This is a genomic window from Paenibacillus sp. J22FR21, assembly GCF_056269135.1.
Window position 1 is genome coordinate 572176 of record NZ_JBWDNJ010000001.1, and the last position, 115343, is coordinate 687518.

114 protein-coding genes, 1 pseudogene and 1 riboswitch (2 of these 116 only partly in view) are annotated in these 115343 nt (G+C 48.6%); of the genes and pseudogenes, 114 read left to right on the forward strand and 1 reads right to left on the reverse strand.

The features are described from left to right. The 86 genes from fliI to AC0YNS_RS03340 form a co-directional block, all read left to right on the forward strand. On the forward strand, window positions 1-734 hold the 3' portion of the coding sequence (fliI, locus tag AC0YNS_RS02915; RefSeq protein ID WP_475779531.1) for a flagellar protein export ATPase FliI. Its footprint begins 601 nt before the window's first position; 734 of the gene's 1335 nt are visible here — the last part of the coding sequence; its start codon lies beyond the left edge, outside the window; its stop codon occupies window positions 732-734. Window positions 735-743: 9 nt separating this feature from the next. Next, window positions 744-1190, forward strand: a complete 447-nt coding sequence (gene fliJ, locus AC0YNS_RS02920; protein WP_475779532.1) for a flagellar export protein FliJ — start codon at window positions 744-746, stop codon at window positions 1188-1190. Between the two features lie 52 nt (window positions 1191-1242). Beyond that, window positions 1243-2151, forward strand: coding sequence for a MotE family protein (locus AC0YNS_RS02925; protein WP_475779533.1), 909 nt, complete (start codon window positions 1243-1245; stop codon window positions 2149-2151). A 27-nt stretch (window positions 2152-2178) separates the two neighbouring features. Further along, window positions 2179-3681, forward strand: coding sequence for a flagellar hook-length control protein FliK (locus AC0YNS_RS02930; RefSeq protein WP_475779534.1), 1503 nt, complete (start codon window positions 2179-2181; stop codon window positions 3679-3681). Window positions 3682-3737: 56 nt separating this feature from the next. Then, window positions 3738-4196 carry a flagellar hook capping FlgD N-terminal domain-containing protein gene (locus AC0YNS_RS02935; RefSeq protein ID WP_475779535.1) on the forward strand — a complete coding sequence of 153 codons (459 nt, stop codon included), beginning with the start codon at window positions 3738-3740 and terminating at the stop codon, window positions 4194-4196. Further along, window positions 4147-4566 carry a TIGR02530 family flagellar biosynthesis protein gene (locus AC0YNS_RS02940; protein WP_475779536.1) on the forward strand — a complete coding sequence of 140 codons (420 nt, stop codon included), beginning with the start codon at window positions 4147-4149 and terminating at the stop codon, window positions 4564-4566. Before AC0YNS_RS02935 ends, AC0YNS_RS02940 begins: the two co-directional genes overlap by 50 nt. Before the next feature lie 119 nt (window positions 4567-4685). Then, window positions 4686-5513, forward strand: coding sequence for a flagellar basal body rod protein FlgG (gene flgG / locus AC0YNS_RS02945; RefSeq protein ID WP_210661496.1), 828 nt, complete (start codon window positions 4686-4688; stop codon window positions 5511-5513). 56 nt (window positions 5514-5569) lie between these two features. Beyond that, window positions 5570-5797, forward strand: a complete 228-nt coding sequence (locus AC0YNS_RS02950) for a flagellar FlbD family protein (RefSeq protein ID WP_475779537.1) — start codon at window positions 5570-5572, stop codon at window positions 5795-5797. Continuing rightward, window positions 5794-6276 (forward strand): flagellar basal body-associated FliL family protein, encoded by a 483-nt coding sequence (locus AC0YNS_RS02955; RefSeq protein ID WP_475779538.1) that lies wholly within the window; start codon window positions 5794-5796, stop codon window positions 6274-6276. The genes AC0YNS_RS02950 and AC0YNS_RS02955 overlap by 4 nt, the downstream gene beginning before the upstream one ends. Before the next feature lie 45 nt (window positions 6277-6321). Further along, window positions 6322-7323, forward strand: a complete 1002-nt coding sequence (gene fliM / locus AC0YNS_RS02960; protein ID WP_475779539.1) for a flagellar motor switch protein FliM — start codon at window positions 6322-6324, stop codon at window positions 7321-7323. Then, window positions 7313-8584, forward strand: a complete 1272-nt coding sequence (gene fliY, locus AC0YNS_RS02965; protein WP_475779540.1) for a flagellar motor switch phosphatase FliY — start codon at window positions 7313-7315, stop codon at window positions 8582-8584. The genes fliM and fliY overlap by 11 nt, the downstream gene beginning before the upstream one ends. A gap of 20 nt (window positions 8585-8604) precedes the next feature. Next, window positions 8605-8967, forward strand: coding sequence for a response regulator (locus tag AC0YNS_RS02970; RefSeq protein WP_091218732.1), 363 nt, complete (start codon window positions 8605-8607; stop codon window positions 8965-8967). 4 nt (window positions 8968-8971) lie between these two features. Beyond that, complete coding sequence (locus AC0YNS_RS02975; RefSeq protein ID WP_475779541.1) at window positions 8972-9583, forward strand: flagellar biosynthetic protein FliO; 612 nt, start codon at window positions 8972-8974, stop codon at window positions 9581-9583. Next, window positions 9580-10335, forward strand: a complete 756-nt coding sequence (gene fliP, locus AC0YNS_RS02980; protein WP_475779542.1) for a flagellar type III secretion system pore protein FliP — start codon at window positions 9580-9582, stop codon at window positions 10333-10335. Before AC0YNS_RS02975 ends, fliP begins: the two co-directional genes overlap by 4 nt. A 24-nt stretch (window positions 10336-10359) precedes the next feature. After that, window positions 10360-10629 (forward strand): flagellar biosynthesis protein FliQ, encoded by a 270-nt coding sequence (fliQ, locus tag AC0YNS_RS02985; RefSeq protein WP_475779543.1) that lies wholly within the window; start codon window positions 10360-10362, stop codon window positions 10627-10629. An 11-nt stretch (window positions 10630-10640) separates the two neighbouring features. Further along, window positions 10641-11429, forward strand: a complete 789-nt coding sequence (gene fliR, locus AC0YNS_RS02990; protein WP_475779544.1) for a flagellar biosynthetic protein FliR — start codon at window positions 10641-10643, stop codon at window positions 11427-11429. 17 nt (window positions 11430-11446) lie between these two features. Further along, a complete protein-coding gene (gene flhB / locus AC0YNS_RS02995; protein WP_475779545.1) occupies window positions 11447-12535 on the forward strand; it encodes a flagellar biosynthesis protein FlhB in 1089 nt (362 codons plus the stop codon). A 33-nt stretch (window positions 12536-12568) separates the two neighbouring features. Further along, on the forward strand, window positions 12569-14602 hold the full coding sequence (gene flhA, locus AC0YNS_RS03000; RefSeq protein WP_475779546.1) for a flagellar biosynthesis protein FlhA: 2034 nt from the start codon (window positions 12569-12571) through the stop codon (window positions 14600-14602). Beyond that, window positions 14599-15936: a flagellar biosynthesis protein FlhF gene (gene flhF, locus AC0YNS_RS03005; RefSeq protein ID WP_475779547.1), complete on the forward strand. Its 1338-nt coding sequence runs from the start codon at window positions 14599-14601 to the stop codon at window positions 15934-15936. Before flhA ends, flhF begins: the two co-directional genes overlap by 4 nt. Further along, entirely contained in the window at window positions 15936-16805 is an 870-nt protein-coding gene (locus AC0YNS_RS03010; protein WP_475780093.1) for a MinD/ParA family protein, read from the forward strand. Before flhF ends, AC0YNS_RS03010 begins: the two co-directional genes overlap by 1 nt. 28 nt (window positions 16806-16833) lie before the next feature. Next, complete coding sequence (locus tag AC0YNS_RS03015) at window positions 16834-18141, forward strand: protein-glutamate methylesterase/protein-glutamine glutaminase (RefSeq protein WP_475779548.1); 1308 nt, start codon at window positions 16834-16836, stop codon at window positions 18139-18141. Between the two features lie 47 nt (window positions 18142-18188). After that, a complete protein-coding gene (locus tag AC0YNS_RS03020; RefSeq protein WP_475779549.1) occupies window positions 18189-20261 on the forward strand; it encodes a chemotaxis protein CheW in 2073 nt (690 codons plus the stop codon). A gap of 14 nt (window positions 20262-20275) precedes the next feature. After that, window positions 20276-20737 (forward strand): chemotaxis protein CheW, encoded by a 462-nt coding sequence (locus tag AC0YNS_RS03025; protein ID WP_475779550.1) that lies wholly within the window; start codon window positions 20276-20278, stop codon window positions 20735-20737. Between the two features lie 5 nt (window positions 20738-20742). After that, a complete protein-coding gene (locus tag AC0YNS_RS03030; protein ID WP_475779551.1) occupies window positions 20743-21360 on the forward strand; it encodes a chemotaxis protein CheC in 618 nt (205 codons plus the stop codon). Continuing rightward, window positions 21357-21851: a chemotaxis protein CheD gene (locus AC0YNS_RS03035; RefSeq protein ID WP_475779552.1), complete on the forward strand. Its 495-nt coding sequence runs from the start codon at window positions 21357-21359 to the stop codon at window positions 21849-21851. The genes AC0YNS_RS03030 and AC0YNS_RS03035 overlap by 4 nt, the downstream gene beginning before the upstream one ends. Before the next feature lies 1 nt (window position 21852). After that, window positions 21853-22275 (forward strand): hypothetical protein, encoded by a 423-nt coding sequence (locus AC0YNS_RS03040; protein WP_475779553.1) that lies wholly within the window; start codon window positions 21853-21855, stop codon window positions 22273-22275. A 4-nt stretch (window positions 22276-22279) separates the two neighbouring features. Next, window positions 22280-23065 (forward strand): FliA/WhiG family RNA polymerase sigma factor, encoded by a 786-nt coding sequence (locus tag AC0YNS_RS03045; protein ID WP_091218697.1) that lies wholly within the window; start codon window positions 22280-22282, stop codon window positions 23063-23065. A 21-nt stretch (window positions 23066-23086) separates the two neighbouring features. Then, a complete protein-coding gene (locus tag AC0YNS_RS03050) occupies window positions 23087-24493 on the forward strand; it encodes a DUF342 domain-containing protein (RefSeq protein ID WP_475779554.1) in 1407 nt (468 codons plus the stop codon). Window positions 24494-24536: 43 nt separating this feature from the next. Further along, window positions 24537-24860, forward strand: coding sequence for a hypothetical protein (locus tag AC0YNS_RS03055; RefSeq protein ID WP_475779555.1), 324 nt, complete (start codon window positions 24537-24539; stop codon window positions 24858-24860). Window positions 24861-24893: 33 nt separating this feature from the next. After that, window positions 24894-25502 carry a hypothetical protein gene (locus tag AC0YNS_RS03060; RefSeq protein ID WP_475779556.1) on the forward strand — a complete coding sequence of 203 codons (609 nt, stop codon included), beginning with the start codon at window positions 24894-24896 and terminating at the stop codon, window positions 25500-25502. Continuing rightward, complete coding sequence (locus AC0YNS_RS03065; RefSeq protein ID WP_475779557.1) at window positions 25495-26073, forward strand: hypothetical protein; 579 nt, start codon at window positions 25495-25497, stop codon at window positions 26071-26073. The genes AC0YNS_RS03060 and AC0YNS_RS03065 overlap by 8 nt, the downstream gene beginning before the upstream one ends. A gap of 203 nt (window positions 26074-26276) precedes the next feature. Continuing rightward, entirely contained in the window at window positions 26277-26975 is a 699-nt protein-coding gene (gene rpsB / locus AC0YNS_RS03070) for a 30S ribosomal protein S2 (protein ID WP_475779558.1), read from the forward strand. Between the two features lie 150 nt (window positions 26976-27125). Next, window positions 27126-27776, forward strand: a complete 651-nt coding sequence (tsf, locus tag AC0YNS_RS03075) for a translation elongation factor Ts (RefSeq protein WP_475779559.1) — start codon at window positions 27126-27128, stop codon at window positions 27774-27776. A 115-nt stretch (window positions 27777-27891) separates the two neighbouring features. Next, complete coding sequence (gene pyrH, locus AC0YNS_RS03080) at window positions 27892-28620, forward strand: UMP kinase (protein ID WP_475779560.1); 729 nt, start codon at window positions 27892-27894, stop codon at window positions 28618-28620. A 4-nt stretch (window positions 28621-28624) separates the two neighbouring features. After that, entirely contained in the window at window positions 28625-29179 is a 555-nt protein-coding gene (frr, locus tag AC0YNS_RS03085; RefSeq protein ID WP_475779561.1) for a ribosome recycling factor, read from the forward strand. A gap of 72 nt (window positions 29180-29251) precedes the next feature. Next, window positions 29252-30019 (forward strand): isoprenyl transferase, encoded by a 768-nt coding sequence (locus AC0YNS_RS03090; RefSeq protein ID WP_475779562.1) that lies wholly within the window; start codon window positions 29252-29254, stop codon window positions 30017-30019. A gap of 27 nt (window positions 30020-30046) precedes the next feature. Next, entirely contained in the window at window positions 30047-30841 is a 795-nt protein-coding gene (locus AC0YNS_RS03095; protein WP_475779563.1) for a phosphatidate cytidylyltransferase, read from the forward strand. A gap of 20 nt (window positions 30842-30861) precedes the next feature. Further along, window positions 30862-32001 carry a 1-deoxy-D-xylulose-5-phosphate reductoisomerase gene (locus tag AC0YNS_RS03100; RefSeq protein ID WP_475779564.1) on the forward strand — a complete coding sequence of 380 codons (1140 nt, stop codon included), beginning with the start codon at window positions 30862-30864 and terminating at the stop codon, window positions 31999-32001. A 79-nt stretch (window positions 32002-32080) separates the two neighbouring features. Continuing rightward, entirely contained in the window at window positions 32081-33361 is a 1281-nt protein-coding gene (gene rseP, locus AC0YNS_RS03105; protein ID WP_090976468.1) for an RIP metalloprotease RseP, read from the forward strand. Window positions 33362-33368: 7 nt separating this feature from the next. Continuing rightward, window positions 33369-34817 carry a proline--tRNA ligase gene (gene proS / locus AC0YNS_RS03110; RefSeq protein ID WP_475779565.1) on the forward strand — a complete coding sequence of 483 codons (1449 nt, stop codon included), beginning with the start codon at window positions 33369-33371 and terminating at the stop codon, window positions 34815-34817. A gap of 81 nt (window positions 34818-34898) precedes the next feature. Next, window positions 34899-39209 (forward strand): PolC-type DNA polymerase III, encoded by a 4311-nt coding sequence (locus AC0YNS_RS03115; RefSeq protein WP_475779566.1) that lies wholly within the window; start codon window positions 34899-34901, stop codon window positions 39207-39209. 586 nt (window positions 39210-39795) lie between these two features. Then, complete coding sequence (gene rimP / locus AC0YNS_RS03120) at window positions 39796-40257, forward strand: ribosome maturation factor RimP (protein WP_475779567.1); 462 nt, start codon at window positions 39796-39798, stop codon at window positions 40255-40257. A gap of 62 nt (window positions 40258-40319) precedes the next feature. Then, complete coding sequence (gene nusA / locus AC0YNS_RS03125; RefSeq protein WP_475779568.1) at window positions 40320-41417, forward strand: transcription termination factor NusA; 1098 nt, start codon at window positions 40320-40322, stop codon at window positions 41415-41417. A gap of 26 nt (window positions 41418-41443) precedes the next feature. Beyond that, window positions 41444-41761, forward strand: coding sequence for an RNase P modulator RnpM (rnpM, locus tag AC0YNS_RS03130; RefSeq protein WP_210661455.1), 318 nt, complete (start codon window positions 41444-41446; stop codon window positions 41759-41761). Next, window positions 41742-42077, forward strand: a complete 336-nt coding sequence (locus AC0YNS_RS03135; protein ID WP_475779569.1) for a L7Ae/L30e/S12e/Gadd45 family ribosomal protein — start codon at window positions 41742-41744, stop codon at window positions 42075-42077. The genes rnpM and AC0YNS_RS03135 overlap by 20 nt, the downstream gene beginning before the upstream one ends. After that, window positions 42070-45003, forward strand: a complete 2934-nt coding sequence (gene infB, locus AC0YNS_RS03140) for a translation initiation factor IF-2 (protein ID WP_475779570.1) — start codon at window positions 42070-42072, stop codon at window positions 45001-45003. The genes AC0YNS_RS03135 and infB overlap by 8 nt, the downstream gene beginning before the upstream one ends. 7 nt (window positions 45004-45010) lie before the next feature. After that, window positions 45011-45364 carry a 30S ribosome-binding factor RbfA gene (rbfA, locus tag AC0YNS_RS03145; protein WP_475779571.1) on the forward strand — a complete coding sequence of 118 codons (354 nt, stop codon included), beginning with the start codon at window positions 45011-45013 and terminating at the stop codon, window positions 45362-45364. Then, window positions 45361-46371 (forward strand): DHH family phosphoesterase, encoded by a 1011-nt coding sequence (locus AC0YNS_RS03150; RefSeq protein WP_475779572.1) that lies wholly within the window; start codon window positions 45361-45363, stop codon window positions 46369-46371. The genes rbfA and AC0YNS_RS03150 overlap by 4 nt, the downstream gene beginning before the upstream one ends. Next, window positions 46368-47291 carry a tRNA pseudouridine(55) synthase TruB gene (gene truB / locus AC0YNS_RS03155; protein WP_475779573.1) on the forward strand — a complete coding sequence of 308 codons (924 nt, stop codon included), beginning with the start codon at window positions 46368-46370 and terminating at the stop codon, window positions 47289-47291. Before AC0YNS_RS03150 ends, truB begins: the two co-directional genes overlap by 4 nt. A 28-nt stretch (window positions 47292-47319) precedes the next feature. After that, window positions 47320-48276, forward strand: coding sequence for a bifunctional riboflavin kinase/FAD synthetase (locus AC0YNS_RS03160; RefSeq protein ID WP_475779574.1), 957 nt, complete (start codon window positions 47320-47322; stop codon window positions 48274-48276). A gap of 167 nt (window positions 48277-48443) precedes the next feature. Then, entirely contained in the window at window positions 48444-48713 is a 270-nt protein-coding gene (gene rpsO / locus AC0YNS_RS03165) for a 30S ribosomal protein S15 (RefSeq protein WP_090574209.1), read from the forward strand. A gap of 241 nt (window positions 48714-48954) precedes the next feature. Further along, the gene (gene pnp, locus AC0YNS_RS03170) at window positions 48955-51060 is read left to right on the forward strand and encodes a polyribonucleotide nucleotidyltransferase (protein WP_475779575.1); all 2106 of its coding nucleotides are present in this window, start codon (window positions 48955-48957) and stop codon (window positions 51058-51060) included. 134 nt (window positions 51061-51194) lie between these two features. After that, complete coding sequence (locus tag AC0YNS_RS03175; protein ID WP_475779576.1) at window positions 51195-52190, forward strand: polysaccharide deacetylase family protein; 996 nt, start codon at window positions 51195-51197, stop codon at window positions 52188-52190. Window positions 52191-52264: 74 nt separating this feature from the next. Continuing rightward, a complete protein-coding gene (locus tag AC0YNS_RS03180; RefSeq protein WP_090976440.1) occupies window positions 52265-53530 on the forward strand; it encodes a M16 family metallopeptidase in 1266 nt (421 codons plus the stop codon). Next, complete coding sequence (dut, locus tag AC0YNS_RS03185) at window positions 53511-53954, forward strand: dUTP diphosphatase (protein WP_475779577.1); 444 nt, start codon at window positions 53511-53513, stop codon at window positions 53952-53954. Before AC0YNS_RS03180 ends, dut begins: the two co-directional genes overlap by 20 nt. 360 nt (window positions 53955-54314) lie before the next feature. Next, complete coding sequence (dpsA, locus tag AC0YNS_RS03190; protein WP_475779578.1) at window positions 54315-55214, forward strand: dipicolinate synthase subunit DpsA; 900 nt, start codon at window positions 54315-54317, stop codon at window positions 55212-55214. Beyond that, window positions 55211-55798, forward strand: coding sequence for a dipicolinate synthase subunit B (locus AC0YNS_RS03195; RefSeq protein WP_090976436.1), 588 nt, complete (start codon window positions 55211-55213; stop codon window positions 55796-55798). The genes dpsA and AC0YNS_RS03195 overlap by 4 nt, the downstream gene beginning before the upstream one ends. 94 nt (window positions 55799-55892) lie before the next feature. Next, window positions 55893-56933: an aspartate-semialdehyde dehydrogenase gene (locus AC0YNS_RS03200; protein WP_475779579.1), complete on the forward strand. Its 1041-nt coding sequence runs from the start codon at window positions 55893-55895 to the stop codon at window positions 56931-56933. A gap of 80 nt (window positions 56934-57013) precedes the next feature. Further along, window positions 57014-58231 (forward strand): aspartate kinase, encoded by a 1218-nt coding sequence (gene dapG, locus AC0YNS_RS03205; protein WP_475779580.1) that lies wholly within the window; start codon window positions 57014-57016, stop codon window positions 58229-58231. 93 nt (window positions 58232-58324) lie between these two features. After that, window positions 58325-59188, forward strand: a complete 864-nt coding sequence (gene dapA, locus AC0YNS_RS03210) for a 4-hydroxy-tetrahydrodipicolinate synthase (RefSeq protein ID WP_475779581.1) — start codon at window positions 58325-58327, stop codon at window positions 59186-59188. 378 nt (window positions 59189-59566) lie between these two features. Continuing rightward, window positions 59567-61246: a ribonuclease J gene (locus AC0YNS_RS03215; protein ID WP_475779582.1), complete on the forward strand. Its 1680-nt coding sequence runs from the start codon at window positions 59567-59569 to the stop codon at window positions 61244-61246. 158 nt (window positions 61247-61404) lie between these two features. Then, window positions 61405-62163 carry a ClpP family protease gene (locus AC0YNS_RS03220; RefSeq protein WP_475779583.1) on the forward strand — a complete coding sequence of 253 codons (759 nt, stop codon included), beginning with the start codon at window positions 61405-61407 and terminating at the stop codon, window positions 62161-62163. Beyond that, window positions 62160-62384: a YlzJ-like family protein gene (locus AC0YNS_RS03225; protein ID WP_090976425.1), complete on the forward strand. Its 225-nt coding sequence runs from the start codon at window positions 62160-62162 to the stop codon at window positions 62382-62384. The genes AC0YNS_RS03220 and AC0YNS_RS03225 overlap by 4 nt, the downstream gene beginning before the upstream one ends. Before the next feature lie 76 nt (window positions 62385-62460). After that, a complete protein-coding gene (locus tag AC0YNS_RS03230; RefSeq protein ID WP_475779584.1) occupies window positions 62461-65094 on the forward strand; it encodes an FtsK/SpoIIIE family DNA translocase in 2634 nt (877 codons plus the stop codon). Between the two features lie 98 nt (window positions 65095-65192). Next, entirely contained in the window at window positions 65193-65975 is a 783-nt protein-coding gene (sleB, locus tag AC0YNS_RS03235; RefSeq protein WP_475779585.1) for a spore cortex-lytic enzyme, read from the forward strand. 129 nt (window positions 65976-66104) lie between these two features. Continuing rightward, the gene (gene yfmF, locus AC0YNS_RS03240; RefSeq protein ID WP_475779586.1) at window positions 66105-67385 is read left to right on the forward strand and encodes an EF-P 5-aminopentanol modification-associated protein YfmF; all 1281 of its coding nucleotides are present in this window, start codon (window positions 66105-66107) and stop codon (window positions 67383-67385) included. 4 nt (window positions 67386-67389) lie between these two features. After that, the gene (gene yfmH / locus AC0YNS_RS03245; RefSeq protein ID WP_475779587.1) at window positions 67390-68676 is read left to right on the forward strand and encodes an EF-P 5-aminopentanol modification-associated protein YfmH; all 1287 of its coding nucleotides are present in this window, start codon (window positions 67390-67392) and stop codon (window positions 68674-68676) included. A 14-nt stretch (window positions 68677-68690) separates the two neighbouring features. Beyond that, window positions 68691-69422 (forward strand): elongation factor P 5-aminopentanone reductase, encoded by a 732-nt coding sequence (ymfI, locus tag AC0YNS_RS03250; RefSeq protein WP_475780094.1) that lies wholly within the window; start codon window positions 68691-68693, stop codon window positions 69420-69422. An 88-nt stretch (window positions 69423-69510) separates the two neighbouring features. After that, a complete protein-coding gene (locus AC0YNS_RS03255; RefSeq protein WP_475779588.1) occupies window positions 69511-69762 on the forward strand; it encodes a DUF3243 family protein in 252 nt (83 codons plus the stop codon). 150 nt (window positions 69763-69912) lie between these two features. Then, window positions 69913-70677, forward strand: a complete 765-nt coding sequence (locus AC0YNS_RS03260; protein ID WP_090976411.1) for a DUF3388 domain-containing protein — start codon at window positions 69913-69915, stop codon at window positions 70675-70677. A gap of 20 nt (window positions 70678-70697) precedes the next feature. After that, complete coding sequence (locus tag AC0YNS_RS03265) at window positions 70698-71633, forward strand: RodZ domain-containing protein (RefSeq protein WP_475779589.1); 936 nt, start codon at window positions 70698-70700, stop codon at window positions 71631-71633. 108 nt (window positions 71634-71741) lie between these two features. Beyond that, the gene (locus tag AC0YNS_RS03270; protein WP_090976407.1) at window positions 71742-72230 is read left to right on the forward strand and encodes a YajQ family cyclic di-GMP-binding protein; all 489 of its coding nucleotides are present in this window, start codon (window positions 71742-71744) and stop codon (window positions 72228-72230) included. A 137-nt stretch (window positions 72231-72367) separates the two neighbouring features. After that, window positions 72368-73696, forward strand: a complete 1329-nt coding sequence (gene rimO / locus AC0YNS_RS03275) for a 30S ribosomal protein S12 methylthiotransferase RimO (RefSeq protein ID WP_475779590.1) — start codon at window positions 72368-72370, stop codon at window positions 73694-73696. Beyond that, window positions 73693-74268: a CDP-diacylglycerol--glycerol-3-phosphate 3-phosphatidyltransferase gene (gene pgsA, locus AC0YNS_RS03280; RefSeq protein ID WP_090976403.1), complete on the forward strand. Its 576-nt coding sequence runs from the start codon at window positions 73693-73695 to the stop codon at window positions 74266-74268. Before rimO ends, pgsA begins: the two co-directional genes overlap by 4 nt. Window positions 74269-74388: 120 nt before the next feature. Then, window positions 74389-75630 carry a competence/damage-inducible protein A gene (locus AC0YNS_RS03285; RefSeq protein WP_475779591.1) on the forward strand — a complete coding sequence of 414 codons (1242 nt, stop codon included), beginning with the start codon at window positions 74389-74391 and terminating at the stop codon, window positions 75628-75630. A 220-nt stretch (window positions 75631-75850) separates the two neighbouring features. Further along, window positions 75851-76909, forward strand: a complete 1059-nt coding sequence (gene recA, locus AC0YNS_RS03290; protein WP_475779592.1) for a recombinase RecA — start codon at window positions 75851-75853, stop codon at window positions 76907-76909. A gap of 88 nt (window positions 76910-76997) precedes the next feature. Continuing rightward, complete coding sequence (locus AC0YNS_RS03295) at window positions 76998-77663, forward strand: RecX family transcriptional regulator (protein WP_475779593.1); 666 nt, start codon at window positions 76998-77000, stop codon at window positions 77661-77663. Window positions 77664-77843: 180 nt separating this feature from the next. Continuing rightward, window positions 77844-79385, forward strand: coding sequence for a ribonuclease Y (rny, locus tag AC0YNS_RS03300; RefSeq protein ID WP_475779594.1), 1542 nt, complete (start codon window positions 77844-77846; stop codon window positions 79383-79385). 75 nt (window positions 79386-79460) lie between these two features. Next, on the forward strand, window positions 79461-80255 hold the full coding sequence (locus AC0YNS_RS03305) for a TIGR00282 family metallophosphoesterase (protein ID WP_475779595.1): 795 nt from the start codon (window positions 79461-79463) through the stop codon (window positions 80253-80255). Between the two features lie 141 nt (window positions 80256-80396). Then, window positions 80397-80657 (forward strand): stage V sporulation protein S, encoded by a 261-nt coding sequence (locus tag AC0YNS_RS03310; RefSeq protein WP_028597363.1) that lies wholly within the window; start codon window positions 80397-80399, stop codon window positions 80655-80657. Between the two features lie 96 nt (window positions 80658-80753). Continuing rightward, window positions 80754-81704, forward strand: coding sequence for a dipeptidase (locus AC0YNS_RS03315; protein ID WP_475779596.1), 951 nt, complete (start codon window positions 80754-80756; stop codon window positions 81702-81704). Window positions 81705-81894: 190 nt separating this feature from the next. Beyond that, window positions 81895-83628, forward strand: coding sequence for a 2-oxoacid:acceptor oxidoreductase subunit alpha (locus AC0YNS_RS03320; protein ID WP_475779597.1), 1734 nt, complete (start codon window positions 81895-81897; stop codon window positions 83626-83628). Between the two features lie 3 nt (window positions 83629-83631). Continuing rightward, window positions 83632-84498, forward strand: coding sequence for a 2-oxoacid:ferredoxin oxidoreductase subunit beta (locus AC0YNS_RS03325; protein WP_475779598.1), 867 nt, complete (start codon window positions 83632-83634; stop codon window positions 84496-84498). A gap of 102 nt (window positions 84499-84600) precedes the next feature. Beyond that, window positions 84601-85173: a phosphate propanoyltransferase gene (locus tag AC0YNS_RS03330; RefSeq protein ID WP_475779599.1), complete on the forward strand. Its 573-nt coding sequence runs from the start codon at window positions 84601-84603 to the stop codon at window positions 85171-85173. A 218-nt stretch (window positions 85174-85391) separates the two neighbouring features. Beyond that, window positions 85392-86948, forward strand: a complete 1557-nt coding sequence (miaB, locus tag AC0YNS_RS03335; protein ID WP_475780095.1) for a tRNA (N6-isopentenyl adenosine(37)-C2)-methylthiotransferase MiaB — start codon at window positions 85392-85394, stop codon at window positions 86946-86948. Between the two features lie 22 nt (window positions 86949-86970). After that, complete coding sequence (locus AC0YNS_RS03340; protein ID WP_475779600.1) at window positions 86971-87459, forward strand: YlbF/YmcA family competence regulator; 489 nt, start codon at window positions 86971-86973, stop codon at window positions 87457-87459. Between the two features lie 58 nt (window positions 87460-87517). Here the strand turns inward: AC0YNS_RS03340 and AC0YNS_RS03345 are convergent, their stop codons facing one another. Further along, window positions 87518-88714 carry an MFS transporter gene (locus AC0YNS_RS03345; RefSeq protein ID WP_475779601.1) on the reverse strand — a complete coding sequence of 399 codons (1197 nt, stop codon included), beginning with the start codon at window positions 88712-88714 and terminating at the stop codon, window positions 87518-87520. A gap of 195 nt (window positions 88715-88909) precedes the next feature. Here AC0YNS_RS03345 and lepB point away from each other — a divergent pair, with 195 nt between their 5' ends. The 28 genes and pseudogenes from lepB to AC0YNS_RS03485 form a co-directional block, all read left to right on the forward strand. After that, window positions 88910-89461, forward strand: a complete 552-nt coding sequence (gene lepB / locus AC0YNS_RS03350) for a signal peptidase I (protein WP_475779602.1) — start codon at window positions 88910-88912, stop codon at window positions 89459-89461. A 2-nt stretch (window positions 89462-89463) separates the two neighbouring features. Beyond that, window positions 89464-90471 (forward strand): DUF4184 family protein, encoded by a 1008-nt coding sequence (locus AC0YNS_RS03355; RefSeq protein ID WP_475779603.1) that lies wholly within the window; start codon window positions 89464-89466, stop codon window positions 90469-90471. Window positions 90472-90539: 68 nt separating this feature from the next. Beyond that, entirely contained in the window at window positions 90540-90881 is a 342-nt protein-coding gene (locus AC0YNS_RS03360) for a DUF3889 domain-containing protein (RefSeq protein WP_475779604.1), read from the forward strand. 187 nt (window positions 90882-91068) lie between these two features. Next, complete coding sequence (locus AC0YNS_RS03365; protein ID WP_090976378.1) at window positions 91069-91377, forward strand: rhodanese-like domain-containing protein; 309 nt, start codon at window positions 91069-91071, stop codon at window positions 91375-91377. 130 nt (window positions 91378-91507) lie between these two features. After that, window positions 91508-93712, forward strand: a complete 2205-nt coding sequence (locus tag AC0YNS_RS03370) for a heavy metal translocating P-type ATPase (protein ID WP_475779605.1) — start codon at window positions 91508-91510, stop codon at window positions 93710-93712. Window positions 93713-93777: 65 nt separating this feature from the next. After that, window positions 93778-94017: riboswitch (cobalamin riboswitch) on the forward strand. 158 nt (window positions 94018-94175) lie between these two features. Then, on the forward strand, window positions 94176-95201 hold the full coding sequence (locus AC0YNS_RS03375; RefSeq protein WP_475779606.1) for an ABC transporter substrate-binding protein: 1026 nt from the start codon (window positions 94176-94178) through the stop codon (window positions 95199-95201). A 1-nt stretch (window position 95202) separates the two neighbouring features. Beyond that, entirely contained in the window at window positions 95203-96243 is a 1041-nt protein-coding gene (locus AC0YNS_RS03380) for a FecCD family ABC transporter permease (RefSeq protein ID WP_475779607.1), read from the forward strand. Continuing rightward, on the forward strand, window positions 96240-97025 hold the full coding sequence (locus AC0YNS_RS03385; RefSeq protein WP_475779608.1) for an ABC transporter ATP-binding protein: 786 nt from the start codon (window positions 96240-96242) through the stop codon (window positions 97023-97025). The genes AC0YNS_RS03380 and AC0YNS_RS03385 overlap by 4 nt, the downstream gene beginning before the upstream one ends. A gap of 14 nt (window positions 97026-97039) precedes the next feature. Next, window positions 97040-98098, forward strand: a complete 1059-nt coding sequence (gene cobT / locus AC0YNS_RS03390) for a nicotinate-nucleotide--dimethylbenzimidazole phosphoribosyltransferase (protein ID WP_475779609.1) — start codon at window positions 97040-97042, stop codon at window positions 98096-98098. 39 nt (window positions 98099-98137) lie between these two features. Further along, window positions 98138-98833 carry a bifunctional adenosylcobinamide kinase/adenosylcobinamide-phosphate guanylyltransferase gene (locus AC0YNS_RS03395; protein ID WP_475779610.1) on the forward strand — a complete coding sequence of 232 codons (696 nt, stop codon included), beginning with the start codon at window positions 98138-98140 and terminating at the stop codon, window positions 98831-98833. A 1-nt stretch (window position 98834) separates the two neighbouring features. After that, window positions 98835-99641 (forward strand): adenosylcobinamide-GDP ribazoletransferase, encoded by an 807-nt coding sequence (cobS, locus tag AC0YNS_RS03400; protein WP_475779611.1) that lies wholly within the window; start codon window positions 98835-98837, stop codon window positions 99639-99641. A 143-nt stretch (window positions 99642-99784) separates the two neighbouring features. Then, window positions 99785-102325, forward strand: a complete 2541-nt coding sequence (gene hrpB / locus AC0YNS_RS03405; RefSeq protein ID WP_475779612.1) for an ATP-dependent helicase HrpB — start codon at window positions 99785-99787, stop codon at window positions 102323-102325. A 13-nt stretch (window positions 102326-102338) separates the two neighbouring features. After that, complete coding sequence (locus tag AC0YNS_RS03410; protein WP_475779613.1) at window positions 102339-102629, forward strand: DUF1294 domain-containing protein; 291 nt, start codon at window positions 102339-102341, stop codon at window positions 102627-102629. 234 nt (window positions 102630-102863) lie between these two features. Next, window positions 102864-104960 (forward strand): HelD family protein, encoded by a 2097-nt coding sequence (locus tag AC0YNS_RS03415; protein WP_475779614.1) that lies wholly within the window; start codon window positions 102864-102866, stop codon window positions 104958-104960. Between the two features lie 198 nt (window positions 104961-105158). After that, window positions 105159-105986, forward strand: a complete 828-nt coding sequence (locus tag AC0YNS_RS03420; protein WP_475779615.1) for an aminoglycoside adenylyltransferase domain-containing protein — start codon at window positions 105159-105161, stop codon at window positions 105984-105986. A 120-nt stretch (window positions 105987-106106) separates the two neighbouring features. Further along, window positions 106107-107207 (forward strand): DUF3900 domain-containing protein, encoded by a 1101-nt coding sequence (locus AC0YNS_RS03425; protein WP_475779616.1) that lies wholly within the window; start codon window positions 106107-106109, stop codon window positions 107205-107207. Between the two features lie 34 nt (window positions 107208-107241). Further along, window positions 107242-107664: a ribosomal maturation YjgA family protein gene (locus AC0YNS_RS03430; RefSeq protein WP_475779617.1), complete on the forward strand. Its 423-nt coding sequence runs from the start codon at window positions 107242-107244 to the stop codon at window positions 107662-107664. 108 nt (window positions 107665-107772) lie between these two features. After that, the gene (locus tag AC0YNS_RS03435) at window positions 107773-108534 is read left to right on the forward strand and encodes an SDR family NAD(P)-dependent oxidoreductase (RefSeq protein ID WP_475779618.1); all 762 of its coding nucleotides are present in this window, start codon (window positions 107773-107775) and stop codon (window positions 108532-108534) included. 76 nt (window positions 108535-108610) lie between these two features. Beyond that, the gene (locus AC0YNS_RS03440; protein ID WP_475779619.1) at window positions 108611-109279 is read left to right on the forward strand and encodes a response regulator transcription factor; all 669 of its coding nucleotides are present in this window, start codon (window positions 108611-108613) and stop codon (window positions 109277-109279) included. Between the two features lie 2 nt (window positions 109280-109281). After that, entirely contained in the window at window positions 109282-110703 is a 1422-nt protein-coding gene (locus AC0YNS_RS03445) for a HAMP domain-containing sensor histidine kinase (protein WP_475779620.1), read from the forward strand. A gap of 137 nt (window positions 110704-110840) precedes the next feature. After that, window positions 110841-111284: a GNAT family N-acetyltransferase gene (locus tag AC0YNS_RS03450; RefSeq protein WP_475779621.1), complete on the forward strand. Its 444-nt coding sequence runs from the start codon at window positions 110841-110843 to the stop codon at window positions 111282-111284. 22 nt (window positions 111285-111306) lie between these two features. Further along, window positions 111307-111705 carry a GNAT family N-acetyltransferase gene (locus tag AC0YNS_RS03455; RefSeq protein WP_475779622.1) on the forward strand — a complete coding sequence of 133 codons (399 nt, stop codon included), beginning with the start codon at window positions 111307-111309 and terminating at the stop codon, window positions 111703-111705. Window positions 111706-111730: 25 nt separating this feature from the next. Beyond that, a pseudogene (locus AC0YNS_RS03460) lies at window positions 111731-112120 on the forward strand (GNAT family N-acetyltransferase); the annotation flags it as partial. Window positions 112121-112246: 126 nt separating this feature from the next. Next, a complete protein-coding gene (locus tag AC0YNS_RS03465) occupies window positions 112247-112666 on the forward strand; it encodes a GNAT family N-acetyltransferase (protein ID WP_475780096.1) in 420 nt (139 codons plus the stop codon). A gap of 22 nt (window positions 112667-112688) precedes the next feature. Beyond that, complete coding sequence (locus AC0YNS_RS03470; protein WP_475779623.1) at window positions 112689-113174, forward strand: DUF1572 family protein; 486 nt, start codon at window positions 112689-112691, stop codon at window positions 113172-113174. Between the two features lie 494 nt (window positions 113175-113668). Then, the gene (locus AC0YNS_RS03475) at window positions 113669-114130 is read left to right on the forward strand and encodes an NUDIX domain-containing protein (RefSeq protein WP_475780097.1); all 462 of its coding nucleotides are present in this window, start codon (window positions 113669-113671) and stop codon (window positions 114128-114130) included. A 224-nt stretch (window positions 114131-114354) separates the two neighbouring features. Then, the gene (locus tag AC0YNS_RS03480) at window positions 114355-115059 is read left to right on the forward strand and encodes a methyltransferase domain-containing protein (protein WP_475779624.1); all 705 of its coding nucleotides are present in this window, start codon (window positions 114355-114357) and stop codon (window positions 115057-115059) included. Window positions 115060-115061: 2 nt separating this feature from the next. Then, on the forward strand, window positions 115062-115343 hold the start of the coding sequence (locus AC0YNS_RS03485; RefSeq protein ID WP_475779625.1) for a GNAT family N-acetyltransferase. 312 nt of this gene lie beyond the right edge of the window; only the first 282 of its 594 coding nucleotides appear in the window; the start codon lies at window positions 115062-115064; its stop codon lies beyond the right edge, outside the window.

The window sequence follows — 115343 nt, forward strand, 5'->3', positions numbered from 1 at the left end:
GTGAGGTGCTTGAGTTCATGGAGAAGGATCTTGGACCCGAAGGACTGGCTCGCTCGGTGGTAATTGTTGCAACCTCTGATCAACCGGCATTAATTCGGATTAAAGGTGCGCTTATCGCCACGACCATCGCGGAATATTTCCGTGATCGAGGACTGAATGTCATGCTGATGATGGATTCCGTAACACGTTATGCAATGGCACTTCGTGAAGTGGGACTAGCCATCGGCGAACCTCCTGCAACAAGAGGTTATACACCTTCTGTATTTGCGAATCTGCCTAAGCTGCTAGAACGTGCAGGAACCGGTGAACGTGGTTCGATTACGGCATTCTACACCGTCCTAGTAGATGGTGATGATATGAATGAACCTATTGCCGACGCGGTTCGCGGAATACTAGACGGACATATCGTACTTAGCCGTGCTTTAGCACATAAAGGTCATTTTCCGGCAATTGATGTACTTCAATCGATTAGCCGGGTTATGAAGGAAATTGTGCCTGAAGAGCAGCAAGATGCAGCGAATGAACTGAAACGTTTGCTCTCTATTTATAAAGATTCGGAAGATCTGATCAATATTGGGGCGTACCAACGCGGGTCTAACGAAAAAATTGATCAAGCAATTGATTCTATCGATAATATCTGGTCCTTTACTCGTCAGAAAACGCACGAAAAGGTTGGCTATGAGGAATCAAAAAAGAGGCTCATTCACGAATTTCATGCCTCACACGGGAGATGAACCAGCTAGATGGCACGATTTCGTTACGCCTATCAAAAAATCGTTGACTTAAAAACAAGCGAGAAATCACAAGCAGAATGGCAATTGTCCGTTGTCGTCGGTGAGCTTCAGACGGAGGAACAATCACTCTCAAAGCTTCATCAGGACCGTTCCGAGTGGAGCGACCGTTTACAGCTTTCATCGAATCAAGCGGTGACGCTCTCGGAGCTTATGGTTATACAAGAGTACATTGATTATCTGGATATTTGCATCAGGCAGAAAATGATGGATATCAAGAAAGCTGAAGCTGCCGTCGAAGTGAAGCGGAATGAATTGTCTGAGCGAATGAAAGACGAGAAGGTATGGCAGAAATCGAAGGATAACGCGCGCCAGCGTTTCCAAGCAGACATGTTGCTTATCGAGCAGAATGAGCTTGATGAAATGGCATCTGTGCGGTTCATGTATGCAGCGCACTAACAGTTGAGATGTTTTGCGAATCGGGAGCCAATACCCGAGGGAGGGACTTATTTTGGCGGATTTGGATATGGAAAAGCAAGGGTACAGCGGGTTTGAGCGGTTTATGTTTTTCGTTACGCCGATCTTGTTTACACTCATTCTACTTGGCGTACTGGTCACTTTGTTTAATTTCGACTTGCGGAATAAGGCACTTGAAATCGGAAATACCGTTCCGTTCTTAAACAAAGTACTGCCGGAGCCTGCGACGGATGAGAATGCAGCTGCTGTTGATGAAGGCAAAATCAAAACGGAAAATACGACAGCTAAGATCAGCGAGCTGCGGGCGCAGCTCACTGTTAAAGAAACCGAACTCAGTAAGGCTGCAGATGAGAAAACGAGATTGTCGCTGCAGCTTAAAGATCTTCAAGCTCAAGTAGAGCAGCTCAAGCAAGATGGAACGCAGAAGGCGCTTGAGGATGCAGAGTACCAGAACAAAATCAATGAGCTTGCAGCCATGTACGGCAAGATTACGCCTAGCAAAGCGGCACCGATCCTAGAAAGCATGGAGATGGATGAAGCGGTGCTCGTACTGGATGCAATGAAACCGGATGATCGAGTTCGGGTACTTGAGAAGATGAATCCGAAGAAAGCTGCAGAAGCCACCGTGAAGTTGAAAGATGTGAAGACTGCGAAGGATCGTCAAATCGCTGCGCTGCAAGCCAGAATTAAGAAACAAGATTCGGCTGTGGCTCAACCAGAGATCGTTCTTAGCAAAGCACAGCTCAACACCACTTTCTCGACAATGGATCCTGCAAGTGCCGGAGAGTTGCTGCTTAAGATGGCGGATGTGAGTCCGAGTAAAGTACTTCGTATTCTAAACGCTGTTGACGATGCATCACGCTCCAAAATTATCGCGGAAATGTCAGGGTTAAACAAAGATATTACGGCACAATTAGTTTCCAAACTCATGTTAGGCAAATAACAGTTTGCTGAAGGAGGTGAAAACAATATGCAAATGCCAGTATCCAATGCTACACCTAGTGTTAATGCACCATCTGCAGTATCAGGCACATCGACTGCTAAAGGGACGGAAGGCAATGAGTTTAACCAGACCTTAGTTCAGACGCTTGCCGGTAACGGAGCCGGTTCGACTCCTGCACAGCCATCCAAAGAAGCAGCTGTCGTCTCCCAATTACCGGTGAATACGCTAGCCTCTCTGCTCGGCGACAATGTATCGGCTGCCGATCTGCTTGCTGCAATAGAAGAGCTTCTCAAGAAGCTTGACGCTGCAGACAGCGAAGAATTGGCTCAAACGACGACGGAAAGCAGTCTGAGTGACGCTTTGGTTCAATTAGACAATCTACTGAGTATGTTGTCTGGTATGCCAGCAACACAACCGGTACTTCCGCTAACAGCAAATCAGACAGCGGATAGTATTAGCACACCAAATGAAGGCGATTCAACCGGTGGGATCAATGAACTGCTAACTATCATTGCGGGATTGAATAATGGCCAAGCGATTGCAGCCAACATTCAAAGTCAGGCGGCTCAAACGACTACAGATGCTTCGAGCACAGAGTCGGCCAGTCTGGAAACTATCTCAGCATTGAAATCAGGCTTGCAGGATGCATTATCCGATTTGCGGTTACTCTTGCAAAAACAAAAAGGAAATGCAGCCGATCGCGAACAAAATGGTTTGGTTAGTAAGCAGCTGATTGCGCTTGAACAATTGATTACTGGGAAGAAATCGGAGTCGACTGTTCTAGCAGGAGCTCAGCCATCCAATCCATCAAACGAAATCGATACCGTACGAGCTTTGCAAACAGCGCCTGCTACAAATAATCATCTTCAGCGTATGGCGCACCAATTGCTTCATGTAGGACTAATGAAAGCAGCAACCAAGCCAGAAGCAGCTGAACAGTTCGATGTTGAACCTTTACAGTCGCTATCTGAGCCGAGCAGTATTAATCTAGCTCTATTGGCCGGCAATCAAGAATTGCAACGCCAAACGCAGACAGCAGCAAAGCAGTTGGTTGAACAGCCTGTTCCCATTCAACAATTTGCATCCACCATTCAAAAGATGGTTGTGAGTCAGTTCAATGTAACGGCAAGCAATGGCATGTCCAACGCGCAATTGACTTTATTCCCTGAGCATCTCGGACAAGTTAATGTCAACATCTCGATGCATAACGGTACACTGACTGCACAGTTTGTGACAGATTCCGTTCTTGCAAAGGATATGCTGGAGAATCAAATGGCACAGCTTCGCTCGTCACTGCTATCGCAGGGGATGCAAGTAGAGAAGCTTGAGGTAACGCAAGCTCCTGTATTACCGAATATGTTCCAAGAGCGACAAGGTCAAAGCGGAAGAGATCAAGGAACGTCCAAACGTCAATCCGGCGACGAGGCAATCGGAGAGATCGATTTTGATGCCGGTCTGGAAGAAGTGACTATGGAGCAAGCAGTTGACCGTGATCTAGGCTTAGGCCGGGGCATTCATACGAGAGCATAACCGTTCGCGGTTATGAATGATAACGATGAACCTGTAGATCGGAGGTGACGAGAAAAATGTCCGGTGATAATATTTCAACCCGCAACGTCTGGCCTTATTACAGTGCCAGCAATGTGCAAGCAGCAGCTGAGAAGAAAGCGGACACTTCCCTAGGCAAAGATGATTTCCTGCGGATTCTTGTAACGCAGCTGCAAAATCAAGACCCTATGCAGCCTTTACAGGATAAGGATTTCATCGCGCAGATGGCGCAATTCTCTTCTGTCGAGCAGCTGGTTAACATGTCAGACCAGTTAACGATGCTTCGTCAAAACCTTGGAATGGCTTCCAGTATGATCGGTAAGGAAGTTCAATGGTATGAGTATGCCGATACCGGCGAGATGCTTGCAGTAACCGGTAATGTCGATTCCATTATTATTAAAGATAAAGCACAATACGCAAGAATCGGCGATAAGGATATCAAGCTGGATGACATCGTATCGATCGCTGATCAAGGCGGTGAATCTGCCGGTGGATGATATCTTAAAGATCGGACATTTACGTTTAACAGGTAACAGTCAGATTCGTAAACCGAACCAGCAGGAAAGCACGGCAGCCAATACAGCATCATTTAAAGAAGTATTGGACCGTAATGTGCTTAAATTTAGCAATCATGCCGAAATACGCATGGCGCAGCGCGGTATCACATTCAAACCGGAAACGATTTCCAAAATCGTAAACGCAATCGATCAGGCTGCTGCAAAGGGTGCGAAGGATTCGCTCGTCGTTTATCGGGATATCGCGATGATTGTCAATGTTCCAAGTCGTACTGTCATCACCGCAATGGACGGCAATTCACTCCAAGGCAATGTATTCACTCAAATCGACAGTGCAGTCATTGTTTCTTAATCGGCTGGACCTTCTTATCGGAAGCCGAAGAGTCGTGGATCGACTGAAGCGACTCACACGATAGACTTCTTTTGCAAGGCAGAGTAACTGTACTTACACCATTAGGAGGTTGACAATTCATGTTAAGATCAATGTACTCGGGCGTTTCAGGCATGCGTGGTTTTCAAACGAAGCTAGACGTCATCGGTAATAATATTGCGAACGTAAATACGGTAGGCTTCAAAGCGGGCCGCGTTATGTTCAAAGATATTCTGAGCCAAACGGTTTCCGGCGTAACGCGTCCTGAAGAAGGAACGACGGGCGGTGTTAATGCGAAACAGGTGGGCCTTGGTGTCGCCATTGCTTCGATTGACACGATCCACACACCGGGTAGTGCAATGACCACCAATGTTCCTACAGACGTTCGAATTGATGGCGATGGATTCTTCGCGGTTTCCCCATCAGCTGACGGTGCTGAAGCTCCTTACCTGACTCGCGCAGGTAACTTCACTCTGGATGCAGCAGGTCAACTCGTCAATGGCGACGGGATGTTTGTACTGGATTCTAACGGTGGACCGATCGTACTCGATCCAGCTGAGGTTAAATCCTTCACAATCTCACAAGATGGCTCCATCATCTCGGTTGGTGCAGACGGCCAAAGCCAACCATCAGGCTTCCAGCTCGGAGTAGTGAAAGTTACGAACCCGAACGGACTTGAGAAAATCGGAGGCAACCTTTACCGGATGACGCCAAATGCGAATGTTGACGGTGAAGTTGTCATGACTACAGCAGGTGACGCAGAGGCAGGAACAGGCGCAATTATTGCCGGTCAACTCGAGATGTCAAATGTTGATTTGACATCAGAATTCACCGAAATGATTGTCGCGCAGCGTGGATTCCAAGCTAACTCTCGAATTATTACGACTTCTGACGAGATTCTGCAAGAGGTTGTTAATTTGAAACACTAGGTGAATAACCGAAGGGGAGGCCAACCTGCCTCCCTCCTAGTTTAAGGAGGAAGTTCATGATCGCAGTAAAGCGTTTGAACGGAAAGACATTACATATTAACGCGCTCCTTATCGAGCAAGTTGAAGAAACACCCGATACATTGATTACCTTAACGACTGGAAAGAAAATATTGGTATTGGAGAAAGCTGATGAAGTCATTGCCTCCATACAGTCGTATCTTCGCGCAATAGGCGTTTATGCGGCTACCATTAAGAGTGAACATTCGGAGGGACCCTCGACATGAAAAAAATGCTGCCCTGGCTGATTACCATCTTACTTGCTATCACATTAATAGCTATCGTAGCTGTTATTCTGTACAACTCCCTGATGGGTGGGGAAGATCCGAAGGACTCTGCCGGCAAAGCGGCTAATAATGCAGAAGCCGTAAAGGTGGTCAAACTGACTGCGGATGAACGGGTGAAATTAACCAGTGAAATTGCGGATATTAAAACAAACCTGGCGGACCCGGAATACATCGCGGTACTTGGGCTTGCTTTTCAATTAGATGAGAAATCAACGAAAGAAGATTTCGATAAAATTAAAGACATTCAAATCAAACCTATCATTATTCGTACACTGTCCGACATGAAGCCAGATGAAGTTAAAGGTTCTGCTGGTAAAGACGAGCTGTGTGCCAAGCTGCTGAATTTGATCAATCAGGAGCTGCCGGAAGGCAAGCTCATTAAGGTACAGGTAACAAACTTTATCGTGACGACGCTGTAGTCATTAGTTTTCAACATGACGCATTCCTTGAAGGGGGTGAAATAATTGGTTGATGTTCTGTCGCAGAACGAGATTGATGCGTTGCTCGCTGCTTTATCATCCGGTGAAATGGATGCAGAAGAATTAAAAAAGGAAGACACGCAGAAGAAAATTCGTGTATATGAATTCAAACGTGCGGTCCGTTTCTCGAAGGATCATATCCGAAGTTTAACTCGGATACACGAAAACTTCGCGCGATACTTAACCACCTATTTCTCAGCACAGCTTCGTACATTTGTACAAATAAGTGTCGTTCAAGTCGAACAGCTGCCATATGACGAATTTATCCGCTCGATTCCTAAGATGACGATTCTTAATATTTTTGAGGCGGAACCTTTAGAAGGCAGAATGGTACTTGAGGTTCATCCGAACGTTGCTTATGCAATGCTGGATCGTTTGTTAGGTGGACAAGGATTAGCGCCTTCCAAGATCAACGCACTGACTGAAATCGAAACGAATATTATGGAACGAATCTTCAGCAGAGCATTTGAGAGTCTGCAGGAGGCTTGGAAGACGATTATTGATATTTCGCCTCGGATGGAAGCATTAGAGACGAATCCGCAGTTTATGCAGATCGTTTCACCGAACGAAACAATAGCACTGATATCGCTTAGCACCAAGATCGGTGATACGACCGGGATGATTAATTTATGTATCCCGCACGTCGTTATCGAGCCGATCATGCCAAGACTATCCGTACATCATTGGTTCGTGTCCCAGAAGAAGACAAGGGCGCCTGAGGAAATAGAGGTCCTGAAGCAACGTGTAACGAAAGCGAAGTTGCCGATCGTCTGTGAACTAGGTGCATCCAGTATTTCGATTCGCGAGTTTCTCGGACTTTCGGTCGGAGATGTGATTTCGCTTAGTAAACCAATAGATCAAGGGCTTGACATTAAAGTCGGGGATAAGCTGAAATTTATCGGCAGTCCAGGGTCGGTTAAAGATCGAATGGCCGTTCAAATTGATCAAATCCTCACAGAAGGAGTGGAAGAAGAGTATGACGAGTAAAGATTACTTATCACAAGAAGAAATCGATGCCTTGCTGCGTCAGACTGCCGATGAGCCCGAGATGCCGGAGTCATTTAACCGGGAGCAAGAACTAAATAATTATCTGAGCTCTATCGAGCAGGATGCACTTGGTGAAATCGGTAATATAACATTCGGAAGCGCTGCAACTGCTCTTTCAACACTGCTTGGAAGAAAAGTAGATATTACAACTCCAAAAGTATCATTGATCAGACGCAGTGAGCTCGATGATGAATTTCCGAAGCCGCACGTAGCCGTATCTGTTAGCTATGTCGATGGGTTCCAAGGGATCAACTCTCTTGTGATTAAAACCAAAGATGCGCAAACCATCGCGGATTTAATGCTTGGCGGTGAAGGAAAGCTGCTTGGTTCAGAGCTGAATGAAATTCACATCAGTGCTGTGCAAGAAGCGATGAATCAGATGATGGGCTCATCAGCGACATCGATGTCTACCATCTTCAACCGTTTTGTAAACATATCACCGCCTGGTATCGATATTTTGGATATTAACAGTGGATCAGGCGTCGAGAAGCTTCCTCCGGACGATCTCTTCATTAAAGTATCGTTCCGCTTGGCTATCGGCGACTTAATTGATTCTACCATTATGCAACTGCTGCCGATTTCGTTTGCGAAAGAAATGGTAGACACGCTGATGGGAGGAACATTTGCAGAATCTACGCCAGCTCCAGCACCGGCTCCAGCGGCTATTCATACACCTGCACCTGCAGCAACACCGGTATCTGCTCCAGCACCTGTACACACACCGCCTCCGGCGGCCTATATACCGGAACCGCCTGCAGCTCATATGCCGCCTCCAGGTGCTCATATGGCGCCTCCAGCTGCTTATATGCAGCCTCCGATGCCGCAGTATGCAGCACCGCCGGCGGGACCGCAAACTTATGGTGCCGCTGCGAACCGCAATGTGAATGTACAGCCTGTACAATTCGCTAATTTCCAAGGCGCGCCGTATGTGCAAACAGAGGATTCAAATTTAAATTTATTGCTCGACATACCGCTAAAGGTCACAGTAGAATTAGGGAGAACTCAGAAGCAAATCAAGGATATCCTTGAATTGTCGCAAGGGTCGATCATTGAGCTGGACAAGCTGGCAGGGGAACCGGTTGATATCTTGGTTAATAACAAACTAATCGCCAAAGGCGAGGTAGTCGTTATCGATGAGAATTTCGGTGTCCGAGTCACAGATATCGTAAGCCAATGGGACCGTATCCAAAAATTACAATAACACCTTAGGGGGAAGAAACGATGGCAAATCGCATTTTAATCGTAGACGACGCAGCATTTATGAGAATGATGATCCGCGACATACTTACAAAGAACGGATATGAAGTAGTTGGGGAAGCACAAGACGGTGCACAAGCGATTGAGAAGTACAAAGAATTGAAACCGGACCTAATTACTATGGATATCACAATGCCGGAGATGGACGGTATCGTTGCATTGAAAGAAATCAAGAAACTGGATGGCAATGCAAAAGTGATTATGTGTTCTGCAATGGGACAACAAGCTATGGTTATCGATGCCATCCAAGCCGGTGCAAAAGACTTCATCGTTAAACCTTTCCAGGCTGACCGCGTTATTGAAGCGATCAAGAAAACGCTAGGTTAATAGAATGAAGTTAGTACAAGGTGTTCGACTTGCTGCTATGGCTGTCTCCGGCTGGCTTTTGACAGCAAGTCTTGCGTCAGCAGAGCTAAGTGGTGATGAAGATAAGCCGGTAATCGGAACGAGTATCGGATATTACATCTGGGTCATCATTGCGCTCATGCTGGTCGTCGGATTAATCATTCTCGTAATTAAGTGGCTTTCCAATCGTAATCGTGGTTGGGGGACCAATCGGGCGCTTCGATCACTTGGAGGCATTCCGCTTGGTCAGAATAAATCATTGCAAGTGGTTGAGCTCTCCGGCAGAGTTTACGTTGTTGGAGTTGGTGAAGATATCACCCTTCTTGATAAAATCGATGACCTCGAAACGGCATCGGCTATATTGGAAGCGATTGATCAACAGAACGGCCGTACTTGGCATACACCGACTTTGACAGATTTTATAGGTCGATTCCGTAAAAGCAACAAGGCGGATGAGCCAACGAGCGAACCTTGGCAAGCTGCAACTTCTTTCAAGGAGCTGCTCAATAACGGGATGAGACGCCAGTCGGATCAGAAGCAGAAGGTAGAAGACCTGCTAAAAGAGCAAAATCAAAATGATCGGTTGTTGGACGAATGAACAAAAAACTATTACTAGCGGTTATTGCAGTACAACTGTTCACCTTGTTGTTTCACGCCCACGCCTTTGCAGAGCCGCTGCCTAATGTCAGCGTAAGCATTGGAGACAGCGGCAGTGAAACGCCTGGAACGAGTGCGCTTTCCCTATTACTGATGATCACCGTTTTAAGTGTAGCTCCGGCCATTCTCGTATTAATGACCAGTTTCACTAGAATCGTAATCGTACTAGGATTCGTCCGAACCTCACTCGGAACACAGCAAATGCCTCCGAATCAAGTACTGATTGGGCTTGCAATGTTTCTCACCTTCTTCATCATGGCGCCAACCTTAAGTTCAGTTAACCAAGTAGCTCTTCAGCCTTATCTCAAAGGGGAATTGACTCAAACCGAAGCGCTTAACAAAGCTGCTGTACCCATGAAGCGTTTCATGATGAAGCAAACGAGAGATAAAGACTTACTTTTATTTTTGAAATATACGAAGACAGAGAAGCCGAAGTCCGTTGAGGATGTTCCCATTACGATTATGGTTCCGGCGTACGCACTAAGTGAGCTTCGAACTTCATTTCAGATGGGATTCATGATATTCATTCCGTTTCTCATTATTGACATGGTGGTCGCCAGTACGCTCATGGCAATGGGGATGATGATGCTTCCACCGGTTATGATCTCACTGCCGTTTAAGATTTTACTATTCGTGCTGGTAGATGGCTGGTACCTGATCGTTAAGTCGTTGCTATTAAGTTTTAATCCGTAGGTTCTGCCAGGAAGGAGTACATACATGAGTACTGACTTCATCATCGCCTTAGCCGGACAGGCAGTATATACGGTACTGAAAGCGAGTGCCCCAATGCTCTTAGTCGGACTTGTAGTAGGCTTGATCGTTAGTATTTTCCAAGCTACTACACAGATTCAGGAGCAGACACTAGCATTCGTTCCTAAGGTGGCGGCGGTGTTGCTTTCCATCTTGTTATTCGGGCCGTGGATATTGAATACATTGGTCGATTTCACTTACAACCTGCTGAATAACTTGTATAAATACATCGGATAGGCTGTGGATCGATGGAGTTGTTTCTTCAAGGATTCCCTATTTTTTTGCTTATTTTTTGTCGAATTACAGCGTTTTTCGTCGTAGCGCCAATATTTTCGACTCGAAATGTGCCGAATACGTTTAAATTGGGATTCTGTTTTTTTATCTCGTTGCTTGTTTTTTTAACTTATGGGCTTAAACAAACGATCGTCCCCGATGCGGATTATGTATTAGCGATCATTCGAGAGATTTTGGCAGGTGCCTTGCTCGGATTTGCAGCTTATCTGTTTTTTACAATTGTAAATACGGCAGGCAGCTTGATCGATATGCAAATGGGCTTTGGTATGGCCAACATTATTGACCCGATGACAGGTGTTTCTGCACCGCTTATGGGTAACTTCAAAGGGATGATCGCAACCCTCGTTTTCTTATCGATAAATGGTCATCATTACTTGCTATCCGCTTTACTGCAAAGCTATGAATGGGTTCCTCTAACGAATACGTTGTTTGCCCACGTTAGTAGTGGGAGCATAACGAGTTATTTGACAGGCATGTTCGGACAAACGTTTCTGCTTGCCGTTCAGATGTCAGCACCATTAGTGGTTGCGATGTTCTTAACGGACGTTGGGCTTGGTTTTCTTGCGCGGACAGCGCCGCAGTACAATGTGTTTGTCATTGGGATTCCGATCAAGATTTTAGTCGGCTTTCTCATGTTGGCTGTTATGATGCCAGGTCTGGTCATCCTGTATGAGCACTTGTTTGAACAGATGTTCACTGCCATGCGGAAGCTATTCGACATTTTGCAAGGTCCTGCAGCTTAGGTAGGAGGGCAGTAATTATGGTTAAGTATCGTTGGACGCTCGACTTACAGATGTTCAATGGAGAGAAGACTGAGCGTGCAACACCGAAGAAAAGGCAAGATGCTCGTAAGAAAGGCCAAACGGCCAAAAGCCAAGAAATTCCGGCTGCCCTTATTCTTTTCTTTATTTTTCTAAGCTTTATCATGATGGGTGATTATTATAAGGTTCGACTGATGCGCATATTTGGTCTGATATTAGAGCAGAAGCTCTTGATGCAAGTGACGACCGAAAACGTCGTTTCCTTGTTTTCTGATCTGATGATGCAGAGCTTGATGTTATTAGCACCAATTTTCGCAATCACAGTACTCATTGCCATATTGGGCAATTACGCTCAGATCGGTATTATGTTTACCGGCGAGCCGCTCATGATGAAATTCAGTAAAATCAGTCCCTTGAAAGGCTTTAAACAAATTTTTTCCATGCATTCCGTAGTCGAGTTTGTTAAAAACATTTTGAAGCTTCTCCTCATTGGATTCATGGTTTATTGGATTCTGTGGGGTGAACTGGATGTCATTATGCAGCTCGCAACGGTTTCGATTAGTGAAATCTTTAGCATTATTGCAAGAATCACGATTAAGCTCGGCTTATATATCGGTGCAATTCTTGCTGTGTTAGCAATGTTTGATTACATGTACAAGAAATATGAACACGAGAAGAGCTTGAAGATGTCTAAGCAAGACATCAAGGATGAATATAAGAAATCTGAAGGAGATCCGCTCATTAAAGGTAAAATTCGAGAACGGCAGCGCCGGATGGCTCTGCAGCGAATGATGCAGGATGTACCTAAGGCTGACGTCGTCATCACAAACCCTACCCACTTCGCGATCGCCATTCAATATGAAGGCTCGAAGATGGAAGCCCCTAAAGTAATCGCAAAGGGGATGGATTTTGTGGCCCTTCGCATTAAAGAAGTGGCAAAGGAACACGGCGTAATCATGATGGAAAATAGGCCGCTTGCCAGAGCGTTATACGATCGAACGGAAATCGGTGATACGGTTCCCGTTGACCTATTCCAGGCTGTGGCGGAAGTACTGGCATATGTATATAAGCTCAAAAAGAAAGTGTAATTATCTACAACTATCTACGGAGGAGGGAACGTCATGAAGGCTAGAGACCTGACCATACTAATCGGGATCATCGGCATCGTTCTTATGATGGTCATTCCGATTCCACCAGCTTTACTTGACGTGCTCCTAATAGTCAACATTTCAGTTGCGCTGATGATTTTGCTTATCGCAATGAATACGCAAGATGCTTTGGAATTTTCCATATTTCCGGCCTTGCTGCTCATTACAACCTTGTTTCGCTTAGCACTTAATGTATCAACAACCCGAAACATTCTCCAGCATGCCCACGCCGGTAAGGTTGTTGCGACTTTCGGTAATTGGGTAGCGGGTGGTCAAATTGCAATTGGTTTTGTTGTGTTCCTAATTCTTGTTGTTGTTCAGTTCCTCGTTATTACTAAAGGGTCAGAACGTGTCGCAGAGGTTGCCGCAAGGTTTACATTGGATGCGATGCCCGGTAAACAGATGAGTATTGACGCCGACTTGAATGCAGGCCTCATCAACGAAGTACAAGCAAGAGAGCGCCGTCAAAAAATCGAACGTGAAGCTGATTTCTACGGCTCGATGGATGGTGCCAGCAAATTTGTTAAAGGGGATGCCATTGCATCCATCATCATACTCATCATTAACCTACTTGGCGGATTTGTAATCGGGATGTCGATACATGGCATGAGTTTTTCCGATTCCCTACATACGTTCTCCGTTCTAACGATTGGTGATGGACTCGTCAGTCAAATTCCGGCCCTATTGATTTCGACAGCAACAGGCTTAATTGTGACACGTGCTGCATCTGACGGTAACTTAGCCCATGATGTGACTACGCAGCTGTTTCGTTATCCGAAACTGCTCTACATTGTAGCAGGTACAATTACACTGCTCGGAGTTGGAACGCCTATCGGACCGATTGCGACATTACCTTTTGCAGCTATTATTACGTACGGTGCCTTTCGGATGCAAAAGTCGCTCACGAAGGAACAGGAAGCGCAAGAGCTTCTTGTGGAAGAACAGGAAATTGAAGAGGTTAGAAGTCCTGAAAGTGTAATCAGCTTGCTGCAAGTTGATCCGATCGAATTCGAATTTGGTTATGGTTTAATCCCACTTGCCGATACGCAGCAGGGAGGCGATTTGCTGGATCGGATTATTATGATACGTCGACAATGTGCGCTTGAACTTGGACTTGTCGTTCCGGTTATCCGGATTCGAGACAATATACAGCTTAAACCGAATGAATACATAATTAAGATTAAAGGGAATACGGTAGCGCGCGGAGAGCTTCTACTCAATCATTACCTCGCTATGAGTCCTGGATTTGAAGATGAATCGGTTATCGGTATCGAGACTGTGGAGCCGGCTTTCGGTTTACCGGCCATCTGGATTGATGAGGCAACCAAAGAAAGAGCTGAATTGACCGGCTATACGGTCGTGGATCCTCCGTCTGTTGTTGCCACTCATTTGACAGAACTTATTAAACGTCATGCGCATGAGCTGATCGGGCGCCAAGAGACGAAAGCACTTGTGGACAATGTCAAAGATTCGTACCCTGCTTTGGTGGACGAACTCATACCGTCAATTCTCAATGTCGGAGAAATCCAGAAGGTACTGTCCAAGCTGTTGCGTGAGAAAGTATCCATACGCGATATGGTAACGATCTTCGAAGCGCTTGCGGATCATGGAACCTACACGAAAGATACTGATATTCTGACCGAGTATGTTCGCCAGGCATTATCGCGACAAATTACACAGCAATTCTCCCACAATGGGGATACGCTTCGCGTAATAACGGTTGGACCGTCACTAGAGAAGAAGATTGCAGAATCGGTTCAGAGCTCAGATCAAGGCAGCTACTTGGCTCTTGATCCCGTCTCGACTCAAACCATCTACCAGAAGTTGAACGAACAAGTAAATAAACAGATTCAATCTGGCAATCAGCCGATCGTGCTCGCATCACCTACGATTCGCATGTATTTAAGACAAATCGTGGAACGTACGATGCAGGATGTGCCTGTTCTGTCTTATAGCGAGCTCGAACCGAGTATTGAAGTACAAAGCATTGGAGTGGTGAATCTATGAAGGTAAAGCGTTATGTGGTCAATGCATTACCCGAAGCGCTGCCGATGATTCGCAATGAGCTTGGTGTAGATGCCATCATTTTGAATACGAAAGAGATTCGGGTTGGCGGATTTCTGGGCATGTTCGGCAAGAAGAAAACCGAGGTTATTGCAGCAATAGAAGCGGGAAGCAAATCAGTACCTACACCCAAATCGCCTTCACGTCCACCGACGGCTAAGCAGCCAACTGTGTCGCCGACAATGATGGCTTCGATTGCCTCTATGGCGTCAACTGCCGTAGCAGAACAACAAACCATTAAAGAAAAACAACTCATGCAGGAAGCAACAGTTCAATTTGTCCCTGATGTGACGGAGGCAGCTCGAGTATCTCCAGCAGCTGCTTATGAGGCTCTATCTGGTGTGCATCAGCAGCAGCAATCTAGTGCAGACAATCGAAAGCCTCGATTGACAGAAGATGAGTTGGTTACTGAAATCCGAGATATGAAGCAATGGATTGTAAAGATGTCGAAGCAGCAGAAGCTGGAAACCAGACCCGAGGCATTGCAAGCATTACAGGATCGGTTGCTCGAACAAGAAGTCAGCGAGAAGTTGATTGATCAATTAATAGAAGAAATTGAGGGGAAATTGGAAGTTTCTGATTTATCCAATCAAACGACTACAGTTGATCGATCGACCGTATGGCGAATCGCCGAACAGATCCTGCAAGACTGGCTTAAGGACTTTGAAGCAAGTGTCATTGGAAGGGATACGCAAGTTATCCATTTCGTAGGTCCTACCGGAGTTGGCAAGACGACATCTATTGCCAAACTGGCCGCTGAGCAAACGTTGAAATCAGGCCGTAAGGTTGGCTTCATCACCTCCGATACTTACAGAATCGCCGCGGTTGATCAATTGAGAACGTACGCTACGATACTGAATGTCCCGCTTGAGGTTGTATTCTCGCCATCCGAAGTTGCCAGAGCGTTCAGGCAGCTTGAAGATCGCGAGCTTATATTCATGGATACGGCAGGGCGGAATTTCCGCAACGAGCTTTATGTATCTGAAGTGAACAGCTTGCTTCAAACCGACCGACGGTCAGAAACGTTTCTTGTCCTCAGTTTAACCGGCAAGTATGCCGATATGTCTAGCGTTGCTGAGAATTTTGCGAAATACGGTATTGATCGCGTGCTCTATACAAAACAGGATGAGACGAACGCTAGCGGAGCCATTCTCAATTTGGCTTTAGAACAGGGACTCCGTCCTACTTACATTGCATACGGCCAAACGGTTCCTGACGATATTACGACATTCAAGGTAGCGAGTTACGTTTCGCAATTGTTGGGGGCTTCCCAATGATGACTGACCAGGCGGAAGCACTTCGAAATTTAGTGCGCAATCAAGAACAGAAGGATGAAGGACGCACGACAAAGGTCATTACGGTGACAAGCGGAAAAGGCGGGGTTGGTAAATCCAACTTTAGTCTGAATTTCTCGCTTGCGCTACAGCGAATAGGACAGAAGGTTCTCATATTCGATGCCGATATCGGGATGGCCAATATCGATGTATTAATGGGCGTTTCGTCCCCGTATAACCTCTACCATCTCTTAAAACAAGAGAAGACGATTTGGGAGATTATTCAAGAAGGACCGCAAGGCGTCCATTTTATTGCAGGTGGATCGGGCTTTAAGGATCTCCTTGATTTATCGGCAGAGCAGCTGGATTACTTCGCTGAACAAATTAACAAGCTGCACGGACAATATGATTTTATATTGTTCGATACGGGAGCGGGGCTTTCAAAGGAAACCGTGAAGTTCATCACCGCCGCCCAGGAAACCATCGTCGTCACGACGCCTGAACCGACCTCGATTACGGACGCATACGCTCTAATCAAGATGGTCACAGCGATGGAGCATGACGTTAGGTTTAAACTGATCGTGAATCGGGCGATCGATACGAAGGAAGGCAACGCAACCGCAGACAAAATCGGTCTTGTGGCACAGCGTTTTCTAAATATTGAACTGCCGGTGCTTGGTATTTTGCCGGATGATCCGAATGTTACAAAGGCTGTGAAGAAACAAGTTCCTTTTGCTATTGCTTATCCGGGTACAGAAGCGTCGAAGTCGATCTTGGAAATTGCTAAACGATTTGTTGACGTACCTCAACTTCCTGCTGCCGCGAATAGCGGTGTCAAAGGATTCCTACATAAGATGTTCAGACGTTCATAATAATCCTTTGAATCGAGGAGGCGCATCAATGAATACGATCTCGCGAGTATTGGTTGTAGATGATTCTGCCTTTATGCGGAAAATTCTGTGTGATCTGATCGCTCTTGATCCCCAGTTTGACATTATTGCAACCGCAAATAATGGGCGCGAAGCAATCGAGGCTGTTCGAACACTTCAACCGGACGTCATTACGATGGACTTGGAAATGCCGGAGATGAACGGGCTTGAGGCATTGGAACGTATTATGCGAATTCATCCGGTGCCGATCATCATGCTCTCCAGCATAAGCGATGACGGTACAAGGGAGACAATCAAAGCGCTGCAGAATGGCGCCTTTGACTTTATCCGTAAACCATCTGGCCCGATGTCTCCTGATATCCACACAGTCGGCGAGCAATTGCTGGAGAAGCTTCGGATTGCAGTGCTGACGAAGCGGCACTCATACTTGTTCGAGCCTTCGAAACCGGCTCCAGCAGCGAAGAAGCCAAGTATTGCAAAAGCGAAGCCAACGACAATCAGCTTTGAGACAACCCCGTCGGTTAAGGACGAGCTTCCGCTTAAGCCTGTGCAACCGTTGGAAGAGTTTACGAGTCTTCGTGAGCGAAAACCTGCTGCCGCAAAAGAAAAAGTGGAGAAACCAGCGCCATCGATTGAGGTTAACAAGCGGACGACTAAGAAGGAACTTGAGCCGACATTACCATCAATGGATCAAGAACTGGAAACGGCTATTAAACCGAACAAGCCTGTACGAACCAGAAACTTCAAGCATCTGGTTGCGATTGGTACCTCAACCGGCGGACCGCGCGCCCTTCACGAAGTCATAACGACACTGCCGATTGACTTCCCGGCTCCTGTGCTGGTTGTACAGCATATGCCTCCTAAGTTTACGCGCTCATTAGCGCAGCGGCTCGATACGTTCAGTTCTCTACATGTTACAGAGGCTATACATGGCGAACGTGTAGAAGCAGGCGTTGTCTACATTGCACCAGGCGGTTATCATATGGAGCTTACCAAAGAAGGCGGCAGCTATTCGATCAAATTATCCGAAGACGCGCCGCGCGGCGGGCACAGACCATCCGTTGATACAATGTTCGAATCTTGCGCTGCATTCCCGGAATTACGCAGACATTCAGTCATCATGACGGGTATGGGAAGCGATGGAGTAAAAGGAATGAAAGCTCTGAATGACAGCGGAGCAGAAACTGCTATCGCCGAGTCGGAAGAGACTTGTGTCGTATATGGAATGCCGCGTTCCGCAGTAGAAGCAGGCGTCGCAAAGACTATTGTGCCGCTTCGACAAATCGCAACCGCAATAACCCATGCCGTCAGAAAGTAAGGCTTACATTTTCGCATGGCAACCATTTATACAGGAGGTGCATGGAAATGGATATGAACGCCTATCTATCAATGTTTATTGACGAATCAAATGATCATTTGCAGTCATTAAACGAGAATCTGTTGAAACTTGAAAGCGCTCCGGAAGACATTAGCATCGTTCAAATCATTTTCCGCTCTGCCCATACATTAAAAGGCATGTCAGCGACCATGGGCTTTGAAGATCTCGCGTCGCTTACACATGAGATGGAGAATGTACTTGATCTGGTCCGTAATAACAAACTCAAAATGGATAGCTTCATTTTCGATACGTTGTTTAAAGGTCTTGACGCGCTAGAATCTATGGTCCAAGACATTATCGGCGGCGGCACGGGGAAAGCGGATGTTTCGTCTATCGTTGCTTCGTTGCAGACGATCGTGAAGGCTGACTACAAAAGTGAGCAAAGCACATCCGCTTCAGCGGCAGCAAGTGGCAGCAGTGGAGATGGAGCGATATTGGACGAGTTCCAAAGCTCGATTCTTCTGCAATCTATCGATGCCGGACACTCCGTTTACCACGTAGTAGTTACTGTCCGTGAGGATTGCGTACTCAAGGCAGCACGTGCCTATATGGTATTTGACTTCCTGGAACGCAGCGGTGAGATTGTCAAATCTACGCCAAGCGTTCAAGAAATCGAACAAGAAAAGTTCGACCGTTCTTTTACCGTATTTACAATCGCGAGCATTTCAGAAGAGGAACTGCGAAAAGGGATTGAATCCGTATCTGAAATAGAAGGTGCAGCCATTACACAATTGGATCGTGAATCATTACAGCAGCTTTGCGGTGCAGCATCGCAAAACACTCCTGTGGCAGCCGCGAGTCCAATGAATGCAGCGCAAGTTGAAGTGAACGCCGCTAGGTCGCAGACAGCAGCATCGACAATGACAGCTGCACCAGCATCTGCTCAGGCATCAACGGCTGCCAACAATGTTTCACGCACGATTCGTGTGGATATCGAGCGGTTGGATGCGTTAATGAATCTATTTAGCGAACTTCTGATTGACAGAGTGCGACTTGAACAGCTTGCCAGTGAGATTCGCAGAAATGAACTGACCGAAACAGTAGAGCACATGACTCGCGTTAGCAGTGATTTACAGAATATCGTGTTGAAGCTGAGAATGGTTCCGGTAGAATCCGTATTCAATCGCTTCCCTCGGATGATTCGCGATTTAGCGAAGACGCTTGACAAGAAAGTGGATCTCATTATCTCAGGTGCCGATACAGAGCTTGATCGTACTGTCATCGACGAAATCGGCGATCCACTCGTTCATTTGCTTCGTAACTCGCTGGATCATGGCATCGAACCGATTGCAGATCGTATTGCAGCAGGGAAGTCAGAAACGGGCATGGTTCATCTCCGTGCTTTCCATAGCGGCAACCACGTCTTTATTGAAGTAGAAGAGGATGGCCGCGGGATTAACCGAGAGAAAGTGAAACAAATTGCCATTAAGAACGGAGTTGTTACTGCTGAAGAAGCCAAACGGCTAACAGATAGCGAAATTAACATGCTTATCTTCGCGGCAGGCTTCAGTACGGCAGATAAAATCTCCGATATTTCCGGCCGTGGTGTCGGTCTTGATGTCGTCAAATCCAAAATCACTTCACTAGGTGGTCATGTCAGCGTAGAATCCGAACCGGGTAAAGGTACGAAATTCTCGATTCAGCTGCCACTTACTCTTTCAATCATATCAGCCATGCTTGTGAAGCTTGGAACGGAGAAATACGCCATTCCGCTTTCATCCATCGTTGAAACGGGAATCGTTCCACGTGAGCAAATCCGTAAAATTCACGGTAATCGGATGATCGATTATCGCGGCTCACTTATACCGCTCATCTCCCTCAGCCAAGTGCTGGATGCAAAGTCCTTCCTAGAGGAAGAAGAGCATGAGACGGAGATCGTCGTTATTCGTAAGGGCGATAAAACATGTGCCATTACGGTAGACGAATTTATTGGCCAAAGTGAGATCGTGTTGAAATCACTTGGAAAATACTTAACAAATATTGAAGCAATCTCTGGTGCAACCATTCTTGGTGATGGACAAGTTGCCTTGATCGTCGATCCAAACGCGCTCATTAAATAGAGGAGGGTTTACGAATGGCTGAGGAAATCAAAGTTATCGTATTTGGTCTGGCACATGAGGAGTATGGAATTGAGGTAGAAAAAGTACGCACGATTGAGCGTATGATGCCGATTACGCGCGTTCCCAAAACACCTTCTTTCATTAAAGGTGTCATTAATTTGCGAGGTGTTGTGCTTCCTGTCATCGATCTCCGCGGACGTTTTAGCTTAGCGGAATCGGAAGAAACGGAAAGCTCCAGAATCATCATCGTAGCCGTTAATGATTTGGAAGTCGGATTCATCGTCGATTCAGCAAATGATGTCATCGATATCGATCCAGACTCTATTGATTCGCCTCCGGAGGTTGTAGGCGGCATTAAGGCGAAGTATCTGCGTGGTGTAGCAAAGATCGGAGACAGCCGATTGCTAATCATGCTAAACCTTTCCGAAGTGCTCAATAAGAGCGAAATTATTCAACTGGAAACGCAAGAGGTTTAAGCCGAGTGAATCCATTAGATAGTTTAGAAGCATTCAAGCTTGATGTATTGAAGGAAGTGGGGAACATCGGTGCGGGCAATGCTGCAACGGCGCTCTCCAGACTTCTGGACAAGCCTGTCGATATGAATGTTCCCACTGTCAGTTTAATCCCCTTCGAGAAGGTTGCCGATCGAGTTGGCGGATTCGAACAAGTTGTCATCGCCGTTTTCCTTCGCGTTGAAGGGGATGCACCAGGTAATATGTTTTTCCTAATCGAGGAGCATTCAGCGAAGAAGCTGTTGCGCAATTTGCTATCCATTCCAGTTTCAGAAGAGGGATATTCCGAAATGGAATATTCTGCACTTGCTGAGATCGGTAACATACTTGCAGGTTCTTATTTATCATCTTTGGCCGATTTCACGCAGTTGTACATGTCGCCGACCGTCCCAGCCATCGCAATCGATATGGCTGGAGCTATCTTGAGTTATGGACTTGTTCAATATGGTGAAATGGGCGATTCCGCGCTATTAATTGATACCACGTTTCTTGAAGGTCGGGAGGAACTAGCAGGACATTTCTTCCTTATTCCGGATCCTGAATCGTTTGGTAAAATATTCAGCGCTTTAGGAGTGCCTAACGAATGATGCAGGAAAATCTCGTGAAAGTGGGCATGGCTGACCTACAGATTGCACTGAATGGTGCAATCTTGAAAACAACGGGTCTTGGGTCATGTGTAGGCTTGACTTTGTTTGACGAACGCTCGAAGGTGGCAGGCATGGTGCATGTCATGCTGCCCTCCTCTGAGATTGCAAGAGAGGCTCCGATTAATATCGCAAAATATGCCGATACATCGGTTCCTCATTTGATTGGGCTCATGAAGCAAGCAGGCGCAGAACCGAGAAGACTCGTTGCTAAGATGGCAGGCGGCGCGCAAATGTTCGCTTTCACAACAAACAGTGATTCGATGCGGATTGGTCCGCGGAATGTAGAGTCCTGTAAGGAGATGCTGCGTCAATTCTCGATCCCGCTGCTCGCGGAAGATACCGGTGCTAATTATGGTCGGACTATAGAATTTAACAGTCTAAGCGGTGTACTAGTGATACGCAGTGTGCAGCAAGGAGTAAAGGAGATTTAGCATGGTAGGGTCTTGGCGCTGGAATGTCTTCCTTGGAGTAGGCGGCAGTTTACTTACATTATTATTCTCGCTGGACAGTAATGGGATGGCGGTTACCAGCCTCCGTTGCCTGTACGCTTTTCTCACTTTTTTTGTACTGGGCTTTGTTTTCCGCGCGTTAGTGGCACTTATTATGAATCCAAGGGCGCAGGCTTTATCACAGTTAGACGGTGATGAATCGAAAGGGAGTTCGGTTGATTATGCAACACCGGATCAAAGTGATGAGTTGAATAATTTGTTGAAAAATCAGCTGGATGGAAATCTAAAGCTCGATGCAAGTCAAGGAGCCGGTTTTCAGCCGCTGACACCACCCAAATTAGTATCAACTCAGAATAGAGAGCCTGAAGAATTGGCTAAAGCAATACGTCACCTAACAGGAGGGTGAGAAGATGATTGAGCCGAAAGCGCCTCATTTGTCTAACATCGAGATTTGGCAGAAGTGGAAAGAAGACGGAGACATTGAAGCGAAGAAACTGCTAATCGAACAATACTTAACTTTGGTCGATTACGTAAGCAATCGTATGGCTATCGGTTTACCTAAGAATGTGTCCAAGGATGACTTGGCAAGTAATGGGGCAATGGGGTTAATTGATGCTATCGAGAAATTCGATTACCGCCGTGGTCTACAATTTGAAACGTATGCTTCTTGGAGAATTAGAGGCGCCATTATTGATGGATTGCGTCAAGGCGACTGGGTTCCGCGTTCGGTTCGTGAGAAAGCCAAGCGGATCGAGGAGGCGTACCAGCTGCTTGAACAGCAATATATGCGTTCGGTGACGGATGCGGAAATCAGCGGATATTTGGATGTTTCAGAGAAAGAGTTTGACGTTATGCTGCAAGAGATTGCAGTTACGACGGTATGCTCACTTGAGGATCCGATCCGAGAAGAAGAGTCCGAGACCCGATTGTCGCTGCTAATCGATGAGAAAGCGAAGAACCCGGATTACAAGGTACATGAGTTCTTCCTTAAAGAGTCACTCATTCGCGGCATTGATCGTCTGACAGAGAAAGAGAGAACGGTAATTTCACTCTTCTATTATGAGGAATTATCGTTAAGTGAAATCGCAGAAGTGATGTCTTTATCACCTTCGCGGATTTCACAGCTTCATTCCAAAGCAATTTTGAGATTACGAGGTGCATTAGAAAAGCAAAAGGATCAGTTAATGCAGCATTAATGTAATAGAGGGGGGCCAGTTTTGTCTACATCTGAAACATTACAATCACATCTCGTTGTTCAGCTTGCACCTGATAAACTGACCGCTACGATCCAATTTAATGTTGCGGATGAGCAGTTCTCATGCACCGAAGGACAGCTTGAAGAGTTTTTAAAGAGCCATGGAATATGTTACGGAATCAGTCGTGACATGCTTCGTAATATCGCGCAGCGACCAAGTGCCTATTTTTACAGTCAAAATGTGATTGCGCAAGGAGAGCTGCCCGTACAGGGTGAGGATGGTTACATTCGATTCTCTCACGATATGAATGAAGGCGAATACCGTCCGGTAGAACTCGAGGGCGGTAAAATTGATTTTAAAGAAGTCACACAACTGAAGAATGTGAAGCGTGGTCAATTGATCGCCGAGAAGGTTCCGGCTCGAGCCGGGGTGGAAGGCAAATCAGTAACCGGTGATGTGATTACTTGCAGAAACGGAAAAGAAGCCTATTTTAAGATCGGTAAAAATGTCGTGTTGAATCCTGAACAAACAGCTATGTACGCCACGATCGATGGACTCATCTCGCTTACAGATAAAAGCAAAATTAACGTATTCCCTATTTTCGAAGTAAATGGAGATGTCGATTACAAAATCGGCAACATTGATTTCGTAGGTACAGTCGTCATACGCGGTAACGTCTTGACCGGATTCAAAATTAAAGCTTCCGGCGATATTCGAGTAATCGGCGGAGTTGAAGGGGCCATATTGGAATCCGACGGCTCTATTGAAATTACCGGTGGAATACTCGCAAGTAACAAAGGCTATGTGAAAGCAAATCGTAATGTGAAGAGCTCGTTTATTCAAGACAGCAACGTTTCTGCAGGAGAAGATGTATTGGTTTCTCAAAGTATCATGCACTCTCATGTTCGCGCTGGGAGAAACGTCGTTTGCAGCGGCCCCAAAGGGCTGCTTGTCGGAGGGAACATCCAAGCCGGTGATCGCGTAGTAGCGAGAACCATTGGGAATACCATGTCAACGGCAACAACGCTCGAGGTCGGTGTACGCCCGGAGCTGAGAGCGGAACTAAGTGAGCTTCGCTTACAAATCAAACATACCGTGGATAATCTTGACAAAACGGAGAAAGCACTCAAATTGTTAGATCAGCTTGCTTCTGTTGGGCAGCTGACACCTGACAAAATGGCCATGCGCATTAAGCTGACTTCAACCAAACGTGCCGCGGTAGAAGAGATTGCGACAGCAAAGGATCGCGTACTTGAAATTGAGAAGTCGCTTGAGGATACCGATCGCGCCAAAATAGATGTCGTTAACGTCGTTTATGGTGGAACTAAGATCGTAATTGGCCGCTACACACGATTCGTTAAAGACGCTACACAGCGTGTTTCGTTCCGCTACTTCGAAGGTGACATCGTAATGGCACCTTATGTCTAGCGTTCTTAGCGGGCGATATGTTTGAAGTTTAGGAGGAAACAGCATGCCTTTTAAACCTATAGATTTTCAGATGTCTATTCCACGGACTCCGGATAACAGTTTGCATCAACAGCAATTGAATCAGAAACCGGTCGCAGAACAAATGCGATTGGAGAATGATACTGCTAAACAAACGGAGCTGCTGCGTAATCGCAATACTGCCGTTGAACAGAACATAGACACCAAGATCAAAGACAATCGACAGCGTGAATCTCAAAGTAAGCAGAATCGGAAGAAGAAGCAGGATGGTGGAGCCGGTAATGATGCGGAAACCGATCACGGACAGAAGCATCCTTACAAAGGTAACCATATCGATATCTCTATGTAACGGATTGTTAAACCGAAATGCAGGTGAATGAAGATGGAATCATGGCAAACGATCATGCTGATCGGCGGTATTGTTGTTGTCTGTGCAGCTGTACTACCGCGTAGAATACCGAGTGGCAAGCAAGAGCAATCGACACAAACCGTTCGTAATATGGAGACGGCACTGGAGCAGTTTATGGAGAACATGGAAGCGGACAATCGTGAGCTTGTTGAGCTTGTCAGCAAATCCACCCATGATACACAGCTTCAGTCCAAGAAGCGCGATGAGCGTACGGAATTGCTTGAGAAGCGCTGCGCCGAGTTAGAATTGCTTCTGGCTGAACAAACCAAACTGCATGCATCCGCTTTGGAGCAGCAGTCTGTAACCATTTCAAATTTGGCTACTCCAGTGACGGATACTCATGCAGTTCAACCAAGACCCCAACATCTAATTCCAACAGTCACGAGTGATGTTGAAGCGGAAGAGATAGCGGCAGCTGAAGAGCCAATTTTGACGATTCGAGACCGTTATACCGATTTGTTCGATATGTATCAAAGCGGTAAATCCATTGATGCTATAGCTAAGAAACTCGGCAAGAACAAAGGGGAAGTCCAGCTTATTCTTCAGCTATCGAAGCAGGAGGAAGCAGCGCGTCATGAATAAACGTACATTTCTCTTTGGTGTAGGTGTTGGTATTATTATCGGTGCAGCACTTCTGCAGCTTATGATTATCGGTGAGAAACAAGTGAACAATATGGATGAGCCGGTTAAGCAGGAGACTACAGAATCAGAAGTAATCGGGTATTCGAAGACCGAACTTGATCAGGCTGTTACTGATGAGCGTATACGGGTAGAGGCTGAATATAAGAAGAAACTAGCAGACAAGCAGGCATTGCTGGATAAAGTTAAGCAGGATCAAGCGAAACAAGATGCAGCGGCTTCAGCTAAGGATGAGAAGAACGTAAAGGAGACAGCAGCTTCAGAGAACACGGCTGTCTCTAAACCTGTTGTAGTACGCATTCCGCCGAACTCTGGCGTAACGGAAACAGCAGACATCTTGCATGATAGTGGCGTCATTTCGGATAAGAAAGCTTTTATCAGCCTGATGCGTACAACGAAGATACGCGCAGGTTATTTTGCTTTCGAAGGTGACTTGTCTTTGACGCAAATTCGCACGATTATTACGAGTACGCCGAATGCTTCGTCATCCGAGTTGAAATCATCCGACCAATAATTCGGTGTCTATCGAAATAGCATTAGGAAACCTGTCAATTGCGGTTGCAAGCGTATATGCAGATGTGTTATAGTAATTGACGGTGTTAAAAACACACGCCGATTAATTTCGTTATTGGTGCTTCGACCCGGTCGAAGTGATAACGGAAAATGATATTGGCGGAGGTAACCACTAAAAACCATTTAACAGGAGGTGTGTAAGAGATGGCGGTAATTTCCATGAAACAGCTTCTAGAAGCTGGGGTACACTTCGGTCACCAAACTCGTCGTTGGAACCCTAAGATGGATCGTTATATCTTCACAGAACGTAACGGTATTTACATCATTGACTTGCAGAAAACAGTTAAGAAGGTCGAAGAAGCTTACAACTTCGTACGTTCGATCGGCGAAGAAGGCGGCACTATTCTCTTCGTAGGTACTAAGAAACAAGCACAAGATTCGGTGAAAGAAGAAGCAGAACGTTGCGGCAACTTCTACATCAATCAACGTTGGCTCGGCGGCACGCTGACTAACTTCCAAACGATTCAAAAACGTATCGACCGTCTTAAAACGCTTGAGAAATGGGAAGAGGACGGCACTTTCGACGTTCTTCCTAAGAAAGAAGTTATCATTCTCCGTAAAGAGAAAGATCGTCTTGAAAAATTCCTCGGCGGTATCAAAGGCATGAGAGGTTTGCCAAGCGCATTGTTCATCATCGACCCACGCAAAGAGCGTATCGCGGTTGCTGAAGCACGCAAACTTGGTATCCCAATCGTAGGTATCGTTGATACAAACTGCGATCCGGATGAAATCGACTACGTGATCCCAGGTAACGATGATGCAATCCGTGCAGTTAAATTGCTGACAGCTAAAATGGCTGATGCAATTGTTGAATCGCGTCAAGGCGAAGTAACAACTGCTTAATAGAGTTTGACGATACGACACGAAAGGGTGGTCAGAAGGTGCATAACCTCTCACCGCCCTTTTTTCGAATGCTCACGCTGATTGTTTTGATTGAGCCGGCGGTTCACTCAGCGATCAGTCATACTTAACTAATTTCAGGAGGTTTCCAACATGGCAGTTAGTGCTAGTGCAGTAAAAGAATTGCGTGAAAGAACAGGCGCAGGTATGCTTGATTGTAAAAAAGCGCTTGATGAAACAAACGGTGATATCGCGAAAGCAATCGACTTGCTTCGTGAAAAAGGTCTTTCCGCTGCAGCAAACAAAGCGGGTCGTGTAGCTACTGAAGGTACAGTAGAATCCTACATCCACGCTGGCGGCCGGATCGGCGTTCTTGTTGAAATCAACTGCGAAACTGACTTCGTTGGTAAAACGGATCAATTCCGCGAGTTTGCTCGTGATATCGCCATGCAAATCGCTGCTGCAAACCCTAAGTTTGTAAGCCGTGAAGAAGTTTCTTCGGATGAGCTGGATAAAGAGCGTGAAATCTTGAGAGCTCAAGCGCTGAACGAAGGCAAACCAGAGAAAATCGTTGATAAAATGGTTGAAGGCCGCATCAGCAAATACTACGAAGAATACTGCTTGCTTGAGCAGCCGTTCATTAAAGATCCCGACAAAACAATCCATACACTGCTGAAAGAGAAAATCAGCACAATTGGAGAGAATATCTCTATCCGTCGTTTCGCTCGTTTTGAGCTTGGCGAAGGCCTTGAGAAAAAAGAAGACAACTTCGTTCAAGAAGTTATGGCGCAAGCTAAATTGTAAACCGAACGCGCAGGCGGGGCGGGGCGTTCGCCCCGCCTATTTCCTATAATTAGGTCTAAATTTTCAAGTCCGTATACGGCCTTTTAAACAAAGTTGAAGATGGAGGTATACCAAGTTGCAAAGTCCCGTGTACAAACGTATAGTGCTGAAGGTGAGCGGCGAATCGCTCTCGGGTAATAATGGCTTTGGAATTGACTCCGCAATGATTTCCTCCATTGCAGAGCAAGTAAAAGAAGTAGTGAAATTGAATGTTGAAGTCGCGATCGTGTGCGGCGGCGGCAACATCTGGCGCGGAATTGCCGGTTCGGAGAAAGGTATGGACCGTGCAACAGCAGACTATATGGGTATGTTAGCGACTGTTATGAACTCTTTGGCGCTTCAAGATGCGCTTGAGCAAATCGATGTGCCAACTCGTGTGCAAACATCAATCGCCATGCAGCAAATCGCTGAGCCTTACATACGCCGCCGGGCGATCCGTCACCTGGAAAAAGGGCGTGTCGTTATTTTCGCGGCAGGCACAGGCAATCCATTCTTCTCGACAGATACCACTGCAGCATTGCGCGCAGCTGAAATCGAAGCAGAAGTAATCCTAATGGCGAAAAATAAAGTGGATGGCGTATATTCCGCTGATCCATTTAAAGACGCGACAGCGGAGAAATTCGAAACGTTGACGTATATGGAAGTTCTAAACCGCAATCTAGGCGTCATGGACTCAACAGCTTCATCGCTTTGCATGGACAACAATATTCCACTTGTCGTCTTCAACATTACCGAACAAGGGAATATCAAACGTGTTGTCCTTGGTGAGAAAATCGGTACTATTGTGATGAAAGGAAGTGTGTGAACGAATGCCACAAGCAATTAAGAAAAGCGCAGAAGATAGAATGGACAAAGCGATCGGAGCACTGAGACGCGATCTCTCAACGCTACGTGCAGGACGTGCTACTCCGGCTCTCCTTGACCGCATTCAAGTTGAATATTACGGGGCAATGACGCCCGTCAATCAACTGGCTAACGTCAATACGCCTGATTCCCGTACGCTAATGATCCAGCCTTGGGATAAAACCTCCCTGTCTGCGATTGAGAAAGCGATCATGAAATCGGATCTTGGTTTGACTCCGTCGAACGATGGCGCAACGATTCGCCTCAGCATTCCGATGCTGACAGAAGAACGTCGTTCGGAGCTTGTCAAATTGACGAAGAAGTTTGGCGAAGAAGCGAAAGTAGCCATTCGTAACGTGCGTCGTGACGCGAATGACGACATCAAGAAACTCGAGAAAACCGAGATTTCGGAAGATGAGTCCCGTCGTCATCAAGATGATGTTCAGAAAACAACCGATAAATTTATCGCAGAAGTGGATAAAGTACTAGCTGCGAAAGAGAAAGAAATTATGGAAGTATAATGCAAGCTCTCCGGCCCCTCCGAATGGTGGGGTTTGTTGCATCAATCAACGTTAGCGTGGGAGGACGAGCGTGTGTTAAAACGATTGAAGGCGTTATTCGGTAAAGCGTCCGCGAAACCAACTTCGCCGACGCTTGATTCGGATGGCATTCCGAAGCATATCGCCATTATTATGGACGGCAACGGCAGATGGGCCAAGAGCCGCGGTTTGCCTCGCATGGCCGGCCATCACTCCGGTATGAAAACAGTCAAACGTATTACGATGGCTGCCGATCGACTAGGTGTGAAATATTTAACACTGTATGCCTTCTCCACGGAGAATTGGAAGCGCCCGAAAGCGGAAGTAGAGTTTCTCATGAAGCTTCCTCAGGAGTTTCTCTCTATTGAGCTTAAGGATCTGATGGCGAATAATGTTCAGGTTCGAATGATGGGATATAAAGGTGATCTGCCGGACTACACGCTGAGAGCAGTAGAAGAGGCAATTATCCAGACGGCCAATAATACAGGGTTAGTTCTTAACTTCGCCCTAAATTATGGCAGCCGAAAAGAAATGATTGAAGCGGTACGTTCGATCGGTCAAGCTGTTCAAGAGGGCAAGCTGTCGCCGGAAGATATCGATGAATCGATGATGGAAGCGAACTTGTTATCCGCTGGGGTCCCTGATCCCGACTTACTTATTCGTACGAGCGGTGAACTTCGATTGAGCAACTTCATGCTCTGGCAGCTCGCTTACAGCGAGATGTGGTTCACTGACGTCTATTGGCCTGAGTTTACAGAAGAGCATTTCTTTGAAGCTGTTCGAGAGTATCAGCGTCGCGGCCGTCGCTACGGCGGGCTGTAATCGGCCTTACTGGAGAGTGTCATACAGGTGAAACAACGTATAATTACCGGCCTCATTGGCGGCGCAGCCTTTATTTTTCTAACTGTACTCGGCGGATGGTTTTTCTTTGCACTCCTCCTTCTACTAGCTGTTATTGGATTTATGGAATATACACGGATGAACGGGGTTTCAGCCAAACATCCGTTATCATTAATAGGGCTGGCAGGCATGCTGGTCTTGTTTATTCCTTGGGAAGATTTCGGCTTAGACTCTCCTGCAGCCATACATACAATTTGGTTATTGTTATTCTTATTACTCACGGTAACGGTTCTGACGAAAAATGTCATAACCATTGACGGAGCGGCTTTGATGCTGCTTGGAGCACTATATGTTGGCTATGGATTCCACGCGATGTACGAGGTGCGTAACGCGGAGTTCCATGGTTTACTTACGACATGTTTGGCATTCGGTGCGATCTGGGCTTCCGATATCGGAGCTTATTTCACAGGACGAGCCTTCGGTCGAAATAAATTGTGGCCTTCCATCAGTCCCAATAAAACAATTGAAGGCTCGATCGGCGGTATTGTGCTTTCACTGGCCATCGCGGCTATTTTTGCATGGATATACCCGGATATCATCAGCATCAGCAGGGCGCTGCTAATCGGTCTAATTGCAGCCGTTGCAGGGCAGTTTGGAGATCTCATTCAATCGGCTTACAAACGGATTCGCGGCATCAAAGATACCGGTTCGATTTTGCCCGGTCATGGTGGCGTATTGGATCGTTGCGACAGCTGGTTAATCGTGTTTCCGTTGCTCGTAATGACCGAGCTGCTTCCCCTCTGATTCAAGGAGGCTCCTTAGCGTTGAAGAAAATAACGATTCTCGGTTCTACCGGTTCTGTAGGGACGCAAACCTTAGATATTCTTAGTCATGAACCTGATCGCTATCAGGTTGAAGGCTTGGCTGCAGGCAATAATCTGCATTTACTTATTGAGCAAGCCAATCAATTCAAGCCGAAGAGCGTTTGTTTGTCGACCAAGGCTCTGGCGGATGAAGCCGCTCCACATTTGCCGCATGGGACTAAGGTGCTCTATGGCAATGAGGGACTGATTGAAATTGCTGCTAATAATGAGGCTGATACCGTTGTGACCGCAATTGTTGGCAGCCGTGGGCTGCAGGCAACGCTTGCTGCCATTGACGCAGGTAAACATATCGGACTTGCGAATAAGGAAACGCTTGTAACAGCTGGCCATATCGTGATGCAGCGTGCCATTGACAAAGGTGTGTCCATTCTGCCCATCGATAGCGAGCACTCTGCAATATTTCAATGCTTGAATGGGGAACGTCGCAGTGATGTGAACCGTATTACTCTTACAGCGTCGGGAGGCTCTTTCCGGGACCGTACTCGGGCAGAGCTTGAAGGTGTCACCGTTGCTGAAGCACTTAATCATCCCAATTGGTCGATGGGTGCCAAAATTACGATCGATTCCGCAACCATGGCCAACAAAGGGCTTGAAGTTATCGAGGCTCACTGGTTATTCGGGCTTCCATACAGTCAAATCGATGTTCTTATTCACCCGGAGAGTATTATTCACTCTTATGTAGAGTTCGTGGATCACAGTATCATTGCTCAGCTGGGGATGCCGGATATGCGCGTCCCGATCCAATATGCGCTTACGTATCCGGAACGCAGACCAACGCCAACAGAGAGACTGAATTTAGCGAAATTGTCTGCCTTGCATTTCCGAGAGATGGATTTTAATCGTTATCCTTGTCTCCGATTTGCATATGAGAGCGGACAAGCGGGGCAGTCTGCGCCTACCGTCTTTAATGCAGCGAATGAAACGGCAGTAGCACGTTTCTTGGCAGGCGAGATCACATTCCTTGAGATTGAAACTGTTATAGCAGCGGTGCTCAACAAGCATCAGCTTGTAGATGTTCCCGATGTCGAGGCCATCGCAGAAGTAGATGCCTGGGCTCGAAGAGAAGCGGCAAGCATCTAACCGGTGGTTCTCTTGTATCGAACGGGAGAATAATGATAATCTAAGTACAGGCCGTTACGAACAGGAGGCAAGGGGAACGATGCATACGATTCAAGTCGTCTTTTTGACGGTAATGGTCTTCTTCGTTATTGTGACCATTCACGAATGGGGTCATTTTTATTTTGCGAAGCGTGCCGGAATATTGGTAAGAGAGTTCGCGATTGGGTTTGGACCGAAGCTGTTTTCCATAAAACGTGGTGAAACCAGATACACGCTGCGGCTTGTCCCGGCAGGCGGTTTTGTCCGAATGGCCGGTGAAGATCCGGAGTTAGTCGAGATTCATCCCGGGCAGACCGTTGCAGTACGGGTGAAAGATAACACGGTTACTCGTATTTACTTGGATCGCTTAGATGATCGCAGCAATGTTGTCCGTGGTGAAGTAGAAACCATCGATATCGAACGTAAACTGAAGCTTGCTCTTAGTGCGGACGGAATCACGGATTCCTACGACGTACATCCGCAAGCGCTTCTGATCAGTAAAGGGAAAGAAACACAGATCGCTCCGATTGATCGCCAATTTGGCAGCAAAACAGTAGGTCAACGGGCTCTCGCTATCGTTGCGGGTCCTGTCATGAACTTTGTTTTAGCTTTCGTGTTGTTTGGTCTGTATTTTCAAATGGCCGGTGTTCCGATGGAGAATCCGGATCGTTTGTTAATTGGCAGCGTGGTTGAAGGAATGCCGGCATCACAAACGGATCTTCGTGTAGGTGATGTGATTGATTCGGTGAACGGAGAGAAGATCGGCGGAGATTCCAACAAAATGATCGAGCTGATCAGTAAATCGGTCGATGTGCCGCTCGTATTTAACGTGCTGCGTGACGGGAAGCCGATATCTTTCAAGATTACACCGAAGAAAGATCCAACTACAGGTGTCGGTAAACTGGGCATCTCAGCTGCGGTACCTACTCGCTCGGTAACATTTGGCGAAACATTCACCTATGCGGGCAAAGCGATGAAGAACATGACGATCATGATCTTCGATGGATTTAAGAAGCTGATTCTCGGTGACTTCAAGATGGAGGATCTTGGCGGGCCGGTTCGGACTGCTCAAGTGACAAGTCAAATCGCCGATGAAGGCATCGTTCAGCTTACTTCATGGGTTGCGGTTCTCAGTCTGTATTTAGGTATCTTTAACCTGCTGCCCATTCCGGCGCTCGATGGAAGCCGTTTGGTTTTCCTCGGATTTGAAGCTGTGCGAGGCCGTCCGGTTGATCCGAATCGGGAAAGCATGGTGCATTTCATCGGATTTGCGATGCTGATGCTGCTCATGCTGGCAGTTACTTATAATGATATATTGCGATTGGTACGAGGGGAGCACTGAGTCGGTCATGTCGAAGGATAAGCAATTCGTAACGGAAATCACACCGCAAAACGAGGATTTCTCGCGGTGGTATATCGATGTCATCAAGAAAGCGGAATTGATGGATTATTCCCCAGTGCGCGGTTGTATCGTATTCCGTCCAGAGGGTTTTGAAATTTGGGAGCATATGAAGGATGAGCTCGACCGCAGGTTCAAAGAAACCGGTCACCGTAACGCTTACTTCCCGATGTTCATTCCGGAGAGCTTCTTCCTGAAAGAGAAGGAGCATGTGGAAGGCTTTAATCCAGAGCTGCCTTGGGTAACCGAAGCAGGCGGAGAGAAGCTTGAAGAACGTTTGGCGATTCGTCCGACATCGGAAACGATTATCGGTCATATGTACTCCAAATGGATTCAATCCTATCGCGATTTGCCCGTGCTGATCAATCAGTGGGCAAACGTTGTTCGTTGGGAGAAACGGACGCTGCCTTTCTTGCGTACAACGGAGTTTCTGTGGCAGGAAGGCCATACCGCGCATGAAACCGAAACAGAAGCGCGTGAAGAAACAAACCAAATGCTCGATATTTATCGGGACTTCTGCGAGAACTATCTGGCGATTCCGGTCATTATGGGCCAGAAAACGCCTTCGGAACGTTTTGCAGGTGCAGTAGATACGTATTCCATTGAAGCGATGATGAAAGACGGCCGTGCCGTTCAGGCAGGAACGTCCCATTACCTTGGCAATAAATTCGCGGTTGCGTTCGATATTAAATACTTGGATCGCGAGAATACACAACAGTTTGTTCACACAACCTCATGGGGGGTATCGACTCGTCTGTTAGGTGCGTTGATTATGGTTCACGGTGACGATCGTGGTCTAGTGCTTCCTCCGAAAGTAGCACCGACTCAAGTTATCATGATTCCGATTGGCCCGGCGAAGACGCGTGACCAAGTGGTTGGACGAGTGGACGAGCTATTCGCTGAGCTGAAGAAAGCAGGCATCCGCGTGAAAGTGGATGACCGCAGCGATGTAAGTCCAGGTTGGAAGTTCAATGAGTATGAAATGCGCGGTGTACCGATTCGTCTTGAGCTTGGACCTCGTGATATGGAGAATGGACAAGTTGTTCTCGTGTCGCGTATTAGCGGGGAGAAGCGAATTGTCCTGCAAAGCAATTTGAAGGAAGAAATTGAGCATATGCTGGTTGAGACACATAATGATATGCTTGAGCGTGCAAAGCAATTCCGTACGGAGCATACTTACTCTGTGGAGACGCTTGATGAGATGAAGGCACTCTTCGAAGAACAGCGCGGTTTCGCGCTTGCCGGCTGGTGCGGATCAGATGCATGCGAGCGTCAAGTGAAGGAAGAAACGGGTGCAACGAGCCGTAATATTCCGTTTGAGCCTGCAGAGCACAAAACCGTTTGTCTCGTTTGTGGAGAGAAATCCGAGCATTCCGTCGTATTCGCCAGAGCTTATTAATAGCAACAAGAGTAAAAAAGGAATAAACGGCTGTATTCGCTGAAAGGCGGCGACAGCCGTTTCGTCTTGGGGGAGGACAATATGAACCAAACCGGGGGAAAGCGACAGCGATTCGAGCTGCTACTGAAGCAGGCGGATCTTCCGCAGCAAATGGTCGATGAATATTTTGCAGATGGTTATATAGATAAGGTAATCGTAAGCCGGAGTAACCGGGAATGGACGTTTTGCATTGGCAAAACGACTGTGGTTCCGTTACCGGCTTTTGGTGTTTTTTGCCGTGCAGTCGTCGCAAAGTATGCCCATATTGCTCAAATTTCGTTCCAGTTTCAATATAGCAGCGATGTACCGAAGGATGAATTGATCCAAGAATATTGGCCGGCATTTGTGGAATGGCTGCAACAGAACAATCCTTCCGTTAACGGCTGGATCAGCAAATCGAAGATGATTGCAGAGGGAGACCTGATTACCCTTCATCTGATGGACGACATGGGTCTTGAGCTAGCTAAGAAGAAGAAGATTGACGAGCTTGCGATTGATTTCTTCAAGCAGCAATTTGCTACAACATGCCGCATGAAGATGATTATCGGTGAATCCAATCAAGAGGTGTACGAACAGTTCCAGCAGAAGCGGGATCAAGAAGAGCGCGAAGTTATTCATGCGATGATGACAAGCACGACGGTTACTGAAGAACCGACGCTCGACGAAGGCGAAGTCCGCCTTGTCGTTGGTTACGATATTCGAGATGCGCCTGTGCCAATTATGAATATTATTGAAGAAGAGAAGAAGGTCACCGTGCAAGGCGCGGTCTTCGGCCTGGAAGAGAAAGAGCTTCGAAACGGCAGCACATTATTCACGTTTAACGTCACAGACTTCACTGACTCAATCGCCATGAAGATGTTCGCGAAGACGAAAGACGATGTCAAAGTGCTAAAGCAGCTCGCTAATGGCAAATGGATTAAGGCACGTGGACGCGTCGAGTATGACAGATTCATGATGGAGCCGGAGCTGGTTATGATGCCTTCCGACATGCATGAGGTTCTGGCGCCAAGGGAACCAAAAGATGATGCCGAAGAAAAGCGCGTCGAATTTCACTTGCATACGACGATGAGCACCATGGATGCGGTTGCTCCGGTTGACGCTTACATTAAGCAAGCTGCCAAGTGGGGACACAAAGCGATAGCCATTACAGACCACGGCAATGTGCAGTGTTATCCGGAAGCGGCGAAAGCGGCTAAGAAACATGGCATTAATGTATTGTTCGGATTAGAGGCAAACGTAGTCAATGACGCTATTCCGATGGTTATGAATGCGCGCGAAGAAGCGATGCAAACGGCTGTTTACGTTGTATTTGACGTCGAGACGACGGGCCTTTCCGTCGTAAACAACAAAATCATTGAGCTAGCCGGCGTAAAAATGCATGATGGCAAAGAAATTGATCGATTCTCCACATTTATTAATCCGCATGAAGATATTCCTTATAACATTCAACAGCTAACGAATATTACGAACGAAATGGTTGAAGACGCGCCGGAGCTGGGTCCGAAGATTCATGAGTTTATTGATTTTATTGGCGATGCGGTACTGGTTGCCCATAACGCTAGGTTTGATATGGGGTTCCTGCAAGCGGCTTGTAAGCTGCATGGTCTACCCGAAGTGAAGAATCCCGTTCTGGATACTCTTGAATTTGCGCGATTCCTGCATCCGACGATGAAGAATCACCGACTGAATACCCTTTCGGATAAATATAAAATCAGTCTCGAAAATCATCACCGAGCAATTGATGACTCCATTGCACTCGGCGGCGTACTATTTGGCTTAATTGGTGATGCGGCTTCTCGCAATATTACGGGATTACACATGCTCAATGACTACGTTGGGCTCGACTTGTCGAATATGCGTCCATTCCACTGCTGCATTTACGCATTGAATGGTACGGGCAAGAAGAATCTCTTCAAGCTGATTTCGAAATCACATACGGAGCATTTTAAACGTGTCGCTACGATTCCGAAGAGCAAACTGACCGAATTACGAGAAGGAATTCTAGTCATATCCGGCTGCGAGAAAGGTGAGTTCTTCGAAGCGGTGATGAATAAATCGTTGGAAGAGGCAGAGGAAGTCGCGCATTATTACGATGTGCTGGAGATTCAGCCGATCGACTTCTATATGCATCTGGTCGAGAAAGGTTTTGTCGCAAGCCGTGCTGAGATTGAACAGGCCATACGCCGTGTATGCGAGATTGGCGATAAGCTAGGTAAGCCGGTCATCGCGACAGGAAATGTGCATTACATGCTGCAGCGAGATAAGCTGTTCCGCGACATTACGATCCATGGCATTACAGGCTTTAGTCCTCTGAAAGATATCCGCAAGCCGGATGCTCATTTCCGCACGACAAAAGAAATGCTGGAGGAGTTCGCCTTTCTCGGTGAAGCACGCGCTTATGAGGTCGTAGTCAAGAATACTTCAGAGCTGGCTGATCGATTTGAACCGTTTGATATGTTCCCGAAGAAATTATTCGTACCAATTATCGAAGGCGCCGATGAAGAAATGCGTAATACGTGTTACGACACCGCGCGCACGCTGTATGGCGAACCGCTTCCGGATGTCGTTGTTGAACGACTCGAGAGAGAGCTTGTTCCGATCACGAAAGCCGGTTTCGCTGCCAACTATCTGATCTCGGCGAAGTTAGTTAAGAAGTCTAATGCGGATGGTTACCTGGTTGGATCACGGGGTTCAGTAGGGTCGTCCATCGTTGCAACCTTTCTAGGGATATCTGAAGTAAACCCATTGCCTGCGCATTACACATGCTTAGATGAAGCTTGTAAGTTTAGTGAATGGTTCCTTGACGGCAGTTATCCGAGTGGATTCGATTTACCGGATAAGGTTTGTCCGAGCTGCGGTAAGCCGCTCAAAGGTGAAGGTCAGGATATCCCGTTCGAAACGTTCCTTGGATTTAAAGGGGATAAAGTTCCCGATATCGATTTGAACTTCTCCGGTGAATATCAAGCGGTAGCTCATAACTTCACGAAGACGATGTTCGGGGCGGAAAATGTGTTCCGAGCAGGTACAATCGGTACGGTAGCGGAGAAAACAGCTTACGGCTACACGAAGAAATACGAAGAAAGTTATGGGAAAAAGTGGCGCGGAGCGGAGCTTGCAAGGCTTGCCAATGGATGTACCGGTGTGAAACGAAGCACAGGCCAGCATCCGGGCGGTATCGTTGTTGTGCCGGACTACATCGAGGTTGAGGACGTTACACCTGTGCAGTATCCCGCGGATGATCAGAATGCCGAGTGGAAAACGACCCATTTTGACTATCATGCCTTCGAGGATAACCTCTTGAAGCTCGATATACTAGGGCATGATGATCCTACCATGATGCGTATGCTGCAGGATCTTACCGGTATTGATCCGACAACGATTCCGATGAACGATCAGAAAGTCATGAGTATGTTCAGTTCAACGGATGCCCTTGGCGTGACACCGGACAAAATCCGTTCCTCAGTCGCGACGTATGGCGTGCCGGAGATGGGAACCAAGTTCGTACGCCAGATGCTCGAAGAGACGAAACCGGCAACCTTTGCCGATTTACTGCAAATTTCAGGTTTGTCTCATGGAACAGGGGTTTGGCTGGGCAACGCGCAAGAGCTGATTAAGAACCGCACCTGTACGATCAAGACGGTTATCGGCTGCCGTGATGACATTATGTTGTTCCTAATCTATAAAGCAGGCATGGATGCAGGACTCGCCTTCAAAATTACCGAGAGCGTTCGTAAAGGTAAAGGTCTGACAGCAGAGTGGATCGATGAAATGAAACGCTGTAAAGTACCGCAATGGTATATTGATTCCTGTCTGAAAATCGAGTACATGTTCCCGAAAGCCCATGCGGCGGCTTACGTTATCTCGGCAGTTCGGACAGCGTACTTCAAGCTGTATCATCCGATCGCTTATTATGCGACTTACTTCTCCATTCGCGCAGAGGATTTCGATCTTGAGCTATTATGCAAGGGATATGAGGCAATCTCGAAGAAGTTGGTCGAAATTGAACAAAAAGGCTTCAACGCAACGCCGAAAGAGAAGAACAGCGTTTCCTTGCTTGAGATGGCGCTGGAGATGACTGCCCGCGGCTTCTCCTTCAAGCCAGTTGACCTCTATCGTTCAGAAGCCACTCGATTCATCATCGACGGCAACTCGATTATCCCGCCATTCGGCGCCATCAGCGGGATCGGTGAGAACGCTGCGAAGAACATCGCAGGCGCACGCGATTTCGGCGAGTTCCTATCGATTGAGGACTTCCAGCAGAAATCCAAAGCAACCAAAACCATCGTCGAGGTATTGACGACAATGGGCTGCTTCAGGGGATTGCCGGAGTCGAATCAGTTGTCCTTGTTCTAGGTTGTTTGTTCACCGTAGTTGAGGTAAAGAAGGTTCACCTCAGGTGAACAAGCCCCGAAGGGGGCGACTGGGTTTAGAGTTTTGTTCTGGGTTAAGAGTTTTGTTCTGGGGTATATGGTAGTTTAAGGTGTACGGGTTTCACAGAAGTTGCCGAAGAACCTCGGCAACTTCTGCTTCGCCCCTATGCGCTGGTAAGCGAGGGGAAGGAGCGGAGTTCGGGGTGCAGCCGGAGAGTTTACGTGCCGCCTTTGAACTCGGGATGCCACCGCGAAGGCATCTAATCGAGCATCCCGAGTTCAACAGCGGCCGCAGGCGCACTCCGAATGGAGCGACCCACCCCGAGCGCACCTTACGGCGCCGTATTGTCACCACATCATGGTTATGTTATAATCTTTCTGGTAATGCTGATGATACGACCTTTTCGCAGAAGAGTGGGGAAACCCACTCTTTACGTTTTGTCTGCACCTTTTTACATATACGATGGGACATAAGCAGGTCTGCAACAGGTGCATTTCAGCTGAAAAATTAAACTGACCGTACGCCGACTATGTTGTGGCGCACCGCTGCAGTGGGAGGTACATTGTTTTTGAGCACATCCACAATCAAAACCGCTGTCGAAGAAATGGTTAGACCGTTCCTCGATGAAAATGGATTTGAACTCGTTGACGTAGAGTATGTCAAAGAAGGAAGCAACTGGTTTCTTCGTGTCTACGTGGACAAAGAAGGCAACATTGATATCGATGAATGCGGCCGGATTAGCGAATATTTGAGCGAGAAGCTGGATGAGAACGATCCGGTATCTGACGCTTATTTTCTCGAAGTATCCTCGCCGGGTGCGGAACGTCCGCTTAAGAAGCCCGAAGATGTGAAGAAATCAGTAGGCAAGCATGTATTTGCAACGACCTATGAGCCGATTGGCGGCTTGAAGGAATTCGAAGGCAAGCTTATTTCTTTTGATGGCGAAGAGATCGTCATTGAAATCGGCAAGAAGAAACATATCTTACCGTATGCGAAAGTTGCAAGTGCCCGTTTAGCCATCGTCTTCTAAGGAGAAGGCAACGGCATGATTATAACGTTAGGGAACTAGTTGAAAGGGGGAACTCATTTCCAATGAGCATGGAATTTATTGAAGCACTGACGGAAATCGAAAGAGAGAAGGGGATCAGCAAGGATATCTTGCTGGAAGCCATTGAAGCAGCCCTGATATCGAGCTACAAACGCAATTTTAATACTGCCCAGAATGTACGTGTTGATATTAATCGGTTTACCGGAGTCATCAAAGTGTATGCACGCAAAGCTGTTGTTGAGGATGTATTAGATCCTCGACTTGAGATCTCGGTTGAAGCTTCCCGTGAGCTCAACCCGCATTATCAGCTGGATGATATCGCAGAAATTGAAGTAACGCCTCGTGATTTTGGCCGGATTGCGGCACAAACCGCGAAGCAAGTAGTTACGCAGCGTATCCGTGAAGCAGAACGCGGCCTCATTTACAATGCCTTCATTGATAAAGAGGAAGACATTGTGAATGGTATCGTGCAGCGTCAGGACGTGCGTAACCTGTTTATCGACCTTGGCAAAGTAGAAGCGGTGCTGCCGCTGACAGAATTGATGCCAACGGACAAATTCAAACATGGAGACCGCGTGAAATCGTTCATCACGAAAGTGGAGAACACGACGAAAGGACCGCAAATCTTCCTTTCCCGTACGCACCCGGGCTTGCTGAAGCGCCTTTTCGAACTCGAAGTGCCGGAGATTTATGACGGTGTCGTTGAGATTCGTTCTGTCGCACGTGAAGCGGGCTTCCGCTCCAAAATCGCTGTTTATTCCCGCAATGCCGAAGTTGATCCGGTTGGATCATGCGTTGGTCAGAAGGGGATGCGTGTACAAACCATCGTTACCGAGCTCAAAGGCGAGAAAATTGATATCGTCCGTTGGTCCGAGAGCGTTGAAGAATATGTTGCGAATGCGCTTAGCCCTTCTAAAGTAATTGAGGTAATCGTATACGAGCAAGAGAAGATGGCTCGCGTTATTGTTCCGGATTATCAGCTGTCGCTGGCAATCGGGATTAAAGGTCAGAATGCTCGTTTGGCTGCGAAGCTGACGGGTTGGAAGATTGATATCAAGAGCGAAACGCAGGCGGAGCAAGAATTTGGTCGTCCAAAGTCGCCGATGAGCACGATGCATCAGGATTCCGTCTCCATCGACTAAGAGCTTGTGTTCAGGGGGGATGAACGATGAGACCTAGAAAAATTCCACTGCGTAAATGTGTAGCTTGCCAGGAGATGAAGGCGAAGAAAGAGCTGATCCGCGTCGTTCGTACGCCTGATGAATCGGTTCTGATCGATTTGACGGGGAAGAAAGCAGGTCGCGGCGCTTATCTATGCGGGAAAGTCGCTTGCTTTAAGCTAGCCAAGAAGAGCAGAGCACTGGATCGGGCTTTGAAACAAACCGTTGGCATCGAAATCTATGATCAGCTCGAGCAAGATTTTATCGCTGTAGAGGACACGTTTAACGCGAATAAGGATGAGATCGATGACGAAGACGAAGCATAAATCGCTTAACACGCTAGGCATGGCGATGCGGGCCGGTAAGCTCGTTACCGGTGACGAAACCGTATTGAAAGCAATCCAGCAGGGAAAAGCGAAACTTGTCATAGTTGCCGGTGATGCATCAGATAATACGAAGAAGAAGTTTCGGGACAAATGTACCACTTACAATGTTAAACTCGTTGAAGCATTCGACCGAATTACGCTTGGAGAAGCAATCGGCAAGTCCGAGAGGGTTCTCATTGGTGTAACCGACTCAGGCTTTTCTAAAAGCATTGCACAGAGCTTAATTGAACCTACGGAGGTGGAGTATATTGACTAAACAACAAGACAAAGATAAAACACGCGTCTACGAATACGCGAAATCCCTAAATATGAGCAGCAAGGAAATCATTACGATCCTAAAGCGACTCAATCTTCCCGTTAACAATCATATGAGCGTCATGGAAAACGAAATGGTTTCGAAGGTGGAAGGTTTCTTCCGCGATATTAAAGCGAATGCAGCAGCGAAACGTGCCCAGGAGAGCGCGACCGTCTCTGCAGCAGCTCAGTCGTCTAATCGCCAGCAACCGCAAGGTCAGCCTGAACGTAAGGCTCAATCAAGCACGAATGCTCCAGCGCAAGGACACGGACAGGTCAACAAAAATACTCAGGAACAGCAGGGGAATATGAATACAACAAATACGCAAGCACCTAGCACAAATGCAGCTCCGACTGCGAACGCAGCACCTCAGCCGGCTAGTACACAAACTCCGGCAACTAGCGTAACAGCGGGCACGACACCGACGACCTCCACTCAACAGCCTACAACAGGCCAATCGCAAGGCAGCACAAGCTCCAATCCGCGTCCGCAAGGTCAAGGCGGCTATCAAGGCAACCGTCCGCAAGGTCAAGGTGGCGGCTATCAAGGCAACCGTCCGCAGGGTCAAGGTGGTCAAGGCGGTCAAGGTAATCGTCCACAAGGCCAAGGCGGCGGGTATCAAGGCAACCGTCCACAGGGTCAAGGCACTGGCTATCAAGGTAATCGCCCACAAGGTCAAGGCACCGGCTATCAAGGTAATCGTCCACAAGGCCAAGGCTCTTCGCAAGGTGGTCAAGGACAACGTCCAGCAGGTCAAGGTGGCGGTTACCAAGGCAACCGTCCAGCAGGTCAAGGTGCGGGCGGCGGTGGCGGTTATCAAGGCAACCGTCCAGCAGGTCAAGGTTCCAATTCAGGCGGAGGTCAAGGCGGCGGATTCCGTCCATCAACTCCACGTCCGGATCAAGCGAGTCAATCGCCGAGTCGTAGTAATGCACCGGCTCGTACATTCGAGTCACGCAGCACGACTTCCGATGATCATGCAAAGAAAAGAAACAATCCGAAGGCAGCTAACAGCAACTTCGGCGCGAATAAACGCTTTGAAGATTCCCGCACAGGCAACTTCAAAAACAACCGCGGCGGCAAAAACAATCGTGGTAAAGGACAACAGCAAGAACGCAAAGAGAAGATCGACAATACGCCGAAGAAAATTATTGTACGCGGCGAAGTGACGGTTGGCGAATTGGCTAAATTGCTGCATAAGGATGCTTCCGAGGTTATCAAGAAGCTCATTACGCTTGGCGTCATGGCTACCATTAACCAAGAGGTTGATCTAGATACTGTACAACTGATCTCAACGGAGTATGGCGTTGAAGTTGAAGTGAAGATTCCAGTGGAAGAAGATGCATTCGAAACACTGGAAGAGAAGGACGAAGAGGGTACACTTGAATCCCGTCCTCCGGTTGTAACCATCATGGGTCACGTCGATCATGGTAAAACAACGCTTCTTGATGCCATTAGACACACTAGCGTAACAAGCGGTGAAGCAGGCGGTATTACGCAGCATATCGGTGCTTACCAAGTTGAGATCAATAATAAGAAAATCACTTTCCTTGATACACCGGGTCACGAAGCGTTTACGCTCATGCGTGCTCGCGGTGCTCAAGTGACGGATATTACAATCATCGTTGTGGCAGCTGATGACGGTGTTATGCCTCAAACGATCGAAGCAATCAACCATGCTAAAGCAGCAGGCGTTCCGATTATCGTAGCGGTGAACAAAATCGATAAACCAGGCGCAGATGTTGATAAAATCAAACAAAGCATGACTGAATATGCACTCGTTCCGGAAGAGTGGGGCGGCGATACAATCTTCGTTAACGTGTCCGCGAAACAGCGCACGAACCTCGAAGAGCTGCTTGAAATGATATTGCTTGTAGCTGAAATGAACGACTACAAAGCAAATCCTAACAAACGTGCCCGCGGTACTGTAATTGAAGCCGAGCTGGATAAAGGTAAAGGTCCTGTTGCACGTATTCTGGTTCAACACGGTACACTTAAGATCGGCGATGCTTTCGTTGCGGGTAACTGCTTCGGTCGTGTTCGCGCCATGGTGAATGACAAAGGACGCCGTCTCAAAGAAGCGGGCCCAAGTACACCAATCGAGATTACCGGTCTGACAGAAGTACCGCAAGCCGGCGATCCATTCCTTGTATTCGAAGACGAGCGTAAAGCGCGTGCCATTGCAGATCGCCGTGCCATCAAGCACCGTCAATCCGAGCTTGGTGCAAATTCGAGAGTAACACTTGAAGATTTGTACAATCATATAAAAGAAGGCGAAATCAAGGATTTGAACGTAATCATCAAAGCTGACGTTCAAGGTTCCTCTGAGGCGCTTAAAGGATCGCTTGCCAAAATCGACATCGAAGGTGTGCGCGTTAAGATCATCCATAGCGGTGCCGGCGCGATCACGGAGTCCGATATCAACTTGGCAGCAGCATCGAGCGCGATCGTTATCGGCTTCAACGTTCGTCCAGAGCCGCAGGCGCTAGCAACTGCAGAGCAGGAGAAAGTTGATATTCGTCTTCACAGCATTATCTATAACGTGATTGACGAAATTGAGCATGCTATGAAAGGGATGCTTGATCCAATCTTCAAAGAGGTTATTATCGGTCAGGCTGAAGTGCGTAATATTTTCAAAGTTACCAAAGTCGGCGTTATTGCAGGCTGTATGGTTACTTCCGGGAAAATTACACGCAGTGCGAAGGCTCGCTTAATTCGTGCCGGAATTGTGGTTTTGGAAACCGAAATCGAATCGCTTAAAAGGTTCAAGGACGATGCAAAAGAAGTGGCGCAAGGCTACGAGTGCGGCATAACGCTCGAGAAGATGAACGACCTTAAAGAGGGAGACATCATCGAGGCTTACGTCCTGGAAAGTGTAGAGAGGTGATCAACCTATGGCTAAAGTCCGCGTAGGACGTGTAGGTGAACAAATTAAGAAAGAATTGAGCCAAATCATTCAGACAGAGCTCAAAGATCCGCGCATCGGTTTCATTACGGTAACCGGTGTTGATCTAACGAATGACCTATCGCAAGCACGTGTATATCTTAGCGTGCTGGGAAGCGAAGAGCAGAAAGAAGAAACGCTTAAAGCTCTTGCCCGCGGTACAGGTTTCATTCGCTCCGAGCTCGGCAAACGAATTCGATTCCGCCACACGCCGGAGCTGCTGTTTAAATTCGATGGCAGCATCGAGTACGGCAGTAAGATCGAAGCGTTGCTGCATACGATTAATGGCCGGAGCGGCGAATGACCGCGGCGAAAGCTGCGGTGTTCTCAGCCGCTTATCAAGAACAGCTGCAAGCGGCGCTTGAATTCATTCGAGACGGCAATCGGTTTCTTGTCGTCTCGCATGTTCAGCCGGATGGAGATGCAATCAGCTCGACGATCGTGGTCGGCTGGCTTCTTCGCCAGTTGGGCAAGCAGGCCGTACTGATTAATGAAGGCGCAGTGCCGATTCGTCTTCATTTCATGGAATCGTCTGCGTCAATCATTAATTATAGCAAGCAGCCATTGGAAGAAACATTTGACCGCATCATCGCTATTGATTGCGCGGACTTCCGCCGAATCGGGCGGATAAGTGAACGATTTGCCGAATCAGCTCAGTTGCTTAATATCGATCATCATCCTACTAATGATGCTTTCGGCACAGCTAACTTAATCCGAATCAATGCGGCCGCTACGGTCGAAATTTTATACGATCTTATCGAGCATGGGGCCATTTCACTTGATCGTGAAGTCGCTACCGCTATTTATACAGGTCTACTAACCGATACCGGCGGATTCCGTTACTCCAATACTACTCCAAGGGTCATGCAGGTTGCATCGCGCATGCTTGCGGAGGAAGTTGAAGGACACTGGATTGCCAACCATTTGCTGGAGCAAATGACCAAGCCCCAATTACTTCTCTTGCAGCGTGGACTGAATCGGTTGACGTTCTCGGATGATAACCGGATTGCATGGTTGTATGTGGCTTTCTCCGATATGGCAGAAACCGGTGCAGTTGGCGATGACCTTGAAGGTCTGGTTAACTACGCGGTAAACGTGGAAGGCGTTGACGTAGGCATCTTGTTTAAAGAAACCGAGAATGGCGACGTGAAAGTCAGCATGCGTTCTTCCGGTAAAGCAGATGTCGCGGCAATTGCACAAACATTTGGCGGCGGCGGACATGTTCGGGCAGCAGGCTTTCGTTTGGAGCAAGGCATGCAGGAAGCTATCGGCAAAGTTGTACAAGCAGCAAGTGAGGCGCTTACTCTATGATGGATGGCATTTTGGCAGTTTGGAAGCCGGCTGGCTGGACCTCGCATGACGTGGTCGCGAAAGTCAGAGGCATCGTTAAAGTCAAACGTATCGGCCATACGGGTACGCTGGATCCTGCTGTAACCGGTGTGCTGCCGCTATGTATTGGCCGTGCGACGCGCGTAGTCGAATATGTGCAGGAGCGGCCTAAAAGTTATGAAGCGGTGATGCAGTTTGGTATCGCGACAGATACAGAGGATTTAACCGGTACTGTGCTGGAAGAGCTGCCTTCTGTAACGTTGACTGAAGCGGATATTCGCCGTGTCTTGTCTTCGTTCTTAGGCGAGATCGAGCAAGTACCTCCGATGTATTCCGCTGTGCGAGTGGATGGAAAACGGTTATACGAGTTGGCACGCGAAGGTCAAGTGATCGAACGTAAATCCAGACCTGTATCGATTTATACACTGGATTTGCTGGAGATGAAGCTGGATCAACCGCATCCGACGATTCGTTTCTCCGTTTCCTGCTCCAAAGGCACTTATATTCGCACCTTGTGCGTGGATATTGGACAAGCCCTAGGTGTACCCGCTGTAATGGCGGAATTAACTCGAACGATGTCCGGAGGATTTACTAGAGAGCAGTGCTTCACCCTTGAACAAATCGCGCAGCTGCAAGCTGTCGGTGAACTGGAAGAGAAGCTCACGCCATCGGATGAAGCGCTTGATCATTTCCCCCGTGCTACAGTTAGCATGGAGAATGTGCAGCGCGCCTTCCAAGGCAAGCGAATCTACTTGAACGCGCTGTTCGATCATGGGGATTACAATACGGATTCCATCATACGCCTCTATGGCAATGACGGTACATTCGTCGGGTTGTTTACTCCGGATGAAGAAACAGCGACGCTTAAAGCTGTTAAGGTCTTTACCAAAACAGCAGATTAGTGAAGAACATAAAGCAGGTGTGACTGCAGTGGAAATCATTTCATTACAATATCCGATTGTCTCGACTCAAGCAGCGCTTTCAGCGAAACCGAAAACGGTGGCAATTGGTCATTTTGACGGCGTACATCGCGGCCATCAGAACGTGATTCGGCATGCAATGGAAGCTGCCCGAGCGGCAGGTTTGCAGGGAGCAATCATGACCTTTCATCCTCATCCGAAGGAAGTGCTTGGTCAAAGCGGTCAGTACACGGCAAGCCTAACTCCCCTTGAAGAGAAGGTGGAACGTTTTCGCGAATTAGGCGCACATGTCGTATACATCGTGAACTTTGATTTAGAGTTCGCGAGCGTTACGCCGTCTGACTTTGTCGAGTACGTGCTGCGTCCGCTTCAAGTGAAGCATGCGACGGTCGGCTTTGATTTTTCCTTTGGAGCCAAGGGTGCAGGGAAGCCGGAAACATTATGGGCGCTTGGTGAGCCTGATATCGAGGTGGAAATCGTGGATCCTTTCATGCAGGATGGAGATAAAGTAAGCAGCACGCTAATTCGTGAAGCACTTTCCGAAGGGCGGCCTGAAGTAGCGGAGCAGCTTCTCGGCGAACCGTACCAAGTACGGGGAGTCGTTATTCATGGGGAAGGCAGAGGACGGACGATCGGTTTTCCGACAGCGAACATTAAGCAAGAAGCAGCCTATGTGATTCCAAGACAAGGCGTTTATGCTGTAATGGTACAAGTTGACGGGAAGCGGGTGCCGGCTGTTCTCAACATTGGCGTGAAGCCGACTTTCCACGAGAAACTGCCAGAGCCTGTTATGGAGGCTCATCTGCTTGATTTCAGCGGTGATCTGTATGATAAATCCATAACGGTGCAATTCATTTCGTTCTTGCGAAGTGAGAAGAAGTTCGGCTCCATTGATGAATTGATTGCTCAAATCAAATCCGATGCCGAACAAGCGAGATCCGTTCTGGCTGCCTACAATAAGAATTAAGCTCGGCATTTACTTCTTATAGGCAGTTGTGGTATACTCTATTTCGTTGCGTAATCATGTTCTATTCTCACTACGCGCGACTTTACAGAACCTTAGCTTGGCCGGTTCGTTTTTCACCGGGCGACGGCGAGGCTAACGGCGATTATGATAGAAGGAGGTGAACATGGATGGCACTTACACAAGAGCGTAAACACCAATTGATCGACGAACACAAAACCCACGCGAACGATACCGGTTCTCCGGAAGTTCAAATCGCTATCCTGACGCAAAACATCGTCAACTTGACAGATCATCTTCGGACGCACAAGAAAGATCATCACTCGCGTCGCGGTCTGCTTAAGATGGTTGGTCAACGTCGTAAACTGTTGGCTTACTTGAAAAACAAAGACGTTAAACGTTACAGCGCATTGATCGAAAAACTCGGCCTTCGCCGATAATAGATGCGGGGATAAAAGCAACCTGGTTGTCAAGCCGCCTGGGATTCCAGGCTCAGCTGCACTGGGTTGCTTTTTGTAAATGAACCATACATAATATTTTTGAGCAGCTCCCTTCGGAGCTTTTCTTATAGGTAATTTTCCAGCAGTTTTTGGTATGTAAGTACGCGTATGGAAATTAATGAAACCTGACAGCCGAGCATTCCGGGTGGGATGTAGCGGCTTGCAGTTAAGGAGGAATAACATGCTGCATCGTGTAGAAACAACGCTTGGCGGCCGACCGTTCATTCTTGAAACGGGTCGTTTAGCCAAACAAGCAAACGCAGCGGTAACCGTGAAATACGGTGAAACTGTAGTATTATGTACGGTTGTATCATCCAGCGAACCGAAGAATCTAGACTTTTTCCCACTGACAGTCAACTATGAAGAACGTCTATATGCGGTAGGTAAAATTCCAGGCGGCTTCATCAAGCGTGAAGGACGTCCAAGTGAGAAGGCGATTTTGGCGAGCCGTTTGACAGACCGTCCGATTCGTCCGCTATTCCCTGAAGGCTTCCGTAACGAAGTTCAAATTGCTAACATCGTAATGAGCGTGGATCAAGATTGCACACCGGAAATCGCAGCGATGATCGGTACTTCCGCAGCGTTGACGTTGTCGGATATTCCGTTCAACGGCCCAATCGGCGGCGTAATTGTTGGCCGTATTGACGGTCAATTTATTATCAACCCGACCGTTGAGCAAGAAACGAAGAGCGACGTGTACGTTGTAGTATCAGGTACTAGAGATGCGATTATGATGGTAGAAGCGGAAGCAAACGAAGTGCCGGAGGATGTTATCCTAGAGGCGATCATGTTCGGTCACGATGAGATCAAACGTATCGTCGCAACAATTGATGAGCTTCAAGGCCTTGCTGGCAAACCGAAGGTTGAAGTGAAGCTGAAAACGGTAGATGCTGCTGTTAATGAGGCTGTTCGCGCGTTTGCGAAAGCACGACTTGTTGAAGCGGTAAGCATTGTGGAGAAGCATGCCCGTCAAGAAGCGATTGATGTCGTTAATGCAGACACGATTTCCCACTTTGAAGCTGAATATGCGGAAACGCCGGAGCTTCTTGGCGACGTGAAGGAAGTCCTTTACGATATCGTCAAAGAAGAAGTTCGTCGTTTGATCACGCACGATAAGGTTCGTCCGGATGGACGGGCTCTAAGCGAAATTCGTCCGATCGAATGTGATGTCGCGTTGCTGCCGCGTACGCATGGTTCCGGTTTGTTCACACGCGGACAAACGCAAGCACTAAGCATCTGTACGCTTGGCGCGCTTGGCGATGTACAAATTCTTGACGGCATCGATTTGACTGAAACAAAACGTTTCATGCATCATTATAATTTCCCGCCGTTCAGCGTAGGGGAAGCTAGACCACTTCGTCCTCCGGGCCGTCGTGAAATCGGTCACGGTGCTCTTGGTGAGCGTGCGTTGTCCAAAGTCATTCCGAACGAAACTGAATTCCCATATACGATTCGTCTCGTATCCGAGGTATTGGAATCGAACGGCTCAACCAGTCAAGCAAGTATCTGCGCAAGCACACTTGCTATGATGGATGCAGGCGTTCCGATCAAAGCACCGGTAGCGGGTATTGCAATGGGTCTTATCAAAGACGGGGATCACTTCTCCATTCTCTCGGATATTCAAGGGATGGAAGATCATCTTGGCGATATGGACTTTAAAGTTGCCGGCACTGCAGCAGGCGTAACTGCGATCCAAATGGATATCAAAATCGACGGTATCGATCGTGCGATCCTCGCGCAATCCTTGGAGCAAGCTCGCGTAGGCCGTTTGCACATTCTTGGTAAAATGAATGAAGTCATGCAAACACCTCGTACAAGCCTGTCGCAGTATGCACCGAAAATCGTCATCATGAAGATCCATCCGGACAAAATCCGTGATGTTATCGGCTCCGGCGGTAAAATCATCAACAAAATCATTGATGAAACCGGCGTAAAAATCGATATCGAACAAGACGGAACCGTGTTTATTGCGTCTTCTAATGCAGAAGCCAATGAGCGTGCAAAACAAATCATCGAAGGCATCGTACGTGAAGTTGTTGTAGGCGAGGTTTACCTCGGTACAGTGAAACGGATCGAGAAATTCGGCTGCTTCGTAGAAATTTTGCCAAACAAAGACGGTTTGGTTCATATTTCACAAATCTCCACAGAGCGTGTTGCTAAGGTTGAAGATGTCCTGAAAATTGGCGATCAAATTACCGTTAAAGTAACGGAAATCGATCAACAAGGCCGCATCAACTTGTCCCGCAAAGCGGTTCTGTCGCCTGAGGTTCCTGCTCAGCAGTCCTAAGGTATCGTAACAGACAAGAAATTAGAGACAGATGATAGCATCTGTCTCTTTTTTGTTGTTTCGTTGTCTTTCGCTTCTTCTCATAAAGTGGGCCGAGCCATAATATGATGAAGGAGAAGGGTGGGACAGCTCCTATGAAGCTGAAGAAAGCAATCGTCATGGCATCAGTCATGCTTATATTGATCACGTTTGTTAGGCTTAATAGCCCGCTCAATGAATACGTGACGCTCCTTAAGAATGGGGACCGTGCTGCATCCGTACCAGCGCTGTACGCATTTTCCGGAATCAACTCCGCTCTGATGGATATGATTCGTTCAGAGGCAGAGAAGAAGCGTATTGCGCCGGTTGATGCGAGAGTGGACCGGGTGTGGAAAGCGATACCGGGCTATAACGGGCTCGAGATTGATGTGGATAAGACCTATCGACTCATGGAGAACGCCCCAGAGAGTGAGCCTATTCGGTTTGTATACAAAGAAGTAGAACCGAAAATTAGTTTGAATGATCTCGGACGGGTCCCCATCTATAAAGGCAATCCAAACAAACCGATGGTAGCGCTGATGATTAACGTTGCTTGGGGAAATGAGTACATTCCTTCCATGCTGAATACGCTGAGGAAAGAAAATGTAAAAGCCACGTTCTTCTTCGACGGGACTTGGCTCAAGAAAAATACGGATGTTGCTAAGCAAATTCAAGCAGAGGGACATGAAATCTCGAATCATGCCTATACGCATCCGAAGATGAGTCAACTTGATCGGCGTTCTGCATATAATCAAATTGCAAAGACCGAAGCACTGCTTAAGTCGACCTTGAATGTTACGAATAATTGGTTCGCACCGCCTTCGGGCGATTTTAACCAAATGACGGTTGATGTCGCGGCAGAGCAAGGGCTCAAAACAGTCCTCTGGACGCTCGATACGGTTGACTGGACGCATCCGCCTGCCTACGCAATCATTCGTAAGGTGCGCACCCGCGTAGAGCCGGGATCGCTCATCCTCATGCATCCGACAGATTCATCAAGTGCAGCGCTTCAAGGGATGATTACCGCAATTAAGCAGAAAGGGCTTATGCTCGGAACGGTAAGTGAAACGCTTTCCCCCAAGAGAACCTCATTAGTTGAGGCAAGACCATAATTTTGTTATAGTGAAGTCATTGTATTTCTGCTAGATGGTAAAGAAGCAGCAGAAAACGTGTAGGAGGAACCGAATTGAATAACTATACCCTTAGCAATGGTTTACGCGTCGTAGTAGAATACATACCGACATTCCGATCGGTGGCCTTTGGGATTTGGGTCAAGACTGGCTCGCGAAATGAATCGCCTGAGAATAACGGGATTTCCCATTTTATCGAGCACATGTTGTTTAAAGGAACGGAACGTCACAGCGCCAAAGATATCGCAGATCTGTTCGATGGTATCGGCGGTAATGTAAATGCGTTCACAGCCAAAGAATACACCTGTTATTTTGCCAAAGTATTGGATCAGCATCTGCCAATCGCCGTGGATGCGCTAGCGGACATGTTCTTCAATTCACAAATGGACGCGGCGGAATTAGCAAAAGAGAAAAATGTCATACTCGAAGAAATATCGATGTACGAAGATACACCGGATGATAAGGTTCACGATGAAGCGTCTCGTGCTGCATATGGGGATCACCCGCTTGCTTATTCCATTCTAGGACTGGAAGAGCGGTTAAGTGCCATGAACGGCGACTCGCTGCGCGGCTACATGAAGAGCCAGTATCGAATTGATAATACCGTCATCAGTGTGGCAGGTAACGTTGAAGAAAAAGCTCTGCTGGAGCTGCTCGAGCAGCATTTTGGAGGATTCCAAAATAACGGGACGGAAACGGCGGTTTCCACACCAACCTTTAACGGGCAGTATCTGTTCCATAAGAAGAAAACCGAACAAAACCATATTTGTATCTCGTTCCCGGGCTGTTCGATTGCAGATCCGCAGCTGTATGCGATGATCTTGCTGAACAATGCGGTAGGCGGAGGCATGAGCTCCAGACTGTTCCAAGAAATCCGTGAGAAACGCGGTCTTGCTTATTCGGTTTATTCCTATCATACGTCTTATGCTGATAGTGGACTATTTACTGTTTATGCAGGGACAGCGCCTAAGCAAACAAAAGAAGTACTGGAGCTGACGATGGCTCAAATGCATGACTTGGCCGTGAAAGGGCTGACGGATACGGAACTGCACCGCGGTAAAGAGCAGCTTAAAGGAAGTCTGATTCTTAGTCTTGAAAGCACGTCCAGCCGGATGAACCGACTTGGCAAAAACGAGCTGATGCTTGGCCGTCACTATACGCTGGACGAAATGCTGAAGCGAATTGATGATGTCGATATGAAGGATATTCAAGACGTAACGAAACGAATGCTTTCTGTTCCTTTTGCTGTGGCGATGGTCGGCAGTAACGATAAAGCAGCAGCGTCAATCGGGAGGGATTCACTTGTTTCAAGTACTCTTTAAACGACTACCCGGCAATGAAGAAATCGCGCTGCCACGCAAGATGTCGGAGCTTGCCGCGGGATTCGATCTTCAAGCGGCAGTAAACGAGCCTGTAATCTTGAAGCCGGGAGAGCGCAAGCTCATCCCAACGGGGTTCTCGATGGCTATGCCTGCGGAACTGGAAGCGCAAATCCGTCCCAGAAGCGGGCTTGCTTATAAGCATGGAATTACATGCTTGAATTCTCCCGGGACAATTGATGCAGATTACCGCGGGGAGGTAAAGGTGCTGCTGGTTAATCTGGGGCAGGAGCCATTTACCATTGAACGTGGGGAGCGCATTGCGCAGATGCTGTTCCAAATCGTGCCTGATGTAGCGATTACTGAATTGGATGAGCTGCCTGATACCGTACGCGGTGCAGGCGGCTTCGGCCACACAGGGGTTTAACCTTAAGCTGCAAAGGTAGAAATTATATTTTTATTGTACGAAGAGCACCGGGGCAGCAGCCCTGGTGCTTTTTTGTCTCTTCATGACGCTCGAATTTGATTTTCACCCCGCTCTGGGCGGATGCATAAGATGGTCTATAACCAAGTGCGCATACTGTCATTTGGGTTGCCTTAACGGAAGGCGCTGGGGCAGTTAGAGAGGTGCTGCTAACCGAGCCGCGGTATACGCGCGTCTAACGGTTACAGTAGTACTGCTAACCGAGCCGCGATGCACGCGCGTCTAACGGTTACAGTAGCACTGCTAACCGAGCCGCGATGCACGCGCGTCTAACGGTTACAGTAGGAAAGGAGTGATACCCTTATGTTGACAGGGGTTCAGGTCTTGCTTCTTGGCGGTGACGCTCGGGGGCTTGAGGTCATCCGGAAGCTGACCGAGCTCGATGCGTCGGTAACGGTTGCGGGCTTTGATCAGCTGCATTCCTCACTGGACGGAGCGGTGCGCGCCGAGCTCAGCGAGGATTTATTTGCGAATGCCGATGCGCTTGTGCTTCCGGCTGTCGGAACGGACGATGACGGCAAAATCATTGCTGTTTTCAGTGACCGCGAATTAATGCTGACTGATGAGTATGTTGCACGTTTACCGAAGCATTGCACCGTGTATACGGGGATGGCAAAGCCATATTTGCGGAATTTATGCGGCAAATATGCCATTAGGCTTGTTGAATTGTTCGACCGCGATGATGTTGCCATTTATAACTCGATCCCGACAGCGGAAGGTGCTGTCATGATGGCCATTCAGAACACGGATATTACCATTCATGGTTCATCTTGTATGGTGCTCGGAATCGGTAGAACAGGATTTACATTGGCACGAACCTTGCAGGGACTTGGGGCAAAAGTGAAGGTAGGGGTGCGCCGCGAGGAGCATTTTGCAAGGGCGTATGAGATGGGGTTTGAACCCTTCTACATCAAGCAATTACAGCAGTTTGTGGGGAATATTGACTTGCTTTTTAATACAATTCCGACTATGATAGTCACAGCGCAAATTATAGCAAATTTGCCATCGCGAGCGGTCATAATTGACCTCGCTTCGAAGCCCGGCGGAACGGATTTCCGCTTTGCCGAGAAGCGCGGAATTAAAGCGTTGCTCGCCCCCGGCCTACCAGGAATCGTCGCACCCAAAACCGCTGGACGTATCATTGCGGATTGTTTAAGTCGATTGATTGAGGAAGATTTCAGGCAACGGGGGAATGAGCAATGAAATGGCAAGGCAAAACGGTGGGCTATGCGCTCTCCGGTTCTCACTGTACGTTTGCAGAGGTCATGCCGGTCATTCAGCGGTTTGTTGACGAGGGAGCGAATGTAGTTCCGATTGTGACGCAAACGCTGATTACTACGGATACGCGATTTGGAACTGCGGCAGAGTGGCAGCGGCAACTGAAATCCATCACTGGCAATGAAATTATTTCGACAATCGTCGATGCTGAGCCCCTGGGGCCGTCTAAACTGCTCGACGTTCTTGTTATTGCACCTTGCACGGGCAATACGACAAGTAAACTCGCCAATGCGATGACAGATAGTCCTGTACTCATGGCTGCGAAAGCGCAGATGCGCAACCAACGCCCGCTTGTTCTCGCAATCTCGACGAATGACGGTCTCGGCTTAAACGCCGCTAACATTGCAAAACTTTTAGTATGTAAAAACGTTTATTTTGTACCCTTCGGACAGGATAATCCTATCCAGAAGCCTAACTCGCTTGTCGCCAAGATGGAGCTGGTACCTGAGGCTTGTGAAGCCGCCTTACTAGGTAAACAGCTGCAGCCTTTATTGATTGAACGTTCTTAATTTGTAAGTAGTAAAATCTCAATTTTACGAATTCAGATGTAATTGGAGTAATCCTTGACTGACGTTCTTTTTTTGAGGGGAGACAACAACCAGCATGTCGAATCAGAAGTTGTTTAACGTCGCAGTAGTTGGTGCGACAGGCGCAGTAGGAGAACAAATCATTGGTTTGCTCGAGAAAAGGGATTTTCCGATTGCTGAACTGAAATTGCTGTCTTCCGCACGTTCTGCAGGTACGAAGATCATATTCAAGGGAAAAGAAATTACGGTGGAGGAAGCTTCACCGGATAGCTTTAAAGGAATCGAAATCGCCTTGTTCAGTGCGGGCGGCGATGTGACTAAAGCACTTGCCCCCCACGCTGTCGAGCATGGCGCTGTTTGTATCGATAATACGAATGCTTATCGGATGGACCCGGATACGCCGCTAGTCGTACCTGAGGTGAATATCGATAAGGTAAACGATCACAAAGGGATCATTGCGAATCCGAATTGCTCGACGATCCAACTGGTTGCAGCGTTGAAGCCACTGCAAGACCGTTATGGTATTTCACGAATTATCGTTTCCACCTATCAAGCCGTTTCCGGCGCAGGCAGTCGTGCAATCGACGAGATGCTGCGTCAAACTCGCGAGGTGCTGGATGGCAATGACCTGATACCGGATATATTGCCGGTAGGGTCGTTACCCGTGAAGCATCAGATTGCATTCAACGCCATTCCGCAAATTGATAAGTTTCAAGACAACGGTTATACGCTTGAAGAAATGAAGATGGTTCGCGAAACAAAGAAAATCTTGGGCGATGAGTCCATCGACGTAACAGCGACATGTGTTCGTATTCCTGTCGTTTATGGTCACTCGGAGTCCGTATACGTAGAGCTCAAAAAAAATTATGAACTGGAAGACGTCAGGACGCTCATTGCTGAAGCTCCGGGTGTCGAGCTTGTCGACGATCCTGCAGGTCAACGTTATCCGCTTGCTACTGAAGCGGCAGGCAAACCTGAAGTGTTCGTGGGACGACTTCGCCGTGATCTAGGCCATGCACGCGGTTTGAATCTATGGATTGTTTCCGATAATCTGCTCAAAGGTGCAGCATGGAATGCTGTACAAATCGCAGAATACATTGCAATTGAGAAAGAATAGACACTACACAAGTGAAGCAGGTTGTTCAGGAAGCTAACGATTCGGCGACGTTGTTCTCGTTCGGATACGGAGGCTTGTGAATGCGCATCCTCGTTCAGAAGTTCGGCGGGACTTCATTGTCCTCGGACGAAGCAAGACGATTAGTAATCGGACATATTGATCGGGAACGGCAACGACAGTACGGACTCGTCGTTGTCGTCTCAGCAATGGGGAGAAAAGGCGATCCCTATGCAACGGACACGCTTCTCTCGCTTATTCGCAATCACGGTGATTCATTGCCTGCCAAAGAACGCGATATGCTGCAGGGTTGCGGAGAAATCATCTCCGCTGCTTTATTGTGCAGCTTGCTGCGTGCCTCAGGGATCGCAGCAATCGCTTTGACCGGCGGTGGCGCAGGTATTATTACAGATAATCAATATGGGCGTGCCCGTATTATTGAAATTCGGACGGAAGCCATTCATAAAGCGCTTGAGGATGGCCAAGTTGTAATCGTTACCGGATTTCAAGGTATAACCGAAGCAGGGGATATTACGACGCTCGGCAGAGGTGGCAGCGATACTTCGGCAACTGCCTTAGGGGCTGCACTCCGCGCAGAGCGAGTCGATATTTATACAGATGTAAACGGCATTCTAACCGCAGATCCCAGGATCGTGAAGGATGCTCGGCCGTTATCCGTAATCAGCTATGCTGAGATCGGCAATATGGCAAGGCAAGGCGCGAAAGTTATTCATCCGCGAGCAGTAGAGATTGCACAGCAAGCGCGCATTCCGCTTCGCGTACGTTCTACCTTCTCTGAAGAGGAAGGTACGCTTGTGACAGACACCTTCGATGCTGCTGCCAAAGCTTCTGCAGTGCGCGATCGTCATGTCACAGGTGTGGCGCATGTCAGCGGCGTAACTCAAATTACGGTACAGGCGCAGGATGGTCACACCGATGTCCAATTGCAAGTGTTTCAAGCAATGGCAAGGCATCAAATCAGTGTTGATTTTATTAACGTAAATCCCGGTGGAGCAGTATATACCGTATTCGATCATGATGCAGACAAAGCGGTTTCGGTTCTGCATGATATCGGTTATGCACCGCGAGCAGTAAGCGGATGTGCCAAAATCTCCGTCATAGGCGGCGGAATGAACGGTGTTCCCGGCATCATGGCACGTATTGTGGAAGCGCTGACGGAGCAAGGCATTCCGATCTTGCAATCCGCAGATTCCAATACTACAATCTGGGTGCTGGTCAGTGAAAATTATATGGCCGGCGCACTGCAGGCGCTGCACACTAAATTCTCATTACATGAATAGCAATCGTAAGTAGTCCTTATAATCATGCAATCTCGAAACACGATACCAGATTACGGAGTCGAGACAGCCGATTCACCTTGGGAGGAATCATACATGGATTTCGGAAGAATAATTACGGCAATGGTTACCCCGTTCCATGCGGACGGGTCGATTGACTGGGAAACGACAGGGCGGTTAATGGACTACTTGATCGAGGATCAGCAAAGCGACAGCATCGTGGTTTCCGGGACGACCGGTGAATCTCCTACGCTGACGGATGACGAGAAGATCGCTTTGTTTACTTATGCTGTAGAGCACGCTCGCGGACGCTGCAAAATTATTGCAGGCTCCGGAAGCAATGAAACGGCACATTCGATCCACTTGACTCAAGTGGCTGAGAAATGCGGAGTAGATGGGGCATTATTGGTTGTGCCTTACTACAACAAGCCGACGCAAGAAGGCATTTTCCAGCACTTCAAAGTTATCGCTGAAGGCACTAAATTGCCAATTATGGTTTATAACGTACCTGGCCGTACGATTGTCAGCATGTCTGCGGAGACTACACTTCGTCTTGCGCAAATTCCGAATATCGTGGCTACGAAAGAGTGTGCTTCCCTGGACCAAGTGACATTAATTGCTTCGCAAGCGCCTGCAGGTTTCCGCGTTTACAGCGGTGATGACAGCAGTGCTCTGCCTGCGGTTGCTGTAGGGGCTCATGGTATTGTCAGCGTGGCCAGCCATATTATCGGCAAGCAGATTCGTGAAATCATCGAGTCTTATTTGAAGGGCGATGTTGCACAAGCCTACAAGGTGCATGCCGCTTCGCTGCCTATTTTCAGAGGACTGTTTGATCTTCCGAACCCTGTCCTTGTGAAAGCGGCACTGAACCTGAAAGGATTGCCTGTAGGAGGCGTTCGTTTGCCTCTTGTGGATGCAAACGAGTCAGAGTTAGCTGCGCTCCGGGGTATTTTGAACTAATACGCTATTCACTGCTCGTGGTACTTCATTCCGCAGTCGCCACAAACCGGTGCGCTTGCATCGGTTTTTTGTTTGTACATAGAGAAGGTCATTCTTGATTGGACATTTTCTGCTTTACTTGTTTTTCGTATTTTCAATCATGTATAATGAAAGCAAGTGACGGTGTGCGGCAAAATATTGAAAATGTGTAACGCCAAGGGTGGCGTTGAACAGCACTAGTTATTACTTGTATGAAGCGCGTTCCTGCGGGAGGAACGTCCAGCCATACAATTTGGACAACTATTATATAAGTTCGATCAGATTAGCTTCGGTTTCTGTCGTTTCGGCAGTGATGAGGTCTGGTTTGTTTCGTAAAACTATTAGGAGGTACGGATACACTTGTCTAAGAAAAACATCCAGGATAAGCTGCTTATTTTCGCACTGGGCGGCGTCGGTGAAATCGGGAAGAACATGTATGTCATTCAATATGGTAATGATATCGTAGTCGTAGATGCAGGTCTTAAATTCCCGGAAGAAGATATGCTCGGAATTGATATCGTAATCCCAGACATTACGTATTTAACGGAGAATCGCGATAAAGTTAGAGGGATTCTGATTACGCATGGTCATGAGGATCACATTGGCGGCTTGCCATATGTATTGAAGCACTTGAATGTGCCGATTTACGGTACGAAATTAACACTGGGCCTAATCGAAGGCAAATTGAAGGAAGCGGGCTTGCTTGGCGAGACCAAACGCATCCTGATCAATGCAGATTCGGAAGTTCAATTGGGATCCATGAAAGCGTCGTTCTTCAGAACGAACCACAGTATTCCGGATTCTGTTGGCGTATGCTTAGATACTCCTGAAGGCACAGTCGTGCATACGGGCGACTTTAAATTCGACCATACTCCCGTAAACAATCAATATGCTGACTTGCAGCGTATGGCGGGAATCGGAGCACGCGGTGTTCTGGCATTGCTTTCGGACAGTACGAATGCTGAACGTGCAGGCTTCACACCATCGGAAAGCAAAATCGGTGTGGAACTTGAAGATATTTTCCGTAAAGCTACACAACGTGTCGTAGTTGCTACATTTGCATCCAACGTTCACCGTATTCAACAAGTGGTGAACGCAGCAATAGCAACGAAGCGCAAAATCGCCGTTGTTGGCCGCAGCATGGTCAATGTCGTGTCGATTGCTTCTGAGCTTGGCTACTTGAACATACCGGAAGGCACAATCATTGAGCCTGAAGAAATCAACAAAATGGCAGCTGACCGCGTTGCAGTCCTATCCACTGGCAGCCAAGGCGAGCCAATGTCCGCTCTTACGCGCATGGCGCGTTCCACACATCGTAAGGTTGATATTATGCCTGGCGATACCGTTATTATTGCTGCAACTCCAATTCCGGGTAACGAGCGTTATGTTGGGCGTACAGTAGACGAGCTGTTCCGTCTCGGAGCTAACGTTATCTATGGAGCTGGATCTGTTTCCGGTGTTCACGTTTCGGGTCATGGCAGCCAAGAAGAATTGAAGCTAATGCTTAATCTCATCAAACCGAAATACTTCATTCCGATTCACGGTGAATACCGTATGCTCCGCCAGCACGCATTGCTAGGCGAATCCGTCGGAATCGAGCGCGAGAATATCTTCGTTATCGACAATGGCGATACTGTAGAGTTCACAGGCGGAGTTGCCCGTAAAGGCAGCAAAGTGCCAGCTGGTAACGTTCTGATTGATGGACTTGGCGTAGGTGATGTAGGTAATATCGTACTCCGCGATCGTAAGCTTCTGTCCCAAGACGGCATTCTGGTTGTCGTAGTAACGCTGAGCAAGCAAGATGGTGCGATTTTGTCCGGTCCGGACATCATCTCCCGCGGCTTTGTTTACGTACGCGAATCCGAAGGCCTGCTCGAGGAAGCTAACCGTATCGTAACTTCAACCTTGCATAAGCTGATGAACGATAAAGTCAATGAGTGGGCATCGCTCAAAACAAATGTGAAAGATGCACTCGGACGTTTCTTGTATGAGCAAACGCGCCGTCGCCCAATGATTCTGCCAATCATCATGGAAGTATAAATTGTCCCACCAATAGGAAACGGTCTCCGAAGAGCGTCATGCTCGAATTCGGAGACCGTTTCTTTTTGCCCATAATTGCATAATTCTACAGGCAGATTCCATACTATGCAGAGCCGACCATAGGCAGTCTAGGTGGAACGTTGAGGAGGACAAGGCATATGTTTGAGGATGAACTAGTTTTTAAATCGGAGCAGCCGGAGCCACCGGCACCTGATCGGAAACCGAGCACTAATCCGGTTGTGGAAACGATTCAGCAGCTCGGTCAGACGGCGACACCGCAAGCGGAGTCCAATATATTTTGTATGACGATTATCGGCCAGGTAGAGGGACATCTCGTATTGCCTCCACAGAACAAGACAACAAAGTATGAGCATCTAATTCCCCAGCTAGTCGCAGCTGAACAAAATTCTAAAATCGAAGGCATCATGATTGTGCTCAATACGGTCGGCGGGGATGTGGAAGCAGGGTTAGCTATAGCTGAAATGATCTCCTCGCTAACGAAACCTACGGTAACACTAGTCCTTGGCGGAGGTCATTCGATCGGGGTACCAATAGCGGTAGCCGGCAATAAATCGTTTATCGCGGAATCCGCAACGATGACCATACATCCGATTCGATTAAACGGACTCGTAATCGGGGTTCCGCAAACCTTCGAATATTTGGACAAAATGCAAGAGCGGGTCGTTCGGTTTGTCACATCCCATTCCAACATAACGGAAGCGAAGTTCAAAGAATTGATGTTCAAGACAGGCGAATTGACCCGGGATATCGGAACGACGGTTATTGGTCCGGACGCGGTGAAGCATGGTTTAATCGATGCGGTTGGGGGCATTGGTCAAGCACTGCGCGATTTGAATATACTGATCGATCAGCGCAAGCAAGGGGCAGCTGCCGGGGCAGGAGGTCTGACACAATGACGATTTATTCAACCATGCCTCTTGAGCTTGTCTATGACGGAATCAACCATCAGCCGGGTCCTTATGTGTCCATCAGAATAGGGGATGTACAGCTGCAAATCGAGTCGGTTACGCCGGGTGTCGGCCGTATCGTACGTTTGCTTGACGGGCCGTTAGATGCGTATTTACGTCCGGAGTTATCGCCGGGAACGTTGATTCCTTTTGGGCATCCATCCTCGTAGAAAGCCCGCCCTTGCTGGATAATAGTAGCACATCCTATGGTCTCCTATGGTATAATGACTACCAGAGGTGACCATTTTGGCGAAGAAAAAGAAGAAGCGCAAGAGCTCAATTGGGACGAGCCTTAAATATGAAGTTTATGGTATTTTACTCATAACCGTATCCGTAATCGCGCTGTCGGGTGAAGCAACGGTTGGCCGTTCCTTGTCCAAATTATTTGGTTTATTGCTGGGTAAGTTTTATTTTGTACTTCCACTTGTCGGCATCTATGTCGGGCTGATCGTCATGATGAAACGCGCCTGGCCTACAGGCTGGTCCACCCGTAAGACGGGCTTTCTGCTCGCAGTGCTTGCTTGTACCTTATGGAGCTCGGTAGCTGTTATGGATCTGAAAACAGAGCCGACCGGCGGTCTGTCAGCTTCTTACATACTCTCTCAACTTGGAAGCGATATCCGCGGGACATTAATGACCTCAGCACAACAGGCTCAGGCGGAAGGTGTCGTTCAGACGGTAAGCGGTGGGTATGCGGGAGCCATTCAATATACGCTGCTTTATTGGCTGTTTGGTTATTTTGGCGCGAAGTTCGTGATGATCGTCATGTTTGCGATCGCAATCATGCTCATGACCAACAAATCCTACGTGGATTTGCTGCGTGCAGGCCGTATCAGAGGCGGACGTTTCTGGTCTTTGCTGCGGATGAAGTTGTTCTCGAAGAGGCAGACGTTGGCAACTGCAGGTGCGAAAGCAGGACCGGTTAAAGGCAATGTCGTTACCTTGGATGACCTGGATGACGATGATGATGAGAATTATGCGCCGGTGCATAGCCCGCGTGCGAAGAAGAGCAGATTCCCGATTTTCTCTTGGTTTAATGAGGTACCGAAGGCCAATGAGGATGCTCATGATTCTGAATGGCAGATGGATGACGGACAGACCACAGATGCTAAAGGTCAAGCGGGTCGGATGCCTTGGCAAGAAGATGAAGACGCGGACGAGCTTGGGTGGCAAGCGAATGTACTGGAGCAGATTGAAGAACGAACAGCGAAATCAAAGGAAGAGCCGCTTCCCGCTTGGGAGCTTCCTTACGATGATGATAAGGATAACGCCGAGGTACTGACTGATTTCCATCCGATTGACAATCCGGCTGAAGTGGATGATGGCTTGCCTGGGGCGGATGATTTCGAGGAAGAGCTGCCGATGGTTGCAGCCATACCGACAAGTCCTGCGATCATGCCTGATGACCCGGATTCAGTGGAAGGCACAGTCAGCGTCGTGAAGCGACCGACGGAGAAACCCTATGTGTTGCCATCGTTTGCGCTCCTGCAGAAGCCAAGCGGGCTTGGCAAAACAGGGGAAACAGCCGACTCCTTGGAATCCAGACGTAAACTGGAAGCCACGCTTGAGAGCTTTGGCGTAAGAGCCAAGGTGCTTGATGTTGTGCGGGGTCCGGCTGTAACTCGGTATGAAGTACAGCCTGCAACCGGCGTTAAGGTTAGCCGAATTGTCGGTCTGACCGATGATATCGCGCTTGCTCTTGCGGCGAAAGACATTCGGATGGAAGCGCCGATTCCGGGCAAATCGGCGATAGGAATCGAAGTGCCGAATACAGAAGTGTCGGTTGTCACGATGCGAGAAGTGATGGAGACACCGTCATTCTTAAATGCCAGCTCGAAGATGTCGATTGCTTTTGGCCGTGATATCTCCGGGCAACCCATTGTCGGTAACCTGGCTAAGATGCCGCATTTGCTCGTAGCGGGTGCTACAGGCTCAGGTAAATCCGTCTGTATCAACGGGATTATTACAAGCATTCTGTACAAGGCGCGCCCTGATGAAGTGAAGCTGCTTATGATCGATCCGAAGATGGTCGAGCTCAACATGTACAATGGGATTCCTCATTTGCTTGCACCGGTTGTTACGGATCCGAGACGCGCTTCATTAGCATTGAAGAAGATCGTCGTTGAAATGGAGAAACGCTATGAGTTGTTCTCCAAGTCAGGCACGCGTAATATTGAAGGTTACAATACGCTTATGGCGGAGAATCCGGCAGCGGTACTCCCTTATATCGTTGTTATCGTGGATGAGCTGGCAGATTTGATGATGGTTGCCGCTAACGATGTCGAGGATGCGATTTGTCGTCTTGCTCAGATGGCGCGTGCTTCGGGGATCCATCTGATTATTGCCACGCAGCGTCCGTCCGTTGACGTTATTACAGGTGTTATCAAGGCGAATATTCCTTCACGTATTGCTTTCGGTGTTTCATCGCAGGTCGATTCACGTACCATTCTGGATATGGTCGGCGCGGAGAAATTGCTCGGTCGAGGCGATATGTTGTTCCTGCCTGTTGGTATGTCCAAGCCAATTCGGGTGCAAGGTGCATTCCTCTCCGATCATGAGGTAGAAGCTGTTGTAGCTTATGCACGCGGTCAAGGTGAAGCCGAATACAAAGAAGATTTGGTGCCGGAGATCGATGATACCGTCTCCGAGAATGAAGAGATTCTGGACGAACTGTACGATCAAGCGGTAAGGATCGTGCTGGAAGCGAAGCAGGCGTCGGTTTCCCTGCTCCAGAGACGGATGCGTATTGGTTATACACGTGCTGCCAGGCTGATTGACCAGATGGAAGCGCGTAGTATTGTAGGACCTTACGAAGGCAGCAAACCACGTGAAGTGCTGCTCACAATGGATCAATACGACGCAGGAAAGATTAGCTCTTAAGGCAAATTCATGCATAATCGTATCCTTGATTTCTCATACTAGGAATATGCTTCGCTTGCTTTGCGAATCCATTTGCAAGAGAAAGGCAGATTCTAAAGATGAGAAATCGTTTAATTACGGTGACCATCGTCATCGTCCTTCTGTTGTTCGGCGCCTTCACATTGAAGCATGCCTCGTTCGGTAAAACAACCGAAACGTTCAGCAGCGCTACACTCAAAGTCGGGTCATCAGGAAAAGACGTCACAGAGCTGCAAGGCCGGTTGAAAGCACTTGGCTACTTCGGCGGCAAAGTTGACGGAGTTTTCGGGGCCAACACGAAAAAAGCAGTCACATGGTTTCAATGGAAGTTCGGCCTCAAATCCGATGGGGTTGTCGGGGCAAAGACGAAATTGAAGCTGTGGGAAGCAACGAAGAATTGGAAACCGTCTGCAGCAGATACGAGCAGCGGCGGGAGCAGTGGCAGTGGGTCAAGCGGTAATCAGAACACTTCGGGATCAGATGTAAACAAGTCCAACAACCTTGGTTTGTCTGCGAATGATCTTAAGCTGATGGCCAATGCCGTGTATGGTGAATCCCGCGGAGAGCCATTTATCGGACAGGTAGCTGTGGCAGCCGTTATTTTGAATCGAGTGAAGTCACCGAGCTTCCCGAACACGGTTTCCGGTGTTATTTTCCAGCCGGGGGCTTTCACGGCAGTGGCCGATGGACAAATTTGGTTGACACCAAATGAGAACGCGAAGAAAGCGGTTCAGGATGCCATCAACGGTTTAGATCCTACCGGCGGTTGCCTCTATTACTTCAATCCGGTGACTGCAACATCCAAATGGATATGGTCACGTCCACAGGTGAAAACGATCGGAAAACATATTTTCTGTATGTAGTAATTTGAGGAGCAGCCTGCTGATCGACGCGGGTTGCTTCTTCCATTTCCGATCGGGTAGAATGGAATAGATCCTAGGAAATTGGAATAGATTGACTTTATAAACTTGAGCGGAAGGGGGTCGTGTTGCGTGAGCAACTCTCCATTTCAACGAGGACAGCTGAATCGAATTCGCTTGCATGTTCTGCCCACACAGCGCTTCAAAACATTTTCTATTTCCTTGTACTGTGGTCTCCCGCTGACAGAAGAGACCGTTACTCCGGTAGCGCTAATACCATTTGTGCTGCGCCGGGGAACGGCATCCACGCCGGAGACAATTGAGTTCCGCGAACGTCTTGATGACTTGTATGGTGCAGGCTTCGGCTTCGACGTATACAAACGCGGTGATGCTCAAATTATCCAGTTCAGAATGGACGTTATTAACGACCGGTTCGTTTCGTCCGAGCAGCCGTTGCTTGGCGAATCTTTGAAACTGTTAGGTGAGGTCCTTACCGAGCCGACATTAGAGAACGGGCATCTTCGCGCCAAATACGTAGAAGCTGAGAAAGAAACGCTGCGTAAGCGTCTTGATGCGATCATTAACGACAAAATTCGTTATGCAGCGGAGCGTTGCTTAGAGGTCATGTGCGAGGATGAGCCCTATCGGCTTCACCCGCTCGGCAAACTCGAAGACATTGCGAGTCTGACACCGGAGTCCGTTACAGCGGCTTATCGAGGGTGGCTGTCCAATGCTGCATTTGATTTGTATGTAGTCGGGGACACTTCACTGGAAGAAGTGAAAGCGCTCGTAGCGGAGGCGTTCCATCATAATGAGGGAGCACCGGCCGATTATAAGCTGCCGGAGATTCGCAAGCCGATTAGTCAGGTTCAGACGGTAGTCGAACAAATGGACGTCAATCAAGGGAAGCTGAACCTCGGCCTTCGGATTAACACGGCTTATGGCGATGATGATTATCCGGCAGCTCTGCTGTATAACGGTATTCTGGGCGGCTACCCGCATTCCAAGCTATTCCTTAACGTACGTGAGAAAGCCAGTTTAGCTTATTATGCTTCCTCTCGCTTAGACGGGCATAAAGGCATTTGCACGATCCAATCCGGCATTGAAATCGCCAATTACGATAAGGCGACTACGATTATTAAAGAGCAGTTAGAAAGTATGCGAAGCGGCAGCTACAGTGATCTGGAAATGAATCAGACGAAAGCGATGATCGCCAATCATCTGCGGGAGCTTCAAGATTCCGCTAATGAAATGATCGGCTTCGATTTCAATGCTATTCTATCCAAGCGCGAGCGTTCCGCTGCGCAGCTCCTAGAGCAAGTACAGTCCGTTACTGCTGAGCAGATTGCGGCTATCGCACACAAAACCGAGCTCGATACGATCTATTTCCTGCGTGACAGGAAGGAGGGCTAAGCCTATGGAAACGTTAGCTTACCCAGGCGTTCAAGAAACGCTGTACCGTGAAATTTTACCGAATGGTTTGGAAGTAGTTGTTCTGCCCAAGGAAGGGTTCAGCAAGACCTATGCGACATTCTCCACTCGATACGGATCGATTGATAATCGGTTTGCCGTAGGCGATCAAGCACCGATTTCAGTTCCGGACGGCATCGCTCATTTCTTGGAGCACAAGATGTTTGAAGAGCCGACAGGTGATATTTTCGCAACCTTTGCATCGCAAGGTGCATCGGCCAACGCATATACCAGCTTCGACCGCACCGTTTATCTCTTCTCGGCTACGGAGCAAATCGATGCGAACCTGGAAACCTTGCTTAACTTTGTGCAAAATCCTTACTTCACCGACGAGAACGTCGAGAAGGAGAAAGGGATCATCGAGCAGGAAATCAATATGTATCGCGACAATGCGGATTGGCGTGTTTATTTCGGGCTGATCGATGCGCTATATCACAAGCATCCGATACATATCGACATTGCAGGTACGGTCGATTCGATCCGTCAGATTACCAAAGAAACGCTGTACAGCTGCTATGAAACCTTTTACCACCCATCCAACATGTTTCTGTTTGTTGTGGGAGGCGTGCAGGCGGAAGCGGTTATGAAGCTCGTTCGGGAGAATCAGGCGCGCAAAACCTTCGAGCCGCAAGGCCCGATCTCCAGATTTTTCGATCCGGAGCCGGATACAGTGAAAATTCCGCGTAAAACAGCAGCTTTACCTGTTTCTATGCCGAAGTGCATGATTGGCTTTAAAGAGGATCGCGGTGCTTTGAAGCCGGAGGAGCTGCTTCGCACGGAACTTGCAACAAAGTTGATGTTAGAAGCGTTATTAGGTTCAAGCGCACCTATTTATCATGCTTTATATGATGATAATCTCATATCGGATTCTTTCGGGCATGAGTTCAACAGCAGTGAGGATTATGCTTTCTCCGTTATTGGCGGCGAAACGCGCGATCCGGATGAGCTTATTCGCCGGCTCCGTGCTGCTATAGATGAAGCACAATCAACGGGTCTTAACGAGGAGACATTCGAGCGGACCAAACGCAAAAAAATCGGCGGCTACCTTCGTATGCTGAACTCCCCTGAAGCAATCGCCGGTGAATTTACACGCTATCGTTTCCGTGGCGCAGATCTGTTCAAGATGCTGCCCGTCTATGAAAGCATTACGCTCGAAGAAGCAAATGAGCGGCTGCGTAATCATTTTGACTGGAATCGAATGGCTGTATCCATCGTAGCGAAAGAATCCGTTTGAAAACATTAAAAGAAATGACGGTGCTCGTGACCGGGGGAAGCCGTGGGATCGGAGCGGCCATTGCGCGCCGCTTCGCCGCGGAGAACATGAACGTCGTCATTCATTATAATCAAGCGCACGAAGCGGCCAACGAGACGGCTCGCAGCTGTATGCGGCTCGGTGCTGCGAATGTGTTGACCGTCACGGCGGATATTCGTTCGAAGGAACAACTTATTCGCATGCGCGAGAAGCTGGAGTCTCGCGGCATGATGCCGGATATCGTCGTTAACAATGCCGGTATTGCCCATTACAGTATGTTAAATGATGTTACGGAAGAAGCTTGGGATGAAGTCATGAACGTGAATTTAAAAGGTATGTTTCTCTGTACGCAGCTCTTTATGCCCGCGATGATTTCCCAGCGATTCGGTCGTATTATTAACGTCTCGTCCATATGGGGGATGTCAGGTGCCTCCTGCGAGGTGCTGTATTCAACCAGTAAAGGCGGCATGAATGCCTTCACGAAAGCATTAGCCAAGGAATTGGCGCCGTCAGGAGTTACTGTTAATGCAGTAGCGCCCGGGGCTGTCGATACCGTGATGCTGGACAACCTCAATGCAGAAGAGAAGTCGGCATTGGAGTCTGAAATTCCCGTTGGCCGTTTTGCGCAGCCTGAGGAGATCGCATCGCTAGTTTATTTCTTGGCGTTGCCGGAGTCCGCGTACATTACAGGTCAAATCATTAGTCCAAACGGCGGATGGCTGACTTGATGTTCAAATCCGAATAAGATTGATCCTTTGCGTGTACAATACGGTTGTTGCCGTATAACGGCTAACATGCGAAGGAGGAACAGAAACAATGTCAACTGTCCTTTCTAATTTCGAAACATGGAAGCATTTCTTGAGCGATCGCGTGGATCAGGCCAAGGGAATGGGATTGAACGAAGACACCATCGCAAATCTTGCCTATGAGATCGGCTCCTTCCTTGGAGAAAAGGTCGATCCCAAAAACGAGCAGGAACGCGCAATCAAGGAACTTTGGGATGTCGGCGACGAACAGGAACGAAAAACGATTGCTGGCCTAATGGTCAAGCTTGTACAAAGCTCGTAAACCTTCCACGAGAAAAGCCTCCCGAAACGGAGGCTTTTCTGTAATGTTTGCCTGAGGTTGCAGGATATTGACGAATATTGTAGAATAATCTTTTATCACACATGAATTATTACCTTATTACCTATTCCTCCACAAACACGAGGTGTCATAATGGAATTTAAACAATGGTACATGGAATACAGAATACATAAGAACCGCCCGGGCTTGCTTGGCGATATCGCTTCTTTGCTCGGTATGCTGGAAGTTAACATTCTTACGATTAATGGTGTAGAGAACCGCACACGCGGCATGCTGCTGCAAACGAATGACGACGAGAAGATCGAAATTCTCGGACGTATGCTTCAGAAAGTTGACAACATTACGGTACTTAAGCTGCGTGAACCAAAACTCGTAGACATATTGGCCGTACGTCATGGCCGCTATATTGAACGTGATTCTGACGATCGCAAAACATTCCGATTTACGCGGGACGAGCTTGGGATGCTGGTTGATTTCCTTGGAGAAGTGTTTAAACGAGAAGGTAACCAATTAATAGGATTGCGTGGAATGCCGCGCGTCGGTAAGACGGAATCCATTATTGCGGGCAGCGTTTGCTCCAATAAGCGCTGGACATTCGTTTCTTCTACGCTGCTTAGACAAACGGTGCGCAGCCAGCTGTCGGAAGAGGAAATGACCCCGAACAATATTTTTATTATTGACGGGATTGTCAGCACAATTCGCTCGAATGAGAAACATCATGCGCTTTTACAAGAAATTATGGCAATGCCATCGACGAAAGTTATCGAGCATCCGGATATTTTCGTGAAAGAATCGGCGTATGAATATAGTGATTTTGATTATATTATCGAATTGCGAAATACACCCGACGAGGAAATTTCTTACGAATCGTTTACGATGGGCTTTAACGATTTTTGATGAAATGAGGAGGTGTGGTCATGTCGGATTTGGGTGCCTTGCTTCAGAAGGCGAGGGAACAGCGAAGGCTGTCCCTGGATGACATCCAGGAATTGACGAAAATTCGTAAACGCTATCTTGAAGCGATTGAGGAAGGCAATTATAGCGTGCTTCCCGGTTCATTCTATGTGCGTGCGTTTGTGAAGAACTATGCGGAAGCAGTTGGGCTTGATGCTGACGAGGTTCTTCGGTTGTACAACAAGGAAATACCCTCTAACGTTCCGGAGCAAGTGGTGGAGCCGATCCAACGACCACGCCGCTCTCAAACGCAAGCCAATGATCGATGGGGCAAATGGGGATTCCGTACGCTGATGTGGTCGTTTCTGCTCTTGATTATCGTAGTTGTTTATATTTATGCGATCAAGCAGCCGAACAAAGATAATGTGGATACGACAGATCAGACGAAGATGACGGACCAGACGAAAGCGCCGGAGACCAATCCGGATAAGGATACGGTCAAGAATAATGATAATGCTTCCACGAACGAATCTACCGGAGGCAAAGATGAAGTTCCTGTTACGCCGCCGCCAACAGAGGAGAAGCCCGTGGAGGAGCCTGTTGTGCCAGCTACAACGCTGACACTTGATCGTTCTTCCGGTTCGACGGATTATTACAAGGTTGCCCCTGCCGGCGCGCACAAGATCGTGTTTAATGCGACAGGCCGTGCTTGGATCGGGGTTAAAGAGAAGAACAAAAGCGGGAAATATATTTTGCAGCATCAATTCAATAAGACCGGCGAAACCATTGAGCTTGATATAAACGGCCCCGCCTATATCAATGTCGGACGTGCGGATTTAGTTGAAGTGACCCTAGACGGCGTTGCGATGGATGACGGAAATGCAGCAAATCCACATCGTATGCAGCTCGATATGGTTGAAGCAGATGCAACAGATGCAGCTAATAAGACTGCTGAGTAGCGCACAGAGGCATTCACCCCGGGAATAGCCGGGATGAATGCCTTTTCTTGCGCAGTAAGATGCGTTATAATACTTGTCAATGAAAAAGTAAAGGAGCTGCAATGGAAGATGGCTGAGAATTCATTTGATATCGTATCGAAAGTCGATATGCAAGAGCTGAACAATGCAATTACACAAGCGGAGCGGGAGATTGAAACGCGTTTCGACTTCAAGAACAGCAAGAGCAGCATTGCAATCGAGAAAGAAGATATCGTCGTTGTATCGGATGACGAGTACAAATTGGCAAGCGTCATTGATATTTTGCAATCCAAAATGATCAAACGCGGTGTTCCCATCAAGAACATGGAATTTGGCAAATTGGAGCCTGCTTCGGCAGGAACGGTTAGACAGAAGATTAAACTGAAACAGGGCATCGAGCAGGATATTTCTAAAAAAATTAATATTCTGATTCGTGATTCCAAGCTGAAAGTGAAAAGCCAAATTCAAGGTGATTCCATTCGCGTAACCGGTAAGAGCCTTGATGATTTGCAAGCGGTCATGGCGTTGCTGCGCGGCGCAGATCTTCAAATTGATCTGCAATTTACGAACTACCGCTAAGCGATTTACGTACATAAGAAGAGTCCCGGTCCGCAGGCAAAGTCGCGGTGGCTGGGACTTTTTCGTATTTTGACACTGTATATGCCTTGTATTATACTTGTTAGGATAGCTTTACGGAGGGGTTTGGGGGATACAAAATGACAGAACGAGTGAAAGTCGTAACATTGGGCTGCGAGAAGAATTTGGTCGATTCGGAGATTATGTCCGGTCTAATCGATCAACGCGGCTACCAATTGGTGGATCAAGCAGATGATGCCACCGTTATTATCGTGAATACGTGCGGATTTATTGATGCGGCTAAGGAAGAGTCCGTCAATACAATTCTAGACATGGCGGAATTCAAGCAAACAGGCCGGCTTAAGGCGCTTATCGTCTCCGGTTGTTTGACGCAGCGCTATAAGAAGCAGTTGATGGAAGAAATGCCGGAGATCGACGGTATCGTCGGTACAGGCGATTTCCATCAGATTACGGATATTGTCGAAGAAGCGCTTCGCGGTAAACGTCCGGTTAAAGTCGGAAATCCGGCCTTTGACTATGATCAGAAGCTCCCGCGTCTAGTGACAACGCCGCGTTACACAGCTTATGTCAAGATCGCCGAAGGCTGTGACAACGCTTGTACATTCTGTTCGATTCCGATCATGCGCGGTAAATTCCGCAGTCGTTCGATGGAATCCATCGTGGCTGAAGTGGAGATGCTGGCTAAGCAAGGTGTGAAGGAAGTCAGCTTGATTGCACAGGATTCGACGAATTACGGTACGGATCTGTACGATAAGTTTATGCTTCCGGAATTGCTGAATCGTGTGAGCGAAGTGGAAGGCATTGCATGGGTGCGTCTGCATTATGCATATCCGGGCTTCTTTACGGACGAATTGATTGATACCATCGCCGCAAATCCGAAAGTGTGCAACTATATTGATATGCCGCTTCAGCATAGTGAAGATTCCATTCTGAAGAGAATGCGCCGCCCGGGACGTCAAACGGATACTCGTGCATTAGTACAGCGTATTCGTGCCCGCATTCCGGATGTAGCGCTTCGGACTTCCATTATTGTTGGGTTCCCAGGTGAAACCAACGAGGATTTCGAGCGGCTGTGTGACTTCGTACGCGAGATGAAATTCGATCGTTTAGGTGTGTTTACGTACTCGGCGGAAGAAGATACGCCAGCGGTTCGCTTGCCGGATGCTGTTCCTGATGACGTGAAAGAGTGGCGCTCCAATACACTCATGGAAATTCAGCGTGAAGTATCCAAAGAGCTTAGCGGCAAACATGTCGGCAAAGAGATCGACGTGCTGGTAGAACGCTATGACGGCCGCAGTGATGTATACGTTGGTCGCTCGGAATACGATGCACCTGAAATTGACGGTGAAGTGTTTATCTCGAAATGTAAAGCCGCAATCGGCGAAATTCAAAGGGTGCGCATCACGCACGCTTACGAGTTTGATATGTCCGGGGAGGGGCTCTCGTGAATTTAGCCAACCGCATTACGCTTGTCCGCATCTTTTTGGTGCCCATAATTATGGTGCTGCTGCTGATCAACGTTGATCTGAAGCCGCTCACCTACGATGATTTTTCCATTACATGGAACCAGATTTTGGCCGCGCTAGTCTTTATCGTTGCAGCGAGCACGGATGGACTTGACGGCTATATTGCACGCAAGAACAAAATCGTCACTAATTTGGGCAAGCTGTTAGATCCGCTGGCAGACAAGCTGTTAGTTGCGGCGGTGCTTATTTCGCTTGTTGAAATGGCTAAGCTTGATGCATGGATCGCGATCGTCATCATCAGTCGTGAGTTTGCAGTGACCGGCCTTCGCCAGATTGCATTACTTGAAGGCTCTGTTCTGGCTGCCAGCACGTGGGGCAAATGGAAGACAGCCATACAAATTACGATGATTATCGCGTTATTGCTTAACAATTTCCCGTTTGCATTTCTGGATTTTCCGTTCGATTTGATTTCTAGCTATGCAGCGGCACTCATCACGGTTTACTCCGGTATCGATTATTTTGTCAAAAATAAAAATCTCATTCCGGTAGCATAAACCGGCATTAAAGCATTAAACATGTAGCATCACTCCTTCTGTTCGTCAGGAAGGGGTGGTGCTTTGCTTTTCCTACACCTGGTTACTAATCCACCTCATACATAGATTGGAGCTGTTGTCATGCGCGCAGAAATTATTGCTGTAGGTACGGAATTGCTGCTGGGTCAGACTGTGAATACGAATGCTACATATTTGTCTCAAGGGCTTGCTGAGCTGGGGGTCGATGTTTATTTTCAGACTGTCGTTGGCGATAATGCAGGCCGAATTCGCCAAGCGATCGAGCTTGCGCGCACTAGAGCCGATCTCATTCTCTTTACGGGTGGACTTGGGCCGACGATGGATGACTTGACGAAGGATGCGCTGGCGGATTATTTGAACCGTTCCATTGAGATCCATCAACCGTCTATGGACAAAATAGAGGTGATGTTCAGCTCGCGCGGCATTCATATGGTGGAGAGCAATCGTCGTCAAGCGCATCTGATTGAAGGCAGTGATCCGCTGATGAATGATGCGGGCTTAGCTGTAGGCAATGCACTCGCCGTGGATGGCACAAGCTACGTGCTGCTTCCGGGGCCGCCGCGCGAGATGAAACCGATGTTCGATGGGCCGGCAAAAGCATGGATTAGATCCGTCATGGGTGAGGAACGCAGGCTGTTCTCTCGTTTGCTGATGTTCGCCGGTATCGGTGAATCAAGCTTGGAGCAGGCTATTATTGATTTAATCGAGGGTCAATCCGATCCGTCGATTGCCCCATATGCCAAAGAAGGCGAAGTTGCGATTCGGATTTCGACGAAAGCGTTAAACGAGCAGGAGGCCGAAGCACGTCTTAAATCGGCGGAGGATCAAATCCTTGCACGTGTTGGCACGCATCTGTACGCTCGTGAAGACATTCCGCTCGAGGAAGCTGTCATTAGGCAGCTGCGTGCGACCGGACGCTCACTAGCCAGCGCTGAGAGTCTTACAGGCGGTTTGTTCGCGCAGCTCGTGACACAAGTACCCGGAAGCAGCGGAGAGTTTGTTGGCGGCGTCGTAACGTACACCAATTTAATGAAACATAAATTGCTGAGCATCCCGATGTCGCAGCTCGAGGGGACTGATGCACCCGGTGCAATCAGCGAGTCGACTGCGGCGCTTATGGCGGAGCGGGTACGCGAACTCGCAGGCAGCGATTTCGGCGTCTCGTTAACCGGCGTAGCCGGCCCTGCAGAGTCCGAGGGGAAACCGGTCGGGCTTGTGTATTTCGGACTTTCGGAGCGCGGGAAGCCTACACAGGTGTTCACAGCGCATCTTAGCGGAAGCAGGGGCATTATTCGACTGCGTGCAGCAAAGTCGCTTCTTTATCGGCTGTGGCAGGCGCTGTAATTAGAATAAATTGTTAATAAGGCTTGTCAGATGATTAATTTTCGACTATAATCGACAATAGTTAGCGGAAGAACCGTGGCGAAGATTACTTTGCTGCGGTTCTTTTTTTGTTTCTCTATTTGGCCAAATGAGAAATAAGAATATATGTTCGTAAAATGTCTTGTCAAAGCGAACGAAACAAGGTATCATGAAAGTATAAATTATAAGGGATGTGGATTTCTTGGCAGATCGTAAAGCCGCATTAGAAATGGCATTGCGTCAAATAGAGAAGCAATTTGGTAAAGGCTCCATCATGAAGCTTGGTGAATCAACTCATATGCAAGTTGAAACAGTATCCAGCGGTGCACTTGCATTAGATATTGCACTTGGAATTGGCGGCTTCCCGCGCGGCCGGATTATTGAAGTATACGGACCGGAATCCTCCGGTAAAACAACAGTTGCGCTTCATGCGATCGCAGAAGTACAACGTGCAGGCGGACAAGCTGCATTTATCGATGCGGAGCATGCTCTTGATCCTTCGTATGCAAGCAAGCTTGGCGTTAACATTGATGAGTTGCTTCTGTCTCAGCCAGATACGGGTGAGCAAGGCCTAGAGATCGCGGAAGCACTTGTTCGCAGCGGCGCGGTAGACATTGTCGTTGTCGATTCCGTTGCGGCACTCGTACCGAAAGCGGAAATTGAAGGCGACATGGGAGATTCCCACGTTGGTTTGCAAGCACGTTTGATGTCGCAAGCACTTCGTAAGCTTTCCGGTGCGATCAGCAAATCGAAGACGATCACGATCTTCATTAACCAGCTTCGTGAGAAGGTCGGCGTTATGTTCGGTAACCCTGAGACAACGCCAGGCGGTCGCGCTCTGAAGTTCTACTCCACAATTCGTCTTGATGTTCGTCGTATCGAGTCCATCAAGCAAGGGAACGACATTGTCGGTAACCGGACACGTATTAAAGTTGTTAAGAACAAAGTAGCTCCTCCTTTCAAACAAGCCGAAGTCGACATTATGTATGGCGAAGGCATCTCCAGAGAGGGAAGCATCGTGGATATCGGCGTCGAGCAGGATATCGTTCAGAAGAGCGGTGCTTGGTTCTCTTATAACGGCGAGCGTCTTGGACAAGGCCGTGAGAACGCGAAGCAATTCCTTAAAGACCATAAGGACATTGCAGCTGTAATCGAGAAGCAAATTCGTGAAGCCAGCAACATGGCAGCTGCAGCCGCAGCTGGAGAGGCATTCAGCGAGGATGAAGAAGACGAGGACGAGTTGGATCTAGATGTGGAATAAACCGACGGAGATCGGTTACCCGGAGAAGCACCTTTACAGGTGCTTCTCTGTTTATAAGTAAGTGGTACGAATTGGGGGAGTGACAGAGGTGTTAGTAATTACCGGCGTTGAACAGGACCGGAAGGCCAAGCAGCGCTACCATCTATTTGTCAATGATTCGCAAGAACCGTACACCAGCGTACATGAAGACCTATTGATTAAATTTCGTCTGCTGAAGGGCAGAGAAATTCATGGGGATGAGCTGAAGCAGATTGTCGAAGAGGACTCCAGGCACCGGGCGTACATTCTATCGCTAGCCCATTTAGGGGCAAGGCAGCGTACGGAGAAAGAGATTATGCGGTATTTGGCAAGGAAGGAAATCGATCCCGAAACTGCGGAGAAAGCAATTGAGCGTCTGAGACAGGAAGGTTTGGTCAACGATAAGCAATATGCCAATATGTATGCTTCCGAACGGATGCGAACCCAGATGAAAGGGCGCCGCTTATTGCAGCAGGAGCTTGTGCAGCGTGGAATCTCCAGAGATATGGCGAAGCAAGCCTCTCAGAAGCTGAATGAGCAATCGGAGACGGATATCGCCATACGAGCTGCACATAAGAAATGGCCTTATATTAAAGGCGAACCTCGTGAGAGGAAACAGAAATTAGCTGTGTTTCTGCTGCGCCGCGGGTTTCCGATGAATACGGTAAGAGAAGCGGTAAAGGCTGCTGTTCTCGGAATGGAAGATGATGAGGATGGGCATATGCTTGACAATTGATTTTCACAAAAGATAAAATAAGTTTGTATTCTTTATTCTAGAATCGATTTTCCTTCCAAAAATTGATTCGAAACGATTATTTTCGTCAAATTAAGTATGTATGATCGGGTTAAAAACCGGCTAGAAAACCAAATAATGTCCCAAGCGTTTGCTTAGGTGAGCAACGAGGAGGTGAGAAAGATGCCAGTAGTGGTATGGATCCTGATCATTCTCGTTGTTGGTGCAATTTTCTTTGGTGTCGGTTATTTTATTCGCAAATCGATCGCCGAGGCCAAAATTTCAAGCGCCGAGCAGGCCGCTAGTCAAATTGTTGACAATGCGAAGAAAGAAGCCGAAGCGCAGAAGAAAGAAACGGTTCTCGAAGCGAAAGATGAAGTCCACAAGCTCCGTACCGAGGCTGAGAGAGATATTCGCGAACGTCGCAATGAGGTACAGCGTCTTGAAAGACGACTGATTCAGAAAGAAGAGTCGTTGGATAAAAAAATAGAAGCGCTGGAACGCAAAGAAGAACAAGTTGCCAACAAAGAGAAGCGGATCGAGGAAACACAGGAACAAATCGATACCCTTTACAAACAGCAGCTTCAAGAGCTTGAGCGGATTTCGAACTTGACAATGGAAGATGCGAAACAAATCATCTTGAACAACGTTGAGCAGGAAGTTCGTCATGAAACTGCACAAATGATTAAAGAAATCGAGCAGCAAGCGAAGGAAGAAGCAGATAAGAAAGCACGTGATATTATCTCGCTTGCGATTCAACGCTGCGCAGCAGATCATGTGGCTGAAACTACGGTTTCCGTAGTCGCATTGCCAAATGAAGAAATGAAGGGCCGCATTATCGGACGTGAAGGCCGCAACATTCGCGCACTGGAAACGTTGACCGGTATCGATCTCATAATCGACGATACACCGGAAGCGGTCATCTTGTCTGGTTTCGATCCAATTCGTCGTGAGATTGCTCGTACATCACTCGAGAAGCTTGTAGCTGATGGTCGTATCCATCCTGCACGTATCGAGGAAATGGTTGAGAAATCGCGTAAAGAAGTGGATGAACGTATCCGTGAATACGGAGAACAGGCGACTTATGAAGTTGGCGTGCATGGCTTACATCCAGATCTCATTAAGATTTTAGGTCGCCTCAAATATCGTACGAGCTATGGTCAAAACGTGCTCAAGCACTCCATGGAAGTCGCTTATTTGACCGGCTTAATGGCTGCAGAGCTAGGTGTGGACATGACGCTTGCAAGACGTGCCGGATTGCTGCATGATATCGGCAAAGCGCTCGATCATGAAGTGGAAGGCTCACATGTCGAGATCGGCGTAGAGCTGGCGAAGAAATACAAAGAGCATCCTGTTGTCATCAACAGTATCGCGTCCCACCACGGTGATTGTGAAGCAACATCTGTTATCGCAATGCTGGTTGGTGCGGCAGATGCATTGTCGGCAGCAAGACCGGGTGCACGCAGAGAAACGCTCGAGACGTACATCAAACGGCTGGAGAAGCTGGAAGGCATCTCGGAATCGTTCGACGGAGTCGAGAAATCTTACGCGATTCAAGCAGGCCGCGAGGTTCGCGTTATGGTTCAACCAGACAAAATCGACGACACAGAAGCATTCCGCCTAGCACGCGATATTACGAAGAAAATCGAGAGTGAACTCGATTATCCGGGGCATATCAAAGTAACGGTCATTCGTGAGACACGTGCTGTCGAATATGCGAAATAAGTAAATAGCAAGGTACCTAGAAAAGTGGCTGCTTGCAGCCACTTTTCTGGTCTTCACTAGAGAGGTTATGGTGTCATGAACGTATTGTTTATTGGGGATATCGTCGGTAATGTGGGTCGTAACGCGGTCAAGAAGGTGCTGCCTGCACTGAAATCCAAATATAACCCGCATATTATTATTGCCAATGGCGAGAATGCAGCAGCAGGCAGAGGCATCACATCAACGATTGTGAAAGAATTGCTTGAAGCCGGTGTTCACGGCATTACTATGGGCAATCATACTTGGGATAACAAAGACATTTTCGAATGGATCGATGATCAGCCTCGAATGGTTCGCCCAGCGAACTACGTGGAAGAGGCGCCTGGTCAGGGTGCAACCGTGATAAAGGCAAACGGCAAAGAACTGGCGATCATTAATCTGCAAGGAAGAACGTTCCTGCCGCCGATTGACTGCCCGTTCCGTAAAGCGGATGAGCTGATTGAAGAGATGCAGCAGCAAACGAGAAACATCTTGGTCGATTTTCACGCCGAAGCGACTTCGGAGAAAATCGCAATGGGCTGGTACTTGGACGGACGCGCATCCATCGTAGTCGGCACACATACACATGTGCAGACGAATGATGATCGCATTCTCCCTGGAGGCACTGCTTACTTGACGGATGTAGGCATGGTTGGCCCTAGAGACGGCGTGCTGGGTATGGAACGGAATGCAGTGCTCCACAAGTTCCTGACGCAGCTGCCAACACGGTTTGTGGTAGATGAGGGAGATTGGCATCTCCATGCCATCGCGGTTGAGATTGATGAAGCAACCGGGGCGGCCACGAAAATTCAGAAAATACGACTAACCGAAACAGATTGGCTGCTCATGTAGCAGACAATCTGTTTTTTTTGTTATATGAAAATTCTCATAATTCAGAATATATTGCAAAGTGAAAGCAGGAATTATTTCGCCTCTCTCGAATATCTATCTACATATCGGTATTCATCCATCATTCCCGAGGAGGTACTATCCATGGATGTCTTAAAAGTTTCAGCAAAGTCCAATCCAAATTCTGTTGCAGGAGCGCTGGCCGGCGTATTACGCGAACGCGGCGCAGCTGAATTACAAGCAATCGGGGCTGGTGCGTTGAATCAAGCGGTAAAGGCGGTGGCAATTGCAAGAGGATTTGTAGCGCCGAGCGGAGTAGACCTCATTTGTATACCAGCATTCACAGACATCGTAATCGACGGCGAGGATCGTACAGCGATAAAACTCATCGTTGAGCCGAGATAGAATACGCCCAAATAATTCCATCTGAACTCTTCGACCTGTTTACGCTGTAGGCAGGTTTTTTTGCGTGAAAAATAGGTGATACAGGAAGGTGTGTCCATGCCAAAACTACGAAGTGTGGATTTTCATTGTGATGTGCTGTGGAAGCTGCTTGAAGATCAGTCCTTGTCCTTTGAACAGGACTCGACGAATAAACTCGATGTCACTTTACCGCGACTTAAACAGGCGGGCTCTGTTCTTCAGACCTTTGCCATTTATGTTCCCGATCGGATGGAGAAATCGATGACACCTATTCTACATAGTATTGATTTGTTTCATCGTAAAGTACTGGCAGTTCCGGAAATGACCTTCGTTCGGACTTCTGCAGACGCAGCGAAGCTCATGAAAAAAAGCGATTCTATTGGGGCCATGCTATCGCTGGAAGGCGCAGACGGTTTGCATGGCGATCTGGCGATGCTGCGCATCCTCTACGAGCTCGGAGTGAGGGCTTTGGGGTTAACATGGAACTATGCGAACTGGGGCGCTGACGGGGCTATGGAGCCGCGTGGAGGCGGTCTTACAAAAAAAGGCCAAGCCCTCGTAAAAGAATGTGATAGATTGGGTATACTGTTAGATGTGTCTCATTTGAGTGACAGCGCATTTTGGGAAATGATCAAGATTTCAACAAAGCCACTGATTGCATCACATTCGAACTCTCGGAGCCTGTGCGCGCATCCCCGCAATCTTGCGGACGATCAGCTTGAAGCGCTCATTGAACGGGGAGGTATGATTGGGATTACTTTCGTGCCGCAATTTGTTGCGCCTCATCATGCTGCGGCAATTGCTGACGTACTGCGTCACATAGAGCGAGTTTGCGAGCTTGGCGGTGAAGATCAGCTTATGTTCGGATCGGATTTCGATGGGATTGAAGCACATGTACAAGAATTGACGCATCCCGGAGAGCTTTATAATCTACAGAATGCGCTGCTGGCGCGATATTCCGAAGAGCGAGTGGATGCATTTCTCGCCGGAAATGCATTACGTTTTCTTGTAAAGCATCTTCCTAGCTGAACGATTAAGGGATTCCCATCTCGCTGTGATATGGGTATAATCGAAAAGAACTATGCGATGAAAACGCATTTACACCTTGCATTTTAGTACTTTGAGTCATAAAATTTATTTGACTGTTAAAAGAATTTTATTATTATTGTTAAATGATGTCGAAAATATCGCAGGTTCATCAAAAGAGGAGATGGGCGTTTTGATTAGTCAATTGTCTTGGAAAATCGGGGGACAACAAGGGGAAGGCGTTGAAAGTACCGACCGTATTTTCTCGACAGCTCTTAACCGTCTTGGTTACTACTTGTATGGTTACCGTCACTTTTCTTCACGTATCAAAGGCGGTCATACCAACAATAAAATCAGAATCAGCACTAAACCGATGCTTGCCATTTCGGATGATTTGGACATTTTGGTTGCATTTGACCAAGAGAGTATCGACTTAAACGCACATGAACTGCGTGCTGGCGGCGTAGTCGTTGCCGATGCAAAGTTTAATCCTGTTCTGCCGGAAGGCATTAATGCACGTCTATTTGCAGTACCGATCACTTCGATCGCGGAGGATCTGGGTACTTCCCTAATGAAAAACATGGTGGCGTCCGGCGCGTCTTGGGCGCTTCTTGGTCTGCCGGTTGATGTATTTAATAAAGCAGTAGAAGAAGAGTTCGGCCGTAAAGGTGCGGCAATCGTTGAGAAGAATATCGAAGCGGTTAAACGCGGCTCGGACTATGTACTAGAGCTGGCAGGCGGCCCGTTGGAAGAGTTCCAGCTAGAGCCGGCTGACGGCAAACAGAAGCTGTTCATGATCGGTAACGAAGCGATCGGTCTGGGCGCCGTCGCAGGCGGCTGCCGCTTGATGTCGGCTTATCCGATTACACCGGCTTCCGAGATTATGGAATACCTCATTAAGAAGCTTCCTAAGTTCGGCGGGACCGTTGTTCAAACGGAAGATGAGATTGCAGCTGTAACGATGGCGATTGGCGCGAACTATGCCGGTGTGCGTACGATGACAGCTTCTGCCGGCCCTGGTTTGTCTCTTATGATGGAAGCGATCGGACTTGCAGGGATGACAGAAACGCCGCTTGTAATCGTAGATACGCAGCGTGGAGGTCCTTCCACAGGTTTGCCGACGAAACAAGAGCAATCCGACCTTAATGCCATGGTATACGGAACGCACGGTGAAATTCCGAAGATCGTAATTGCACCGGCTTCCCTGGAAGATTGCTTCTACGACACCATTGAATCGTTCAACCTGTCAGAGCAATACCAAGTACCGGTTATTCTAATGACTGACCTTCAGCTGTCGCTTGGTAAGCAATCTTGCGATGCGCTGGATTTGAATAAAATGCCGATTAACCGCGGTAAGCTCGTTCGAGAATTGCCTGAGCTTGAAACGAATGAACTGTTCAAACGTTATGAACTAACGGAAGACGGCGTATCCCCGCGTGTTATTCCGGGCGACAAAGGCGGTTTGCACCATGTAACGGGCGTTGAGCATGACGAAACAGGACGTCCTTCGGAAAGTGCCATCAATCGTAAGAAGATGATGGATAAACGTCTCACGAAGCTTGACGGCGTGTATATCCGTGATGCGGTTCGCGCAGATGCTCCTCATGCAGAAGCGGATCTTCTCATCATCGGCATGGGTTCAACCGGCGGCACGATCGACGAAGCTCGTCTTCGTATGGAGAGTGACGGCCTGAAAACGAACCATATTACGATTCGCCAAATTCACCCGTTCCCTGCGGAGCTTGTGAAGCCTTACCTGCAAAGCGCAACGAAGGTCGTTGTACTTGAGAACAATGCAACCGGCCAACTGGCTGATCAAGTGAAATTACATGCAGGTTACGCGGATAAAATCCAGAGCGTTCTGAAATACGACGGCAATCCGTTCCTGCCTTCCGAAGTGCACAAAGCATGCAAGGAGTTGGTCTAAGAGATGGCTACATTTAAAGAGTTTCGTAATAATGTAAAACCGAACTGGTGCCCAGGCTGCGGAGATTTCTCCGTTCAAGCCGCTATTCAGCGGGCTGCCGCTAACGTTGGTCTTGAGCCAGAGGGTCTGGCTGTTATTTCCGGGATCGGCTGTTCCGGTCGTATCTCCGGCTATGTGAATGCGTACGGTCTTCACGGTATTCACGGCCGCGCATTGCCAATCGCACAAGGCGTGAAGCTTGCTAACCGCGAGCTGACAGTTATCGCTTCCGGCGGTGACGGTGACGGCTTCGCAATTGGTATGGGCCATACGGTACATGCGATTCGTCGTAACGTTGACCTTACGTATATCGTTATGGATAACCAAATCTACGGCTTGACGAAGGGTCAAACTTCGCCGCGCAGTGCGGAAGGCTTCAAAACCAAATCGACACCGGAAGGTTCGATTGAAACAACGCTGTCGCCGCTTGAAATCGCAATGTCGGCAGGCGCTACGTTTATCGCTCAATCGTTCTCCAGCGATCTGAAGCAACTGACTGCCCTGATCGAAGCAGGCCTGAACCACAAAGGCTTCTCGCTGATCAACGTATTCAGCCCTTGCGTAACGTTCAACAAAGTAAACACCTACGATTGGTTCAAAGAGAATATCGTAAACCTGGATCAATTCCCGGATTACGATTCGACAAACCGTATCGCGGCTATGAACAAAATCATGGAAACGAACGGCATGCTTACAGGCCTCATCTACCAGAACAAAGAACGTAAATCGTACGAGGATATGGTGAGCGGCTTCCAACCGGAAGGCCTGGCTAACCAAGATCTATCCTTGTCGCAGGAGCAATTCGATAAATTGGTAGCTGAATTTAAATAATCGCAACAGTTTCAGCCTATATAGAAGGCATACAGTTCATCCCTGAGCTGTATGCCTTTCTTATCGACCTGACGCGTTGTATGAAAGGTGTTTAACAAACTTATGACAATGATGGTTCCCGTTGGCGTATCCGCCAGACATATTCATCTAACGCAGGAGCATGTAGAAATACTATTCGGACAAGGTGCTGAGTTGTCCGTCTTCAAGCCGCTATCTCAGCCAGGGCAATATGCAGCTAATGAAACAGTAGAGATTGTTGGACCGAAGGGGAGCTTCGGCAAAGTCCGGATTCTGGGTCCGGTTCGCAAACGTACGCAGCTCGAAGTTTCCCGTACGGATGCGTTCACGCTTGGCATTAAACCGCCTGTTCGCGAATCCGGTGACATCGCAGGCTCTGCGGGCATCACGATCAAAGGGCCTGCAGGGGAAGTAACAATCGAAGAAGGCGTCATCGTAGCAGCGCGTCACATTCACTTCCATACGAGTGATGCGGAGCGCTTCGGAATTGCGGATAAACAGCGGTTGACAGTGCGATTGCAAGGCGAACGCGGCCTCGTGCTAGAGAATGTAATCGCACGCGTATCTCCGGAGTTCGCGCTTGATATGCACATTGACACGGATGAAGCGAATGCAGCAGGCGCGTCTACCGGCGATCAAGCTGAGATCATCGGATAACCTGCTATAGCCGATAACTAGAAAGAGACAGTCGCTCGCAGGAGTGAATTGTCTCTTTTTTGTTACAATTGGATTGCTGTGAGGTTGAACAAAGGTTCATTCTTCTTTATAATCGCGACTGGGTTTGCTATAATATTGGAATGGACACGTATGGAGGAAGGGCGTGAAGGTTTGTGAGTAAGGAGACGCACGACGCGGCTGCAGGCCAAACAAAGCCCGTGAGCGGCGAAAAGGACTTCTCCAAGTATTTTGACTTCACAGGTGCGAAAGTACTGAGGGAAGAAGACGGGAAAACAACCTACCGAATTAACGGTCGCGATATAACGGTCAACGCTGCGCCTAACTATAAGGACGAGAAGCGAAGAGGGAAGGAAGCCATTCAGGTTCATTATGAATCGGCAACACCTCCGGAACTGCTGCAGCTTGGCAAAGGCAAGCTCTATCATATTACGACATACGGCTGCCAGATGAACGAGCATGATACGGAAGTCATGAAAGGCATGTTCGAGCAAATGGGCTACTTGCCGACGGATGACCGTACGGAAGCGGATGTCATCCTGCTCAACACTTGCGCAGTTCGCGAGAATGCGGAAGATAAAGTATTCGGCGAGCTGGGGCATCTGAAGCACCTGAAGCTGGAGAAACCGGGATTGATTCTTGGCGTGTGCGGCTGCATGTCGCAGGAGGAATCGGTGGTCAGCCGAATTATGCAGAAGCATAGCTTCGTCGATCTTATTTTCGGTACACATAATATTCATAGGCTCCCTTACCTCTTGCAGGATGCGCTGTTTAGCAAGGAAATGGTAGTAGAGGTATGGTCCAAAGAAGGCGACATCATCGAGAACCTGCCTAAGAAGCGTGAAGGCATGCGCGGCTGGGTGAACATCATGTATGGCTGTGACAAGTTCTGTACGTACTGTATCGTGCCTTATACGCGCGGTAAAGAGCGCAGCAGACGTCCGGAGGATGTAATCGCAGAGGTTCGCGAGCTGGCTCGGCAGGGCTTTAAAGAGATTACACTGCTGGGGCAGAACGTTAACGCCTATGGGAAGGATTTTGACGATATCGAGTATCGGTTCGGCGATTTGATGGCGGATATGGCCCGAATCGATTTGCCGCGCATTCGATTTACGACGAGTCACCCGCGCGACTTCGACGATCATCTGATAGAGGTTCTGGCCACACGGGGCAATCTTGTAGAGCATATTCATCTACCGGTGCAATCCGGCAGCACAGAGGTGCTCAAACGGATGAGTCGCAAATATACAAGAGAAATGTTCCTGGAGCTGGCTGCCAAAATCAAACGAGCGATTCCCGGTGTATCCATGACTACAGATGTCATTGTAGGTTTCCCAGGTGAAACGGACGAGCAGTTCGAAGACACGCTCTCCTTGATGAGAGAGGTCGGATTTGCTTCTGCTTACACCTTCATCTACTCACCGCGTGTGGGGACACCTGCTGCAGAGATGGAAGATAACATTCCGGAGGCTGTGAAGAAAGCGCGGCTCGCGCGACTGAATGCCGTTATCGCGGAGCTCAGCCGTCGTAGTAATGAAGCAGCAATCGGTCAAATTGTCGAAGTGCTGATTGAAGGCCAGAGCAAGAACAATGCACATGTATTGTCCGGACGTACGCGTACGAACAAGCTGGTACATATCGAAGGACCGGCTGAATGGATTGGACAATTCATCGAAGCAAGAGTGACCGAGGCTCAAACTTGGTATGTCAAAGCAGAGCCCATCATGGAATATACGAAACACGAAGCCGTATCTTAACAAACTAGAGGAGCTGGAACCATTGGCAAAAGAGCAAACAGCGAAACACGATCATAAACATGACCACGATCACGACCACGATTCGAGCTGTACGGTACCGAAATTCAATACAGAAGATATAATCGTACGTGCAGATATCATGGCCAAGACGAAAGAACTGGCAACCATGATCTTCACATCGGAAGAAGTTCAACAGTTCCAACGTGCAGAGAAACAAATCCAAGGCAATGAGCGCATTCAAGGGTTGATCGCAGTAATCAAGAAGAAGCAGAAGGAAATCGTCGCTTTCGAAACAACGTTCAAGAACGCAGATATGGTGGCTAAGATCGAGAAAGAGATCGAAGTGCTTCAAGATGAGCTGGACGGAATTCCGATCATTACGGAGTTCCAACAAAGCCAAGCGGATATTAACTATCTGCTGCAAACTGTCGTTTCTGTCATTCGCGACACGGTTGCCGAGAAGATCTCGATCGAAGATGCTCAGGTTGAAGATCCGGAAGAGTGCATGTAATTAGAGGCAATGAGGAAAAACCTGCCGCGCGAGCAATGTGCGGCAGGTTTTTGTGTTGTTAGGCAGATTGTGGCGCATGACTGCGACGCCAAATGAGGATTAGGGCAAGTGCAGCAAGAGCGAAGAGTCCGCCAAGCCAGAATCCGTAATCGCGGCCGAAGGCTTCGTTAATGAAGCCGGCTAAGAAAGGGCCTGCGAACATTCCGATCGAGTATACGGCTTGGTAGAAGCCCATCGCCGTTGCGCGTTTAGAAGACTCAAACGGCTGTATAGCGAGCCCGAGCAGCAAGGGCAGGTGCATGCCCTGTGCAAAGCCGTTAAGCGCCTGTGTTAGTGCCAGCCATCCGAGTGAAGGCGAGTAGGCAATGGCAATCGTGCATACTGCACTAAGTGCGAAGCCTACCGCAATGACATTCCTGCTCCCGTATCGCGGTGCAAGGATTCGACCTGTCAGCAAGGAAGCGATGGCATGCGGGACCATGAACGCAATGACGATTAACGTAAGCTGACTGCTTGATGCACCTAAGGATGTTGCTTTCAGCGGCGTAAACCCGAACATGGTAATAAACAGCACGCAATGCGCCAAGATCGATAGCGTAGAAACCTGTATGAGTGAAGGCGTTCGAACAACCTCTCGTAGATGCTGAAGCGAGATTGGCGGACGTTCCACCCCCTCGCGAGGCTCTTTAACTGCAAAGGAGAGCAGTAACCCTGCGATACCGAGTCCAATCCCGGCGATGAAAGCAGCGTTCCAGCTGTATGCGCCGGCAAGCCAGCCGCTCAGCGTCATGCCGATTAATTGCCCGGAGACGGTCATGAAGCTGATATTGCTCATCGCTTTGGTCGCTTCGGAGGAGGCGTAGTAGGCTGCGTACAGCACGGTGAAGGCAACCCATGCGGAAGCGCAGACGCCTGACATCATTCGTCCTGCTAACGGCCATAGCCAGGAGCCGGGAATCGTGAACAATACGCAGCTTAATGCACCGCTCACCATGCCCAGCATAAGGAACGGCTTGCGTTTATGAAGCTTATCGGAAGCGAGTCCAAGCGGGAAACGGACAAGCATTTGCGTAAAGCCGTAGCTGCCGAGTACGATGCCGATCAACACATCGGCGTACCCGCTGCTTTTCATAAACGGAGGAAGAATGGGGACATAGACATACAGGGTAGACCAGTACAATAAGGTGACTATGATGAAAATAACATGGTCAGCGCGAGTAGTGGGTATAAGCGCAGCCTTGGCGTCAGCGGACAACGGAAATTCACTCCTTCGGAAAGTTACATTAATCTACTAACTTTATCCTACGAGAGCGCGGACGGGCAATGCTTTTTACAAAATGCTGTTTTCAAAGAAACTATTTGATGGTTAAATTCGTAATAGTTATAAGAAGGTTTTGTTGGAATGTGAACGACGAACACCGAAAGCTGTACGAATTGGAAGGAGAATGATATGGAGAATCCGGAAGTTACACCTACGCATAAGAAACCGTGGGCGAGAGAAGTAAGAGACTGGATTCTTACGCTTGGAGTGGCGATGGTAGCGGCGCTGCTGATCCAGAACTATGCTTTTGCCCAAACCGAAGTAAGGAATATTTCAATGCAAAAAACATTAGTAGAAGGTCAACGATTAATTGAGGACAAAATCAGCTACAGGTTCGAATCACCGAATCGAGGAGATATTGTCATCATCAACGGTCCTGAAAGTGACAAGCGATTAATTAAACGCGTGATCGGCTTGCCGGGAGATGTCCTTAATATTACCGGTGATGGTCATGTCATTCTGAATGAACATCCATTGAAAGAGCCGTACATAAAAGGTCTTACCTTCTCAAACGGGCTGGAAATGCCATACACTGTCCCGGCTGATACCGTATTTGTAATGGGAGATAATCGAGAAAACAGTCAAGACAGCCGCGTGTTAGGCCCCATCGCCTTATCAAGCCTGGAAGGTCGCGCAGTATTTCGTCTGTGGCCTCTGAATAAATTCGGCGGGTTAGAATAACCGTGCCTTTTACATTTGCACATCCGCTGTTTGCGGTTCCACTTCGACGGATCAAACCTAAATGGGTAAGTGTCACGGGACTTATCCTAGGGAGCATGTCGCCTGATATGGAGTATTTTGTGGCGATGGAGCCCTATCAGAGTATTGGACATTCGATATTAGGTTTTCTAATACAAGGCTTGCCTTTGTGTATTGCCTTCGCATTCGTGTTTCATTATTTGATTAAACCGGTACTGCCAAAGTTTCTTCCGTCATTCGGGCGAATGGATCAGTTCGTCTCCAGCTTATGCGTGGATTGGAAGCTGGACTCGGTTCGCGCATGGATCGTCTTCCTCGGTTCCTTGTTAATTGGTTACTGGACCCATATGTTTGTTGATGCTTGGACACATGCAGGCGGTATATTTGTTGAATGGTTCGATTTCCTGCGTGCACATCATGGCGATTCGCCTTTGTATGCTAAGCTTCAGATTGACTTCTCGATAGTGGGGCTGGTAATACCGGGGCTCATCCTCCTGTATCGATACTTTCGCTTCATAGGGTTGTCACGGAAAACAAGTAAAGAGAAGCTCGCTGCTCCAAGCACGAAAATCTCCCTATGGCTTGTGTTGTTGAGTACAACGGTGATTGTTTACAAGCTGAAAATGATGGTTATTCACCACAGGCATGATTTCGTCAGTATCGTCGTTGTGGCACCGTTGTCTTCCTTATTATTCGGATTCTATGTTGCTTCACTGTTCTATTGGGCCGTGAAGAAGCAGCGAGTGTGGCATGCGCTCGGATCACTTGCTCTTATCGTAGCTGCCATAATTGCACTGCGCTTCGGTACCAATCTAAGAGAGCAGTTGTTCACAGACGGTATTCCTTATCGATATCTACACCCGCCTAAGGGAGTATTTGATCCGCTGTGGAATGGATTTCTATTGTGCTGGAGTGCCGCGCTGCTGCTGTCAAGTCGTATCGTGACGACAAGTCAGCGTGTGGTCAAAGGTCCATTCGAATTGAAACAGTAAGCTTATCCATGTATGAAAGAGCTTGAAATGGGGAATTCTACCATCGCCTAGACTATGGAGGTGGAAGAATGAGACCGTTAATAATTCTAATGATGACTTGTATGATGTTGTTCTGTGCCGTTACGCCTGTTTCCGCTGAACCGCCTTACGCAAAGTGGGGCAGACTCGCGATGAAGGAAACGACGCACCGTTATCATGCTGAGATCGTGGACTATAAGCATGTCGGCCGAAAAGTGGAGGAAGCGGGATTGATGTCAGAAACGTTTCGTCTGCTGCTCAACAAAGGCTCCCGCAAGTTTGAAGTTACCGTGCGCATCTGGTTTGAGCAGCATAGCGAGAAGGTCGTTCGCATTCAATTTATGGAAGACGGCAAAGTGGACGGATTGCCTGCCTTTTCTTCGTTGATCTGAATCCAAAGAAGCAAGCGGCATAGCGGTGCGTATATGACGAAATAGAAAGCTGATCTGGAGCAGCATTCGCAGGAAGCAGCGGATGCTGCTCCTACTTATGTCGCTTGCCGGATGGACATTTGGTAAGGCAGAGGAGTAGAATGCAGGTATAGGTTTGAATTTATGCGCTAAGGAGCGATTGCAGGTAATGGGAGAAATAACAGCTAGTGAACTGGAAACTCGGCTGCGTGAAGGCGAGAAGCTGAGTGTAATCGATGTACGTGAACCCGACGAGTGGGAATCGGGTCATATTAAAGAAGCGGTGAGCATCCCGCTCTCCGTCTTCATCGAAAGACTCGGTGAATTGAATGCTTTCGAGGAGCCGCTGTATATGGTTTGCAGAAGCGGCAATCGCAGCGGCAAAGCTTGTGATTATTTGGCTGCCCAAGGGTATGAGGTCGTTAATGTGCTTGGCGGTATGCTGAGCTGGCCCGGAGAAGTAGCTACCGGGGAATAGAATGTTGTTCAAGAGAGCACTTTCGCGCTTGCTGCGCGAAGGTGCTTTTGTTGTTTATATCATGAGTCGAACAACCCTGCCATATAGTGGAGAGTAGGACAGCTAGTTTGTTTGATGGAGGAGGTTCCTTATGCAGCAGCAACGCGGAGACCAAGCGCTAGATTTGCGAATACACGGCATGAGCTGTACGGCTTGTGCTACCCGGATTGAACGAGCTGTCGGCAAGCTGGCAGGCGTATCCGGTGTATCCGTTCATTATGCGGCCAAATCAGCTTACATCACCTTCTCACCGGAACAAACGACGCCGACATCCATTATCGAACGAATCGGGCAGCTTGGATTTCATGCTTTCCTCTACGGGAAGGATGGGGACAATTCTTCCGAGCTGGACTCGCTTAAGGTGCGTGTCTTCGTGGCGGTGCTCTTCACAATCCCGCTGCTGTGGACGATGGTTCATCATTACGCCTGGCTGGAAGCCATCCCGGTTCCATTGATTATACAGGAGCCGCTGCTTCAATTCGTGCTCGCGGCAATTGTACAGTTCTTTATCGGGATGCCTTTCTATTTCGGAGCTTTCTATGCCCTTCGAGAGCGAACGGCGAATATGGATGTGCTAGTCGCGATAGGAACTACAGCTGCTTTCGCGTACAGCTATATCTCCATGATGACCGGCGGGGCGCTATACTTCGAAACGTCTGCGGTAGTCATAACCGCTGTGCTGCTTGGCAAGCTGCTGGAGGCGTCCGCATCGGAGCGGGTCATGAAGGAAAGCGATAGCTACGCTTCGCTTCAGACGAGCGAAGCGGTCGTCATTCGCGGTGGAAGCAGAGAGAAGACATCACTAGCAAAAATAAGACTCGGAGATCAGCTTATTGCCGCGGTGAATGAACCGCTTCCGACGGATGGAATCATCGTGGAGGGACATTCGACGATGGATGAATCCTTCCTAACCGGCGAGAGCGCGCTTGTCGTGCGGTCAGCCGGGGATCATGTGTACGCCGGTACTATCGTTCGCGGACAAGAGCTGCGAATTCGGGTAACGGCGACAGGGCCGGATACGATGTTAAGCCGAATTGCGGCATTGACGCGCCAAGCGCAGGCGACGAAGTCTTCGATCGGGCGAAGAGTGGATCGGTTATCGGCTATTTTTGTACCGATTATGATGCTGCTTTCTTTGGCTACCTTGCTTCTTTGGCTGATTTGGCTGGATCCGGGCGACTGGGGGAAGGCTTCGCTTCATGCGCTTGCTGTGCTTCTGGCAGCATGTCCGTGCGCGCTTGGTTTGGCAGCGCCGATATCGCTCGTATTGGCTACCGGTAAGCTTGCCCGCCGCGGCATCGTGATGAAGGAAGCAGGCGCGCTGGAGCGTCTGGCTCAATTGGATACGATTGTGTTGGATAAGACAGGTACGTTAACAGAAGGCAAGCCTGCGTTAACGGAAGTGTCCGCATTGTCCGGCTCGCCAAGCGCGCTGCTGCGTCTAGCGGCGTCTGCTGAGGCAAATTCTCAGCATCCATTCGCAGCAGCGATTAAGGCTGCCGGTAAACGGTCTGGGCTAGTGATCCCGGAATCAACGGCTTATCAAGCATATCCGGGCAAGGGGATTGAAGCAGTCGTTGAAGGCAAGCGCGTCGAAATTGGCAATGCCGGTTTTGCCGCTGAGCGGGACTGGAAGATGAATCGAGTGCTGCTGAGCTTCGTCAATCGGAAAGAAGAACTCGGGGAGACGGTCATCTATGCCGCGATAGACGGGGAATGCGCCGGTGCGTTTGCCTTCACCGATCAAGTAAAACGCTCCTCGACGGATGCAGTCTCGGCGATGGCAGCCGAAGGCGTTCGCGTCTTACTTGCAACCGGCGATCATTCATCATCAGCAATGAACGTGGCCCGGATCACGGGAATCGCACAGGATGATGTACATGCGTCCATGCTGCCGGAGCACAAGGCAGAGCTCATTCGCCAGCTGCAAGGGGAAGGAAGAGTCATTGCAATGGCCGGTGACGGCTGGAATGATGCTCCCGCACTTGCTGCCGCAGATGTCGGCATCGCGATGGGCGGCGGTACGGAGGCAGCGCTTGATGCCGGGCATATGACGCTGCTTCGCTCGCGGCTGACCGGTATCTATGAGGCTTTTCAAATCAGCAGAATGACAGTCCGGAATATCCGGCAAAATCTTGGTTTTGCGCTGCTCTATAATTCTATTGTGATCCCGTTTGCGGCAGTAGGCGGCATAGAGCCGTGGATGGCCGGAACAGCTATGGCGCTCAGTTCGGTGTCTGTCGTATTTAATGCGCTGCGTTTAAACGGCCAAATGAACCGATTTCTTCGGAAGTGAAAGCCAATTGTAGACATCCTAAAAAGGTGATGGTATAGTTACTCAAGCACAATTTCATAGTTTACGAACAGGTGCTAAGCGTATGCGTTCGTTTCAGTCCGTTGAAACGCGCAAGCTTAGCTTAAATGGGAAGACCGGTGCAATACCGGCACGGACCCGCCACTGTAAGAAGCGTCGATTCTGGAAGGGAAGGCATGCTCGCCCATCTCCAATCGACAACGCATCAATGATAAGTCACTGAACGATGGGATCGTTTGGGAAGACGTTGATGACAGAAGCTTCGAGTCAGGATACCTGCCTGTTCAGTATGAACGCTACCTACGAGGACTTAGGGAGGTGTTGGAGATGGGCAACCGTTTATTGCCCGCTGATGTTCTACGGAACGTAAGCATTTCTGACGCTCGAAGTCGGAAATGCTTTTTTTTGTTGTACGCAATTATAGAATGGGGAGAGAATGATTCAAATGAAATCTAAATTAATGCCATTAACTAAACTTGTATTACTCGTAACTATGGCTGCAGTGCTGCTGATTACAGCTGCTTGTGGCTCAGGTAAGAATAACGCCAATCAAGCTGCTGAGAATGCGGGTAATGCGGGCAGCGCTGGCAATGCGGCCAATGCAACCGAGCAAGCTGCTGCGAATAACTCCGCACAGCAACAACATTCCGTATACCCGCTGACGTTGAAGGATGTGACGGGAACTGAGCTCACATTCCAGTCTGCGCCTGCGCGCATTGTTTCATTGCTGCCCAGTGAGACTGAGGTCGTCTATGCCATAGATGCCGGGGCTTCTCTGGTTGGGGTAGACAATTACTCTAACTATCCCAAGGAAGCGGAGAGTGTGACGAAGATCGGCGATATGGACGCCGATATTGAGAAAATCGTTTCGCTGAAACCTGACCTTGTGCTCGCCTCCTATACCATGGGGAGTGCCGTTGTCGATAAGCTTCGCTCGCTCCAAATCCCGGTGTTTGCTACAGATCCGAAGACGTACGATGCTGTCATAGCGAAGGTGAAGCAGATCGGTGAAATTTTGGATAAGAATGAGCAAGCTGCAGCAGTTACGGCTCATATGGAGCAAGTTAGAGAACAGGTTATTAACACCGTTAAAGATGCGCCGAAACGGAATGTGTATCTGGAGTTCGCACCGGGCTGGACAGTCGGAAAAGGAGAGTTCTTGGATGAGCTCATTACACTCGCCGGAGGCGTTAACGTCGCCAGCGAGCAGGGCTGGTACGAGATTGACCCCGAGTCGGTCGTGAAATCGAATCCGGATCAGATCATTTATGCGTCCATGACTCTCGCTGAAGGTGAGACCAATCCTATCCTAACCGGGATAGAAACAAGACCTGGCTGGGCAACAATTAATGCGGTTAAGAATAAGCAGGTGTTTGAAGTGGATCAGGATCCGTTGACCCGGGTCGGACCTCGACTTGCCGATGGGCTGCTGGAGGTAGCGAAGAAGCTGCATCCGGATCTGTTCAAGTAAGATGAGAACAAAGCTTGTTGTTTATGGAGGAGCAGCGATGCTCCTTCTTGCTGTATCTGTCGTCGTCAGTTTGTCGATTGGCTCATCCGGATTGCCGCTACTGCGCGTTTGGGGAATATTGATTCATCAGTTGCCGTGGATGGAGGACCCGAGCGGTCTCTATGATGCCAGCGATATCGCAATCGTGACACAGCTAAGATTATCAAGAGTCGTATTAGCAATGCTTATCGGCGCTTGTTTGGCAATTGCCGGCTCCGGATTTCAAGGTGTGTTGCGTAATCCGCTTGCTGATCCGTTCACACTGGGTGTCGCAACGGGGTGCTCGGTAGGCGCGGCATTCATGATTGTATTCGGCTACCAGAAGGTAATCGGCTTATGGACGGTTCCGCTCGTCGCTTTTACTACAGGGATCGTTACCCTCTTTATTGTGTTTGCACTCTCCCGAGCAAGAGGAGCGATTAATGTCGAGACGTTAATCTTGTCCGGTGTAATCGTTCAAGCCTTTCTCGGCGCTTTCGTGACGTTCATGGTGTCGATGTCGCAAGGCGTTATCAACGAAGCCTTATTCTGGCTAATGGGCAGTCTAAGTGCTCGCAGCTGGGAGCACGTCCGGCTGATCTTGCCGTTTCTTATCGTGGGATTGCCGGTCATGATCCGCTATGGACAGCATCTCAATTTGTTCGTGCTGGGCGAACGACATGCCGCGCATTTAGGCGTGAACGTCGAGCGCACGAAGCTGATCGTTCTGATCGTTTCTACATTTTTGACCGCGGTTGCGGTATCTATTGCGGGTGTAGTCGGTTTCGTAGGGCTGGTAGTGCCTCATCTCCTTCGGTTGCTGGTCGGCCCGGACTATCGTTTCATTATTCCGCTGTCTGCGGTAGGCGGTGCTATTTATCTCTTATGGGCGGATACGCTCGCTCGAACTGCACTAAGCCCAAAGGAAATCTCGCTTGGCGTGGTGACGGCGCTTATCGGTGCACCGTTCTTTGCCTATTTGCTCTATCGGCGTAAGGTACTGCAGGGAGGGTCGCAAACATGATCGAAGCAAGGCGATTATCCAAAATAATTGGGGATAAGCAAATTCTGCGCGAGATTAGTTTCTCAATGCAAGAAGGTCGTATGTATGGCATTATCGGTCCGAACGGCGTCGGTAAATCTACGCTGCTCCAGCTGCTGACAGGCATGGAGCTGCCGACTTCAGGCGAAGTGCTGTTAAGGGATCGGGCTGTTAGTGCGTATAAACGCAAGGATTTGGCCAAATGGGTTGCCGTGCTGCAGCAAGGCGGATTGCCTTCGGTTGGTTTTACCGTGCGCGAGGTTGTTACAATGGGGCGTTTTCCATATCAGAACTGGCTGGGAGAGGAAACTTCCGGCAGCGGCGATGTGGTTGAAGATGCACTTGGCTCCATGGGCTTGCTTGAACTGCAGCATCGACGGATCGATCAACTGAGTGGAGGCGAGCGTCAGCGTGTTGCATTGGCCAAAGTTATGGCACAAGAGCCTGAGCTGCTGCTGCTCGATGAGCCGACCACTTATCTGGATATCGGGTATCAGATACAGCTGCTCGATACAGTGAAGAATTGGCAGCGGGAGGGTGGGTTGACGGTCATCTCCGTGCTGCATGATTTGAATCTGGCAGCACATTATTGCGATGCATTGCTTGTACTGCATGATGGAGGCATCGAAGCGTATGGATCTCCCTCGGAGGTTATTCGACCTGAGCTCATTCAAACGGTGTTCGGTGCCAGATCCATCGTGCTGCCGCATCCGGATACCGGTGTTCCGCAAATTCTATTGCAATCAGGCGTACAGCCGGGGTGAAAAGGAGAGTTAGCATGAAAGACGAAAACTATTTAATGGAGTTAATTGAACGTATTCAACCACTCGATGTGGAACAAATTGCAGCAGCCCAGCTTCACTTGGATAATTTGACGAAACCTCCCGGCAGCTTAGGGAAGCTGGAGGAAATCGCTAAGCAAATAGCAGGCATAACGGGCGAAGTTACAGCCGATTTATCAAAACGGGCCGTTATTGTGATGGCTGGCGACCATGGGGTGTGCGAGGAAGGTGTAAGTGCTTTTCCCGCTGAAGTAACGCCTCAGATGGTATTGAATTTTCTCTCAGGCGGGGCATGCGTGAACGTCCTTGCCAGAGGTGCAGGCGCTGACGTGTACTGTGTGGATATGGGCGTGAATGCGGATTTGGAGCACCCGTCCTTGATTACGTGCAAAACCCGCAAGGGCACCGCGAACATGACAAAAGAGCAGGCGATGACGCGTGATGAAGCAGTCGCGGCTATCATAGATGGTTATCATTTGACGACAAAGCTTGCTGCTGACGGGTATCGCATGTTTGCTACCGGCGAAATGGGAATTGGCAATACGACTGCAAGTGCCGCGCTATGTGCTGTGCTTGGCAGCATGTCGGCAGATGAGGCAGTAGGACTTGGCACGGGAATTAATGAAGAGCGTCGTTTGCATAAGGTTGATGTGGTCAATCGGGCAATCGCGTGCAACATGCCTTCTCCTTCCGATCCGATTGGCGTATTGGCCAAAATAGGCGGGCTTGAGATTGCCGGATTAGTCGGCGTCATCCTCGGTGCAGCGGCTAGTCGCTGCCCGGTTATTATTGATGGTTTCATCTCTTCGGCTGCAGCGCTTGTTGCAGCCTCGATTGCACCACAATCGGCGGTGTATATGATCGGCTCGCATCTCTCGCAAGAGCAAGGACACCGCAAGCTGCTGGAACAGATCGGATTATCGCCGATGATTTATTTGGATATGCGGCTGGGTGAGGGGACGGGGGCTGTGCTCTGCTTCCATTTGGTCGATGCAGCACTTCGCGTGATGCGAGAGATGGCTACGTTCGAGAGCGCCGGGGTTTCGCGCGAGTAGCGGACTGCAATGCTTGTTGGACAAGAGATGGGGGAGAACATGGCGATATTCATTACCGGCGGTGCTCGGAGCGGGAAGAGCGGCTTCGCCGAAGCCTATGCGAAGAAGCTGGCTAAGCGGGGCATCTATATCGCCACATCTCAGATTTGGGATGAGGAGATGAAGGAACGGACCGACCATCATCGGGAATCGCGTGCGCTGTCGGAGTTTGCTTGGCAAACGATTGAGGAGCCTTACGAGGTGGCGGAGCTGCTGGAACGACTTGAGGCGGAAGCTGTGGTTGAAGGGCGAGTGCAGGGACTAGAGCAGGGGCAAGTGGGGGGGCAAATCAAAGGACAAATCAAAGGACAAATCAAAGGACAAATCAAAGGTCAAATTCATGAGCGTCCTGCCGTTCTTGTCGATTGTCTCACCCTGTGGTTGACGAATCAGATGCTCCGACTCGGTGAGTTTGACGCTACTGATGGGGAATCATTTCGATATGATTCCGAAGCGCTCTTAGCAGAGGTCAATCGACTTGTCGATGCTGTATCCGGCTTTACGGGTACGCTGCTGCTCGTCACCAACGAAGTAGGCAGCGGAATCGTACCTGCTTATCCGCTCGGACGCCGATTCCGCGACGAGGCAGGGCGAATGAACCGCAAGCTGGCTGCATGCGCTGAGCAGGCTTTTCTGGTGGTGGCCGGCATCCCGCTTGATTTGAAGGCACATGCTTTTGAGTTGGGGGAGGATTAGCGTGCTAATTCGATTCATGAAAGTACAGCTTCAAGCGCTCGGAACGGCGATGCAGCTGTTGACACGGATACCCGTGCCGGTTGTCATTCCATTCACTCCTCAGATGCTGGCACGCAGCGTCGTCTATTATCCGTTTGTTGGTGCAATCGTTGGCGGTATAGTCGCCGCTGCGATGACTCTTCTTCATGGTGCGGTACCGGCGATGCCGGCAGCTGTTATTCTGCTAATCGTCTGGATTATGCTGAGCGGCGGCTTACATCTGGATGGCATGATGGATACTGCGGATGGCGTACTGAGTCACCGATCTCGCGCGCGCATGCTGGAGATTATGAAAGACAGCCGAGTTGGCGCCATGGGTGTGCTTGCGGCAGTATTATTGCTATTGTTCAAGTTTACTGTCTTGTCAGAATTGATGGTTGGATCAGAGCTGAATATGCGTACCGTAGCGGCACTCGTGATTCTTGCTTGTTCTTGGAGTCGAACATGGGTAGTTATGGCGATGATTGGATGGCCTTTCGCAAGACCGCAAGAAGGGATGGCGGCTTTGTTTAAATCGGTTAGCATACGCCACGCTGCGGGGGCCGTGCTGCTGCAGCTGTTGCTTGTTGCCGTGGCTGGAATTGTTGCATATCCAGAGTTAGAGTTAGGGATGCTGCTCCTGCAAGGCGTAATTACGATTGTTGCTGGCGTTGTTCTCAGTGTATGGCTGTCACGCAAGCTGGGCGGACTGACAGGAGATACGTACGGGGCAATGGTTGAGATGATTGAAGCCTTGCTGTTGTTTAGTTTGATGCTGGTTGTGGTTTAACGGAGTTATGAGTTGATGCAAAGATTGCAACCGAGGGCGTTGAGCGCACTCGGTTTCTTTCTGTTCAAGTTGCGAATTTTGACGGTGAAAGCGGAAAGTCCCTATAATAGGACATATGAGATTGAGAGACAGGGGAACAAACGATGAACGAACGTAATCACAATCGAACGGTTCGTGCTCAAGAGCCGCTTCCGATTGACGGGCTTCTGCCTGAACTGCGGCAAGTGCTCGAAGAAAGGACTTCTGCTGTGCTCGTTGCCTCCCCTGGCGCGGGGAAGACGACACGAGTACCGCTTGCTTTGCTGGATGCGCCGTGGCTTCAAGGTCAGCGAATTCTCATGCTGGAGCCGCGGCGTTTGGCGGCTCGATCAGCCGCTCGTTATATGGCAACAGCGCTCGGCGAGCAAGTGGGAGGAACGGTTGGATATCGCGTGCGAATGGATACCAAAGTCGGACCGAATACCGTCATTGAGGTTATCACAGAAGGCGTTCTGACGCGGATGCTGCAAACGGACCAGGCACTTGAAGGCGTTGGACTCGTTATCTTTGACGAGTTCCATGAGCGGCATTTGCACGGAGACTTAGGGCTGGCGCTCTGTCTGCAAACGCAGTCCGTCCTGCGTGAGGAGCTTCGATTGCTTGTCATGTCGGCTACGCTGGAAGCAGAGCCTGTCGCCTCTTTGCTGGGTGACGCGCCTATGCTTGTGAGTGAAGGTCGCGCTTATCCGGTTGAGACCTTCTACGCGGCTAAGCCTGTATCCGGCAGAATTGAAGATGCTTCTGCGCGGACTGTAATGGAGGCGATGCGTCAGCATGAAGGTGATGCCCTCGTATTCCTGCCCGGAGCCGGTGAAATAAGGCGAGTCGAAGGGCTGCTGCGAGCTGCTCAATCGTCCTCTTCACTGCCTGGAGCGGAGTCGCTCACCATTATGCCGCTCTACGGCGCGCTGTCGCCGGAGGCACAAGATCGTGCCGTCGCGCCACCTTCCGCACCGGGCATGCGCAAAATCGTCCTCGCCACGTCGATTGCGGAATCCAGCGTCACGGTGCGCGGCGTGAGAATCGTGGTGGACGCCGGACTAAGCCGCGTACCGCGATTCTCGGCTCGGACCGGAATGGCGAGATTGGAGACGGTACCTGTCTCCATCGCTTCCGCAGATCAACGGCGCGGTCGTGCCGGGCGGGAGGCGCCGGGCTATTGCTACCGGCTGTGGACGGAGCAAGCCCATTACCAGCTGCAGCCGCAGAGCGATCCGGAGCTGCTCGGTGCCGACTTGGCGCCGCTCGCGCTGGAGCTGGCGATCTGGGGAATCGCAGATCCGGGCGAAGATTTGGCCTGGCTCACGAAGCCGCCGGCGGCCGCCTATTCGCAAGCGATGGAGCTGCTGCGCGAGCTGGAAGCTGTCGACGCGGATGGGAAGCCGACCGCTCACGGCCGTGAGATGGCGGAGCTTGGTATGCATCCGAGGCTGGCCCATATGGTGCTGCAGGCCAAGAAGCTCGGCCTTGGCCGCCTCGCATACGAGCTCGCGGCACTGCTGAGCGATCGCGACCTGCTGCGCCAATCGCGCAGCATCGACATGCGGCTGCGCCTGGATGCGCTGCACGGGCGGGCCGAAGGCGAGCAGCCGGACGAGGCTGCGGTGAAACGCATCGCAGCGGAGGCGAGAGAATGGATGCGCGCAGCGGGCATCCAAGATACGGCGCCGCAGCCCGTCGACAGCTGCGGCTTGCTGCTCGCGCTGGCGTATCCCGACCGCATCGCGCAGCGCCGCAGCGATGGCCGCTATCTGCTCCGCAGCGGCCGAGGCGCAGCTATTCAAGAGCTGCAGCCGTTATCGGGCTCGGCCTATCTGGCTGCAGCGGAGCTGGAGGATAGCGGGAGTGACAGCCGTATTCAGCTGGCAGCGCCGATTATGTTAGCGGAGCTTGAGCATGATTTTGCCGATCAGATCGAGACGGAAACGGAAGTAATATGGAACCGCCAGACGGAGTCCGTGCGGGCACGGCGCAGGCTGCGGCTGGGTGCACTGATCCTCAAAGAAATGCAGCTCACGGATGCGGATCCCACTCTTGTTGCAGAAGCGCTGCTTAGCGGTATCGTTGAACAAGGCTTGGAGCTGCTCCCTTGGTCGAAGCAGGCCCGTCAGCTGCAAGCACGGATTGCGCTTATGCATACGCACAATAGCAGCTGGCCTGATGTTTCGAGTGAGGCTTTAATTGCCACGTTGTCCGATTGGCTCTCACCGTATATTGGCGGTATGCGAAGTCGCAACGATCTGTCGCGGCTGTCTATGGTTACGCTCTTGGAATCGCTGCTCACTTGGCAGGAACGCTCGGAGCTCGATCAGGAGGTACCGACGCATATTACCGTGCCGAGCGGCTCGCGGATTCCGGTCGATTACAGCGATCCTGCAGCGCCTTTTGTCGCCGTTCGATTACAAGAGCTGTTTGGTTTGCAGCAAACGCCACGCATCGCAGGAGGGAAGCTGCCTTTGACGATCCATCTGCTTTCTCCGGCACAGCGTCCTGTACAGGTGACGCAGGATTTGGCTAGTTTCTGGCAGCATGCTTATTATGAAATTAAGAAGGATTTAAAAGGGCGTTATCCGAAGCATTACTGGCCGGATAATCCGCTCGAGGCAGAACCGACTAACCGCGCAAAGCCACGCCCTAAGAATTAAGGAGGTCTGCTGAATGACACTGACATTACTGGACAAGCTCGTTCTAGCTTATTTCATCATTATTAATGTGTACGTGTTCGCCTTAATGCGAGTTGACAAAACGCGCTCTGTCCGCGATCGCAGACATCGCATCCCCGAACGCCGATTGCTCGGAATGAGCGCCATTGGCGGAGCGCTCGGCGGATTCATCGCCATGCGGATGTTCCGTCATAAGACGAAGCATCCTTCATTTTCTGTCGGGCTGCCGCTCCTGCTCATTTTGCATATCGTTGTTGCGATTTGGCTGATCCGTACGGTGCTGTAACAGTCGAATCCTGTCTAAAATGGGATGGATTGACTCGGACGGTTTGGTTATGCTATAGTGGTCACTCGTGCTCCGCCCCGGAGCCATAGCTATTATCACATATTTTCAGACCAAGCCGCATGCGAATGCGGCTTTCGCCGCCTCCTGGTAAGCCTAAGGGGTATGGACGGTGAGAGCTGTTAATACGCTGCATCGAATGCAAGCGGCTTGCAGTCGCAGAGGGAGGTAACTGACATGACCGTTCAAAGTGCCTTTCAAGAAGAGGCTGCGCGCGTAGACGAAGTGCTGCTGCAAATTCGCAAACAGCTTCGCGAAATCGGACCGCGCTACACCGGCAATGATTTCACCGAGCAAATGTTGGAGCTGCAGCGCGAACAGCGGCAGCAACGGCTGGAGGTGGCCGAGCGAGAGCCTTACTTTGGCCGAATTGATTTTCAAGAGATGGTGCATCCTGCGCCGAAGCCGCTCTATATCGGCAAAGCAGGCGTTGCCCATGAGAAGTCGAATGAAGTGTTGGTCGTCGACTGGCGCGCGCCGGTGGCAAGTTTGTTCTATGCTTTCAGCGGCGGAGAAGCGCCTGTTACGTATGAATCGCCGGATGGCGATGTTGAAGGTACGGTGCATCTCAAACGCAATCTGATGGTCCGAGATGGGAAGCTAGAGCGAGTTGTCGACAGCTACGTGCGGGGTCAGGAAGAAGAGTCCGTCACGGATGAGTTTCTACTCTATCGGCTGGGTGAGAGCAAAGACAACAAGCTGCGCGATATCGTCTCGACGATTCAACAGGAGCAGGATCGCATCATTCGTACGGATAAAAATAAAGCTGTTTTCATTCAAGGGGTTGCAGGTAGTGGAAAAACAACCGTTGCGCTGCACAGGCTAGCTTATCTGCTGTATCGTTATGCAGGCGCTATCCGAGCTGAGCGCATGGTTATTTTCGCTCCGAACCGCATGTTCCTTGATTATATCTCCGGTGTCTTGCCGGAGCTGGGCGTTGGTGACATTCTGCAGACTACTTTTGCCGATTGGGCGCAGGAGCAGCTGCAGCATGAGGTTCGTCTGGATGAGGCTTATGATCCTTTCGTGTATTGGTTCGAGCAACCGAGAACGCGGGAAGAAATGGAGCATGCGCCGAGTCGCGTAAAGGGAAGTTTGGCTTTCAAGGCGTTGGTTGATGAGAAGCTGGCGTTGACCGAAGCTTCGCTTATTCCGGAACAGTCCTTCGAACCGATGCCCGACTGGAAGGTAACGCCGGCCATGATCGTCGAGTGGCTGTCAACGGACGATGCAAGCGAGCCATATATGAAGCGGCGCAGCCGGCTGGTTAGTCGGCTCAAGCGCTGGCTGGAGTCCGAATGGAAGACACGCAGACTGACTGACAGCAAGCTGAAGTCGCAGCTGGGTACGAAGCTGAATGCCTATGCGAAGAAGATTCCTTCGTATACGGCATCGCAGCTGTACAGCTCATTGCTGCGCGAGCCGGCCGTTCAAGAGCTGCTGCCTGCCAAGAGCACTGCAGCGATGATCAAAGCGTTGAAGCAGAAACTCGTTCAGCCGGAGGATCTGGCGCCGCTTGTATATATTCAGCTGCGGCTGTTCGGCTTCGAGCATTCGCCGTATGATCATATCGTCATCGATGAGGCGCAGGATTACTCGCCGTTCCAGCTTGAAGCGCTGAAACAGTGCCAGCGACAGCCGTCGATGACGGTGCTCGGGGACTTGCAGCAAGGGATTCACGGCTATGTCGGCATTCATAGCTGGAAGGAGCTGACTTCGCTGCTGCCGGATGACGATACAGGCTATTTTGAGCTCGATCGGAGTTATCGGTCCACGATGGAAATCATCGATTTCGCGAACCTGGTTCTCGGAGCGATGGGGACCGGCGTGAAGCCGGCTGTTCCTGTGTTCCGCAGCGGCGAAATGGTGGAAGTAACGAACGCTTCCACCGATGAGAAGCGGCTGACGATGGTCGTTGAAACCGTGAAGGAATGGCAGAAATCCGGCCATTACCGGACGATGGCCGTCCTTGGCAGAACGGCACGCTCCTGCGAGGGGATTGCCGGTAAGCTTGCTGAAGCAGGCATTGCAGCTTCACTCGTGCAAAGTAAGCAAGATGCCTACGGCGGCGGATTGACCGTCGTTCCTGCGTATTTGTCCAAAGGCCTCGAGTTCGACGCGGTGCTGATCGCGGACGCAGACGGAGACAGCTTCGGCAGCAATGATGCCAAACTGCTCTATGTAGCGTGTACTCGCGCGCTGCATAAGTTAAAGCTGCTCTACTGCGGCGAGTTAACATCATTGGTTTCCGAGCCGGTAGCTGCTGTATTGTGATTGTGGAAGGGCTGTCCCATTTGTCATCTGCTGATGACAGGGGGCAGCTTTTTTCGTTCGACGATTACGCCTACGCCACCATCTTCAAAATAAGAAAGAAAATGTTTCAACTTTTCTCTTTTTGCCGGGGAGCAATGCCGATAGTATGTGGAGAGAAGCTCCTAAACTGCAAGGCGTAAAGGAAGGGATGGGTGAACCATGAACACGGGCAAGAACATGAACAAATCCATGATTCCAGATGAACTAATTCCGTTGATGGACGATTTTGGCCGGTTGCTTCGCCTGCATGTGCCGCATCTCGTGCATGGACTTTATCTTCAAGGCTCGATTGCCCTAGGCGGATATCAAAGCATGAAGAGCGATATAGACTTCATTGTCGTGTTAAATCAAGCTGTCGTAGACGAGGAAGACAATGCGAAGATCACGGCTATACATGAGGAATTACATGTCATGCATCCGTTTCATCTGGCGGTTGAAGGGCTGTATACGAGCTTGTTCCATCTGAGCAAGAAAGCGGAACCGGCTGGGGAGACTTTTCCTCGACTGACCCACGGAGGGAAACAAAGCTTGCATACCGGCTATGTTGACGCCACATCGGCATGGATTTTGAGGGATCACGGCATTGCGGTATTTGGCCCTGAAGCGGCTGAACTCGATATCGTCGCGGAATGGGATGAAATTCGCGCGGCTATGAACTATAATTTGAACGTCTACTGGGCAGGAAAAGCCACTCGAGCAGAGCTCTATATGGATGAAGAATGGATCGATTTCGCTGTGCTGACACTCGCTAGAATTGTCTACACCATGGAGCACCGCAGCATGATTACGAAGCTTGAAGCGGGTCAATATCTACTGCAGCAGCAGGAGCAAAGTCAGTGGCATCGCGTTCTACGGGAGGCTGTTCAGATTCGCAGCGGCGGCGGTGTCGAGGGGACGTTGTACAACACGGATCTCGAACGTGCACAAGAGGTGTTGCAATTTGTGCTGACTACGATTGCGGAAAGCAACTCGAAATATCATTTCTAATAGTCCGAACACGGTTTTCGGCAGGACAGCCTGAGTCGAATTATGCTATGCTAATGTCTTGAGTGTCAGCTTGACTGACGGGTTCGCAGATTACATCAGCTAAAGGGGCTCACATACCGGATGGATTTTATCGTTGAATATTTATCGTTTTTTGTTATACAAGGTGAAGGCGGCGACAACAGCGCAGCGAAGACGTTTAAACATTTTCAAACCTTGGATCGTTATGATTACGCAGAGAGCGAGCTGAAGGCTTTCCTGGATGGGGAATTCACGCGTATCTGTAAAAGAAAGGCAGATCGTCATCCAAGCACGGAAGGCGCGCCGACCAAAATCGGCCGTTTTATCGTGGAGCCCGGCTACGAGCTGGACAGCAATCCGAACTATAATACGTTTCAGCGGCTCCGTGCTTCCGCTTCTGCGTCAGAGTTTCACGGCTTCGCCGATGAGCTCGTTCGCCTCTATATGGAAGCGGCCGCTGTGCGAGGCGGTGCTTTATTGGTGGTGCATGCCACGCCGAATCGTCACACGGATGAGCCGCTGATCTTCGTATTGAAATGTGATTTTGAGCCGAAAATCGCCAGAATTACGGATGAGCATAACCTGATTTCGCATGTCGAAATGGCGATCAGCGCACGTAATATGAAGTCCATTCAATATCCATTCATGCCGGAGGACGGCATGCTGGAGCCGTGGGAGCTGAAGATTCATCAAGCGTCGCATGCCCGATATTTTGAGGATTTTCTTCGTTTTGTCAGCTATGAGAAGGCAATGCCTGAGCTTATGAGCGAGCAGATGCTGACGATGGTTCATGAGTATATGGAAGATAAATGGCAGGGGCATGTGGGTGAAGAGCGGCAGCAAGAAGAGAATCAGTTCGAAATTTGGGCGGCTAGTGAGAAAAGGGAGCTGCAGCAGTCCTGGGATCAGGAGCGGGTTGTTGCCGCAGCGGAGCGTCTGGTCGAGCAACAGCCGAACCTAAGTGTAGCGTTTAAATTAGGCGATGTTTCTATTAAAGGACCGCTTGCCGAGTTTGGGCAATCGATTCATTTTGCAACCTATAACGGCCGTTATATTGCACTTATTGAAGGGGATGCGTTCCAATTCGATCGCAGCATGTCACCGGTCGAATTGCTGCAGCCGCCGGATTTGCTGGAAGTGCTCGAAGTGGTCGGACGGAAGAAAGAAAAGGCCGATACGAGCAAGCATGATTTGCCATACTAAAACCGATTATTATGAAGGTAGTTAGGGGCTTGGGATGAGTCGTCGTATCTCCTATTTCATCGCAGCTGTGGTGCTTATTGTCCTGGGTTTGTCCGTTCGGCACTTCGGAGATCGCCTGCCTAGGTTTGTTGCGGATCACGCCGGCGATGCCCTTTGGGCAGGTATGATCTATGTTGGCTGTAGAGCCTGTTTGGTTCGACAACGCGCTTCGATTGCAGCCGGTATAAGCTTCCTATTCTGTATGGCGATTGAATTCAGTCAGCTGTATCTGGCAGATTGGATTCATACGCTGCGCTCGACGGTCATTGGCGGATTGGTGCTGGGGCAAGGATTTCTTGCCATCGATCTAGTTCGATATACCGTAGGCATCGCTATCGTATATGGAATTGATAGTGGTCTCCGTGCGAACAGCGGACGACGAAGGAACAAGAATGTCGCATATAAGGGCGATCTGTAAGCATTGTGCTTACAGGTCGTTTTTTATTGTCCGAGGGGTAGGCAGGTTGCTAAGGTTATCCTTAGATCGCTACAATAGAGGAAAATGATCCCAGGGAGGACGACTGTCATGAATCGGGGAAAATCGGTTGCAATCGTAACGGGTACGTCGCGAGGAATCGGTGAAGCAGTGGCGCTGGAGCTGTTAACGGATGGCTATGAGGTTTATGGATTATCACGATCGGAATCAAGCTTGCTCGCTGGACGGGACCGATTCATATCTATACAGTGTAATGTGGCGGATGCAGAAGCACTGGAGCAAACGATTAATCAATTGTTTCAGGAAATTGATGTTGATCCAGAAATAAGCGAACTATTGCTCATTAATAATGCCGCGATGCTGGAGCCGTTAAAACCGATTGACGCCATCAGCGCTTCGGAAATGGCTGCGCATATACAGACAAGCCTACTGGCACCGATGCTGCTCTGCGGCCGATTTATTCACCATACACGTGCCTTAACGACGCTCCGCCGCAAAACGATCATCAATGTAACTTCAGGTCTTGCCGAATACTCGGCACCTTCCATGAGTATGTATTGCAGCGGCAAGGCGGCACTCAATATGCTGACACGGTGTATTGCCGATGAGCAGCGGGATGAGACGAATCCGGTACATGTGTTTGCGTTTGATCCCGGTATGACCGATACTCAGATGCAAACCATTGCTCGTGGACGGGACAAGATGGATTTTCCACTACAAACCTTCTTCCAAACTAGCTATGAGCAAGGAAAACTGCGTTCCACAGCAGAGGTGGCGGCAGAGCTGATTCGATTGCTGGGAGAGTCACATCAGAGCGGGAGCGTTCTGCGCGCATTCGCGAATGAGCGATAGCTGTTCATATTTTGTTCATGGAACGGCCTTATAATAAGCGCATGAACGAGTAATTCATAGACCGGAGATGATCACCATGACCAAACTGCTTATCGTTGATGACGATCCCCATATTCGTGAACTGATATCGCTGCTGCTCGCTGCGGAAGGCTTTGAGATCGTGGAAGCGGGCGACGGGAGGGAAGCACTCACGGTTCTTGAATCCACGCAGGTACAACTAGTCATTCTGGATGTAATGATGCCGAACATGGATGGCTGGGAGCTGTGCAAGGAGATACGCGATGGAATGGAGCTGCCTGTTCTGATGCTGACGGCAAAAGGAGAGACCAGCCAGAAAGTAAAAGGGTTCGAGCTTGGCGCAGACGATTACCTCGTGAAACCGTTCGAACCGCTTGAGCTGGTGGCTCGAGTGAAGGCGCTGCTGAAGCGTTATCGCATTGCAACTTCACAAACGGTGCAAGCCGGCGGCGTTATATTGAATCGGTCAACCTATTCGGTGACGGTTGAAGATTCCACGATGACCCTGCCCATGAAGGAATTTGAATTGCTGTTCAAATTAGCAAGTTACCCAGGCAAAACCTTCGCGCGCGAGCAGTTGATCGAACAGCTCTGGGGTTACGATTACGAAGGCGATGAGCGAACGGTGGATGTTCATATTAAGCGTCTCCGCGAGAAGTTTCCCGAGGAACAGAGCCGGTTTCGCATTCAGACTATACGTGGCCTTGGTTATCGGCTGGAGGTATAGTCATGCCGAAATGGAAGAGATTCCTCATGGTTCTAGCAGGTGTTTTGTTGATGAATACCGCCATCTATACGTGTTATACGGTTGCTTTCACCATTGTTTCCTATACGAAAGAGAAGCGGAATCATTCAGCCGTGACTTCGGCTATGCTTCATGAAGTGGAGCTTATCGCCATTACACTAGCTAACCGAGAGCAAGTATCGGAATGGAACGGCGGCTTGGAGTCGCTGTCGAGCAGCAAGGGATATCGGTTTATTATGGTGGACGCTGCCGGTGATGAGAAGCGTATCGGTGAGCTGCATGATAGTGGCGGCAAAGCTGTCGAGACTACGATTGAACGGGATTATACGACTAAGGTGCTTGGCGGAGGAAGCGTCGAAGATGTGGAACGCAGCCATTTTTTTACCAAGGGGCTTGCAATGGTGGGCATACCTGTTGATATTGGCGGCAAACGCTACGCTCTCTTCGCTGAACGAGTAGCTCCGAGCATGTACGCCGGATTGTGGCAGCAGCTATTTACGGTGTTCCTTGGTTTCTTGCTCTTGTTTATCATTTTGTTTATTATTGGCCGACCTTGGAAGCAAAGGGAAGGTTTCAATCTCTATATTTCCGCGATTCGTCGAATGGCGAAAGGGGATTTCTCCGTCACGATTAAATTGCCGAAGCAAATGCGCGGTGAATTCAGTGAGCTGGCCCATAGCATTAATGATATGGCTGCGGAGCTGAGTCAGATGGAGCAGATGCGGCAAACGTTTATCTCCAACGTGTCGCATGAAATCCAATCTCCGCTGACGTCCATTCGAGGTTTCGCGCGCGTATTGCAGCAAACGAATCTGGAAGAAGAACAGCGCCAGCACTACGCGAGTATTATCGAGACCGAGAGTGTTCGTCTCTCCCGATTGAGCGATAACTTGCTGAAGCTCACTACATTGGAGGCGGATCAGCAGCCAATGCGGATGAAGCCCTTCCGGCTTGATCAGCAGCTGCGATCCACGATTCTGGCCTGTGAGCCGGTATGGACGGAAAAAGATTTGCTCATGGATGTGAATCTGGATGAAGAGGTCACTTTTATTGGAGATGAAGAACTGCTATCGCAGGTGTGGACGAATATGCTCGCCAATAGCATGAAGTTCACGCCGGAAGGCGGCAGCATTTCAATAGAAGTCAAGAGGACAAACGGCGGAGCGAGCGTCTGTATCTCGGATAATGGCGTGGGTATCTCTGAGGAGGACCTTCCTCACATCTTCGAGCGTTTCTTCAAGGCGGATAAAGCGCGCAGCCGTATGGCTGGAGGCAGCGGACTTGGATTATCCATCGTGAAGCGAATCGTCGAGATGCACGGCGGGACGGTCACCGCAAGCAGCAAACCCGGAAGCGGGACTACCATTACGGTGTTCCTGCCGGATGCAGCGGTTAAGCAACAATAGGGACTGGGTGAAGAGAGGTTGCGACGTCATTATGTGACGGTTGCGGCTTCTTTTTTATTTCCAGTTTTTCCTATGGCTGTTATACTGGGAGGATACTTGTAGAGTATTTATTTACCATTGAGATGAGGGTTTAAAGGATGATAACGATTCAAGAAGTAAATAGAAGTAACTGGTTTGCCTGCACACAGCTTCAAATTAGTGAAGAGAATGGGCAGCGATTTATCGTTCCCATCGTCTATTCAATCGCCGAATCCAAATACGAGGAGCATCTAAAACCTGTAGCGATCTATAACAATGAAACTGTCATCGGATTTAGCATGTATTGTCGGGACCAAGATGACGGTCGCTATTGGATTTACGTGTATATGATCGACGAGAACTATCAAGGGCAGGGATACGGCAAAGCAGGATTGAAACAATTACTCCAACACATGAAGGAAACGGAAGACATAGATGAAGTACTAATCGGTCACAAACCGGACAATGAAAAGGCTGGATATCTGTATGAAGCTGTAGGCTTTAGGCAGAACGGTCAAATTATTAATGGGGAAATCATCAGGACTTATCGATATGGAATTTAACCTTAGGATCCAACTATGCACAATGGATGATTTAGAGCTGCTTGCCGCACTAAATAAACAGCTTATTGAAGATGAGAAACACGATAACACGATGGATATTGAGCAATTGAAGGATCGAATGAAGCATTTCATTGAAACGGACTATATAGCATATAAGTTTGTGGCGAGCGATGAGGTTAGAGGTTATGCACTGGTTAATCATAGTCAGTCGCCGCTTTATTTAAGGCACTTTTTTATATGCAGGAAGGATAGAAGAAACGGATACGGGAAATTGGCTTTCGTGAAATTGACTGAATGTTTAAACACCAAGGAAATGGATTTAGAAGTCATGCACTGGAATGAGGCAGCTCATCATTTCTGGAAGTCACTGGGGTTTAAAGAACGAAGTGTATATATGAGGTTGGAGAGTTCGGGAAAGTAAGTTCAGAATAAAAGGAGCCCCTCACATGATCACCATTCAAAAGGTTGAATACGAGCAGAAATCTATTCTGCGCAATATATTGGAGCTGTATCGATACGATTTTAGCGAGTTTTTTCCGGAGGATGATCTCAATCCCCAAGGGTTGTATGAGTATAAATACTTCGATCATTATTGGACGGAAGAGGGAAGATTCCCTTTCTTCATTAAAGTGGATGACAAGCTGGCAGGGTTTGCGCTTGTGAGAGAGCTCGGCATCAATGACAAGCATGAGAAGATCTATTGGATGGCAGAGTTTTTTGTATTGAAAAATTATAGACGACTGAAAGTCGGACAATCTGCTGCATACGAGCTGTTTAATCGCTTCCCGGGTTGGTGGAAAGTGGCTCAAATCGAAGCGAATGTACCTGCAAAAGCTTTCTGGAGGAAGACCGTAGACGGCTACACGAACGGAGCTTATGAGGAAATCAAGGAAGCCGACTGGAATGGTCCGATTCAGACGTTCTCATCTCTCAATAAGAGGGAGAATCTCGCGGTAGAGAGTTTGGCGAGCACCCCCCAGATACTAATAGGCTCAGCGGATGATGCAGCCTATGTGAGAAATAAACTAATCGAGTTCAATGCTAAGCACGTGCCAAGTGGCCGCTATGAAGAAGTTAATTTATGCTTGAAGGATGATAAGGGCGAGATTATTGCGGGGCTTAACAGTGCGGTCTGTTGGAACTGGATGGAAATTGATATTTTATGGATTCAAGACGACAGACGAGGGCAAGGGCTTGGTAAGAAGCTATTGGAAGAAGCAGAGCAGATCGCAAGAGCGAAGGACTGTACGTTTATTAAGCTAAATACGTTCAGTTTCCAAGCCCCCGAATTCTATAAGAAATACGGATATCAGGTAATTGGAATTATCGAGAATGCTCCGGAAGGCAATAAACATTATTACTATAAGAAGGACCTGGACTAATTTCCGGATAGAAGGTGTTTACATGGAAGAAATCAAAAGCATTTTAATAAGCAAATTCGAAGAAATCGAGCGACGGATGCTCTCCGTTCTCGAGCAGCTTAATGATGATGAAGTCAATTGGCGACCGAATGATGTAAGCAATAGTATCGCGAATTTGATCGTACATATCAACGGCAACATTAATGAAAGAATCTTGAACGGCATTCTTGACCGTAACGCTGTGAGAAACAGAGATGAAGAATTTGAAGATTTGTATCGAACGAAACACGAACTCCTCGCTATCGCACATGAGTCTTTTCAGTTCACGATTGATACGATTAAAGGTTTAACGAAAGAAGATTGGTACAAAACGCAGGTCGTAAGAAACAAGGAAAGAACCCATCTGGAAGTGCTTATTCAATGTGCCGCTCATTTCTCGGAACATCTGGGACAAGTATTTTATATTGCAAAGATGATCAAAGATACGGAGTATGTAACGACATCGATCCCGAAGAAGAACAAGTCTTAAGTTGAATCCGTCGCCGAAGGAGATTAACACGATGTATGCTCATAGACCGCTTCTCAAGGAAGACCTTGAAACGATAGGAACATCCATGAAACCTAAGAAGGAACCGCAAATCGGTATGGCGGGAAGGATGTGTAGTGATATTATCAATTAGAAGATTGATCGTACTTGTATTTACTGTTGCAATCATAGTTATGATTTGGAATTTGTATTCATCTTCTACCTACGAGCTAGCTAGAGTTAAACAAGTCAGTGAAGATGAGATCACTGTAGTGAATTTAGGGAAAAGAGAACGAACAATAGAGATACCTATAGACATTTCAAAACTAATTGAAGTAAACAAGGATTACATCATTTCCTATGAAAAGAGATTCGGGGACAAATACAGACTTAAATCTATTCATCCTGCTTACAAATAACCCGATATGCAGCAGCAGTTTCAACTTTGATTGGAGTGAATCAGTTTGCCAGCGAATGTCACACACAAAATCTATACGATGTGTATGGTGCAGAACGGAACGAAAGTGCTTTTAATGAATCGACCCGATAAACGCGGATTTCCTGGCTACATAGCTCCTGGAGGCAAGGTTGATTTTCCGGAAAGTATCGTTGATGGGGCAATACGAGAAGTGAGAGAAGAGACGGGTTTGATCATAAAAGAGATCATCTATAAAGGGCTGGATGAGTTTTGCGAACCTGATCAAGGCTTACGGTATATGGTGTTTAATTATTTGGCCACTTCGTATGAGGGGGAGCTGCTCAGAAATCCACCGGAAGGGGAGCTGATGTGGGTGGAAATTGATGAAGCGCTGAAGCTGCCTATGCAGGATTGGTTCAAGCGAAGATTTCCGTTGTTCTTTGAACCGGGGACGTTCGAATTAAGCTTCGTATGGGATGAGAAAAGCGATGAAACCATAGGGCAGACGATCAAGAATTATGGCTTAGGGTTCGGAAAATGAAATCCTATACATTCGGTTATTTTCTCCTTTCCGTTGTGATTACTGTCATTTTGTTCATGATACTTGCAGTAAGCTTTCAATTTTCAGGTGACGAAGGACTTATGATTATTATTGGGATCATCGTTTCTCTTCAACTCTCTTTTCTAACGGGATGGACCATCAACAAATTAAATCAAATACAGAGGAAGCGCTAATAAAGCGCGAAGAAAGCGAGTGAATCCGCCATGTCGAACACAAATGTAGGACTCGATCTTGAACGCATTATTTTCATTGGAAGAACGTTTGAAGAATATAGCGATATCTTCAACCTTTCGAAGGAAGAACTAATGGATAATAAGATATTGGATTGTCCGTCCGGCGCGTGCTCGTTTACTGCGATTGCTAATCAGCTCGGTGGAGACGTTACAGCTGCAGATATTGCCTATTATCATCCAGTCCAATCGCTTAAAGAGAAAGGGCTTCAAGATCTGGAACACGGAATCGCGCACATTGAGAAAGTGAAACAAAATTACAAGTGGGACTATTTCGAGTCTACGGACGAGCTGCATGCTACAAGATCGAAAGCTTTAGTAGACTGCACGACCGATATGATTGCAAATCCACAACGTTATGTTGCTGCAACATTACCTCAATTACCGTTTGCAGATAAGCAATTCGATTTGACGTTATCGGCGCATTTCTTATTTATGTATGCAGATCGATTGGATCTCAGCTTCCACAAAGCTACACTTGCCGAGCTTATGAGGGTAACAAGAAGAGAAATTCGTATATTCCCACTCGTTGATCAAACCAGTGAACGATCTGAATTTGTTGACGAGCTGCTGAGTTATATGCAAGAGATGGACTGGAGCTATGAGATTCAAGATACAAGCTACGAGTTTCAACGCAATGCCAATCAAATGCTGATTATTCAAGCTGCGGGAGTCTAATAATGAACTTATTTATAATTGATTGTAAGGACGTTTTATTAAGAGAATTTATAGCTGAAGATTTGGAGTCGTTTCATTCGCTGACTTGGCAGCCGGAGATCTATGAGTTCCTGCCAGGCTGGAATGCACCTCGAGAACAGCGGGAAGATTGGTTTATCAACTACGAGCTGCCAGAGAACATCGCATTTCTACGTGCTGTATCAGACGAAGATGGGGACATCGGTGAATTGCGCCTGCGTTTGGGCATTATTCATAAAGAATCGGGGGAGCTTATCGGCTGGTGC

Coding starts and splice junctions, on each gene's coding strand:
- nusA (WP_475779568.1), top strand. CDS start 40,320: ATGAGCATGGAATTTATTGAAGCACTGACGGAAATCGAAAGAGAGAAG.
- AC0YNS_RS03455 (WP_475779622.1), top strand. CDS start 111,307: ATGGATGATTTAGAGCTGCTTGCCGCACTAAATAAACAGCTTATTGAA.
- AC0YNS_RS03380 (WP_475779607.1), top strand. CDS start 95,203: ATGAGAACAAAGCTTGTTGTTTATGGAGGAGCAGCGATGCTCCTTCTT.
- AC0YNS_RS03470 (WP_475779623.1), top strand. CDS start 112,689: ATGGAAGAAATCAAAAGCATTTTAATAAGCAAATTCGAAGAAATCGAG.
- AC0YNS_RS03305 (WP_475779595.1), top strand. CDS start 79,461: ATGAACGTATTGTTTATTGGGGATATCGTCGGTAATGTGGGTCGTAAC.
- proS (WP_475779565.1), top strand. CDS start 33,369: ATGTCGAAGGATAAGCAATTCGTAACGGAAATCACACCGCAAAACGAG.
- AC0YNS_RS03035 (WP_475779552.1), top strand. CDS start 21,357: ATGATGCAGGAAAATCTCGTGAAAGTGGGCATGGCTGACCTACAGATT.
- rbfA (WP_475779571.1), top strand. CDS start 45,011: ATGGCTAAAGTCCGCGTAGGACGTGTAGGTGAACAAATTAAGAAAGAA.
- fliQ (WP_475779543.1), top strand. CDS start 10,360: ATGAGTACTGACTTCATCATCGCCTTAGCCGGACAGGCAGTATATACG.
- AC0YNS_RS03055 (WP_475779555.1), top strand. CDS start 24,537: ATGCCTTTTAAACCTATAGATTTTCAGATGTCTATTCCACGGACTCCG.
- hrpB (WP_475779612.1), top strand. CDS start 99,785: ATGAACGAACGTAATCACAATCGAACGGTTCGTGCTCAAGAGCCGCTT.
- AC0YNS_RS03330 (WP_475779599.1), top strand. CDS start 84,601: ATGACAATGATGGTTCCCGTTGGCGTATCCGCCAGACATATTCATCTA.
- AC0YNS_RS03420 (WP_475779615.1), top strand. CDS start 105,159: ATGAACACGGGCAAGAACATGAACAAATCCATGATTCCAGATGAACTA.
- AC0YNS_RS03415 (WP_475779614.1), top strand. CDS start 102,864: ATGACCGTTCAAAGTGCCTTTCAAGAAGAGGCTGCGCGCGTAGACGAA.
- fliY (WP_475779540.1), top strand. CDS start 7,313: ATGACGAGTAAAGATTACTTATCACAAGAAGAAATCGATGCCTTGCTG.
- pnp (WP_475779575.1), top strand. CDS start 48,955: ATGCTGCATCGTGTAGAAACAACGCTTGGCGGCCGACCGTTCATTCTT.
- flhA (WP_475779546.1), top strand. CDS start 12,569: ATGAAGGCTAGAGACCTGACCATACTAATCGGGATCATCGGCATCGTT.
- AC0YNS_RS03450 (WP_475779621.1), top strand. CDS start 110,841: ATGATAACGATTCAAGAAGTAAATAGAAGTAACTGGTTTGCCTGCACA.
- AC0YNS_RS03225 (WP_090976425.1), top strand. CDS start 62,160: ATGACGATTTATTCAACCATGCCTCTTGAGCTTGTCTATGACGGAATC.
- truB (WP_475779573.1), top strand. CDS start 46,368: ATGATGGATGGCATTTTGGCAGTTTGGAAGCCGGCTGGCTGGACCTCG.
- AC0YNS_RS03010 (WP_475780093.1), top strand. CDS start 15,936: ATGACTGACCAGGCGGAAGCACTTCGAAATTTAGTGCGCAATCAAGAA.
- AC0YNS_RS03045 (WP_091218697.1), top strand. CDS start 22,280: ATGATTGAGCCGAAAGCGCCTCATTTGTCTAACATCGAGATTTGGCAG.
- AC0YNS_RS03065 (WP_475779557.1), top strand. CDS start 25,495: ATGAATAAACGTACATTTCTCTTTGGTGTAGGTGTTGGTATTATTATC.
- AC0YNS_RS03440 (WP_475779619.1), top strand. CDS start 108,611: ATGACCAAACTGCTTATCGTTGATGACGATCCCCATATTCGTGAACTG.
- AC0YNS_RS03260 (WP_090976411.1), top strand. CDS start 69,913: ATGGAATTTAAACAATGGTACATGGAATACAGAATACATAAGAACCGC.
- rpsB (WP_475779558.1), top strand. CDS start 26,277: ATGGCGGTAATTTCCATGAAACAGCTTCTAGAAGCTGGGGTACACTTC.
- AC0YNS_RS03270 (WP_090976407.1), top strand. CDS start 71,742: ATGGCTGAGAATTCATTTGATATCGTATCGAAAGTCGATATGCAAGAG.
- AC0YNS_RS03020 (WP_475779549.1), top strand. CDS start 18,189: ATGGATATGAACGCCTATCTATCAATGTTTATTGACGAATCAAATGAT.
- AC0YNS_RS03410 (WP_475779613.1), top strand. CDS start 102,339: ATGACACTGACATTACTGGACAAGCTCGTTCTAGCTTATTTCATCATT.
- AC0YNS_RS03175 (WP_475779576.1), top strand. CDS start 51,195: ATGAAGCTGAAGAAAGCAATCGTCATGGCATCAGTCATGCTTATATTG.
- AC0YNS_RS03435 (WP_475779618.1), top strand. CDS start 107,773: ATGAATCGGGGAAAATCGGTTGCAATCGTAACGGGTACGTCGCGAGGA.
- sleB (WP_475779585.1), top strand. CDS start 65,193: ATGAGAAATCGTTTAATTACGGTGACCATCGTCATCGTCCTTCTGTTG.
- AC0YNS_RS03430 (WP_475779617.1), top strand. CDS start 107,242: ATGAGTCGTCGTATCTCCTATTTCATCGCAGCTGTGGTGCTTATTGTC.
- ymfI (WP_475780094.1), top strand. CDS start 68,691: ATGACGGTGCTCGTGACCGGGGGAAGCCGTGGGATCGGAGCGGCCATT.
- AC0YNS_RS03015 (WP_475779548.1), top strand. CDS start 16,834: ATGAATACGATCTCGCGAGTATTGGTTGTAGATGATTCTGCCTTTATG.
- AC0YNS_RS02930 (WP_475779534.1), top strand. CDS start 2,179: ATGCAAATGCCAGTATCCAATGCTACACCTAGTGTTAATGCACCATCT.
- fliR (WP_475779544.1), top strand. CDS start 10,641: ATGGAGTTGTTTCTTCAAGGATTCCCTATTTTTTTGCTTATTTTTTGT.
- AC0YNS_RS03325 (WP_475779598.1), top strand. CDS start 83,632: ATGGCTACATTTAAAGAGTTTCGTAATAATGTAAAACCGAACTGGTGC.
- AC0YNS_RS03310 (WP_028597363.1), top strand. CDS start 80,397: ATGGATGTCTTAAAAGTTTCAGCAAAGTCCAATCCAAATTCTGTTGCA.
- rimO (WP_475779590.1), top strand. CDS start 72,368: ATGACAGAACGAGTGAAAGTCGTAACATTGGGCTGCGAGAAGAATTTG.
- AC0YNS_RS03285 (WP_475779591.1), top strand. CDS start 74,389: ATGCGCGCAGAAATTATTGCTGTAGGTACGGAATTGCTGCTGGGTCAG.
- AC0YNS_RS02940 (WP_475779536.1), top strand. CDS start 4,147: ATGACATCGTATCGATCGCTGATCAAGGCGGTGAATCTGCCGGTGGAT.
- tsf (WP_475779559.1), top strand. CDS start 27,126: ATGGCAGTTAGTGCTAGTGCAGTAAAAGAATTGCGTGAAAGAACAGGC.
- lepB (WP_475779602.1), top strand. CDS start 88,910: ATGGAGAATCCGGAAGTTACACCTACGCATAAGAAACCGTGGGCGAGA.
- AC0YNS_RS03200 (WP_475779579.1), top strand. CDS start 55,893: ATGTCGAATCAGAAGTTGTTTAACGTCGCAGTAGTTGGTGCGACAGGC.
- AC0YNS_RS02975 (WP_475779541.1), top strand. CDS start 8,972: ATGAAGTTAGTACAAGGTGTTCGACTTGCTGCTATGGCTGTCTCCGGC.
- AC0YNS_RS03255 (WP_475779588.1), top strand. CDS start 69,511: ATGTCAACTGTCCTTTCTAATTTCGAAACATGGAAGCATTTCTTGAGC.
- rpsO (WP_090574209.1), top strand. CDS start 48,444: ATGGCACTTACACAAGAGCGTAAACACCAATTGATCGACGAACACAAA.
- AC0YNS_RS03480 (WP_475779624.1), top strand. CDS start 114,355: ATGTCGAACACAAATGTAGGACTCGATCTTGAACGCATTATTTTCATT.
- AC0YNS_RS03135 (WP_475779569.1), top strand. CDS start 41,742: ATGACGAAGACGAAGCATAAATCGCTTAACACGCTAGGCATGGCGATG.
- AC0YNS_RS03475 (WP_475780097.1), top strand. CDS start 113,669: ATGTGTATGGTGCAGAACGGAACGAAAGTGCTTTTAATGAATCGACCC.
- fliJ (WP_475779532.1), top strand. CDS start 744: ATGGCACGATTTCGTTACGCCTATCAAAAAATCGTTGACTTAAAAACA.
- AC0YNS_RS02970 (WP_091218732.1), top strand. CDS start 8,605: ATGGCAAATCGCATTTTAATCGTAGACGACGCAGCATTTATGAGAATG.
- rny (WP_475779594.1), top strand. CDS start 77,844: ATGCCAGTAGTGGTATGGATCCTGATCATTCTCGTTGTTGGTGCAATT.
- rseP (WP_090976468.1), top strand. CDS start 32,081: ATGCATACGATTCAAGTCGTCTTTTTGACGGTAATGGTCTTCTTCGTT.
- AC0YNS_RS03425 (WP_475779616.1), top strand. CDS start 106,107: ATGGATTTTATCGTTGAATATTTATCGTTTTTTGTTATACAAGGTGAA.
- AC0YNS_RS03195 (WP_090976436.1), top strand. CDS start 55,211: ATGAAATGGCAAGGCAAAACGGTGGGCTATGCGCTCTCCGGTTCTCAC.
- fliP (WP_475779542.1), top strand. CDS start 9,580: ATGAACAAAAAACTATTACTAGCGGTTATTGCAGTACAACTGTTCACC.
- AC0YNS_RS03060 (WP_475779556.1), top strand. CDS start 24,894: ATGGAATCATGGCAAACGATCATGCTGATCGGCGGTATTGTTGTTGTC.
- AC0YNS_RS02935 (WP_475779535.1), top strand. CDS start 3,738: ATGTCCGGTGATAATATTTCAACCCGCAACGTCTGGCCTTATTACAGT.
- AC0YNS_RS03370 (WP_475779605.1), top strand. CDS start 91,508: ATGCAGCAGCAACGCGGAGACCAAGCGCTAGATTTGCGAATACACGGC.
- AC0YNS_RS02950 (WP_475779537.1), top strand. CDS start 5,570: ATGATCGCAGTAAAGCGTTTGAACGGAAAGACATTACATATTAACGCG.
- AC0YNS_RS03365 (WP_090976378.1), top strand. CDS start 91,069: ATGGGAGAAATAACAGCTAGTGAACTGGAAACTCGGCTGCGTGAAGGC.
- AC0YNS_RS03025 (WP_475779550.1), top strand. CDS start 20,276: ATGGCTGAGGAAATCAAAGTTATCGTATTTGGTCTGGCACATGAGGAG.
- dapA (WP_475779581.1), top strand. CDS start 58,325: ATGGATTTCGGAAGAATAATTACGGCAATGGTTACCCCGTTCCATGCG.
- AC0YNS_RS03315 (WP_475779596.1), top strand. CDS start 80,754: ATGCCAAAACTACGAAGTGTGGATTTTCATTGTGATGTGCTGTGGAAG.
- frr (WP_475779561.1), top strand. CDS start 28,625: ATGCCACAAGCAATTAAGAAAAGCGCAGAAGATAGAATGGACAAAGCG.
- cobT (WP_475779609.1), top strand. CDS start 97,040: ATGAAAGACGAAAACTATTTAATGGAGTTAATTGAACGTATTCAACCA.
- AC0YNS_RS03360 (WP_475779604.1), top strand. CDS start 90,540: ATGAGACCGTTAATAATTCTAATGATGACTTGTATGATGTTGTTCTGT.
- AC0YNS_RS03150 (WP_475779572.1), top strand. CDS start 45,361: ATGACCGCGGCGAAAGCTGCGGTGTTCTCAGCCGCTTATCAAGAACAG.
- yfmH (WP_475779587.1), top strand. CDS start 67,390: ATGGAAACGTTAGCTTACCCAGGCGTTCAAGAAACGCTGTACCGTGAA.
- AC0YNS_RS03375 (WP_475779606.1), top strand. CDS start 94,176: ATGAAATCTAAATTAATGCCATTAACTAAACTTGTATTACTCGTAACT.
- flhB (WP_475779545.1), top strand. CDS start 11,447: ATGGTTAAGTATCGTTGGACGCTCGACTTACAGATGTTCAATGGAGAG.
- rnpM (WP_210661455.1), top strand. CDS start 41,444: ATGAGACCTAGAAAAATTCCACTGCGTAAATGTGTAGCTTGCCAGGAG.
- dpsA (WP_475779578.1), top strand. CDS start 54,315: ATGTTGACAGGGGTTCAGGTCTTGCTTCTTGGCGGTGACGCTCGGGGG.
- AC0YNS_RS03040 (WP_475779553.1), top strand. CDS start 21,853: ATGGTAGGGTCTTGGCGCTGGAATGTCTTCCTTGGAGTAGGCGGCAGT.
- dapG (WP_475779580.1), top strand. CDS start 57,014: ATGCGCATCCTCGTTCAGAAGTTCGGCGGGACTTCATTGTCCTCGGAC.
- flhF (WP_475779547.1), top strand. CDS start 14,599: ATGAAGGTAAAGCGTTATGTGGTCAATGCATTACCCGAAGCGCTGCCG.
- AC0YNS_RS02955 (WP_475779538.1), top strand. CDS start 5,794: ATGAAAAAAATGCTGCCCTGGCTGATTACCATCTTACTTGCTATCACA.
- AC0YNS_RS03395 (WP_475779610.1), top strand. CDS start 98,138: ATGGCGATATTCATTACCGGCGGTGCTCGGAGCGGGAAGAGCGGCTTC.
- AC0YNS_RS03220 (WP_475779583.1), top strand. CDS start 61,405: ATGTTTGAGGATGAACTAGTTTTTAAATCGGAGCAGCCGGAGCCACCG.
- AC0YNS_RS03115 (WP_475779566.1), top strand. CDS start 34,899: ATGAACCAAACCGGGGGAAAGCGACAGCGATTCGAGCTGCTACTGAAG.
- flgG (WP_210661496.1), top strand. CDS start 4,686: ATGTTAAGATCAATGTACTCGGGCGTTTCAGGCATGCGTGGTTTTCAA.
- AC0YNS_RS03445 (WP_475779620.1), top strand. CDS start 109,282: ATGCCGAAATGGAAGAGATTCCTCATGGTTCTAGCAGGTGTTTTGTTG.
- AC0YNS_RS03385 (WP_475779608.1), top strand. CDS start 96,240: ATGATCGAAGCAAGGCGATTATCCAAAATAATTGGGGATAAGCAAATT.
- AC0YNS_RS03265 (WP_475779589.1), top strand. CDS start 70,698: ATGTCGGATTTGGGTGCCTTGCTTCAGAAGGCGAGGGAACAGCGAAGG.